The following is a 112,858-nucleotide window of genomic DNA, read 5'->3' as shown; positions in this document are numbered from 1 at the left end:
GGGGCAAGCCGCGGACGCTGCTCCAGCTGGTCAGCGGCGCCCGGCACGCGGTCGGGGTGCACGCCGACCGCGACGAGCTGCGGGCCGTGCGGGTGGACATGCTGGGCACCGTCATCGAGCGCATCCGCGGCCCCCTGGACTTCGCGGCCGGACCGGACGCCGTCGCGGACGAGGTCGCACGGGCCGTGAACGGGCTGTGCGGGGAGGCGGGCGCACGGTCCCTGCTGGGGGTGGGGGTCGCCACGCCGGGACCGCTCGACTGGCAGGCCGGCGTACTGGGCCGGGTGACGGGATACCCCGAGTGGGAGGGGTTCCCGCTGCGGCAGGCGGTGGCGGACCGGCTCGGGCCCGACGCCCCGCCGGTGGTGCTGGACAAGGACACCAACGCGGGGGTCGCGGTCCCCGGCCGCCGGGCCGTCGGAACCTCCCTGTACCTGCACCTGAGCACCGGCCTGGGAGCCGGGCTCCGGCTGCGCGGCGAGGTCTTCCGCGGGGAACGGTCCGCGGCGGGGGAGTTCGGGCACCAGGTGCTGAGTCTGGACGGCCCGCCCTGCCGGTGCGGAGGCCGCGGGTGCGCGGAAGTGCTCTGCCTGGAGGCGGTGGCCCGCGGGGACCTCCCGGAGGCGGCGCGGATCCTGGGCGAGGGCGCCGCGAACGTCGTTGCGCTCCTCGACGCGGACCGGGTGTGGCTGGGTGGACGGGTGGTGGACTCCGCACCGGAGGTGTTCACGACGGGCGTCCGCCGCGTCCTGGAGGCCCGTAACCTGGGCGGCCCGGTTCCCGAGGTCACCGCGTCCGAGGACGGCGTCGCCGAGGGTGCGGCGGAACTGGCCCTGGCCCCGCTCTTCGGGCGCGTGGGCTGAGGCCCCGGTCCGGTGCGCCGATCAGGCGTAAAGCGCAGCACGCGGGCGCGGCACCGGCCGGGCGGTCTTGGGCGCGTGGGAGGGTGCGGGGAGGCCGGGGTGATTGTCGCCTCGTCCGACCATCCTCCCGTCCGGCGAGCAGCGAAGCGAAGGTCTTCCATGCGACTGCGCAAAGCCCTTGCCCTCTCCGCCGCCCTGGTCGCCGTCGCCCTCTGCGTGCCGAACGCCGCCGCGGACATCGGCAACGGCGGCGGTGCGCGGCCCGCGCCCGCGCTGCCGTCCCGGATCGAGGCCACCTGCGGCGACGGGAAGAGCACCGCCTTCCCCATCGGCGCGCGGATCCGCGGCGGGCCGGCCGTGTACCGGGCCGGCGGCGGGCCGCAGACCTGGTTCCTGGACCTCACCAACACGACGAACGGCGAGTGCACCGCCATCCACCCCGTCGTGGTGTTCACGGACAAGGCCCGCGCCCTGCTCCCCGCCCACTTCCGGATGGAGTTCGAGACCCCCGGCGGGAGCTTCCCCGTCAGCCTCGAGCGGAGTGACCGCGACGAGGTCATCGCCGTCTTCGACGGGGGCGAGGCCTTCTCCGGCTTCGCCGTCCGCGGCGGCGGCTCCGTGACCGTCACGGTCCGTCTGGCCTTCGCGCCCGGCACCCCCGCCGGCGAGGTCGTCGCCGACGCCGCCCTCGTCCAGCGCCGGGCCGACGACGGGGACTGGGTCGGCGAGGCCGGTGCCTACCGCTTCTCCGTGGAGGGCCCGGAGGAGGAGACGGGCGCGGCGGGCTCGCTCGCCCACACCGGCCCCCGCGACTGGGCGTTCGCCACCGGCGCGGCCGCCGCCCTCGCCGCCGGCGGCGGCCTCCTGCTGACGGCCCGCCGACTGCGAACCCCCGCCTAGGCCGCGCCGATCTGCGTACACCCCGTCCGCGTACAGTCCGAGGGTGGAAGAACAGAACCTGCATCACCGCCCCGGCTCGCCCGTCCGGTCCGGGATCCCGGAGCACGGCCGCATCCCCAAGTACTACGCCGTCAAGGCCCTCATCGCGGACCTCCTCGACGACCTCGGCGAGGGCGGGTTGCTGCCCACCGAGCGGGATCTCGCCGAGCGGTACGCGGTGTCCCGCGAGACCGTGCGGCAGGCGCTGCGCGAGCTGCTCCTGGAGGGCCGGCTCCGCCGCTCCGGGCGCGGTACGGTCGTCGCCGGTCCGAAGCTCGAACAGCCCCTCTCCCTCGCGAGCTACACCGAGGGCGTACGGCGCCAGGGCCGCCGGCCCGGCCGCAACCTCATCGGGCTCGAGCAGTTCCCCTGCCCGCCCGAGCTGGCCCCCGGCATCGGCGCCGAACCCGGCGAGCCCGTCTGGCACCTGGAGCGCGTCCTGCTCGCCGACGACGAGCGGGTGGGCCTGGAGAGCACGTACGTCCGGGTGGCGCGGGCGCCCCGCCTCGACACCGAATTCGAGCCGGACTCCTCCTTCTACGGGTACCTCCTCGACCGGCTCGGGATCTCGTTCGGGGACGCCGACGAGAAGCTGGAGACCGTCCTCGCGACCCCCCGGGAGGCCCTGCTGATCGGCACCCCGCCGGCCCTCCCCATGCTGCTCATCCACCGGTTCTCCCGGGACCGGGACGGGCGTCCGCTGGAGCGGGTGCGTTCGCTCTACCGTGGTGACCGGTTCAGCTTCACGACCCACCTGCGCCCCGAATAGCCCCGAGCGGATCACCGCCAAGGTGCCGAAAAAGGGCGTATCCAAGGGCCATTCGCATCACGGAACGGTAACGGGTCTAGTCCAAGCGTCGGGGGCTGTTCACCGTCCCGTTGCCACCGCGATCCCCCCGGTCCACGGGCCGCGACCACCGTGGAGCGCGTGAGAGTCATAGTCGTCGGAGGCGGCGTGGTCGGCACCATGCACGCCTGGCAAGCAGTCGAACGCGGCCACGAGGTCGTCCAGATCGAGCGAGAGGCGGAGGCCAGAGGCGCGTCGCTGCGCAATTTCGGCCAGATCTGGGTCAGTGGGCGGGCCGGGGGCGAGGAACTCGAGACCGCCCTGCGGGCCCGCGAGCTCTGGGAGCGGATCGGCGCGGAGGTGCCCGGCCTGGGCTTCCGCGCGATCGGCTCCCTCACCCCGGTCCGGGGCGCCCGTGAGTACGCGGTCGCCGAGGCGGCCGCCGCCCGCCCCGACGCCGCCGCCCGGGGCTACGAACTGGTCACCGCGGAAGAGGCGCGGAAGATCAACCCCGCCCTGCGCGGTGCCTTCGAGGCCGCCCTGTGGTGCGAGCGGGACGCCGCCGTCGAACCGCGCACCGCCCAGCTCCACCTGCGCGAGGCCCTCGCGGCGAGCGGCCGGTACACCTTCCTGCCCGGACGGGAGGTGCGCGAGGTCGTCGGCGACGGCGCCGTCCGCGACGACCACGGCGACGTCCACCGGGGCGACGCCGTCGTCCTCGCCACCGGAGCCTGGCTGTCCGGACTCGTCCGCGAGCTGGTCCCCGACCTGCCCGTGCGCCGCGTCCGGCTCCAGATGATGCAGACCGCCCCGCTCGGCGAGGAGCTCACCACCTCCATCGCGGACGCCGACAGCTTCCGCTACTACCCCGCGTACCGGAGCGGCGCGCTCGACGCCCTCAACGCCGAGCAGGCGCAGGCGCCGATCGCCGCCGCGCACAAGATGCAGCTGCTGATGGTCCAGCGCCAGGACGGCGGACTGACCATCGGCGACACCCACGAGTACGAGCACCCCTTCGCGTTCGACACCCTCGAGGACCCGTACGCGTACCTCACCGAGGTCGTCGAGGGCTTCCTGGGCCGCCCGCTGCCGCAGATCCGGCGCCGCTGGGCGGGCGTGTACGCGCAGTGCACCGACACCACCCGCGTCGTCCACCGCCAGCAGGTGGCCGACGGCGTATGGCTGGTGACCGGACCCGGCGGCCGCGGGATGACCTGCTCGCCCGCCATAGCCGAGACCACCGCGAACGAACTGGGCTGGTAGAGGACATGAGCACCATGAACAACACGAGCGGCGCAAGCAGCACGAACCACCCGTCCCACCGGCTGGTCGTCCTCGACATGGCCGGCACCACCGTCGCCGACGGCGGCCTCGTCGAGCGCGCCTTCGAGCGCGCCGCCGAACGCCTCGGCGTCGAGCCCGGCACCGCCGACCACGCGGCCAAGCTCCAGTACGTCCGCGACACCATGGGCGAGTCGAAGATCTCCGTCTTCCGCCACCTCTTCGGCACGGAGGACATGGCCCAGCGCGCCAACTCCGCCTTCGAGGAGGCGTACGGCGAGCTCGTCGACAGCGGGCTCATCGCCCCGATCCCCGGCGCCCGACAGGCCATCGAGAAGCTCCGCGCCGACGGCCGCACCGTCGTCTTGACCACCGGCTTCGCCCGCGTCACCCAGGACGCCATCCTCGACGCCCTCGGCTGGCAGGGCCTGGCCGACCTCACCCTCTGCCCCGCCGACGCGGGCGGCCGCGGCCGGCCCTACCCGGACATGGTGCTCGCCGCGTTCCTGCGCACCGGGGCCGCCGACGACGTACGGGACGTCGTGGTCGCGGGCGACACCGCGTACGACATGCTCAGCGGCCGCCGCTCCGGCGCCGGGATCGTGGCCGGCGTCCTCACCGGCGCCCACGACCTCGCCGCGCTCACCGGGCACGGCGCGACCCACGTCCTCGACTCGATCGCCGAACTGCCCTCGATCCTGCTGGAGTCGGCGTGAGCGGCATCCGCTTCGAGGGGGTCAGCGTCGCGTACGGCGCCGCCACCGTGCTGGACCGGCTCGACCTGACCGTCGAGCCGGGCGAGGTCATGGCGCTGCTCGGTCCCTCCGGCTCGGGCAAGACCACGGCGCTGCGCGCGGTCGCCGGTTTCGTACGGCCCGCCGCGGGCCGGGTGCTGATCGGCGGCCGGGACGTCACCGCGCTCCCGCCGCACAAGCGCGGCATCGGCATGGTCGTCCAGCAGTACGCGCTCTTCCCGCACATGCGGGTGGAGGACAACGTGGCGTTCGGCCTCAAGGCGCAGAAGGCCCCCAAGGCCGAGATCCCGGGACGCGTCGCCGAGGCGCTGGAGATGACCGGGATGGCGGCGTACGCCAAGCGCTACCCGCGCGAGCTGTCCGGCGGACAGCAGCAGCGCGTGGCGATCGCCCGCGCGCTGGCGATCCGGCCCGGTGTGCTCCTGCTGGACGAGCCGCTGTCCGCGCTCGACGCGCAGCTGCGCTCCGGGATGCTCGCCGAACTGGCCCGGCTCCACCGCGAACTGCCCGACGTATCGATTCTCTACGTCACCCACGACCAGGTGGAGGCGCTGACGCTCGCCGACCGGATCGCGGTCATGGACAAGGCGCGGCTTCAGGACTGCGGCACCCCGCAGGAGCTGTACCGGGCGCCGCGCACCGAGTTCACCGCGTCGTTCGTCGGCAACGCCAACCTGCTGCCGGTCACCGTCGCCGACTCGGGGGCGCTCTTCGCCGGGCGGGCGCTGGAGCTGGACCGCGGACGGGCCGCGCCGGGCGCGAGCGCGACCCTGTGCCTGCGGCCGCACCTGCTCGGCCTCGGGGCCGGGCCCAACGCGCTGACCGGCACGATCGCCGAGGTGCAGTGGCGGGGCTCGACGCACCGGCTGTACGTCGACGTCGACGGCCACCGCGTCAAGGCGGACCTGCCGGAGCTGCGCGAGACGCCCGCGCTGGGCGACACGGTGACGCTGCACTTCGAACCGCGGGACGCGGTGCTGCTGGCCGCGGGGGTGACCGATGGCTGAGGCCACGCGGCAGATCCGCGCCGTGCCGGCCCAGCGCCCCGCCGTACCCGGCGGCCCGGCAGGATCCTCCGCCGGGGAGGCGCGGGGCTCCGCCCCGGACCCGGCGCCTCGAACCCCGCAGAAGGCGCGAGGAATTCCGCGGTGGCTGTGGTCCGTACCGCCCGTGGCCGCCCTCGCGCTGGTCTTCCTCTACCCCCTCGCGCTGGTCGTCCAGCAGTCCCTCACCCCCGAGAACGGCGGCGGCGCCTTCGGCGCCTACGCCTCCGTCTTCCGGTCCCACGCCTTCCGCGAGGCGCTCGGGACCACGGTCTGGCTGGCCGCCGGCGCCACCGCCGGCTGCCTCGTCCTCGGCTTCACCCTGGCGCTGATCATCGCCTTCGTCCCCTTCCCCGGGGCGCGCGGCGTCGCGAAGTTCATCGACGTCTTCCTCTCCTTCCCCTCCTTCCTCATCACCCTCGCCCTCCTCTTCATCTACGGCACCGTCGGCATGGCCAACGGGCTCTGGACCGACGTGACCGGCGCCGCCGACGGGCCGTTCCACTTCCTCACCACCCCGTGGGGCGTGCTGCTCGCGGAGATCACGTACTTCACGCCCTTCGTGATGCGCCCGCTGCTCGCCGCCTTCTCCCAACTCGACACCGCCCAGCTCGAAGTGGCCTCCTCGCTCGGGGCGAAGCCCGCCCGGATCATCCGCCGCGTGATCCTCCCCGAGGCCCTCCCGGCGCTCGCCGCCGGCGGCAGCCTCGTCCTGGTGATGTGCCTCAACGAGTTCGGGATCGTCCTGTTCACCGGAGCCAAGGACGTCACCACGCTCCCGATGCTCATCTACGGCAAGGCGATACTCGAATCCGACTACGCGGCCGCCTGCGTGGTCGCCGTCGTCAACATCGCGATCTCCGTCGGCCTGTTCGGCCTCTACCGGGTGGTGAGCAAGCGTGCTGGTGCATAGCAGGACCGGCCGCTGGGCCGCCTGGGGCCTGTTCGGGCTCCTCTTCCTCCCCCTCTTCGCGCTGCCGCTGCTCGTCGTCGTGGCCGCGTCCTTCTCCACCCACTGGTCCGGCGCCTTCCCCTCCGGCCCGACCACCGGGAACTACGCCTCCGCCGTACGGGGCGAATCGCTCCAGGCGCTGACCACCTCGCTGGTGACCGCCCTCGTCGCCAGCCTGCTCGCGCTCACCGTCGGCACCTGGGCCGCGCTGGCCGCCGCCGGGCTGAAACGGCGCGGGAAGCGGGCGCTGGACGCCCTGTTCATGCTGCCGCTCGCCGTGCCGTCCGTGGTCGTCGGCCTCGCCGTCCTGGTCGCCTTCAGCAAGCCCCCGCTGCTGCTCAACGGCACCAGCTCAATCGTGATCCTGGCGCACACGATTCTTGTCACGGCGTTTGCCCACCAGTCGGTTTCGGCCGCCATCGTTCGTCTCGACCCCGCGTACGAACAGGCGGCGGCCTCCCTGGGCGCCCGCCCCGCGTACGTGCTGTGGCGGGTCAAGCTCCCCCTCCTGCTGCCGTCGCTGACGGCGGCCGCCGGACTCTGCTTCGCCCTGTCCATGGGCGAGCTGAGCGCCACGATGATGCTCTACCCGCCGGACTGGATGCCCCTCCCGGTCCGGATCTTCACCGCCACCGACCGCGGTTCGCTCTTCGGCGGCTCCGCCGTCGCCGTGGTCCTGATGGCCGCCACCCTCTTGGTCCTCCTGGCCGTCTCCCGCATCCGCACCAGAGCCACGTACCGCTGACTCCCTTTTCCCCGTAAGGAAGTTCCATGTCCAGCAACCTCAGAACCGCGAACAGCCGTCGCCGCCTCCTGCGCATCACCGCCTCCGTCACCGGCAGCCTCGCCCTCGCCGCCGGCCTCACCGCCTGCGGCGGCTCGTCCTCCGACGGGTCCAAGGGCGGCGGCGAGAAGATCGTCACCGTCTACAGCGCCGACGGCCTCAAGAGCGACAAGGGCGACGGCTGGTACGACAAGGTCTTCGCCGACTTCACGAAGAAGACCGGCATCGAGGTCAAGTACGTCGAGGGCGGCTCGGGCGAGATGGTGCAGCGCGCCGTCCGGGAGAAGACCAACACCCAGGCCGACGTACTGGTCACCCTGCCGCCGTTCATCCAGCAGGCGGACGGCAAGGGCCTGCTCCAGGCCTACAAGCCGCAGGGCTCCGAGAAGGTCAACGGGGCGAACAAGGCCGCCGACGGCAAGTGGACCTCGGTCGTCAACAACTACTTCGGCTTCGTCCACAACAAGAAGGAGCTCGCCGAGGCGCCCAAGACCTGGGAGGAGCTGCTGGAGGGCAAGTACAAGGGCAAGCTCCAGTACTCCACCCCGGGCGTCGCGGGCGACGGCACCGCGGTCCTCATCAAGGCGATGCACGACTTCGGCGGCAAGGAGCCGGCGCTGGAGTACCTGAAGAAGCTCCAGGCCAACAACGTCGGCCCGTCCTCCTCCACCAGCAAGCTCGCGCCGAAGACCGACAAGGGCGAGCTGCTCGTCGCCAACGGCGACGTCCAGATGAACTTCGCGCAGTCCAAGTCCATGCCGAACCTGGGCATCTGGTTCCCCGCCAAGGACGGCGGCAAGCCGACCACCTTCGCCCTCCCGTACGCGGCCGGCCTGGTGGACAAGGCCCCGCACACCGAGAACGGCAAGAAGCTCCTCGACTACCTGCTCAGCGAGGACGCCCAGAAGCTGGTCAGCGAGGTCGGCGGCGGCTTCCCCGCGCGCACCGACGTCAAGCCGACCGACGCCAACGCCGTCGAACTCACCAAGCTGATGACCGGTGTCGAGGTCTTCGAGCCGGACTGGGCCGACATCGACAAGAACCTCGCGGGCTACGTGGACGCGTGGAAGTCGGCAACCGGAAGCTGACCGGTTGCCTCCTGGTCACCCACGACCAGGAAAGTGACGCTTGCATAACGGGTCTGGACCGAAGACCGCACCTCGGTCCGGACCCGGCGCACGTCCACGCGCACGTCGCGGCGTACGCCCTCAGGTACGCCCCCATGCAAGTCCACCCGCGCCTTCCCCACGATTACTCCCGGAGGAGTACGTGCCCACTGTCCTGTCAGGACGCGCCCTCGCCGTGACCGCCACCGCCACGGCCCTGCTCGCCACCGCCCTCACTGCGCACGCGGCCACCGCCGAGACGGCCGCGGCCGCCGCCACCACCGACAAGGTCCTCGTCATCGGCATCGACGGCACGGTCCTGGACCGCGTCAAGGCCGCCAACGCCCCGAACCTGAACGGCCTGATGGTCCAGGGCCTGACCGCCAAGAGCACCCTGTACGCGAACCCGATGGCCGCCACCTCCTCGGGCCCCGGCTGGTCCACCATCGCCACCGGCGTCTGGCCCGACAAGCACGGCGTGAAGGACAACACCTTCGCCGGCAAGAACTACACGGCCTACCCGGACTTCCTGACCCGCATCGAGAACGCCAAGCCGTCGCTCAACACGTACGCGGCCGCCGACTGGGAGCCCATCACCTCCACCGACGCGGGCGGCCCGATCTTCTCCGCCAAGGTCGACAAGCGCCTCAGCCTCAAGGGCGACCGCGACGGCTACGGCACCGAGGACCCGAAGATAGCCGCCGCGGCCTCCGCCGAGCTGCAGGACCAGAACCCGGACGCCGCGTTCGTGTACTTCGGCCAGGTCGACGGCGCCGGGCACGCGTACGGCGCCGCCAGCCAGCAGTACCTCGACGCCATCGGCCGCGTCGACGTCATGGTCGGCCAGCTGCTCACCGCCGTGCAGAACCGCCCCACGTACGCCCAGGAGAACTGGAAGATCCTGGTCACCACCGACCACGGGCACACCGACGCGGGCGGCCACGGCGGCTCCACCATCCAGGAGCGCGGCACCTTCGTCATCGCCAAGGGCGCGGGCATCCCGGCCGGTTCGGTCCGCACCGACGTCAAGCTCGTCGACGTGGCGGCCACCGCCCTCGCGCAGGTCGGCGTCGACCCCGGCTCCGCGATCGACGGCATCCCGCTGAACGCCCCCGACGACAACGACCCGTTCGACACCCTGCGGCCGAACCTCCAGGGCCGCGTGGACGAGACGGGCATCCCCGCCGGCGTGAAGGGCTTCACGCACACCCCGCCGGCCGGCTGGGCCGTCGACAACTCCAAGATGGGCACCGGCGGCGTCACCGAGTGGGCCGGCTGGGCCTTCGCGACCGACGAGTTCTGGAGCCAGGCCCAGCGCGACCAGTGGCGCGAACTGAACGTCCGCTCCCGGGACGTCTTCGCCGTCGCCGACTCCGACGAGTGGGACGACAAGTCCCACACCGGCTCCTACGACTCCACCCTGATCACCCCCAAGTGGGCCGTGACCGGCGGTACCACGAAGAACCTGACCTTCCAGACGCACTACCACCACGAGGCCGGCCAGACCGCCCAGGTCCTGGTCTCCTACAACGGCGGTACGCCGACGGTCGTCAAGAGCTACACCGCCGACGCGGTCGCCAAGGCCGAGTCCCTGGCCCTCCAGGTCCCGGCCGGCGCCACCGACGTCCAGATCCGCTTCCGCTACGCCGGCACCAACAACTGGTACTGGACCGTCGACAACGTCAAACTCGGCTGATCCAGGCCCCCGCGGTCCGGGCTGTGGACGCCCGAAGCGTCCACGGCCCGGCCCCGATAGGGTGGTACAGACCAGCGGTCGCAGGCCGAAGGTGACAGGTCAGAGGTCACGGCCACCGAGAGCGGAGAACAGTCCAGTGGCAGAGCGCAAGCCGATCGAATCCTGGCTCACCGACATGGACGGGGTCCTCATCCACGAGGGCACCCCGATCCCGGGCGCCGATGCCTTCATCAAGCGGCTGCGCGACTCCGGCAAGCCCTTCCTGGTCCTGACCAACAACTCCATCTACACCCCGCGCGACCTCCAGGCCCGGCTGTCCCGCATGGGTCTCGACGTCCCCGTCGAGAACATCTGGACCTCGGCGCTGGCCACCGCCAAGTTCCTCGACGACCAGCGCCCGGGCGGCACCGCGTACGTCATCGGCGAAGCCGGCCTCACCACCGCCCTGCACGACATCGGCTACATCCTGACCGACCACGAGCCCGACTACGTCGTCCTGGGCGAGACCCGGACGTACAGCTTCGAGGCGATGACGAAGGCGGTCCGGCTGATCAACGGGGGCGCCCGCTTCATCTGCACCAACCCCGACGAGACCGGCCCCTCCACCGAGGGACCGCTGCCCGCCACCGGCGCCGTCGCCGCGCTGATCACCAAGGCGACCGGCAAGCAGCCGTACTTCGCCGGCAAGCCCAACCCGCTGATGATGCGGACCGGGCTGAACGCCATCGGCGCGCACTCCGAGAGCAGCGCGATGATCGGCGACCGGATGGACACCGACGTCCTGGCCGGGCTCGAGGCCGGCATGCAGACCTTCCTCGTCCTGACCGGACTGACCTCCGCCGAGGACACCGAGAAGTTCCCCTACCGCCCGACCAAGACCGTCGCCTCCATCGCCGACCTGGTCGATCTCGTCTGATCCGAACGGGTCAAGCCCGCGGCGCTCCGGATGCGGAGCGCCGCGCCGCGCGTGAACCTCCTTGTTGAGGAGGTTCACCATGCGCAGTGCTCTGATCGCTCTCCGTGCCACCGGGGTGGCCGTCGCCCTGACGGCGCTCACCGCCGTGTCCGCGCCCACCGCCCTCGCGGCGGGCGAGGAGAACCGCGGCGGCGTCTCGGTCGATCCGCACCAGGCCGAGCCGGGGGTGCAGGTCAAGCTGCGCGTCCGCGGGTGCGAGGACAAATGGGCGTCCGCCAAGTCCGCCGTCTTCGTGTCGGAGGTCCACCTGTCCTCCGGCCGCGACGGGGACAAGACGCTGACGGGCGATGCGATGGTCAGCTCCCAGGCCCAGCCCGGCTGGCACGACATCCGGGTGAAGTGCGACGGGGGCGAGGACCGCGTCCGCGGCTCCATCGAGGTCGTCCGCCGCCGCGACGACCGGGACAAGGAGCGCGAAAAGGAACGCGACCGGCCGAACCCCCACCAGTCTCCCGTCTGGCCGGTCCACGCGGGCGGCGGCGGCATGTCCGCCGAGCTCGCGGCGCAGGACCAGGCCGCGGCGGCCAAGAAGAACCACGGGGGCGACGGCCCCGGCCTCCCGCACACCGTGATCGGCGCCGTGCTCGCCGCCGCGGCCACCCTGGCCGTCGCGTTCCGGGCGCTGACGCTGCGCCGGCGCCGCAGCGGCGAGTGAGGGCCCGCCGGTGACGGGCTCGGGGGAGCCCAGGTCCTCCGGCGGCGGGCGGCTGCTGACCTTCGCCGCATGGTCCGTACTGGTGCTCGGCCTGTGGCTGTGGGGCCGCGAGATCACCGGCGTCCCGCCCGGCCCGTCCGCCGGACTGGCCGGCGGCTCGTCGATCCCCGTCCCGGGGCTGCCCGCCGCACACACCCCGCTGGCGGCGTCCGTGCCGATGCGGGTCGACGTGCCGTCGATGGGCATCCAGGCCCCCGTGGTCTCCCGGGGCCTCGATGCCCAGGGCGCCGTCGAGCCGCCGCCGTTCGACCGTCCCGGCACGGTCGGCTGGTGGGGCGGCGGCGCGAAGCCGGGCGAGGCCGGGACCGCACTGCTCGTCGGGCACGTGGACACGGCGTCCAAGCCGGCGGTGTTCTACGGCCTGAGCTCGGCGCGCCCGGGCGGCATGGTGCGCGTGGTACGGATGGACGGTTCGGTCGCCGAGTTCACGATCGAGGACGTACGGGTCTACGAGCGGGCCGGCTTCGACGCGCACCGGGCCTACGGCCCGCGGATCCCGGGCCGGGCCGAGCTGCGCCTGGTGACCTGCGGGGGAACGTACGACAAGGCGGCGAAGGAGTACACGGCGAACGTGATCGTCTCCGCCTACCTGACGGGCACGACCCCGCCCGCGAGGCCGGGTACGGGCGCGGGGACGGGGACCGGCGCGGGCGGTGGAGCCGCAGCGGGAGTCCGGTCCGGCGCGGCGGCGTGAGGCGACACGCGCACGGTCGCGCGCACCCGCCCCGGCACCGCCGGCCGTCCGGTCCTCGACCGCGCGGCGCGCCCGGAGCGCGGGAGGAGTCCGGGGACCGGCGCGGGAGGTCCGCCCGCCACTCTAAGCGGCCGCGACACGACGAAAAAGCCCCTCGCAGCTTTCGCTGCGAGGGGCTTTCCCTTGTCTGTGCGCCGCCAGGGACTCGAACCCCGGACCCGCTGATTAAGAGTCAGCTGCTCTAACCAACTGAGCTAGCGGCGCTTGCTGACAGGGAAAACTCTACCCCACCTCGAGTGGTGCTCGTGACCAGCCGCGCCCGCCTTGTCCGATTAACCCATGTTTGAGGGGTTTATCGTGCACGATATGTCTGGGCCGAGCCGCATCTGATGCCCCGACAGATGCGTGGCCCGCCGGACCAGCGACGAGCAGGGGAGTGGACGGAACCGCATGACGATCCAGCCGCCGATGCACGTGCAGATGCCTGCACCGATGCCGATGCCCGCTTTCGAGGAGTACGAGCCCGCCGGCGACTGCGCCTGCCTCGGCTGTACGCAGCGCCGTCGCGCCCTTGCCCGCGCGCGGGCCATACCGCTTCGTGACGGCGGCCACCCGGCCGCCCGCGGGACCCGCCGGGCGCTGGTGCTGGCCACCGCGGCGGGCGTGGTCCTGGGCGGTGGCGGCTCGGCCGCGCTGGCGGCGGCCACCCCGGTCCCCGGCCCGGGGCCGGTCTCCCTCGACACCCCCTCCGGTGACACCGCCACCGCCGACACCCCCTCCGCCGACGTCCCCGGCTCCCCGCAGGGCGCCCGGTCCCCGCTGCACGGGCGCCCGGCGCCGGCGAAGCCCGCGGGTGCGCCCGGGGCGCCGTCGGCGGTCAAGCGCATCGACCGGACGTCGATCATCACCCGGGCAAAGCTGTGGCTGGACGCGAAGGTCCCGTACAGCATGTCCTCGTACTGGTCCGACGGCTACCGGCAGGACTGCTCCGGCTACGTCTCGATGGCCTGGAACCTCGGTACGAACGAGTGGACCGGCAGCCTCGACAAATTCGCCACCAAGATCACCAAGGAGGAGCTGCTGCCGGGCGACATGCTGCTCTTCCACAACCCGTCGGACCCCACCAACGGCTCGCACGTGGTGCTCTTCGGCGGGTGGGTCGACGAGACGCGCACGCACTACGTCGCGTACGAGCAGACCCGCCCGAACACACGGAAGGGGGCCACCCCGTACGGCTACTGGAGCAACGCGACGAAGTACCTGCCGTACCGGTTCAACGGGGTGACGGGCGGCCTCGCCGAGGACCCTGCGGCGACCGACCCGAAGCCGGCCGTCCCGACGGTCTTCCCCGGCGCCACGCAGTTCGGCCCTGGCGCGAACAACGAGTACGTCGCCCAGCTGGGCCGGATGCTGATCGAGCGGGGCGGCCGCCGCTTCTACCCCAAGGGCGCGAGCACGGCGTGGAGCGACGCCGACCGGCTGGCCACCCAGGCCTTCCAGAGCGCGCAGGGCTGGACGGGCACGGACGCCGACGGGATCCCGGGCGCGCACACCTGGCAACTGCTCGTCGAACACAAGGGCAATGACATCCGGCCGACGGTGGACGCCGCGCCGGGTCCCGCCGGAGTGTCGGCCTACCCGGGCCCGTCGGCGTTCCGCCCCGGGTCCTCCCACCCGTTCATCGCCGTCCTGGGCCGCCAGCTGGTGAAGAAGGGCTTCGGCAAGCACTACCCGTCCGGCCCCGGCTCCCGCTGGAGCGAGGCCGACCGCCGCAGCGTCGAGGCCTTCCAGCGCGCCCAGGGCTGGCGAGGCGCCGCGGCCGACGGCTACCCGGGCCCGGAAACCTGGCGCCGGCTGTTCGCATGACGGAGGCAACGATGTACCCCACGCGCACCACCTCGACGACGGGCACCTTCCGCGTGCCGTCTGCGGCAGCCGCGACCCCGACCGCCCCGGCCCTGAGCGTCACGGGCGACCTGTACCCCACCCCACCCCGGCCCCTGACCCCGCCGACGGCGCAGACCGCCCCGCCGGCCGAGCGCCCGCCGGTGGCCGGCGTGGCGGCGAACGTTCCGCCGTATCCGGCTGCGGCGGGGCCGCGGTCCGAGCCTCCCGCCGAGGCTCTGCGGCTCGCGGCCCCGCTCCCGCCCGCGGCGCAGGCCGGGGCTCCGGCCGAAGTCGCCGCGGCGGCGGACCCGGTCCTGCCGTACGCGGCGCAGGCCGGCCGGACGGCCGACGCGGCGGTGAACCTGCCCCCGCACTCGGCGGAGGCGGGGGCCGAGCCCTGCGCCGAGGCCCTGCGGCTCGCGGATCCGTTCCCGTACGCGGCCCAGGCCCGTCCGCTGGGCGAGCTTCCGCTCCCGTACGCGGCTCAGAGCGGTCCGGGGGCCGGGCTTCGGCTCCCGGACGCGGCCCGGAGCGAGTCGGGGGCCAGGCCTTCGGACGTGGCCGACGCGGCCGCGGATTCCGGTGGGCAAGGCCGGTCCGGCGGCCGGGCCTGGGTCGCCGGTACTCCGGCCAGGCTGCTGGCCGCGCCCCGCGAGGTCGCCCTGCCGCACGGGCGCCCGGCCTCGGACACCGCCCGGAGCGAGGTCCCGGCGGCCCGGATCCGGGCCGAGGCCGAGCCGGTGCCCGCACTCACCGGGGCCGTCGACCGGGCCGGCCACGAAGCGGATCCCGAGCCTGCTCCGGCGTACGGCCACGTCGTTCTCCAGGCCGTCTCCGAGTCCGCGCACGGGCACGGGCACGGGCACGGGCACGGCGAAGCAGGGCCCGGCGGGCCGTACGGCCATGAATCCGATCCGCTGGTCTGCGTACCGGCCCCGGCGGGGCCCGGCCCCGACGAGGCCGCGCAGACGGGCGTGGCCACCCTGCGCCTGCGGAGCCTCGACGGCGGGGGCGAGCCGCTGCCCCCGCACGGGCAGGTCTGGCCGCCCGTTGGTCCCGAGGCGGCCACCGGGACCGAGCCGGTGACGGGCGGCCCCGGGCGGCGATACGTCGAGGCGTGGCCGCCCGCCGCCCCCCAGACCGATCCCGAGCCCGCGCACCCGCCCGGCCGGGCCGGTCACGAGGCCGGTCCCGAGTCCGCCCCCGCGTACGGCCAGGTCGGCCTCCAGGGCGGCCCCGAGCCCGCGCACCCGCACGGCCAGGCCGACCCCGAGGCCGATCCCGAGTCCGCGCACGGGCACGGGCACGGGCGCGGCGAGGCCGGGCCCGAAGGGACGTACGGCGTGCCCGGACCCGCGGTCGCGGACATCGTCGCGCAGGCGGTGACCCGCGGGATCGGGGCGGAGCGCGAGGAGCCCGACCCGCAGGGCCTGGCCCGCATCGCGCCCGCCCGCGGGGCCGCGGTCACCGAGGTGCCGGTCCACCTGCCGTTCCCCGCGGAGTCCCGGCGAGCCCCGGCCCACCCCCCGGCCCCCGCCCGGCCACCGGCCGCCGCGCCGCGGCCCCGCGCCCTGCGCCCCGCCCCGGGCCGCCGGGTCCCGCGCGGCGACGACCGGCTGCGGGAGCACCGCGGCCCGGTGCTGCCCGGCTGGGTCGGCGTCGGCGTCGGCGGGCTCGCCCTCGCCGGCTGCCTGGCGGTGCTCTGGCGGGCCGGGGCGGTCCCGGCCGCCTTCGTGGCCGCGTTCGGCGCGACCCCCCGCGCCTACCAGGGGCTCCGCGCCACCCACTGGCCGCCGCTCGCCTTCCTCGGCATCGTCGCGCTGCTCGCCCTCGGCGGGCTGGGCCGCGCCAAGGCCGGCCACGCCTGGGTGCTCACCCTCTTCGGCCGTTACCGCGGCACGGTCCGCCGGACCGGCCTCACCTGGGTCAGCCCCCTCCTGCTGCGCCGCCGCGTCGACGTACGGCTGAGGCACTGGCGCAGCGAGCCCATGCCGGCCGTGGACTCCGGCGGCCTGGCCCTGCGGGTCGTCGTCCAGGTCGTCTGGCAGGTCAAGGACACCGCCCGGGCGACCCTCGCCGTCGAGGACCACACCGACTACCTCGCCGAGCAGGTCGAATCGGCGATGGCCCGGGTCCTGTCGCAGCTGCCCGCCGACGCCTTCCACGAGGACGCCCCGACGCTGCGCGACGCCGAGGCCGTCGGTGACGCGCTGACCCGGATGCTGGCGACCGAGACCGAGGCGGTCGGGATCGAGGTGTACTCGGCCCAGCCGACCCGGATCGAGTACGCCCCCGACGTCGCGGAGGCCATGCGGCGGCGACGGGTGGCGGCGATCGACGCCAAGCACCGGGACACGGTGCTGACCTCGATCGTGGACGCCGTCGACGACACCGTCCACCGGCTGACCTCGCGCGGTCTGGTCGAGCTCGACGACTACGAGCGCAAGGCCCTCGTGAAGGACCTCACCGTCGCCTTCTACACGGGACGCCCGGAGTAGGGCGGAGCAACGGGGCAGGAGACGCAGCGCATACGGAACGGGTGGCCGGAATCGACCGGACCACCCGTTCCCCCATTGGTCTGGACATGGCCAACTCCCGTCAATAGTCTGGTACTTGGTCTAGACCTGCATCCCCACGCGTGCGCACGCTCTCGCCGAACTCCCCCCACGTTCAAGGAGCATCATGCGTCCCATCCGCATGCCCGTTCACCTGCCCAGACGAGCCGGCGCCGGTGCGCTCGGCCTCGGTGTCGTCGCCTCCCTGGCGCTCCTCACCGCCCCCACCGCGAGCAGTCACGGCTACACGGACACCCCCATCAGCCGCCAGAAGCTCTGCGCCAACAAGACGGTCTCCGACTGCGGCCCGATCCAGTGGGAGCCGCAGAGCGTCGAGGGCTACAAGGGCTTCCCGGCCGCCGGTCCGGCCGACGGCCAGATATGCGCCGGCGGGCACAGCGAGTTCGCGCAGCTCGACGACCCGCGCGGCGGGGCCTGGCCCACCACCAAGGTGACCAGCGGGCAGAGCTACGGCTTCCGGTGGCAGTTCACCGCCAACCACTCCACCACCGACTTCAAGTACTACGTCACCAAGAACGGCTGGGACCCCACCAAGCCCCTCACCCGCGCCGCCCTCGAGTCCCAGCCCTTCCTCACCGTCGCCTACAACGGCGCCCGGCCCGCCATGACCACCGTCCACCAGGGCACCATGCCGAGCGGCAAGACCGGCCGGCACATGATCCTGGCCGTCTGGACGGTCAACGACACCCCCATGGCCTTCTACGCCTGCTCCGACGTCCAGTTCTGACCTTCAATTCTGACAGTTCGTCAGCTAATCTCCGGCGGCATGCGGACGACACCCGAAACCGTCGCGGAGCTCATCGCGCGCCAATGGGGCGACCACCGGCCCGGGCTGCAGTACGGCGGCAGCACGCACACCGCCGTCCTCAGCCGCCACCGGACCGCCCAGGAGGCCGCCGCGCGCGCCGCGCTGCTCGTCGACCTGCTGCCGGCTGACGCCGAACCGCACATCGGGGTGCTGCTCGACAACACCCCAGAGTTCCCGTTCTGGCTCGGCGCGGCGGCCCTCGCCGGGGCCGCCGTCGCCGGGATCAACCCCACCCGGCGCGGCCCGGAGCTCGCGCGCGACGTCCTGCACACCGACTGCCGGATCCTGGTCACCGAGCGCGCCCACCTGCCGCTGCTGCGCGGGCTCGACCTGCCGGGCGTGCGGATCCTGGTGACCGGCACCGAGGAGTACGCGCAGCTGCTCGCCCCGTACGCGGCCGCGAAGCCGGGCGAGGCGGTGATCGCCGCTCCCGGCCCCGGTTCCCGCTTCCTCCTCTACTTCACCTCGGGCTCCACCGGCGCCCCCAAGGCCGCCCTGTGCAGCCAGGGCCGGATCGCCGCCGCCGGCGACTCCCTGGCCCGGCAGTTCTCGGTCACCCCGGACGACGTCCACTACATCTGCATGCCGCTCTTCCACGGCAACGCGGTCATCGCCGACTGGCTGCCCGCCCTCGCCGGGGGCGCGTCCGTGGCGCTGCGCCCCCGGTTCTCCGCCTCCGCGTTCCTGGACGACGTCCGCGCGTACGGGGCGACGTACTTCACCTACGTCGGCCGGGCCGTCCAGTACCTGCTGGCCACCGAGCCCCGCCCCGACGACCGCGACCACGCCCTGCGCCTCGGCTTCGGCACCGAGGCCGGTGCGGTGGACGCGGCCCGCTTCGCCGAGCGGTTCGGGGTCCGGCTGGTGGAGGGGTACGGGGCCACCGAGGGCGGAGCCTCCGTACAGCGCACCCCGGACACCCCGCCGGGCGCCCTGGGGCGGGCCGGGGCCGGGGACGACCTGGCCGTGATCGACCCGGAGACCGGCGCGGAGTGCCCGCCGGCCGTCCTGGACGGCCGGGGCCGCCTCCTGAACGGCTCCGCCGCGATCGGCGAGCTGGTCAACCGCGGCCGGAGCCTGTTCGAGGGCTACTGGCGCAACCCCGAGGCGGAGGCCGCGCGGACCCGGGAGGGCTGGTACTGGACGGGGGACCTCTTCTTCCGCGACGCGGACGGCTTCCTCTACTTCGCGGGACGCACCGACGACCGGCTGCGGGTCGACAGCGAGAACCTCGCCGCGGCGGTGATCGAGAACATCCTGGCGCGCTGGTCCCCGGCGGCCGCGGTCGCCGTGTACGCGGTGCCGGACGAGGTGGCCGGAGACCAGGTGATGGCGGCGCTCGCCCTCGGGGAGGGGGAGCGGTTCTCGCCCGAGGCCTTCTCGGCGTTCCTGGCCGCCCAGCCGGACCTGGGCACGAAGATGTCCCCCCGCTACGTCCGGATCGTGGAGTCCATGCCGACCACGGCGACGAACAAGGTCCACCGGGTCGCCCTGCGCCGGTCCGGGTTCCGCTGCCCGGACCCGGTCTGGTGGTCCCCGCCGGGCACCACCGGCTACCGCCTCCTGGGTCCGGCGGACCTCTCCGGCCTGCTGGCGGCGTACGAGGCGCACGGCCGCGGCGAGCTCCTGGAGCGCTGATCCGCGGGCCGGGGGTATTGGTTTTGAGCACCCCTGAGGAGCAGGTAGTATTTTCTCTGTCAGGCGCCGCTAGCTCAGTTGGTTAGAGCAGCTGACTCTTAATCAGCGGGTCCGGGGTTCGAGTCCCTGGCGGCGCACCTGTACTTCGGGCGGTTTCCGGTTCACCGGGAACCGCCCGAAGTGTTTCCGGGGCCCTGTCCCGCCGCCCCGTCCGCCCGCAACGCCCCCACGTGACCGGTGTCACAGGGTGAGCGACAGCAGCAGCGGCGCGGCCTTCCGGTTCAGTGCGTCCGCGGCGGCCCGCAACCGGTGCGCGTGCTCGACGGGCATCGACAGGGCCAGGCAGCCCACCGAGGCCCCGGCCGTGATCGGTACCGCGGCGCAGACGGTGCCCACCGCGTACTCCTGCAGGTCCAGCACCGGAACCGTGGCCGGCTGGCTGTCCAGCTTCGAGAACAGGATCCGCTCGTTCACGATCGTCTTCGACGTGAGCCGGGCGATCTTGTGCCGCGAGAGGTGGTCGCGCCGCCCGTTCTGGTCGAGCTGGGTCAGCAGGCACTTGCCGACCGCGCTGGCGTGCGCCGCGGAGCGGAAGTCGACCCACTCGTGCACCTTCGGAGTGCGCGGACTGTCCGCGAACTGCGTGATCTTCACTTCGCCGTCCACGTACCGGCTGATGTAGACCGCCGCCCCCACCGAGTCCCGCAGCCGGTCCAGGGTGTCCTGCAGCTTGTTCTGGAGGGCTTGCTGCCTGTCTATGCCGGAGCCGAGCAGGACCAGGGAGTCCCCTATGGCATAGGCGCCGTCCGCCACCTGGAGGACGTACCCCTCGCGGCGCAGCATGAGGAGCATGGGGGCGAGATGGACCGCGGGCAGGCCGGTCTCACGCGCGATCTGTACATCGGTCACACCGCCGGTATGGCGGGCGATCGTTTCGAGTACGCGCAGGGCGTACTGCACCGAGTGGAACGGCGCGGTCGGCTCGGGCTTCAGCGCCACGGTTTTCCCCCTAGCAGGTTGTTACCGCTTGCCCTACCACGATAGCCATCAAGAGGCCCGTGTGGAGCACCTGTTGATGAGATTGATGGCTCAATCAGGTCCCCCGGCCTGTGTCTAATCCGGAGGCATATGCCAAGGTCACGCCTGCTGTCCCGGGATGCCGGGAATGACCGCCGACCGCCGATGGTTCGAGTTCTTCGTACGGACGGCGAACCGAGACGGGAGCGACTATGAGTGACACCGGGGACGCGGGCCGGGGTGCGGACCGGGACGGCCGCGGAGATCCGGTCCGGGGTGCGATACGCGGCAGCGCGCCGGTGCCGCTGTCGGTGCTCGACCTGGTCACCGTCGGCAGCGGCAGCACCGCCCACGACTCCCTGCGCACCAGCGTCGCGATCGCCCGGCTCGCCGAGTCCCGCGGCTACCACCGGCACTGGGTCGCCGAGCACCACTCCATGCCCGGGGTGGCCAGCTCCTCCCCGGCGGTGATCCTGGCCCACCTCGCCGCCCACACCTCCCGCATCCGGCTCGGCTCGGGCGGGGTCATGCTCCCCAACCACGCCCCGCTCGCCGTCGCCGAGCAGTTCGGGACCCTGGAGGCGCTCGCCCCCGGGCGGATCGACCTCGGTCTCGGCCGCGCGCCCGGCACCGACGGCCGCACGGCCGCGGCCCTGCGCGGGCCCGGGCGCCTCGACGAGGCCGCGCAGGAGTTCCCCCGGCAGCTCGTGGAGCTGACCCGCTTCCTCGACGACGACTTCCCCGACGGGCACCCGTACGCCCGCGTGCACGCGGTGCCCGGCCCCGTGCAGGGTCCCGCCGGGCGGCCGCCGCTGTGGCTGCTCGGGTCCTCCGGGTTCAGCGCCCGCCTCGCAGCCGAGCTCGGCCTGCCCTTCGCGTACGCCCACCACTTCTCGGCGGCCGGCACCCTGCCCGCGCTGGAGCTCTACCGGCAGGCCTTCCGCCCCTCGGCCGTACTGGACGCCCCGTACGCCGTGATCGGGGTCGCGGCGCTGGCCGCCGACACCGACGGGCAGGCCCGCGCCCAGGTGCTCACGGGCGCCCTGTCGATGCTGCGGCTGCGCAGCGGCCGGCCCGGGCTGATCCCGACGCCCGAGGAGGCGGCGGCGTACGACTTCTCCCCGCTGGAGCGGGAGTTCGTGGACGGCTGGCTCGCGAACGTCGTCCACGGCACCCCCGACGAGGTCCGCGCCGGGCTCGACGACCTGGCCAAGCGCACGGGCGCCGACGAGCTGATGCTGACCTCCAACGCGCACAGCGGGGCCGCCCGGTTGCGCTCCTACGAGCTCGTCGCAGATGTGTACGGGATGCCCGCGGAGGCGCCGCGAGCTGATTGACCGCGTGCGAACGGAGTTCGGCTGGTTTGTTGCCGAAACCTTGCGCGAGGGTGTCCTAAGGCATCCTTAAACCGCTCGTCACCCAGGGTGGCGGGCGGTTTCTGCTGTGCGTTCAGGCCTCTGACGAGGGGATTTGCATGGCAAGTGGTCTAGTCCTTCTTTGGTCCAAACCATTGACGCGACCCTCGGGTGATCGCTATCTCTTCTCCCACCCGAACCTCTTGCTCCCCCCTCCCACCCCCCCGGAGGCAGTTCATGCACTTCCGTAAACCCCTCATCGCGGCCGCCGCCACGGCCGCGCTGGCAGCCGGAGCGCTGGCCGGCTTCGCGGGGCTCGGCACCGCACAGGCCGCCGGCGCGGCCACCACCGCGGGCGGCGGCAACGTCAAGATCGCGTACTACGACCAGTGGAGCGTGTACGGCAACGCCTTCTATCCCAAGCACCTCGACACCCGCGGCATAGCGGGCAAGCTGGACGTCATCAACTACTCGTTCGGCAACATCCACCCCACGAACCTCACCTGTTTCGAGGCGAACAAGGCGGCGGGCGACGACAACAACCCCAACGCCGGTGACGGCGCGGGCGACTCGTACGCCGACTACCAGAAGTCCTTCAGCGCGACGGACAGCGTCAGCGGCGTCGCCGACAAGTGGGACCAGCCGATCGTCGGCGTCTTCAACCAGTTCAAGCAGCTGAAGGCCAAGTACCCCAACCTCAAGATCAACATTTCGATCGGGGGCTGGACGTACTCGAAGTACTTCAGCGACGCGGCGAAGACCGACGCCTCCCGCAAGAAGCTGGTCTCCTCCTGCATCGACCAGTACATCAAGGGCAACCTGCCGGCCGAGGGCGGCTACGGCGGCCCGGGCACGGCGGCCGGCATCTTCGACGGCATCGACATCGACTGGGAGTACCCCGGCTCCGCCGGCGGGCACCTGGGCAACAAGTACGCCCCCGAGGACAAGCAGAACTTCACGCTCCTGCTCAAGGAGTTCCGCGAGCAGCTCGACGCGTACGGCGCGGCCAACGGCGGCAAGAAGTACCTGCTGACGGCGGCGCTCCCGGCCGGTCAGGACAAGATCAAGTACATCGAGACGGACAAGATCGGTTCGTACCTCGACTACGCGAACATCATGACGTACGACATGCACGGCGCCTGGGACGGCGACGGGCCGACGTACCACCAGTCCCCGCTGGACAACTCGGCGGCCGACCCGACCGACCCGATCGCCCCGGGCACCCAGAAGTACGGCATCAAGAACGCCATCGACTCCTGGCTCGACGGCAACGCGGCGTACGGCATCGCCGGCGGCTTCCCCGCCGGCAAGCTGACGCTGGGCTACGAGTTCTACTACCGCGGCTGGAAGGGCGTCCCCGCCGGGACCACCAACGGCCTGGCCCAGAGCGCGACCGGCCCCTCCGCGGCCCGGCCCACCAGCCAGCAGGCCGGCATCGCCAACTACAAGGAGCTCGGCGGGATCGTCGACAACCCGGCGACCACCTTCTGGGACGACCAGGCCAAGGCCTCGTACTTCTACAAGGACGGCGAGTTCTTCACCGGCCTGAACCAGCGGTCCATCCAGGCCCGGGTCGACTACGGCAAGCAGCGCGGCCTGGCCGGCGCGATGATGTACTCCCTGCTCGGCCTGGACGCCAACACCACGCTGCTCAACCAGATCTCGGACGCCCTCGGCGGCACCACGCAGCCTCCGACGACTCCGCCGACCACGCCCCCGACCACCCCGCCGACCACTCCGCCCACGACGCCTCCGACCACCCCGCCGACCACGGGCTGCGGTTCGACCCCGGCGTACGTCGCGGGCACGATCTACACCGCGGGCAACGAGGTCGCGTACAACGGCCGCAAGTACAAGGCCCAGTGGTGGACGCAGAACGAGACCCCGGGCACCACGGGTGAGTGGGGTGTCTGGAAGGACCTCGGCGCCTGCTGATCTCCCCCCACCCCGCGCCGAGCGACGCCCCGCCCCGTCCCCTCTCCGGGGGCGGGGCGGAGGTGTGTCACATGGTTGCCGGATTCCGGACACCGCTCCGTGTCGATGTCGCTACGCTCGGCCACAAGCTCGTTTCCGCTTGGGGGTGCCGTCTCATGGTTCAGGCCCGTGACCTCGATCCCAGCGCCTCGCCGCTGGACTACTACGGCTACGAACTGCGCAGGCTGAGAGAGCAGGCCGGTCTGAAACAGACGCAGTTGGGCGACATCATCTACTGCACGGGCTCGCTGATCGGCCAGGTCGAGTGCACGAAGCGGGTGCCGACCCGGGACTTCTCGGAGCGGCTGGATGTCGCCCTGGGTACGGACGGGCACTTCTCCCGGCTGGTGGGCCTGGTCCTGCGAAGCGTGCTGCCGACGTGGTTCCAGGCGTACGCGGAGATGGAGGCCCGGGCCACGTTTATTTCCACGTTCCAGTGCCAGTTGGTGCATGGACTCCTCCAGACGGAGGGCTACGGACGTGCCCTGCTCGGGGTCGATCGACCGGAGCAAGTCGACGAGCTGCTGGCCGCCCGCATGGACAGGCAGCACATCCTGAAGCGCGAGCATCAGCCAGCCTTGTGGGTGGTGCTCACGGAGGCCGTGTTGCATCAGGAGGTCGGCGGCCGTGACGTGATGCGGAAGCAGCTCGCTCATCTGCTGAGTTTCCTTGAGCACCCGTGGGTGCAGATCCAAGTGCTGCCCTTTTCAGCCGGACAACATACTGGAATGCTCGGGTCGTTCACCCTGCTCCGCTTTGACGACGACCCAGAAGTGATTTATGAGGAGGGCTACGCCCAGGGGCACATGACAGCCAACTCGTCAGTGATCAAGGAACGTTCGTTCGGCTACGCTCGACTGCAAGCCGCAGCGCTCCCCCCGGAGCGCTCGGCCACGCTGATCGCTCGCGTAATGGAGGAACGCTATGGGAAGCAACCAGAACCTGGCGGGCGCGCTGTGGCGTAAGTCGTCCTACAGCGGAACAACCGGCGGCGAGTGCGTTGAGTGCGCTCCCCTCGGCCCGATTGCATGGCGCAAGGCCTCGTACAGCGGTTCCAACGGCGGCGAGTGTGTCGAGGTGGCCGCGCAGCCGTGTGGCGTCGCCGTGCGGGACTCCAAGCGGCCCGACGGGCCCGCCTTCTCGGTGGCCCCGGAGGCGTTCGGGGCGTTCGTCCGGAGCCTCTGACCGTACGCCGGAGCGGCAGCCCCCTCGGCGGGGGCTGCCGCACGCGGTCAGACCTGGTACTGGCCGACCGTGATGAAGTACCGCAGCTCCTCCGGCGTGCCGTTCAGCGCCTTCTCGGCCGCCGCGTACAGGGCCGGGCTGATGCCGGGGCGGGTCAGGATGCGCATGACGGTGACGCGGTCGTCCTCCGCCTGGGCGAGCCGCAGGCCAGTCTTCAGGAACGCGGCCCGGTCGGCGGCGGTGCCGTCGAGGGCCTTGTTGGCCTCACGGGTCACGGCCTTGCCCGGCTTGCCGGCCAGGATCCGCAGGATGGCGACCTTGTTGTCCTCGTCCTGGGCGATCGCGAGGCCGGTGGTCAGGAACGCGACCCGGTCGGCGGCGGTGCCGTCGAGGGCCTTGTTGGCCTCGAGGGTCACCGCCTTGCCCGGCTTGCCCGCGAGGATCCGCAGGATGGCGACCTTGTTGTCCTCGTCCTGGGCGATCGCGAGGCCCGTGGTCAGGAACGCGACCCGGTCGGCAGGGGTGCCGTCCAGGGCCTTCTGGGCCTCGCGCTTCACGGCCCTTCCGCTGGCGGGGTCCGCCAGCAGCTTGGCGATGGCGACGGCATTGTCCGCGTCCGAGTCCGCGACCGCGGCCACCGCCGCGGCGGTCGGCGCGGCCGCCGTGGCTGCGGCGAAGGACGGCGTGGAGAGCAGCAGGACCGGGGCCAGCGCGGTCGCGGTCAGGACGAGCGCAGCTCGGGTCGGATTCATGGTTCCCCCTCGATCGAACGGGTCGCGCCCCGATCCGGGGCAGCGACAAGATCGTTTCAAGGGTATTCCGGTGTACCGGTCCCGATAGGCGTATTTCGGCCAGGACCGAGCGGCCGTAACCGCCCCCGCCGGCTGCCGACGGCAACCCGCCCCGCAGCCCCGCACAGGGGATGTGGGGCGGGCCTGGACCGGGTTCAGGCCCCGGGGCGGGTGCCGATCATCTCGGCGATCAGCTCCGGGGCCACCGCGCGCGAGTACAGCCAGCCCTGGCCGGTGTCGCAGCCGACGCGGCGCAGCCGGGCCGCCTGGCCGGCGGTCTCCACGCACTCGGCCGTCACCGTCAGGCCGAGCCGGTGCGCGAGCTGCACCAGGGCCTCGACGATGGTCTCGTCGGCCGGGTTCGGGTGGGTGCCCTCCTCGTAGCGGAAGCCCCGTACGAAGGAGCCGTCCAGCTTCAGGACCGACACCGGCAGCCGGCTCAGGTACGCCAGGTTCGAGTACCCCGTGCCGAAGTCGTCGATGGCGATCCGCACCCCCATGTCGCTCAGCGCCTGGAGGGCCTGCAGCGGCCGCCCCGCGGAGCCCATCACCGCCGACTCGGTCAGCTCCAGCTGGAGCAGCTGCGGGGCCAGCCCGGTCTCGGCCAGGATCTCCGCCACGTCGCCGACCAGGTCCGAGTCCCACACCTGCCGTACCGCCACGTTGACGGAGACGAAGACCGGACAGTCGCTCGGCTGCTCGATCTGCCAGCGCCGGGCCTGCCGGCAGGCGGTCCGCAGCACCCACCGCCCCAACTGGACGATGGAGCCGTCCTCTTCCGCAATTCCGATGAACCGATTCGGCGTCAGCGTGCCGAACTGCGGGTGGTTCCAGCGGACCAGGGCCTCCACCCCGCGCACCGCACCGCTCTCCAGGTCCACGAGCGGCTGGTACTCGAGCGCGAACTCGCCCCGCTCCACGGCCGGCCGCAGCGTCGAGCTGAGCGCCTGGCGGGTCATGCGGTGCGCGTTGCGCTCCGGGTCGAACAGCGTCCAGCGGGCCTTGCCGTCCGCCTTCGCCCAGTACAGGGTCGTGTCCGCGGCCTGCATCAGCCCCGTCGCCGAGGTCCCGTCCGTGGCCCGCTCCACGACGCCGATGGACGCCGACACCGACAGTCGCTGCCCGGCCAGGTCGAACGGCTCCTGCACGGCGGCCAGTACGCTGCGCGCCAGGTCGGCGAGCTGCTCGGTGCCCGTGGAGTCCTCGACCAGCAGGGCGAACTCGTCGCCGCCGAGCCGCGCCACGAGGTGCCCGCCGGTGCGCCCGTACCCGGACTGGTCGGCGCACTGCGTCAGCCGGGCCGCGACGGCGGTCAGCAGCCGGTCCCCGACCCGGTGGCCCAGGGTGTCGTTGACGGCCTTGAACCCGTCGAGGTCGAGGTAGCACAGGCCGATCCGCCCGGTGCCGCCCTGCTCGTACGAGGAGGCCTCCAGGGCGGCGGAGAGCCGCTCGAAGAACAGCGCCCGGTTGGGCAGCCGGGTCACCGGGTCGTGCATCTGGAGGTGCCGCAACCGGGCCTGGAGGTCGCGGCGGTCGCTGATGTCGGCGACGGACAGCAGCACGTCCCGGGTGCCGGGCACGGGCCCGAGGGTGACCTCGGTCCACAGCGAGTGCCCGTCCGGGTGTTTGAGCCGGCGGGTGCAGCGCAGTCTGGCCTGCCGGCCGCGCAGCACCTCCTGGTAGGCCTGCCAGGTACGGGCCTCGGCACCCAGGTCGACCAGGTCGGCCGCGCACTGCTCGACGAGCGCGTGCGGCTCGCTGCCCAGCAGCCCGGCCAGCGCCGCGTTGGCGGCGACGACGTAGCCGGAGCGGTCGACGACGGCCATCGCGAGGTGGGCCGCGTTGAAGGCGGCCCGGTAATCGCGCAGTTCGGACTCGGTGCGGGGCGGCGACGTCGGCACGGCCGGCACTGATTGGTGACGCTCCGTAATGGCCGATCGGATGCTGTCGGCCGCCGAACCGGTTCCCTCTGAGGTTCCGCTCACCGTTGGCTCCCGCAGTGCTCGTGAGTGTCCGTGCAGGAAAGTGTGCCGATCATAGAGGCACCGTACGGCCCTATCCAGCGGCGTCGCCGTGCGGGGCACGGGACTTCGGCGTGCTGACGCCTCGCCGGCCGGATCCCGGGCGATCGTTTCTGCACAGCTCTGAGCAGCGGAAGCTCCCTGCTGATCTCCCGTGATCGGTCGTGACGTTGTGTAGGCATGTGGGTGAACCCCCGGGGTCACCGGCTTGCCGTAGTGCTCACTCGTGTGGGGCAGCGGAACAGGGCATTAGTAAGACAATCGCCTCAAGGTGGAACGAGATGGACGAATCCACCACCGGAGGTCGATGTGCCGCGACAGCAGACACCCGGGGGAGTGGAACGCTCCCGCATGAGAAGCACGGCGGCGGCGCTCACCTCCCTGACGGCGCTCGCCGCCATGTCGCTCGTCGCGGGTCCCGCGGTCGCCGTCCCGGGGGCCGCGCCGTGCGCCCTGACCCGTACGTCCGCGCACCACTCCCTCGGCCTGGACACCTGGAACCGCGCCTACCCCAAGCCGGAGCACACCCTCGACGCGGTCATGGTCTTCCTCTCCTTCCCCGACCACCGGACCACCCTGACGACCGAGCAGCTGACCGGCGACTACTTCCCCGCGACCGGAGACTTCTTCGAGCGGGCCTCGTACGGGAGGTTCCACCTGGTCCCGCACCCGCAGAAGCAGTGGATCCAAATGCCCAAGCCGTCCACGGCGTACGGGATACAGCGCGACTGGGCGGCCGAGGACCGGGCCGCTTACCTGCGGGACGCGGTCGCCGCCGCCGACCGGGAGGTGGACTTCTCCCGGTACGACGTCGTGTACTTCGTCGCCGACCCGGACGCGCCCGGAGTGGACTCGGACGCCACCAAGGTCGTCAACTTCGACCGGCCGATCAGGGCGGACGGGACGGACCTGCGGCGGATCGTGACCGTCTTCGAGCGGCACCCGCCGGACCGGAACGTGCTGGCGCACGAGACCGGGCACGTCTTCGACCTGCCCGACCTCTACCACCGGCCGACGGACGGCAAGGGCGACTGGGACACGCACGTCGGGGACTGGGACGTCATGGGCAGCCAGTTCGGGATGGCCCCGGACCTGTTCGCCTGGCACAAGTGGAAGCTCGGCTGGCTCGACGCGTCGCAGGTGGACTGCGTGCAGTCGGGATCCTCGCTGCACACCCTGCTGCCGCTGGCCCAGGCCCCGGCGGCGGGTGCCACGGGCGGGACCCGGCTCGCGGTGATCCGTACGGGCACCGGCAGTGCGATCGCCGTCGAGGCGCGCGGGTCCGCCGGCAACGACGGGGACACCTGTACGGAGGGGGTCCTGGTCTACCGGGTGCGCAACGAGGCGGCGTCGGGCGGCGGTCCGATCGAGGTGCTCGACGGGCATCCGGACACGGAGGCCTGCTGGGACCGCTCGGTGTACCCGCCGCTGGCGGACGCGCCGCTCGAGGTGGGGCAGGCGTTCACGGTGCCCGGGGAGCGGATCCGGATCGAGGTGGCGGACCGCACCCCGTCGGGGGCGTACACGGTCAAGATCACCACGTAGCGCAGCGCTGCGGGAGCGTTCTGCCGGAACACGAAGAAGGCCCCCACTTGCGTGGGGGCCTTCTTCCGTCTGTGCGCCGCCAGGGACTCGAACCCCGGACCCGCTGATTAAGAGTCAGCTGCTCTAACCAACTGAGCTAGCGGCGCTTGCTGACGAGGAAGACATTAGCAGGGAGATGGCCGGAAGGAAAAATCGATATCCGCAGCTCGGGCGGCGCGGACGTACGCCCACAGGAGGGCCTCGGGTCCGGGGAGCCAGGGGGCGCGGGTGTCGGGGGCGACGAGCCAGCGCGACGGCCCGGGGGCGGGGGTCAGCGGCGGCACGGTGACGGCGTCGCCGCGGCCGTGGCACAGGGGCGCGGGCGCCGAGCTGCCCCACTCCTCCCAGGCGAGCAGCGCGGGCAGCCGGTGGGCGGTCCCGGTGGCGGCGAAGAGCAGCATCCGCCCGCGGTGCACGGCGACGGGCCCGGAGCCGGGGCCTTCGGCGAGGAGCAGGTCGAGCATCCGGCGCCCGAGGACGAGCGGGACGTTGACGACGTCGAAGGCGGTCCCGCAGGGCAGGGTGGCGGGGGCGGTGGCCCGGGCCTCCCACAGGGCGAGGGTGCTGTGCGGGTGTGCGGACGCGGAGGCGAGCCAGGCGGCGCCATGGGGGGTGACGTGGGTGGCGGTGCGTGCGTCGGGGGTGGGGCAGGCGGGTGCCGTCGTCAGCGTCGTCATGCGGACCGGTCTACCGGGCGTAGTGATCCGGTTTCCAGGAGTTACGGAAAACCGGGACAGGACGGGGGATGGTGGGCTATGTTGCGCCCCGCATATGCCACCTGCGTCATCTGCGGTTCCGGCGCGAGACCGGCGCACCGGGCCCGTGGCCGGGCCCGGGCGGTCGCGAGTGCGTGGCCTGCGGAACTGTTCTAGCGTCGTATGAGCGGGGGTTCGCCCGCCCGGCCCCGCCGGTGAGCCCGCTCCACGGCGCCGGGGACTCCGGCCTCCGCCCTCGGGCGCTGGCCCGGCCGCCCCCGCGCGCGGTCCGGGGCACCCGGGACCGCGGTCCCGACCGAGAGCAGGTGCATTCCCATGCGTCGTTCGGCTCGTATCCCCGGTGTCCTCGCCGCCCTGGCGCTCGCCCTGGGCGGCGCCGCCGTCGCCGCTCCGGCGGCCCACGCCGACATCGAGGCCTGCCAGGACATCGTCCAGCTGCAGGGTGCCGAGGTCACGGACGCCATCCGGCTCGCGTGCTACGTGGGTCTCGTGGGAGACGAGGACGGCTGCACCAAGGGGCTGACCCAGGCCGGCGTGGAGGGGATCGTCGCGACCGCGGCGTGCCGCCAGGCCCCCCAGTAGCCGGCCCCGTCCCCGAGCCCGCCCCGAGCCCCGCCCCGAGCCCGCGACACCCCCTACGGGGCCTCCGGGCCCGCCTCGCGCTGCAGGGATTCGCCGAACTCGATCATCTTGCGCGCGTAGTCCTCGGTCCACTCCGCCTGCGCGGCGATCGCCGCCGGCGGCAGCCGGTCGAACCGCCGCGGATCGGCGAGCTGCGCGGCGGCCAGCGCCTGGAACTCCACCGCCCGGTCCTGCGCCGCCCGGAACGCGAGCGTCAGCTCGGTGGCGCGGGCCAGCAGCTCCCGCGGGTCCTCGATCGACTCCAGGTCGAAGAAGTGCTCCGGGTCCGTGGCGGCCTCCGAGGGCTCGAAGAGCAGCGGCGCGGGCCGCAGCTTCCGCTCGGTCGTCCGCTCGGGCTCTGCCATGCGTGTCCTCCTGCTGCGCGTTCGGGATCCTTCCGGGCCACCCTCCATTGTCCAACGCCGCGCAAGAGCGCCGCCCCTCAGGGCTTCCAGGCCACCCGGTGCTCGGCCAGGTGTGCGAGGACCGAGTGGTTCGCCTCCCAGCCGTCCGGGAACTTGACCGTCACCCCCAACTGGACCGGCTCCGTGGACGGATGGTCGTCCAGCAGCTCCGCTATCCCCGCCCTGGCCACGACCACGCAGGCGTGCCGGTGCCGCGAGGCCAGTACGCACAGGCGGCCCGTCTCCAGGTGGAACGCCGTCGCGTCCGGGCGGCCCGACAGCGGGTGCAGCACCACCGTGAGGTCGTACTCCCGCCCCTGGAGCCGGTTCGCGGTGTCCACCGTGACCCCGGTGACGCCCAGTTCCGCCAGGGCGGCGCGGACCGCCGCCGCCTGGTCGCGGTGCGCCGTGCCGACCGCGATCCGGTCGGCGGTCAGCGGGGCCGGGGCCTCGGACTGCTCGTCCGCCGTCACCGCCCCGCGGTCCAGCGCCCGGCGGACCACCAGGGCCACCGCCCGCACGGCCTCCGGGTCGGTGCGCGGGGTGTGCCGCGCAGGCAGCTCCAGCAGGCCCCAGCCCGACTCGGCGGCCTCGTCCAGCACCCGGTCCGGGCCCGAGCCGTCGCACGCGACCCCGTACGACAGCCGCCGCTCGCCATGACCCGTACCGCTGCGGAACTGCGTGTACGGGTAGAACGCCTGCGAGACCAGCGGCGCAGCCGTCGCCGGGAGCCGCCAGGACACGGGCAGCCGGTGCTGCGGCAGCTGCGGGTTGTGGGCCAGCAGGGTGCTGACCGCCGACGCCGACGGGTCGTACGACAGCCCCGCCCACTGCTCGGCGCCGACCACGCTGAACGGGTCCAGCTGCCCCGGGTCGCCGACGAACAGCGCCCGCTCGAACAACCCGGCCACGGCCAGCAGCGCGTCCGAGCGCATCTGGTACGCCTCGTCGACGATCGCGTGCTCCCAGGGCTCCGTGTCCTTCACGTACGCCCACTTCGCCGCCGTGGAGATGGTGATCGGCAGCTCGGCCAGGTCCCCCGGCTTCGCCGAGAGGGTGACCGAGGGCAGCTCGCGCAGCGCCGGGTCGTACGCGTCGCCGTCGCTGCTGTGCAGCCGGCCGACCTTCAGCTCCGGATCCTTGTCGGCGAGCCGCAGCACCAGGTCGTCGACCTGCGCATTGGTCTGCGCGACCACCATCAGCCGGCGGCCGGCCGCGGCCAGCTCCCGGGCGGCCCGCACCACGAGCGTGGACTTGCCGGCCCCCGGCGGGGAGTCGACGACCACGCCGCGCTCGCTGCCGTGCAGCGTGTCGCGCAGGATGGCGGCGGTCGCCTCGGCGGCGGCCGCGCCCGGATCGAAAGCGGTGCTCACAGGATGTCCTCGTCGGTCACGGCGTCGGGCAGCACGGCGGCGGTCGCGGATCCCGGCGGTCCGCCGTGCGTCCACGGGGTCTGCTCCGGCTCCGGCAGCTTCGGGCCGCCGCGCGCGTCGTGCTCGAACAGCGTCCAGCAGACCCGGTCGCCCTTCTCCGGCACCGAGCCCGGCTCCGGCTCCCGGCCGCGGCCCATCTTGTCCAGCAGCCGCAGCACGAGCCGGCCGTCCTCCTCGAAGCGGACGAACTGCGCCGCCTGCGGGCGGCCGTCCAGCGAGCGGAACACCTTGCCCCCGCCGCCCTCCGCGAGCTGCGGACGGTCCTCCGTGGCCACGGTCACCAGCGGGCGCGGACTCGGCCGCTTCGACTCCGTCCATTCCATCACCACCTCGGTGACCTCGCCCGCGAACGCCTCGCCCGACAGCCGCCGGCCCGCCATCACCAGCGGATCGTCCAGCGCCTCCTGGGCGTCGAGCCGCACCTGCTCGGTCTCCCGCGTCGCCAGCTTCCGGGCCGCCGTCACCGCGTCGTCGCGGCGCGGCTGCGGGGGCTCGCCCGCCCGGACCCGGTCCCGGTGGCCGGTGTACGACCAGCGGTCGCGGGTCCAGCGCTCCTCGGCCCGCTCCCCGGCCGGCAGCGCGCGCAGCAGCTCCAGCGACTGCCACACCGCCCGCCAGGTCGGCCGCATCTGCTCCGCGACGAGTTCCCGGACGGCCGCCTCGGCGCGGTCCAGGGCCGGCCCGTCGCCCGCGGTGCGCGCCGCGTCGTAGCGGGCCATCGCCGGGGCGAGCAGCTTGTTGTCGAAGGCCGGGTCGGTGGCCGGTCCGGCGGGCGGGACCAGCAGCCGCCCGTCCCGGTCGCGGCCCAGTTCGGCCCGCAGGGCCGCCTCCGCGCCCGTTTCCCCCTCCGGCGGGGCTATCCACGACAGCAGCGCGCCCAGGTGCTGGTCCTCCAGGTTGCTCTGGCCGGTGGCCCAGTGCCGCCCCAGCAGCTCCGTCGCCGACATCAGCATGGCGGCCCCCGGGACCCGGGAGCGCTCGCCGAGGTGCGTGAACCAGCGCCCCAGCAGCGGGACCCGGGTGGGCGCCGGATACGGGTTCTCCGGGTCCTCCTCGGCCGTCCGCCGGAACCGCATCGACCGGCCCAGCAGCCGGACGTATTCGATGCCCGCCCGGCTCGGCACGATCACCTGGGGCGCGTCCAGGCACAGCTCGGCGGAGACCTTGCTCTTCGCGCCGGTCTCCGGATCGGTCTCGGTCCGCTCCACGTACTCGACGTCGTCCGCGTACCCGTCCACGTACGGCAGGAGCACGTCCGCCAGCTCCGCCAGGAACGTCCAGCGCAGGTCCCGGTCGCGCGGCTGCGGTACCACCAGGACCCGCGGCTCCGCGGGATCGGTGCCGATCAGGGCGCCGAGCGGGGCCCCGGCCTCGCCCGCCGTCGTCAGGGGTACGAGGACCAGCGGGCGCTCGCTCAGATGCCGGTGCCGTACGGTCGCCAGCGGCCGGGCCCGGCCCGCCCGGACGGCTTCGAGGCGCGCGAGGGTGTTCAGGAGGGACATGCGGCCGCCTCCAGGGCCTCGGCGCGCAGCCGGGCCGCCTGGTGCAGCGCGGCCGCGGTCGGGTCGTCGGGGCAGCCGCCGCCGGCGGCGGCCGCGAGCGCCTCCTCGACGGTGGTGAGCGCGCCGAGCTCGCCCCGTACGGAGCGGCCGAGGGCGGTCACCTCGGCGGCGGCGCGGGCCCGCTCCCGGCAGTGGAAGGCGAGTTCGCAGGCGGCCAGGCACTCGGGGGCGTAGGCGGCGGAGACGGCCGAGACCGCCTCGGTCAGCTCCTCGGCGGGCCGCGCCGGGTCGAAGCTGAGCCCCTCGGGCAGGGCCGCGGCCAGCTCCTCGACGCGCGTGAGCCGGTCCAGCTGGCGCCGGGTCACGGCGCGCTCCCGGCGGACGTCGACGGGCGCGGCGGTCGGCAGGTTGGAGAAGTCCTTCGGGCAGACGAGCAGCACGGTGTGCCCGACCACGGCGGAGGCCAGCTTCTCGGCGGTGCTCTCCAGGGCCAGGACGTAGACGGCGGCCTGCCGGGCGGCGGCGCCCACCTTCGCGGGATCGGCCGCCCCGTCGATCAGCGGGAACGACTTGATCTCCACGACGGTCCAGCGGCCGTCGGGGTGCACCACGACGGCGTCGGGCTCCAGATAGGCGGGGGTGCCCGCCACCTCCAGGGCCAGCATCGGGTGGTCCAGCAGGGTCCAGGCCCCGGTGGCGGCCCCGGCGGCGGTGGCCTCGCGCAGGGCGAGCGCGGTGCGGGCGGCGCGGCCCTCGGGCCCGGCGGCCGTCAGGTCGGGGACGCGGGCGCCCGGGCCGGGCGGCTCGGCTCCGTCGCCCAGGTGCCGGTGGACCAGCTCCAGCAGGGCGGCTCCGCCGTCGCCCTTGACCCTGGCCTCGAAGGAGTTCCCGCGGACGATGGCGAACTGCGACTGGCCGAAGGCGGCGGGCGAGCCGAGGGCCGCGGCCAGGGCGGTCTTGTCCACGCCGGCGCCGTCGAGCAGGGCTCGTCTGCCGCATCCGGGGTTGGCGGCGAGCGCCGCCAGCGCGCGGGCGTCGAGCGGGCGGGGCGGCACGGCGGGGCCGCGCAGGTCAGCGAGCCGCTGCCGCAGAGTCGTCTTCCGGGGCGGGCCGCTGGGCGGGTAGGAGCTCACGGGCGGAAGTGTCCCATCCGCCACTGACAATCGTGGTCTTACCGCGGAAACCGGCCGTACGGGCGGACAGCCGGCGCGAGACCGCGTACCCGGCGGCCATCACGGCGGCCCCGGCGGCCGCGTCCAGGAAGTAGTGGTTGGCCGTGCCCATGACCACGAGCGTGGTGACGGCGGGATAGGCGATGCCGAGCGCCCGCAGCAGCGGGTGGCGGCCGTGCCGCCACAGCAGGACCCCGCACCACAGGGCCCAGCCGACGTGCAGGCTCGGCATGGCCGCGTACTGGTTGGTCAGGCCCCCGAGCCCGCGCGGCGCGCTGGCCTCGGCGCCCCACCAGCCGTACGCGCTGTACTGGGCCATCGTGTCGGTGAACCCGTGCGCGGCGTCCAGCAGCCGGGGCGGGCAGGTGGGCATCAGGGTGAAGCCGACGAGCCCGAGGAGGGTGGAGACCACCAGCCAGGTGCGGGCGCTGCGGTAGTGCTGCGGCCGGCGCAGGTACAGCCAGACCAGCACGGCGGGGGTGACGAGGTAGTGCAGGGAGGCGTAGACGAAGTCGGCGGGTATGCCGAGCAGTCCCTCGTGGGAGAACAGCCGGTTGAGCGGCCGTTCGAAGTCGATGCCCAGCAGCTCCTCCGCCCGGAGTATCGCGAGGCCGTGGCCGACGGCGAGGTGCACGTCGCCCCGGGCGAGGAGTCTGCCACCGGTGTACGCGCCGTAGACGAGCCCCAGGAGCAGCAGTTCGGCCCACCAGCGGGTGGGCTTCTGCCGATCAGTCATACGGTGTAGGACGCTTGTGCGACACGGTGGGTTGCCTGGTGTTCACGTGATGGATGATGGACGGACGACTCAATAGCCCGAACCACCACAAAGCGTGCGAACCCTTACGCCCTCACGTACCGGGAGAATCTCCAATGGCCCCCCGAATCCTCCTGGCCCGCCACGGCCAGACGGCGTGGTCCCAGCTCGGCAAGCACACCGGACGCACCGACGTGCCCATGCTGGAGGAAGGCAGGCGGGGCGCGAAGCTGCTCGGCGAGCGGCTGGCCCGCGCCCCGTGGAACGGCCTGCCCGGCGTGGAGGTCCGCACCAGCCCGCTGGTCCGTGCGAGCGAGAGCTGCGAGCTGGCGGGCTTCGGTGTCCGGGCGGACCCGTGGGACGCGCTGATGGAGTGGGACTACGGCGACTACGAGGGCATGACCCCGGCCGAGATCCAGGCGGTCCGCCCGGGCTGGCTGATCTGGCGCGACGGCGTCCCGGGCGGCGAGTCGGTCGCCGACGTCGCGGCCCGCGCGGACGAGGTGGTCGCCTGGGCCCGGGCTGCGGAGCGCGACGTGCTGGTCTTCGCCCACGGCCACATCCTGCGCACCCTGGCCGCCCGCTGGCTCGGCTTCGAGGCCTCCTTCGGCGCCCGCATCCGCCTGGAGCCCACCTCCCTGTCGGTCCTGGGCTGGGCGTACGGGGCCCCGGCGCTGGAGCGCTGGAACGACACCGGTCACCTGGACGTCTGACCGTAGCCCGAAGTCCCTTGCGGGGGCGGGTGGTTGGGCGATCGACGGGGCTGCGAGGATGGGGCCATGGCGATCACCTCCGTGGTACTGCGACGACACGTGGCCGACCTCGACGCGGCCTCGTCCTTCTACGAACGGCTGACCGGCGAGCCGGCGAACCGGTTCGCGTTCGCCGGTCTGGAGCTGGCGGCCGTCGGGCCCTTCCTCCTCTTCAGCGGACCGGACGCGGTCGCCGAGCGGTTCGCCGGGGTGGCGGCGACCCTGGGCGTTGCGGACCTGGACGCGGTCGTCGCGCAGGGCGAGGCGGCCGGCGCCGAGGTCGTCGCCGCGCCCGCCGACACGCCGAACGGGCGGCGGGCCGTGCTCCGGCACCCCGACGGCGCGGTGTACGAGTACGTCAGCGGCTGACCCGACCTGACCTGACCGGGCGGCCGGTCCGGGCGGCCGGTCAGGCCGTGGCGTGGCGGGTGAGGAACTCCGCCACGCGGGGGCTGGGCTGGTGCGGGACCAGGGTGCGGGCCGTCCCCGAGAGCATGGACCGGATCCGGGTGGACTGGACCTCGGCGAGCAGGTCCAGGACCCGCCCGCCCGCCCAGGCCGCCTCGTCGGGGGCGCCGGCCCGGGCCAGGTCGTCGGCCAGCTCGGCGGTGTAGAGGGCCACGTTCCGGGCGAAGTGCGGATCCTGGAGGTCCGCCGCGCGGCGGGCGTGCCGGGCCGCGCGGGCGTGCTCCCCGAGGGCCGCCCAGCACCGCGACTCCAGGGACTCCAGCTCGGCCTCGCCGAAGAAGGACATCCACTCCGGGTCCGCGCCCGCCTCGCCGCGGGAGAACTCCGTGTGCGCCCGGGTCAGCGCCTCCTCGCAGGCCTTGCGGTCCGCCAGGCCCGCCCAGCCGCCCGCCTCCCGCAGGGCGAGCAGCGAGAGCAGCCGGGGGGAACCGAGGGGGCGGGCGGCGCGGCGGCCCGCCTGGGCGGCCCGTACCGACTCCCGCGGCCGCCCGCAGTCCCGGGCGAGGAAGGCCATGTTGCTGAACGCGTGCGCCTCCAGGCCCGCGTCCCCGGCGACCCGGGCCGTCGCCAGGGCCTCCGCGTAGTGCGAGCGGGCGTCCTCGAAGCGGCCGGAGTCGTGGGCCAGCCAGCCCACCGAGATGGCCAGTTCACCGGCGCCCGCGTGCAGCCGGTCCTCGGTGGACTGCCGGGTGGCTCCCGCATCGAGCAGCGCGTAGGCGGCGCGCAGGGGTTCGGCGGCCCTGCGGTACAGGGCGTCGGCCCCGTGCCGGTCGTCCAGCAGCCGGATCTGGCGCACGGCCTCCTCGACCGCCGCCGCCTCGGACTCACCGGCCCGGGAGGGCGGCCGGCGGGTGTCGCCGAGCAGGGGGAGGCCGATCGTCGCGGCCGCCACGGTCGCGGAGCCGCCCGCCATGAACGCGCGACGCAGCACGTCGCTCTCCTTGTGGGTGAAGGGGCCGGTGCGCTGCGCCGACCGGCCGCGCACCGCCTCGCGCGGGGAGAAGCCCAGGTCGGCCAGGGTCCGGCCGGGGAACATGTGCAGGAAGACCCGCTCGTACGCGTAGTTGGGGCAGCGGATCTCGCCGGACTCGACCCGGCCGATGTAGCGGGCGTCGCAGGAAACCGTTTCTCCGATCTCCTTCGCGGCCCGGCGCACCATGGCCGCGAACTCGGCCGGGGAGTGCTGCCCGCGCAGCCGCCGGAACGTCTGATTGGGTGAGTGGGGGAACGCCGCCATGGACGTGGCCTCTCTGGCAAGGGACGCACCGCCGGTTCCGCAGGATGGGGCCGGGCCCGGCGCGCATGAACGTACCGCCAGCGGCGGACGACTCATGCGGTGTTTGGCTACAAAAGGGATATCTCACCCGCGATCCGCCATGAACTGCCATCCTTTGCAGCGTCTTGCCGCCGCACCCGTTGACGTTTTGGCGCGTTGAGCCCATGCGGGGTGTGAGCTGACTCCCGCCCGGCTCGTACGCGGATCGAGGAGGGGTTCCCTTGGTGGAGGGCGGCATGGAGAGCACTGGAATGAACACCGCGCCCGCGTCTTCGGGCGCGACCCCCGTCCCGGTCGTCGCGGTCGCCCCGGGCGTCGTGGCCGCCCTGGTCGCGGCCCCGGCACAGGCGCCGGACCTGGTGACCGTGCCCGCCCGGCAGGGCCTGGAGGCCGTGGACATCATCCGCCGCGCCGCCAGCCTGGCCGGCGGGGTCGGCCCGGTGCTGCACGACGGGTCCGGCGACACCCTCGGCTTCCTCGTCCCGCCCGGCACGGCCGACGCCTGGGACCTGCCGGGCAGCGCGTGCACCCAGACCAACGGCCGCGGCATGCGCTTCGGCGACGTCGACGTGTCGCCCACCGCCGGCGACACCGGCTGGCTGCTCCCCCCGGAGGCCGTCGGCCCGGTCACCGACCCGGAAGTGCTGCGCGCCGCGCTCGGCGAGGCGGCCCGCCTCATCGAGGCGGCGGACAACTGCCGCTGACCGGCGACAATGGAGTGGTGGCAGGCAAGGGCAGGGGCAGCAGCAGACAGCGCGGGCGCGGTACCTCCGAGGCGGTCGTCGGGCAGGTGGGCGGCGGCACGGCGGAGCTGGCCCCCGACCGCGAGCGCGCGGACGCCTGGACCCTGCTCATCGACGGAGCCCCGCAGTCGCACGTGGACCTGGCCGATCCGGGGTACCTGGACTTCGCTTACCAGCGGCGGATCGGCCACCTCATCGACCTCGTCGCGCCCGCCCGGCAGCCCCTGAACGTGGTGCACCTGGGCGGCGGCGCCTTCACCCTCGCCCGCTACACGGCCGCCGCCCGCCCCCGTTCGACCCAGCAGGTCGTGGAGATCGACGCCGCGCTGGTGGCCTTCGTACGCGAACACCTGCCGCTGGACCCGCAGGCGCGGGTCCGGGTCCGGGCGGTGGACGCGCGGGCGGGCCTGGCCAAGGTCCCGGACGGCTGGGCGGACCTGGTGATCGCGGACGTGTTCAGCGGTGCGCGCACCCCGGCGCACCTGACCAGCGCCGAGTTCCTGGACGACGTACGCCGCGCCCTCGCGCCCGGCGGGTGGTACGTGGCCAACCTCGCGGACGGCCCGCCGCTGGCGCACCTGAAGGGCCAGATCGCGACGGCCGCTTCCCGCTTCGAGCACCTGGCGCTGGCCGCCGACCCGGTGGTGTGGCGGGGGAAACGGTTCGGCAATGCGGTGCTGGCTGCCGCCGACCGGGAGCTGCCGGTCGCCGAGTTCACCCGCCGGGTGGCGAGCGACCCGCACCCCGGCCGGGTCGAGCACGGCCGGGCCCTCGCCGACTTCGCGGGCGGCGCGGCCCCGGTCGCCGACGCCTCGGCGGTGGCCTCGCCCGAGCCCCCGCCGTCCGTCTTCCGCTGAGGGGCCGCGACCCGGCGCGACACGCCCTCGTACGGATGACCTTGCGCTCCGAACGGTGCGCGGCCGGGTATGTCTGCGAGTCGGGTGCCCCGCCGGGGTGCCCGGGCACCACCAGGCAGCAGGGAGACAGAGACATGGCTCAGGGCACCGTCAAGTGGTTCAACGCGGAGAAGGGCTTCGGGTTCATCGCGCCCGAGGACGGCACCGCGGACGTCTTCGCGCACTACAGCGAGATCCAGTCGAACGGTTTCAGGGAGCTCCAGGAGAACCAGAAGGTCACGTACGACGTCAGCATGGGCACGAAGGGGCCCCAGGCGACGAACATCACCGTCCTGGTCTGACGCGCCCTCACCCCTCGTACGTCTCCACCAGCGGCGGGTGGCCGTTCCAGGTGCAGAAGACCGACATCTCCCGGCCCGCCTTGGTGAAGGTGACCCGGATCCAGTACGGCTGCTTCCACACCTGCATCTGCCAGCCGGCGTCCGGCGTCGCAGAGACCAGCTCGGCCGAGGACGCTCCGAGGTCGAAGACCACCCGGCCACCCGTGACCGGGTAGGCCTTCACCTTGCCCGGATCCCCGCCGTCGCCCTGCTGCTCCTCCGGGCGCGGGCTCGGCGGGGCCGCTTTCTGCGGGGGCTTCGCGGCGGAGGCGGTGGTGGAGGGCGACGCCGACGGGGAGGGGGACGGGGAGGGCGAGTCGGGGGCCGGTTCGGAGGAGGGCGCCGCCGCCCGGTGCGTCGAGGAGGACAGCGGCTGCGTGGTCAGCGGCACCGCCAGCGGCGGATCGTAGGCCGTTCCGGACATGACCGTGTGCACGCCCCACCAGGACAGCGTCACCGCCGCCCCGGTCGCCAGCGTCCAGGCGAGAGCATGAACAAGTCCTCGGTGCATCAGGGCACATACTGCACCACTCGCCCCAGAGGTGTCCCGACACCCCGCGTGGTCCCCCGAATGGACTACGGTGCCGCCCATGGCAAGTGTGCTCGTGGTCGAGGACGACCAGTTCGTACGTTCCGCCCTGATCCGGCACCTGACCGAGGCCTCGCACACCGTGCGGAGCGTCGGCACGGCCCTCGAGGCGCTGCGCGAGGTCGCCCACCACCGGTTCGACGTGGTCATCCTCGACCTCGGGCTGCCCGACCTCGACGGGTCGGAGGCGCTCAAGATGCTGCGCGGCATCACCGACGTACCGGTGATCATCGCCACCGCGCGCGACGACGAGGCCGAGATCGTCCGGCTCCTCAACGACGGCGCCGACGACTACCTGACCAAGCCCTTCTCCGTGGAGCACCTCTCCGCCCGGATGTCCGCCGTCCTGCGGCGCGCCCGCGCGGCCGCCGGCGGGGAGCCGCCCTCGCGGGTGCTGCGGGTGGGCGGGCTGGCCATCGACCCGCTGCGGCGGCAGGCCGAGCTGGACGGGGCCGTGCTGGACCTGACCCGGCGCGAGTTCGACCTGCTGGCCTTCCTCGCCGGGCGGCCCGGGGTGGTCGTGGCCCGGCGCGAGCTGCTCGCCGAGGTGTGGCAGCAGTCGTACGGGGACGACCAGACCATCGACGTGCACCTGTCCTGGCTGCGCCGCAAACTGGGCGAAACCGCTGCCAGTCCGCGCTATCTGCACACCCTGCGGGGGGTCGGCGTCAAGCTGGAGCCGCCCCGGTGAGCGCGGTGGACGCGGTGGACGCGGTGGGCGCGCGATGAGATGGGCGCTGGTCAAGGTGTGCCTCGCGGTCACGGCCATGGTGGTCGTGGCCTTCGCCGTGCCGCTCGGGCTGGTCGTCCAGGAGATGGCCAGCGACCGGGCCTTCTCCAACGCCGAGCGGCAGGCGGCCACCATCGGGCCGACCCTGTCCATCACCACCGACCCGGTGCAGCTGCGCAAGGCGGTGGAGTCCACGCAGATGGGCGCGGCCCAGCGCATGGCGGTCCACGTGCCCGCGATCGGCGGCGGCGCGCCGGTGGAGATCGGCACCGGCCGGGCCGGGGCGCACGCCGTGGCGGAGACCCGGCGGATGGGCCGGGCGATGACCACCCCGCTGGCCGGCGGCGGCTCGGCGCTGCTCCAGCCGACCGCCCTCGGGTCGGGGGACATCGCCGTCGTGGAGATCTTCGTACCGGAGAGCGAGGTCAGCAACGGCGTCGCGACGGCCTGGGTGGTCCTCGCGGGCGTCGGCCTGGCGCTGATCGTGGGCTCGGTGGCGGTCGCCGACCGGCTCGGCGCCCGGCTGGTGCGGCCCGCCGAGCGGCTCGCGGACGCCGCGCACCAGCTGGGGGAGGGCCGGCTGGGGGCGCGGGTGCCGGAGGACGGGCCGAAGGAACTCCGCTCGGCGGCCGTCGCGTTCAACTCGATGGCGGACCAGGTGGTGGAACTCCTCGCCAACGAGCGGGAGCTGGCCGCCGACCTCTCGCACCGGCTGCGGACGCCGCTGACGGTGCTGCGGCTCAACACGGCCTCGCTCGGCGACGGTCCGGCCGCGGAGCAGACCCGGGCAGCGGTGGAACAGCTGGAACGGGAGGTCGACACGATCATCCGTACGGCCCGTGAACAGCGCGCACCCGCAGCCGCCGCGGGCGGGGCCGGGGCGGGCTGCGACGCCTCGGAGGTGATCCGCGACCGGATGGACTTCTGGTCGGCGCTGGCCGAGGACGAGGGCCGTGAGGTGCGGCTCGCGGGCGTGGACCGCACGGTGCGGCTCCCGGTCGCCCGGCCGGAGCTCGCGGCCGCCCTCGACGCCCTGCTCGGCAACGTGTTCCGGCACACCCCCGAGGGCACCCCGTTCGCGGTGGACGTCCACGACGCGGGGGACGCGGTCATCGTGCTCGTCTCGGACGCGGGGCCCGGCATCGCCGATCCGGACGCGGCGCTGCGGCGCGGCAACGACGGCGGGCGGGACGGCTCGACGGGCCTCGGCCTGGACATCGTGCGCCGGGTCGCGGAATCGACGGGCGGCGACGTGCGGATCGGCCGCTCGATGCTCGGCGGGACCGAGGTCAGGGTGTGGATCGCCCTGGACGACCGGGCGCGGGGCGGTGCGGGCGGTGTGCGGACGCGCCGCGGCCGCCGCAAGCGGCGCGGCGGCTGACGGGCGTCCGCCGGTCCGCCCGTTCGCCCGGCTCGCCGGCTTTCGCCCGCGGCGGGCCCGGGCGGCATACCGTACGGGGTGGTTGGTTGTCCTTCCCCCGAACGGAATGGAACTGGTCATGCGCTACGCAGTCCTCGGCACCGGGATCGTCGGCCGTACGGTGGCCGGCCGCCTCGACTCGCTCGGACACGAGGTGGTCATCGGCACCCGGGACCCCCGGGCCACCCTCGCCCGTACCGAGTACGCCGAATGGCAGGAGGCCCACCCGCAGGTCGGCCTCGCCTCCTTCCCGGAAGCCGCCCGGCAGGGCGAGGCCCTGGTCAACGCCACCGGCGGGCAGGTCAGCGTCGCCGCCCTGACGGAGGCGGACGCCGCGCACCTGGACGGCAAGGTGCTGATCGACATCGCCAACCCGCTGGACTTCTCGCAGGGGTTCCCGCCCACCCTCGACCCGGTGGACGACGACAGCCTGGGCGAGCTGCTCCAGCGGACGTTCCCGCGGCTGCGGGTGGTCAAGACGCTGAACACGATGAACTGCCGGATCATGGTCGAGCCGGCCCGAGTGCCGGGCGAGCACACCGTCTTCCTCTCGGGCGAGGACGCCGACGCCAAGAAGTCCGTACGCGAGCTGCTGTACTCCTTCGGCTGGCCGGAGGCGAGCGTCCTGGACCTGGGCGGCATCGAGACGGCCCGCGGCACCGAGATGCTCCTGCCCATCTGGCTCCGCCTGATGGGAGCCCTCGGCCACACGGACTTCAACTTCCACATCCAGGGCGCGAACCCGCGGGCCACCGGCTCCTGACCGGGGCCGGGGCGGCGCGGCCACGGACGGGCGCCGAGATGTTGCCGGGCCCGGCGCCCCGCCCGAACGTGGGCCTGACGGAAGGAGTCGCGCATGAGAGTCATGCTCAGGGCCCACATGGACACGGCGGCCACCAATGAGGGCATCAAGAGCGGCGCCCTCCCGCAGGCCGTGAAGAAGCTCATGGACGCGGTCAAGCCGGAGGCCGCCTACTTCGGGCTCCACGAGGGCGTCCGGTCCTGCTGGATCGTCTTCGACCTCCAGGACAGCTCGGATCTGCCGCCGCTGGTGCAGGACCTGTTCTTGCAGTTCAACGCGGAGGTGGAGGTATCTCCGGTGATGGATGCGGCAGGACTGGCGAAGGGGCTCGCGGCGATGTCCGGTTAGCCGGGCCGGGGCGCAGCCCCGGACCGGCGGCCGCCCACGCGAGCACCGCGGAGGCGGCCGCCGCCGCGCACGCCACGGCGAACGCTGCCCGGTGGCCGTACGCCTCCGCCAGCGGACCGGCGGCCGCCGCGGCCAGCGCCTGGCCCACGATCAGGCCGCTGCCCACCACCGTCATCGCCTCGCCCCTCCGCTGCGCCGGGCCCGCCCGCTCGACGAGCCCGAACAGCGCGATCAGGTGGGGGGCCACGGCCAGCCCGATCCCGGCGACGGCGAGCGCGGCGCCGGGCAGCCCCGACACGGCGAGCAGCGGCAGCGTGAGCAGCGCCTGTGCGCAGATGGTCCGGCGCAGCCGTACGGCCAGGTCCGCCGACCCGGGGCGGGCGACCGTCACGAAGCCGGCGATCGAGCTGGTCACGGCCATGGCCGCCCACACCAGCCCGGCCGTCCCCGGCTCGCCCAGCGACTCGGCGAGCGCGTTGACCCCGGTGTTGGCCCCGCTCCACGCGGCTCCCTGCAGCACGGCCATCGCGCACAGCAGCACGAGCTCCGGTGACCACAGCCGTACGTCGGCACGTGCACCGGCGTCGGGGGCGCCGGTGTCCGGTGCCCCGGCGGGGCCGGGCGCGGTCGGGTGGACGGCGAACAGGGTCCCGAAGAGCAGGATCAGCCCGGCGGCGAGCACGAGCGCGGAGGCCGGGTGCACGGTCACGGCCAGGATCCCGGCGAGCGCGGGCCCGACCACGAACCCGACCTCGTCGAGGGTGGTGTCGAAGGACAGGGCCGTACCGACCAGGGCCCTGTCCTCGCCCGCCAGGTGCGCCCAGCGGGCCCGGGCCAGCGGGCCGACCTGCGGCAAGGTGAGCCCGGCGGCGACGGCGAGGGCCAGCCGGGCCGGCAGCGGCAGCCCGCCGAGGACGGCCGCGACGAGGGCGGCCAGGACGGCGGCGTTCGCGACGCAGGCGACGAGGAGCACGGGGCGGTGGCCGCGCCGGTCGGCGAGCCGGCCGATGACCGGGCCGCCGAGGGCCTGGCCGAGCCAGAGGGCGGCCGCGACGGTCCCGGCGTCGCCGATGCCGTCGCGTTCGTTGATGAGCAGGAGCGTCCCGATGGGGCACAGCGCGGCGGGCAGCCGCGCAAGGAACGCGTAGACGGGCAGGGCACTGCCGCCGAGTGCGAACACTCCGCGCAAGCCGCCGGGGGCGGCGTCGGATCCGGACACGGACAACCTCCATCCGCACGCCGACCCTCCCGTGTCTCCGGCGCGCACCGTTGCCCGTCGGGCAGACCGTAGCCGCGGAATGCGGGCTTCGGCAGCCCCGCCTGCCCGGCCGGGGGAGGTGGGGCCCGGAGGTCAGCCGCCGGAGTTGAGGCGCTGGGCCTGGGACCGGCCGACCTCGGCGGCGCGGTGGAGGTAGTCGGCGATGACGGCGAGTTCGGAGTCGGAGTAGCTCTCCAGGACCGCGCCGAAGGCCCGGCCGGGGGTGTCCCAGGCCTCGCCGATGCGCCGGCGGGCCTCGGGGGCGAGGGAGACGAGGGAGCGGCGGCGGTCGTGGGGGTCGGCGTGCCGCTCGACGACGCCGGCCTTGACCAGCCGGTCGACGAGGCGGGTGGCGGAGCCGGAGGTCAGGCCGGTGAGGCGGGCGATGTCACCGGTGCTGACGGGGCCGGGCTCCATGTCGAGGAGGGCCACGCACTGCATGTCGGTGGGGTGCAGCCCGACGTGGTCGGCCATGGCCTGGTTGAAGAGCGAGTAGTCGGCGTAGTGCCGCTGGCTCTCGGTGACGATGCGCGTGAGCAGCTCGGCGCGGCTCCACTCGGTACGGGAGTCACTCGAACGAGGGGAATCGGTTGACATCGGCTTCTCCATGCCTGAGATTTATCTGCGTGACGCAGAATATTGATCGTGCAGAATCTGCGCCACGTACTCATCCTAGCGTGAGCCGCACGCCGGGACAGCAGCAGGAACAGCAACAAGAACAGGAACAGGAACCCGCCATGTCGATCCTCGTCACCGGTGCCCGCGGCGCCGTCGCCCGCGGCCTCGTCTCCCTCCTCGCCGCCCGCGGCATCCCCCACCGCCTCGCCTCCCGCGAGCCGGACACGCCCGACGCCGTCCACTGCGACCTCACCGATCCCTCGACCTTCCCCGGCGCCCTGGCCGGTGTCCGGTCCGTCTTCCTCTACGCCGAGGCCGCCGCCGTCGGTGCCTTCGTCAAGGAGGCCGTCACCGCCGGAGTCGAGCACGTCGTGCTCCTGTCCTCCTCCTCGGTGCTCGGGCCGGGCGCGGCCGACAGCCCGCTGTCCGCCTCCCATCTCGCCGTCGAGGAGGCCCTGCTGGCCTCCCCGCTGCGCACCACCCTGCTGCGCCCCGGCTCCTTCGCGAGCAATGCCCTCGGCTGGGCCTGGTCGCTGAAGTCCGGCCGCACGGTCCAGCTGCCCTACCCCGGCGCCCACTGCGATCCGGTCCATGAGGCCGACCTCGCCGAGGCCGCGTTCGCCGTCCTCACCGACCCCGCCCTCGGCGGCCGCGCGTACCACCTGACCGGCCCGCACTCCCTGACGTTCGCGACCCAGCTGGCCGTACTCGGCGGGGTGCTCGGCGCCCCGGTGCCCTTCGAGTCCGTCACCGCCGAGCAGTGGAAGTCCGCCGTCGAGGGCTACATACCCGGCCCCTACGCCGATGCCCTCCTCGACTACTGGGCCGCGAGCGACGGGCTCCCGGTCGAGATCACCGACGCCGTCGAGCGCCTCACCGGCCACCCGGCCCGCTCCTTCGAAACCTGGGCCGAGGACCACGCGGACGCCTTCCGCGCCTGACCACCGCGATGCCCGGGTCCAACAGCGCCGCCCTGAACGGCATTTCACCCGGGCGGCTCCGGCCCGGCCGGAGTCGGTCGGGAAACGCAGAGGGCCCCGGTCCGCTTTCGCGGACCGGGGCCCTCTCGCAGGGTGAGTGACGGGACTTGAACCCGCGGCCACCTGGACCACAACCAGGTGCTCTACCAACTGAGCTACACCCACCATGTCCGGTCGGAGAACCGACCGGCCGAAGAAAAGGGTACAGGGTCCGGGAGGGTGCTCGCGCCCCCCTTTCCCCCGACCCGTCTCCGGAGGGTCCTGCCGGGTCCTATTCGGCGGACAGGGTGTGCTTGGCGGCGATGGCCCGGGCGGTGTCCGAGTCGGGCCCGGGCTGCGGCACGAAGACAGCCTCCCGGTAGTAGCGCAGCTCGGCGATGGATTCCTTGATGTCCGCGAGCGCCCGGTGGTTGCCGGTCTTCGGCGGGCTGTTGAAGTAGGCCCGCGGGTACCAGCGGCGCGCCAGCTCCTTGACCGAGGACACGTCCACGATCCGGTAGTGCAGGTGGCTCTCCAGCGCGGGCATGTCACGCAGCAGGAAGCCGCGGTCGGTGCCGACCGAGTTCCCGCAGAGCGGAGCCTTGCGGGGCTCCTTCACGTGTTCCCGTACGTACGCCAGGACCTGCGCCTCGGCGTCCGCGAGGGTGATCCCGCCGGCCAGCTCGTCGAGCAGGCCGGAGGCGGTGTGCATCTCGCGCACCACGTCGGGCATGGTCTCCAGGGCCGCGTCCGGCGGGCGGATCACGAGGTCCACGCCTTCGCCGAGCACGTTGAGCTCCGAGTCGGTGACCAGTGCGGCCACCTCGATAAGTGCGTCGTCCGTCAACGAGAGCCCGGTCATCTCGCAGTCGATCCACACCATGCGATCGTTCATGCGGCCCAGCTTATGCGGATTACGCGGAAGGTCCCCCGCATCGGTGAGGACCGGTGCGGGGGACCTTCGTCAGGCAGTGCCCGTCGCGGAAGCTACGCGTGCTCGCGCAGGACCCGGTTCGGGGCGTACAGCTCGGTCACCGTCGGGCCCGCCGCGGCCAGGGCCGCCGCGGCCCGCTGGGGCTGCGGAGTGCGCTGGTGCGGTACCGGGTTCCCCTGGATCTCGGCCACCTGGGACACCTCGGCCTGCGGCCGGCGCGCCCGGTAGGCCGAGCGGTAGGCGGCCGGGGAGGACCCCAGCTGCCGCCGGAAGTGCCCGCGCAGGGCGACCGGCGAGCGGAACCCGCAGCGCCCGGCGACCTCGTCGACCGAGTAGTCGGAGGTCTCCAGCAGCCGCTGCGCCTGGAGCACCCGCTGGGTGATCAGCCACTGCAGCGGCGCGCTGCCGGTCAGCGACCGGAAGCGCCGGTCGAACGTGCGCCGGCTCATGTACGCCCGGGCGGCGAGGGTCTCCACGTCGAACTGCTCGTGGAGGTGCTCCAGCGCCCAGGCGACGACCTCGGCCAGCGGGTCGGCGCCGATCTCCTCCGGCAGCGACCGGTCGAGATAGCGCTCCTGGCCGCCCGTGCGGCGCGGCGGGACGACGAGCCGGCGGGCCAGTGCCCCGGCCGCCTCGCTGCCGTGGTCCGTGCGCACGATGTGCAGGCACAGGTCGATTCCGGCCGCGGTGCCCGCGGACGTGAGCACGTCGCCGTCGTCGACGAACAGCTCGCGCGGATCGACATGGACGGACGGGTACCGCTTGGCCAGCGTCGGCGCGTACATCCAGTGCGTCGTCGCGGGCCGGCCGTCCAGCAGACCGGCGGCGGCGAGCACGAAGGCTCCCGTGCACAGTCCGACGATCCGGGCACCCTCCTCGTGCGCCAGACGCAGTGCGTCGAGCGCTTCCGGAGGCGGCGGTGAAGTGATCGAGCGCCAGGCCGGAACGACGACCGTGCCTGCCCGGGCGATCGCCTCCAACCCGTACGGCGCGGTGAGCTCGAGTCCGCCGGTGGTCCGCAGCGGACCGTCCTCCCCGGCACACACGAGCAGTCGATAGCGTGGAACTCCCGCGTCCTGCCGGTCGATGCCGAACACGGAAAGTGGAATGGAGCTCTCGAAGATCGGCCCGCCGCTGAACAGCAGCACCGCGACGATCTCCCTGCGGCGACGCCCCGCGAGCTTCCTGCCGGCGTCCGCGACGACGGCGGTGGAATCCTGGCTCATGGCTAAGCCCCCCTTGGGTGTCGCGACTCCTTGGTCTGGTCGCACCTGCACGTTTCCCCTCGGCCTTGCACGTGGATCCCCCGCCGTAAATACATGATCGAATCTACTGCGTCCCGTGGTGTCGGCGTGACAAGTTCAGCACGCAGCGCTATGTCGACTTGGCAACTTGGCGAAAAGCATTCGATCAGGAAGCGTTCCACTCCGCTACCGGAGTGGGAAGCTCGCCGTCCGGCCATGGCCAGTACCCATAGGGTCTCGGAGCCACCCTGGCGGTGTAGTCGCTGGTGGTAGGGGGGTTGACGGGGCATTCCGGCAAGAACGCCACTGTGCCGGGAAGTTGGCTGAAAACATGCGGGTGTGGGTGTGCGAATCAGTCAGTCCTCAGGGGAGATTCCACCAGACGTGTGGCAGCCGCGGTGCGCACGGCTCCCGGCGCCGGCCACGGCGCGCGCACGCCGGCGGTGTCCGCCCGGCGCCAGCCGGTCCTCGGCGAGGACGAGGGCGGCCCGCTCCGCCTTCTCCGAGTACCGCAGCATCGCCCGGCACGCGGCCGTGACGGCGGCCAGCCCGAGGGTCGCGACGGCGGCCCCGTCGAAGGAGGTCCCGTAGACGACGAGGACCACGGGCACGAGCAGGCAGCTGAAGGCGGCCCAGCGCACCACGTCACCCGCGGGGTCGTCATGGGGGCGCCTGCCGGGGCGCACGGACGGGTGAACGGCGGCGGGGGTGAAATGCGCGGCAGCGGTGGTGTCGGCGTGCTGCGCGGTCCGGACGGAGCGGACGGAGCGGACGGAGTGGGTCGGCTGAGCGGGCTGGACGGGGTGGACCGGATGGCCGGGCACGGCGTGCTCCCTGCGGGCTCTTCCTGGACGGTCGGACGCCTGTCCAACGCTGCGCGGCGGCGCTCGGTCACTGCGCGCACGGGTGGCACGTGCCGCCGCTCGTCACTGGCTGTAGGGGGCAGCGGACATTGCCAAGGAGCCCTCACTCCGGCATGCTCCCTGGGACGCTCTCCAAGGGCGGCATGCCCTGTGCAGGACAGGAGTGTCGCCGTACCCTGGTGGGTATGGGCTTGGGAAGATACTTCCCGGACAGAGCTCCGTCACCCTGAGTCGTCATTTTTTCAATCGTCGCTTCCGCCCATTGTCGCCCCGTTGCCCTGTCCCTTCCCCCGAGGACCCCTTCGCCGAGACATCCATGGCCGGTCACGAATTCCCCGAACCCGCGGACCGCAAGCGCAAACCCCTCGCCGATCACGCGTCGAGCGACCTGCGCGCGGCGGAACAGGCACGTCATCCCCGCGACCCGGCCTTCCGGCACGGGGTCGTGGTGGGGTTCGACGGCTCCACGTCCAGTGAGCGCGCCCTGGCGTACGCGATCGGGATGGCCCGCCGGTCCGGATCCGGCCTGATCATCGTGCACGTGGCCAACCGGCTGCCCACCACCGTGTGGGCCGGCTGCGAGCCGCCCGTCTTCGTGGACGTACCGGACCACCGCACCGAGGTGCTGGGGCTGGAGCTCGCCTGCGCGGACTATCTGGCCGAGGTGCCGTGGATCCTGGTCGAGCGGGGCGGGGACATCTGCCACGAGCTGGAGGAGGTCGGCCGGGAGTACTCGGCGGACGCCATCGTGGTCGGCTCCACGCACGGGATCGTGGGCCGGATCTTCGGGTCCGTGGCGGGCCGGCTGGCCAAGCGCGCCCAGCGACCGGTTGTTGTCATTCCGTAACCCGCTGTACGTCGGTTGTGCGGTTGTGAACCCCAATGTAAAGGGTAGATAAGTGCTGCTGGGACGCAGCAAACAACTGCAGATCGAAGGGAGCCCGCCGTGGACAATGGTGTCTCTGCGGGAAGCACGGCCTCGACTTCGACCCTCGGGAACATAGCCCTGGGTCTCACCCTTCTCGCATTCGGTATCGGCCACACGGGCATCGTCAGCGGCGTGTCCGCGGCCAACTCCGTGTCACTCGCGACCTACGTCGGCGGTCTCGCCCTGTTCGTCCTCGGAATCCTCGAGTTCCGCGGCGGCAACGGCTTCAACGGCACGGCGTACGCGGGCCTCGGCGCCTTCTGGTTCACCTGGGCCTCGGGGGCGGACGGAAAGGTTTCGGCACACGCCGCCGGACTGTTCCTGGTCCTCTTCGCCCTGCTCGCGCTGACCCTCACGGTCAGTGCCTCGAGCGGACTGTTCGGTCAGGGCACGTACGCCCTGCTCACCCTCTCCCTGCTGCTCCTCGCGGTCGGCTCCTTCGCCGACAGCGGCGGGCTCGCCAAGGCTGCCGGATGGGTGGCCGCGGTCTCCGGGCTGCTGTTCTGGTACGGCGCCACCGCGGCGCTGGCCCACTGGCCCACCGCACTGGGCAAGGCCTCCGGCAGCGGCGCGGTCGCCGCGGGCTGAGTACGGCCGGCCGGGGCGGCCGGCGTACGGGAGCGGAAGCACGGAAGCGGAAGCATGCGCAACGGCCCCCGGGGAAATCCCCGGGGGCCGTTGCGCATGCGCGGTGCGACTACTCGACGGTGACCGACTTCGCCAGGTTGCGCGGCTTGTCGATGTCCCGGCCCAGGGCCAGGGCCGTGTGGTACGCCAGCAGCTGGAGCGGGATGCCCATCAGGATCGGGTCCAGCTCGTCCTCGTTCTTGGGCACGAGGATGGTGTGGTCGGCCTTCTCCTGCTCGCGGTGGGCGACCGCGAGGATCCGGCCGCTGCGGGCCTTGATCTCCTCCAGCGCCGCGCGGTTCTTCTCCAGCAGGTCGTCGTCCGGGACGATCGCGACCGTCGGCATCGCCGGCTCGATGAGCGCGAGCGGGCCGTGCTTGAGCTCGGAGGCCGGGTAGGCCTCGGCGTGGATGTAGGAGATCTCCTTCAGCTTGAGGGAGGCCTCCAGCGCCACCGGGTAGCCGCGGACCCGGCCGATGAACATCATCGACTTGGCCTCGGCGTACTCGGCCGCGAGCTTCTTGATGTCCTCTTCGCCCTCGAGGATCTCCTGGATCTGCGCGGGCAGCTTGCGCAGGCCCTCGATGATCCGCTTGCCGTCGGTGACCGACAGGTCCCGGATCCGGCCCAGGTGCACGGCGAGCAGCGCGAAGGCCACGACCGTGTTGGTGAAGCACTTGGTGGAGACGACGCAGACCTCGGGACCGGCGTGCACGTACACGCCGCCGTCGGCCTCGCGGGCGATCGCGGAGCCCACCACGTTGACGACGCCGAGGACGCGGGCGCCCTTGCGCTTGAGCTCCTGCACGGCGGCGAGCACGTCGTACGTCTCACCCGACTGGGAGACGGCGATGTAGAGCGTGTCGGGGTCCACGACCGGGTTGCGGTAGCGGAACTCCGAGGCCGGCTCGGCGTCCGCGGGGATGCGGGCCATGCTCTCGATGAGACCGGCGCCGATCAGGCCCGCGTGGTACGAGGTGCCGCAGCCCAGGATCTTGACCCGGCGGATGCCGCGCGCCTCGCGCGGGTCCAGGTTCAGGCCGCCCAGGTGCACGGTGTTGAAGCGGTCGTCGATCCGGCCGCGCAGCACGCGGTCGACCGCGTCGGGCTGCTCGGAGATCTCCTTGTGCATGTACGTGTCGTGGCCGCCCATGTCGTACGAGGCGGCCTCCCACTCCACGGTCTCCGGCGTGGCGTTGGTCGTCGTCCCGCTGGTGGTGTAGGTGCGGAAGTCGTCGGCCTTGAGGGTGGCCATCTCGCCGTCGTTCAGGGTGACGACCTGGCGGGTGTGGGCGATGAGCGCGGCGACGTCGGAGGCGACGAGCATCTCCTTCTCGCCGATGCCGAGGATGACGGGGGAGCCGTTGCGGGCCACCACGATGCGGTCGGCGAAGTCGGCGTGCATGACGGCGATGCCGTAGGTGCCCTCGATGAGCTTGACGGCCTCGCGGACCTTCTCCTCGAGGGTGTCCGCCTGGGAGCGGGCGACGAGGTGCACGATGACCTCGGTGTCGGTCTCCGAGACGAAGACGACGCCCTCGGCCTCCAGCTTGGCGCGGAGCTCGGCGGCGTTGTCGACGATGCCGTTGTGGACGACCGCGACCTTGTTGTCGGCGTCGAGGTGCGGGTGGGAGTTGATGTCGCTCGGCGCGCCGTGGGTGGCCCAGCGGGTGTGGGCGATACCGGAGGTGCCGGCGAAGCGCTTGGGCACCCGGGACTCCAGCTCGCGGACACGGCCCTTGGCCTTGACCACCTTCAGCGCGGGGGACTTCGGGCTGTTGACGACGATGCCCGCGGAGTCGTATCCGCGGTACTCCAGTCGCTGCAGGCCTTCCAGCAGCAGCGGTGCCACGTCACGCTTGCCGATGTAACCCACGATTCCGCACATAAAGTCTTGCCCCTCCTGAAGTTCGGTTGCCCTTGCCGCTGTTGTCGCCGCGCCCTGCCGTCGGCAGGCCCTGTCGCTCAGCCGTAGACGATGCGGCGCAGCTGCCGGAGCGAGAGCTCCGGCGGCGCCACGGCGCGGTGCGGCAGCTCGGCCGCGATCCGTTCGAAGATCTCCGCGTTGACCGCGCCGCCGGACTGGAGCTCCCGGTGGCGGCGGCGCACGAATTCCTCGGTCGTCTCGTCGAAGTACGCGAGGACGTCGAGCACCACCCGGGCGGCCTCGCCGCGCTGCAGCGCGGTGCTGCGCACCAGGTGGTCGACAAGATCGTCATGAGACGGGCGGCGGTCGAGCACTCGTAGATACTGACGGGCCTCGGCCGGGAACGCAAAGATCCTGCCCGGAATCGGGCAGGATCCATCTGGTCCAGACCAGCGGAATGCGTAAATCCACTCACCAAACGGTTAGAAACGACGCAAAATGGCCTGCTTGGCTGCGGCGAACTCCTCCGCCGTGAGGATGCCCCCGTGATGCAGATCGCCGAGCTCGCGCAGCCGGCGCAGCAGCGCGTCGTGGTCCTCGGGGGCGCTCGGCTCGGGGGCCGAGGCGGCGAGCTCCGGCACCGGCGCCGCGGACCGGACCGTGGCGGCCTCGGCCGGCTCGGAGGCACCGCGGGGATGGGGCATCCGCACCGCCACGGCCGCCGCGACCAGCGCCATCAGCGGGTCCTTCTTGAAACCGAACAGTTCCACCGTGTACGGGTCGTACTTGGGCGCCGGAGCCGCCGGGGCGCCCGCCAGCGTGAACCGGATCCATCCGTTGTCCAGCCCCTTCGAGGGGGACCATTCCACCGCCCGCAGGTCCGCGACCCGGAACTCGCGCGGACCGCCGGAGCTCTTGGCCTCCTCCGTCGTCCAGTTCCAGTCCAGCGCCACCCGGTCCCCGTCGAAGGCCACCGTCCCGTCCCCCGCGGCCACCGTGATCGGCACGGCCGGCCCCGGCAGCAGGTACACGTCCGCCGGGCCCGGGTCCACCTGGTCCAGCAGCAGCGCATTGCGGACCTCGTCCACGAAGTACTCCGCCACCCCCGTCCGGTCCGCCTCCACGGTCAGCCGGTACGGGTCGGAGGCCTCCGGCAGCCGCCCGCCCGTCACCTGGAGCAGCGGGTCGGCGCCGTCACGCAGCTTCAGCCTCAACCGGCCCGTCTTGCGGCCCGGTTCGTAACTGACCCCGGCGAGCGCGCGCAGCGGCACGACCACTTCGCCCAGCGTCTGGCGCAGCAGCCCCACCCCCTTGTCGCGGCCGGGCACGATGCGCACCGCGTCCCCGTCGAAGGTCCACGTGCCGTCCTTCTGGATGATTTCCGCCATCCATCGATTCTCGCACCGGCCACAGCACGCCAGTTGGCCTATACCTGCCCTATGAGAGTCCTGCGACGCACGCTCGGCACCCTCCTCGTCCTCGGCGCGGCCGTCTCCTGCGCCACGTCCCCCGGCGGCGACGCCAGACCCGGGGACGAGCGCCCCGCCCTCCTCGCCCCCTACGAACAGCTCCTGCCGGCTCCCGCATCCGCACGCGCCGAAGGCCCCGGGTACGCCGTCGGGGCGGGCACGGTCATCCGTACCGGCACGGGCGGCGGCGAGGAGGAGGTCCGCCGGGTCGGCGAGCTCCTCGCGCAACAGCTCCGGGGCCCCGCCGGGCTTCCGCTGCCGGTGGTCGACGGGGCCGACGGCGACGGGATCCGGCTGCGCCTGGACGCGGCGGCCGAGGGCGTCGGCGACGAGGGGTACCGGCTGGAGTCCGGACCGGGCGGGGTCACGCTGACCGCCCGGACCCCGGCGGGGCTCTTCCACGCGGGGCAGACGCTGCGGCAGCTGCTGCCGGTGGCCGGTCCGGGCACGGTGCCCGGCGGCGAGATCACCGACGCACCCCGCTTCGCGTACCGGGGCGCCATGCTCGACATCGCCCGCCACCACTTCACGGCCGAGCAGGTCAAGCGGTACGTCGACCAGCTCGCCCAGTACAAGGTCAACACGCTGCACCTGCACCTGACCGACGACCAGGGCTGGCGGATCGCGATCGACTCCTGGCCGCGGCTGGCGGAGTACGGGGGCGGCAGCGAGGTCGGCGGCGGGCCGGGCGGGTACTGGACGAAGGACCAGTACCGCGACCTCGTGGCGTACGCGGCGGAGCGGTACGTGGACGTGGTCCCGGAGATCGACATGCCGGGGCACGTGAACGCGGCCCTGGCCTCGTACGCGGAGCTGAACTGCGACGGGAAGGCGCGCGAGCGCTACACCGGGATCAAGGTCGGCTTCAGCTCGCTGTGCGTCGGCAAGGAGCGGACGTACGAGTTCATCGACGAGGTGCTCGGCGAGCTGGCGGAGCTGACGCCGGGCCGCTACCTGCACATCGGCGGTGACGAGGCGCTCTCGACGCCGGCGGCGGACTACGCGGCGTTCATGGACCGGGCCCAGCAGGTGGTGGGCCGCCACGGCAAGACGGTGGTGGCCTGGCACCAGCTGGCGACGGCCCGCCCGGCGCCGGGGGCGGTGCTCCAGTACTGGGGCCACGACAGGACGGCGGCCGCCGAGAAGACGGCGGTGGCCGCGGCGGCGAAGGCGGGCCACCCGCTGGTCCTGTCGCCGGCGGACCGGCTGTACCTGGACATGAAGTACGACCTGACGACGAAGCCGGGACTGGCCTGGGCGGGCTTCGTCCCGGTGCGCAGGGCCTACGACTGGGACCCGGGGACGTACCTGGCCGCGGCCGGGGTCCCGCAGTCGGCGGTCCTCGGCGTCGAGGCGCCGCTGTGGACCGAGACGATCTCGACCCGGTCCGACCTGGAGTTCATGGCCTTCCCGCGGGTGCTGGGCCTGGCGGAACTGGGCTGGAGCCCGGGCCCGCGGAACTGGACCGAGTACCGGCAGCGCGTGGCGGCCCAGGGCCCGAGGCTGGACGCCCAGGGCATCACGTACCACCGGGCTCCGGACGTCCCCTGGCCGTAGCCCGGAACAGGGGACGTGCCTCGGCAAAAGAGGGCGGGTGCGCCGGCGAGGGACCGTATTCGGCGGCGCACCCACCCCCTTGATCACCGCCGCGATGCGTAGGGCGCGACGGGGTTCTTGAGGGTGCCGATCAGCTGGAGGGCGGCCGCCGGGTCGGAGAGGTCCACCATCTGCTTGTTGTTGCGCAGCTGGAGCCGGTTCAGGCAGGACAGCTGGAACTCCTCGGCGAACAGGTCGTAGCGCTCGAAGCGCTCCGCCAGCTGCGGCATCGACTCCTGGTAGGCGTGGCCGCAGTCCGCGACCGCCCTCCAGAAGGTGTCCTCCTCGCAGATGCCCTCCGTGGCGAGGATCGAGCCCAGGAAGCGGAAGAAGCAGTCGAACACGTCCGTGAAGATCGACAGGAGCTTCATGTCCTCCGGGACGTCGGCCCTGACCCGCTCGACGGCCGGCGGGAGCACCGCGTCGGGGTCCATGACCACGATCTCCTCGGCGATGTCCTTGAAGATCGCCCGCTTCACCACGCCGTTCTCGATGACGAGGATGGTGTTCTCGCCGTGCGGCATGTACGCGAGGTCGTACTGGTAGAAGCAGTGCAGGAGCGGAAGGAGGTAGGCCTTCAGGTACGGCTCCAGCCACTGCGACGGGGTGAGGCCCGACTCCTCGATCAGCGCGCCGACGAAGGACCTGCCCTCGGAGTCGACGTGCAGCAGCGAGGCCATCGTGGCCAGGCGCTCGCCCTCCCGGAGGTGGCCGACCGGGGACTCGCGCCACAGGGCGGCCAGCATCTTGCGGTACGGCGAGTAGCGGTCCGTGGCGCGCTCGTACTGGCGGTGGTGGTAGCCGATGGCCGCGCGCTCGCGGATGATCGAGAAGTCCACCGACCGCAGGACCTCGTCGCCCTCGATCAGCCGGTGCAGCCAGTCGTTGATCGCCGGGGTGGCCTCCATGTAGGCCGCCGACAGGCCGCGCATGAAGCCCATGTTGAGGACCGAGATGGCGGTCTTCACGTAGTGCTTCGTCGGCGTCGTGGTGTTGAAGAACGTACGGATCGACTGCTGGGCCAGGTACGCGTCCTCACCCTCGCCGAGCAGCACCAGACGGCGGTTCGCGATCTCGGCCGCGAAGGTGACCGTGGTCTTGTTCCACCACTGCCAGGGGTGGACGGGCAGGAAGTGGTAGTCCGCCGGGTCCAGGCCCATGGCGGACAGCTTGGCCCCGAACCCGGCGACGGCGGCCTCGCCCAGCTCGTCGCGCAGGAACGAGTCGTGGTCCAGGCCGGAGCCGGCCGTGAACGTCGAGACGTCCTTGCGGGCCGCCACCCACACCAGGTGGACGGGGCTCGCCGTCTCCGGGGCGTACGAGAGGTATTCGTGCACGCCGAAGCCGAGCCGGCCGTTGTTGGCGACGAAGCAGGGGTGGCCCTCGGTCATGCCGGTCTCGATGTCCTGGAAGGAGGACTTCGCCAGGACGGCGGCCGGGACCTCGGGCTTCGTGTACTTGAAGCCCGCGCCCGCCAGGGTGGAGGAGATCTCCTCCAGGTACACCGGCAGGACCTCGGCGCTCAGCCCGAGGGCGTCCTTCAGCTCGATGTGGAAGTCGATCGCGTCCAGGGGCAGCTCGGCGCCGTCCCGGTGGCGGGTGACGGAGGCCTCGTCGACCGCCCAGTGGTCCAGGGCGTGGAGGGCCGCGGTGAAGCGGTACTCCACCGTGCCGTCGTCGCTCAGGACCGAGTACGCCGAGTCGCCGAGCGGCTTCGGGGTCAGCAGGCGCTCGTGCGAGAACTCCGCCAGGGCCTTGCGGACCAGGGCGCGGTTCGCGCGGGCCCACAGTTCGGGGGAGAGGTGCGAGATCGCGTCGGCGAGGCTCATACGGAGGCTCCCGTCAGGCCGGTGGCCGCCTCGAACTGCGCGCGGGTGCAGAAGCTCAGCAGGGCTTCCTTCTCCGGCTTGGTGACCTGCCGCTCCGGTACGAAGCCGACGGCCTCGTTCAGGGCGTGCACGGCGGTGTTGGCGACGTCCGGCTCGACCACGACGCGCTCGGTGGCCGGGTCGGCGAAGACCGCGGCCATCACCGTGGTGATGACGGCGCGGGTGAAGCCGTGCAGCGGGGTGTCGCTCGGGGCGACGAGGAAGTGCATGCCGACGTCGCCGGGCAGGGCGTCGTACAGGCCGACGAGCTCCAGCTCGCCCGGGTCGTACGTCTCCATCAGGAAGGCCGGGCGGCCCTCGTGCAGGCCGATGAAGGCCTGGTGGTGCGCGTGGGCGGCGATCCGCATGTACTCGCGCTCGACGTCCGGCAGCGAGGCGTCCTGCATCATCCAGAACGAGGCCTTCGGGTGGGTGATCCAGCCGTGCAGCAGCTCCGCGTCGGCGAAGGGGTCCAGCGGCCTCACGGAGAAGGTCCCGAGGTCCGCGTCGACCCGGCCGTAGAGGATTTCGGTGGTGCTCATGCGTGCGGGCCTTCCGGGGCGGCGAACTGCTGGAACGCGATGGACTTCTCGACCTTGTAGTACTCGCGGCCGAGGAGCTCTCCGATGATGTACGCGTTGCGGTACGCGGCCATGCCCAGGTCGGGCGAGGTGATGGAGTGGTTGTGGACCGTGCCGTTCTGCAGGAAGACCCCGCGGCCGGTCACGTCGATGCTGTAGTTGCGGGCGGCGTCGGGGCGGCCGTGGCCGTCGAAGGAGAGCCGCTCGCGGACGGGGTCCAGGAACTCCGGGAGCGTGTACTTGTAGCCCGTCGCGAGGATCAGGCCCTCGGTGGCGAGGGAGAAGTCGCGCTCCTGCTCCTCCTGGCGCAGCCCGAGGGTGTACGTGCCCGTGGTGGTGTCGTACGCCGCCGAGTTCAGCGAGGTGTTGGTCAGCAGGGTGGTCGGGACCGGGCCCGGCGAGGTGACCTTCTTCTGGTAGAGCAGGTCGAAGATGGCGTCGACGAGTTCGCCGTCGATGCCCTTGAAGAGGTTCTTCTGCTGGTGCTCGAGCCGGTAGCGGGTCTCCTCGGGCAGGGCGTGGAAGTAGTCCACGTACTCCGGGGAGGTCATCTCCAGGGTCAGCTTCGTGTACTCCAGCGGGAAGAACCGCGGGGAGCGGGTCACCCAGTTGAGCCGGTAGCCGTGCACGTCGATCTCGGAGAGCAGGTCGTGGTAGATCTCCGCCGCGCTCTGGCCGGAGCCCACCAGCGTGATCGACTTCTTCTGCTGGAGCTCCGCCTTGTTCTGCACGTACGCGGAGTTGTGCGTGAAGTCGCCGCCGAGACCGGCGCAGGCCTGCGGGACGAACGGCGGGGTTCCCGTGCCCAGGACCAGGCGGCGGGCCAGGTGGGTCTCGCCGCGGTCGGTGTGGACCTCGTACAGTCCGGCCTGCTCGTCGTACGTGACCTCCGTGACGGAGGTGGAGTACTGCACGTTGTCGAGGCGGTCGGCGGCCCAGCGGCAGTAGTCGTTGTACTCGGTCCGCAGCGGGTAGAAGTTCTCCCGGATGTAGAACGAGTACAGCCGGTCCTTGTCCTTCAGGTAGTTCAGGAACGAGAAGGGCGAGGTCGGGTCGGCCAGCGTGACCAGGTCCGACATGAACGGCGTCTGCAGGTGCGCGCCGTCCAGGAACATCCCGGCGTGCCACTCGAAGTGCGGCTTCGTCTCGATGAAGAGGCCGTCGAGCTCGTCGATCGGAGCGGTCAGGCAGGCGAGTCCCAGGTTGAAGGGACCGAGGCCGATACCGATGAAGTCGAACGGCCGGCGGGGCTCACGAGGCGTGGACAAGGGATTCTCCCAGGTACTGCTCGGCGTGGGACGCGAGGAGGTCGAGGACGGCCGCGATGTCGGCCGTCGTGGTCTGCGGGTTGAGGAGGGTGAACTTCAGGTACTGGTCGCCGTCCACCTTGGTGCCGGCGACGACCGCCTCGCCGGAGGCGAACAGCGCCTTGCGGGCGTGCAGGTTGGCCTCGTCGACGAGGTCCTTGCGGACGTCGGCGCCCTCGGGGCGGGGCACGTAGCGGAAGACCAGGGTGGAGATCTGGGGCCTCACGACGACCTCGAAGCGGGGGTCGGCGTCGATGACGTCCCAGCCGGCCGCGGCCAGGTCGATGACCTCGTCGAAGAGCGAGCCGAGGCCGTCGGCGCCCATGGTGCGCAGGGTCATCCAGAGCTTGAGCGCGTCGAAGCGGCGCGTGGTCTGGATGGACTTGTCGACCTGGTTCGGGATCCGCTCCTGCACCATGCGGCGGGGGTTGAGGTAGTCCGCGTGGTACGTGGCGTGCCCCAGGGTGTCGCGGTCGCGGACCAGCATCGCGCTGGAACTGACCGGCTGGAAGAACGACTTGTGGTAGTCGACGGTGACCGAGTCGGCCCGTTCGATGCCGTCGAGCAGGTGCCGGCGGGTGGGGGAGATCAGCAGTCCGCAGCCGTACGCGGCGTCCACGTGCATCCACACGGAGTGCTCGGCGGCCAGGCGGGCGATCTCGGGGAGCGGGTCGATGGACCCGAAGTCGGTGGTGCCGGCGGTGGCGACGACGGCCATCGGGAACAGGCCCTCGGCGGCGCAGTTCTCCAGCTCGAGGGCGAGCACGGAGGTGTCCATGCGGCGGTTCCGGTCGACCGGGACGGCGATGACGGCCTCGTAGCCGAGCCCGAGCATGGCGGCCGACTTCTTGACGCTGAAGTGGCTGGCCTCGGAGGTGAAGATGCGCAGCTTGGGCAGGACCTCGGACTTCGCCGGCGCCCCCTCGCCGCTCTGCATGACCTTGCGGCAGGCCTCGTCGCGGGCCAGCAGCAGTGCGTGGAAGTTGGACTGGCTGCCGCCGGAGGTGAAGATGCCGTCCGCCTCCGGGCCGAGGCCGATGCGCTGCGCGGTCCAGTCGACGAGGCGGCGCTCGATGAGCGTGCCGCCGATGGACTGGTCCCAGGTGTCCAGGGAGGAGTTGACGGCCGAGAGGACGGCCTCGCCGAGGACGGCGGGGATGACGACCGGGCAGTTGAGGTGGCCCAGGTAGCGCGGGTGGTGGAAGTACACCGCGTCGCGCAGGTAGACCTCTTCCAGCTCGTCGAGGACGGCGGCCGGGTCTTCGAGGGGCCGGTCCAGGTCGATCCCGTCGATGACCGGGGCGAGTTCGTCGACGGATATGCCGCTGTGGGGCCGTTCTGTGGTCGCGAGTTTGGCAGCGACGCGCTCGACGCCTTCGGTGACGGCGCGCCGGTACAGGTCCGCGGTCGTCTCATTCAGCAGATGCGAGCGCATCAACGTTCCTCCGGGCAGGAAAGCGGCGGGTGGGGAAGGTGATTCTTAGGTTAGCCTAACCTAACCTTCGAGCCAAAAAAGCGATGGGCCCCGGCCGAAACCGGGGCCCATCGCTGAAAAGGGGTGGAGGAAGCGGGAGTTGCTACAGCTCGGACGAGGGTTCCTCGCTGGCCGCCTGGCCCGCGTACGCCTCGGCGAGGAGTTCCTCCTCGCTCGCACCGAGACGCCAGTAACCGGTGAAGCGCACGGCCCGCCGGTCGATGGAACGTTCCTGCACGACATGCCGGCGGACCGCCCGGATCGTGCCGGCCTCGCCCGCGAGCCAGGCGTACGGAGCTTCGGCCACCGGCAGTTCGGCCGCCCGGAGCGCCTCCAGCACGCGCTCGGTGCGCTCCTTGCCCGCGCCGCGCTCCCGCACGATCCAGGTGATGTCCGCGTCGGCGAGCGTCGGCAGCGCGAGCCGGTCGTCGGCGTGCGGCACCTCGAACCACGCGGCGACCCGGGTCCCGGCGGGGAGCCGGTCCAGGATCGCGGCGGCCGCGGGGAGCGCGGTCTCGTCCGCGTACATGAGCAGTGCGTCGGTGCCGGCCGGCGGCTGGAACCGTACGGACTTGTTCTCCGCGACGGCCGGGCCGATCGCCATGATCCGGCGGCCGGTCACCGCCCGCCCGGCCCACTGCGACGCGGGGGACGCGTCCCCGTGGAGCACGAAGTCGATGTCGACCTCGTCGGCGCCCCCGGGCGTACGGCGCTGCTCGCGCACGGTGTACGAGCGCATCACCGGCCGTTCCTCGTCCGGCATGGCGCGCCAGGCCGCGAACCAGGTGTCCTCGTCCGTGGACGGGAGCACGGTGTGCTCCTGGTGGGCGGGCGGCAGGAAGAGCGAGAGGCTCTGGTCGTAGCCGCCCGAGCGGAAGCCCGACAGGGACTCCCCGCCGAACGTGACCCGCAGGAACGAGTGCCCGAGCCGGCGCGTGCGGAGCACTTCGAGTGCGAAGAACCGGAAGTGGGCGGCGGCCGGGGCGGTGTCGGATGCGGTGGCGCCGGACGCCGTGGCGCCGGATGCGGTGGCGGTCATGCGGAGAGTCCCCCTCGTCAGTGGAAACGGCGCCGGGTCGGGGCGCCGAGGATCAGCTGACCTTCTTGGCGTTCTGGATGGACTTCGCGAGGTCCTCGAGGATCTGGGCGCACTTGTCGTACGAGTAGATCGGCTCGGTCACGCGCGGGGCGACCTGGCCGGCCTTGACGGCGGGCAGCTCGGTCCAGGTCGGCTTGGCCTTCAGCTCCTGCGGCTGCAGGGTGCCGGTGCGGTTGTCGAGCAGGACCAGGTCGGCCTTGTACTTGCCGGCGTTCTCCCAGCTGAGGCTCTCGAAGAAGCCGCCGGCGTCCAGCTTGTCCTGCTCCGGGGTGACGAACTCGACGCCGAGGGTCTCGAAGTACTTCAGGTCGGCCGAGGTCTTCGGGGTGGAGACGTAGAACAGGTCGGCGGAGCCGGAGCCGACGAGCACCTTGACGCCCGGGTTGGCCTTCGTGGCCTCGCGGACCTTGGTGGCGGCCGACTCGAAGCGGGCCTTGGCGTCGGCGGTCTGCTTGGTGTTCAGGTCGGCGCCCAGGGACTTGGCGAGGTCGGCCGTGCGCTCCAGCGCCTTGTCCAGGGAGACGTTGCCGCCCACGCCGATCGCGGCGGCCGGGGCCAGCTTCAGGATCTTGTCCTTGGAGGCCTCCGGGACGAACCAGTAGCTGCCGTCCCAGGTGTTGGTGACCAGCAGCTCGGGCTGGAGGGCCGCGTACTTCTCGACGTTGAACTCGTCGTAGACGTTGCCGAGGATCTCGACCTTGGAGATGTCCATCGAGCCGGCCGTCGTGTCGGCCTTGCCGTCGGCGGTCCTGGTCGGGCCGAAGACGCCCTTGACCTGGACGCCGTAGTCGTAGAGCGCGGCGGCGGTGCCGGTGTAGGCCACGATGTTCTTCGGCTTGGCCTTGAGGCTGATGTCCTTGCCGAGGTCGTCCTTGAAGGTCCAGGCACCCGAGGTCGCACTGCCCTTGTCCTTGTCGCCCGCCGCGCTCTTCGCCGAGTCGGAGCCGCCGCACGCGGTGAGGGCCGCGACGAGGCCGAGGGCGCCGCCGGCGGCGATGAGGCCGCGACGGGAAAGGCAGGAGGTACGGGACTTGGGCATGTCTATGTCCGCTTTCGTGCGTGCCGGGCGGCCACTGGGCCGTTCGCAGGGAAGGTTAGCCTAACCTTGGCCGAAAACGGTAAGGGGGCCCTAAGTTCCCTCAGGGCCCCCTCGTGGTACCGCGGTCCGCGCTGTCTAGCCGGCGAAGCCCAGCTCACGGGCGATGAGCATGCGCTGCACCTCGCTGGTGCCCTCGCCGATCTCCAGGATCTTGGAGTCCCGCCACATGCGCGCCACGGGGTACTCGTTCATGAACCCGTAGCCGCCGTGGATCTGGGTGGCCTCGCGCGCGTTGTCGACGGCGACCGTCGAGGAGTACAGCTTCGCGATCGCCGCCTCCTTCTTGAACGGCTCCCCGGCCACGAGGCGGGAGGCCGCGTCACGCCAGCCGATCCGCGCCATGTGGGCGCGCATCTCCATGTCCGCCAGCTTGAACTGGATGGCCTGGTTGTCGCCGATGGGCCGGCCGAACGCCTTGCGCTCCTTCGCGTACTTCACCGACTCGTCCACGCAGCCCTGCGCGAGGCCGGTGGCGAGCGCCGAGATCGCGATGCGGCCCTCGTCGAGGATCCGCAGGAACTGGGCGTAGCCGCGGCCCTCCTGGCCGACCAGGTTGGCCAGCGGCACCCGTACGTTGTCGAACGCCAGCTCGCGCGTGTCCGACGCGTTCCAGCCGACCTTGGAGTACGGGGCGGCCACCGTGAAGCCGGGGGTGCCGGACGGCACGATGATCGAGGAGATCTCCGGGCGGCCGTCCGCCTTGCGGCCCGTCACGGCGGTGACGGTGACCAGACCGGTGATGTCCGTACCGGAGTTGGTGATGAAGCACTTCGAGCCGTTGATCACCCACTCGTCGCCGTCCTTGACGGCCGTCGTGCGGGTGCCGCCGGCGTCGGAGCCGCCGTCCGGCTCGGTCAGGCCGAAGGCGCCGAGCACCTCGCCGGCGCACATCTTCGGCAGCCACTGCTGCTTCTGCTCCTCGGTGCCGAAGAGGTAGAGGGGCATGGCGCCGAGCGAGACGCCCGCCTCCAGGGTGATGGCGACCGAGGAGTCGACGCGGGCCAGCTCCTCCAGGGCGATGCCGAGGGCGAGGTAGTCGCCGCCCATGCCGCCGTACTCCTCCGGGAAGGGCAGGCCGAACAGGCCCATGCGGCCCATCTCGCGGACGATCTCGTACGGGAACTCGTGCCGCTCGTACAGGTCACCGATCTTGGGGGCGATCACGTCGTGCGCGAACGCCTCGACGGTACGGCGGAGTTCCTCGTGCTCGGGGGTGAGCCGGTGGTCGAGGGACATGTCTTCGTTACTCCTTGTGGGAGAGGGCGCGGACGGTACGGGAGGGGCTGGGGCGTCCCAGCTGTTCGGCCATCCACACGCTCGTGGCGGTGAGGGCGGCCAGGTCGACGCCGGTCTCGATGCCGAGGCCGTCGAGCATCCACACCAGGTCCTCGGTGGCGAGGTTGCCGGTGGCGCTCTTCGCGTACGGGCAGCCGCCGAGGCCGCCTGCGGAGGCGTCGACGGTGCTCACTCCGTGCTGGAGCGCGGCGAGGGTGTTGGACAGGGCCTGGCCGTAGGTGTCGTGGAAGTGCACGCCGATCCGGTCGGTCGGCACGCCCTCCTCGCCCAGTTCGTCGAGGAGGGCCTGGACGTGGCCCGGGGTGGCGACGCCGATGGTGTCGCCGAGGCTGAGCTCGTCGCATCCCAGGTCGAGCAGGGCCTTGGCCACGCGGACCACCTGGTGGACCGGGACGGCGCCCTCCCAGGGGTCGCCGAAGCACATGGAGAGGTAGCCGCGGACGTGCGCCCCGCCCTCCTTGGCGCGGGCCACGACGGGCTCGAACATGGCGAGGGACTCGGCGACGGTCCGGTTGAGGTTGCGCGAGGCGAAGGTCTCGGTCGCCGAGCCGAAGACGGCGATGCGGTCCGCGCCGAGGGCCAGGGCGCGGTCGAGCCCGCGCTCGTTGGGGACCAGGACGGGGAGGTGGACCCCGGCCAGATCCCGGAGCTGCGGGAACAGTTCCTCGGCGTCCGCCAGTTGGGGCACCCACTTGGGGTGCACGAAGCTGGTCGCCTCGACGGTGGTCAGCCCGGCCGCGGCCAGCCGGTGGATGAACTCGGCCTTCACCTGGGTGGGTACGGCTGTCTTCTCGTTCTGCAGCCCGTCGCGGGCGCCGACCTCGTGGATGCGGACCCGGGCCGGCAGCCCGGGCGCCGGGACGGTCATGGGCAGCCGGTTCACTTGGCCTCCCCTTCTTCCTTCTCGTCTTCCTCGTCCGGGGTGACGACGGCCAGGACCTGGTCCATGGCGACGGTCGTGCCGGGGGAGACGTCCAGCTCGGTGACCGTGCCGGAGTGGGGGGCGGAGATGACGTGCTCCATCTTCATCGCCTCGACGACGAGCAGGCTCTGCCCGGCGGCCACCTTGTCGCCGACGGTCACCTTGACGACGGTGACCGTGCCGGGCATGGGGGCGGCCAGGGTGTCGGCCCCTGCGCTCGCCGCGCCGTGAGCGGATACGGGGTCGTGGTGCTGGACGTGCCAGCTGTCTCCGTCGCGCCCGAGCCAGGTCCCCTCCGGGGAGGGGGCGTGGCTGAACCGGTGGGTGACGCCGTCGAGTTCGACGGTGACCTGATCCGGGGTGCGGCTGACGATCCGTCCGCGGGCCGGTGTCCCGGGGCTCTGCCCCGGACCCCTCGCCTCGATCGCCGGCGGGGCCGGATTTTGGCCGGCGCCGCCGATGGGTGCGGGTAGAGGCTGCGCTGCAGACCCGGCCGCCTCCAGGAGGAGCTCGGTGCCCGAGCCTGTCCCGGCCGGCCGGGTACGGACCGCTACCGGGTCCTGGCCCGGGAGACGGAAGTGGCGGACCGTCCAGGCGGGGGTGCCGCCGAGGCGCCAGCCGTTGGCGGAGTCGAACGGGTCGACCCAGCTCCGGTCCCCCGAGCCCCCGGCAGGGTTTCGGGAAGGGGCGGGGTGGGGGCCCACCAGCAGCGCAGCCGCCGCGTACACCTCGTCCGGGACCCCGTCCGGGAGGAGGGACGGTAGGTCCCGCTCCACCAGCCCGGTGTCCAGGTCCCCGGAGACGACGTCCGGGTGCGCCAGCAGCCTGCGCAGGAACCCCGCGTTGGTCTGGACACCCAGGATCACGGTGTCGGCCAGAGCACCCCGCAGCACCCGCAGGGCCGCGGCCCGGTCCGGCCCGTACGCGATCACCTTCGACAGCATCGGGTCGTACGTCGACCCCACCGGCACGCCCGCCGTCAGCCCGGAGTCGGTGCGCACCGAGCCCCCGTTCGGCTCCGACAGGGCCAGGACCGTACCGCCGGACGGCAGGAAGCCCCGCGCCGGGTCCTCCGCGCACACGCGGGCCTCGATCGCGTGCCCGGTCAGCCGGACCTGCGACTGCTCGAAGCCCAGCGCCGCGCCGGAGGCGACCCGCAGCTGCTGTTCCACCAGGTCCAGCCCGGTGATCAGCTCCGTCACCGGGTGCTCCACCTGGAGCCGGGTGTTCATCTCCATGAAGTAGTACGAGGACGGGTCCCCGCCCGGGACGATGAACTCCACCGTGCCCGCGCCGACGTACCCGCACGAGCGCGCCGCCTCCACCGCCGCCGCGCCCATGGAGGCCCGCAGTTCCGGCGTGAGCAGGACCGACGGGGCCTCCTCGATCACCTTCTGGTGGCGCCGCTGCAGCGAGCACTCGCGCTCGCCCAGGTGCACCACGTTCCCGTGCGCGTCCGCCAGCACCTGGATCTCGATGTGCCGGGGCCGGTCCACCCACCGCTCCACGAGCAGCGTGTCGTCGCCGAACGAGGAGCGCGCTTCGCGGCGCGCCGCCGCGATCTCCTCGCCCAGCAGGCCGGCGTCGCGGACCAGCCGCATGCCCTTGCCGCCGCCGCCCGCCGAGGGCTTCAGCAGCACCGGCATGCCGATCTTCTCGGCGGCCGCGACCAGTTCGGCGTCCGTCAGGCCGCTGCCCGAGGAGCCGGGCACGACCGGGACCCCGGCCGCCTTCACGGTCTCCTTGGCGCGGATCTTGTCGCCCATCAGGGAGATCGCCGAGGCCGGCGGCCCGATGAAGGCGAGCCCGGCGTCGGCGCAGGCCTGGGCGAACGCCGCGTTCTCGGCGAGGAAGCCGTAACCCGGGTGGACGGCCTCGGCCCCCGTGCGCCGCGCCGCGTCGAGCAGCCGCTCCACCGACAGGTAGCTCTCGGCGGCCGCCGCCGGGCCGATCCGGACGGCCGTGTCGGCCTCCCGTACGTGCCGTGCGTCCGCGTCCGCGTCGCTGAAGACGGCCACGGACCGCACCCCGAGCTCCCGCAGCGTGCGGATGACCCGGACCGCGATCTCGCCCCGGTTCGCGACCAGAACAGTGCTGAACATCGAAGAAGTCCTCACGTCACACGTCACATTCGGAAGATGCCGAAGCCCGCGTCGCCCAGCGGGGCGTTCGCGCACGCGGTCAGGGCCAGTCCCAGCACCTGCCGGGTCTCCATCGGGTCGATGACCCCGTCGTCCCACAGCCGCGCGGTGGCGTAGTAGGCGTTGCCCTGCTCCTCGTACTGCGCGCGGACCGGGGCCTTGAAGGCCTCCTCGTCCTCGAGCGGCCACTCCTGGCCGGCGCCCTCGATCTGGTCCCGCTTGACCGTGGCGAGCACGGACGCGGCCTGTTCGCCGCCCATCACGGAGATCTTGGCGTTAGGCCACATCCACAGGAACCGCGGCGAGTACGCCCGGCCGCACATCGAGTAGTTGCCCGCGCCGTACGAACCGCCGACGACCACGGTCAGCTTCGGGACCCGGGTGCAGGCCACGGCCGTGACCATCTTGGCGCCGTGCTTGGCGATGCCGCCGGCCTCGTAGTCGCGGCCGACCATGAAGCCCGAGATGTTCTGGAGGAACAGGAGCGGGATCCCGCGCTGGTCGCACAGCTCGATGAAGTGCGCGCCCTTCTGGGCGGATTCGGAGAACAGGATGCCGTTGTTGGCGACGATCCCGACCGGGTGGCCGTGGATCCGGGCGAAACCGGTGACCAGCGTCTGCCCGAACTCCGACTTGAACTCCTGGAAGCGGGAGCCGTCCACGATCCGGGCGATGATCTCGCGGGCGTCGTAGGGGGTGCGCGAGTCGACCGGGACCGCGCCGTACAGCCCGTACGGGTCCACCTTCGGCTCTTCCGGCGCCTCGACCGACCAGGGCAGGGCCCCGCGCTCCGGCAGGGTCGCCACGATGTTCCGTACGATCCGCAGCGCGTGCGCGTCGTCCTGCGCGAGGTGGTCGGTGACGCCCGAGATCCGGGAGTGGACCTCGCCGCCGCCGAGCTCCTCGGCCGTGACCACCTCGCCGGTGGCGGCCTTCACCAGCGGCGGGCCGCCGAGGAAGATCGTGCCCTGGCCGCGGACGATGACGGCCTCGTCGCTCATCGCCGGGACGTACGCGCCGCCCGCCGTGCAGGAGCCCAGGACGGCGGCGATCTGCGGGATGCCGGCCCCCGACATGCGGGCCTGGTTGTAGAAGATGCGGCCGAAGTGCTCCCGGTCGGGGAAGACCTCGTCCTGCATGGGCAGGAAGGCGCCGCCCGAGTCGACCAGGTAGAGGCAGGGGAGACGATTCTCCAGGGCCACCTCCTGGGCGCGGAGGTGCTTCTTGACGGTCATCGGGTAGTACGTGCCGCCCTTGACGGTGGCGTCGTTCGCGACGATCACGCACTCGCGGCCGCTGACCCGGCCGATGCCCGCGATGACCCCGGCGGCCGGGGCCGCGCCCCCGTACATGCCCTCGGCGGCCAGCGGGGCCAGCTCCAGGAAGGGGGACCCGGGGTCCAGGAGGGTGTCCACGCGGTCGCGGGGGAGCAGCTTCCCGCGGGCGGTGTGGCGGGCGCGGGCCTTCTCGCCGCCGCCGAGCCGGGCCGCTTCGAGCCGGGACCGCAGCCCCTCGGCGAGCTCGCGGTGGGCGGCCTCGTTGGTCCGCCAGGCCTCGGACGCCGGGTCCGCGGCGCTCGTCAGCACTGGTGCCTGCTGCATCGGTCGAGCTCCCTTGCTCGGTGCACGCTGTTAATGAGCGTTAACGCATGTACCGCCTAGGTTAACGAGCGCTAACGGCCCTGTCTAGAATGGATTCCCATGAGCACCAGAGCGGCCGCCCCGACCCGGCGCGAGCAGATCCTCAGTGAGGCCGCCCGCCTCTTCGCCGAGCGCGGGTTCCACGGCGTCGGCGTGGACGAGATAGGGGCCGCGGTGGGCATCAGCGGCCCCGGCCTGTACCGCCATTTCGCGGGCAAGGACGCCATGCTCGCGGAGCTGCTGGTCGGGATCAGCGAGCGGCTGCTGACCGGCGGCCGCCACCGGGTGGCCGCGGCCGCGGGCGACCCGGACGGCGTACTGGCCTCGCTCATCGACGGCCACATCGACTTCGCCCTCGACGACCGGGCGCTGATCACCCTGCACGACCGGGAGCTGGACCGGCTGCGGGAGACCGACCGCAAGCTCGTACGGCAGCTCCAGCGCAAATACGTGGAGCTGTGGGTGGAGGTCGTACGGGAACTGCACCCGGCGGTCGCCGAGGCGGAGGTACGGGTGTCCGTCCACGCCGTCTTCGGCCTGCTCAACTCCACGCCGCACCTGGCGGCGCTCGGCCGGGAGGCGACGGAATCGCTGCTGCGGCGACTGGCGCACGGGGCGTTCGGGGCGCTGTCGGGGTGAAACGACGCGTCCGCTGGTCGGAATGGCACCGACGCCTCGGGCGCGGCGGCGGCAGAATGGGCCGCATGCCGAAGCCGATAGAGACGCCCGCACCGTCAGTTGAACCGCCGAGCCGCGCCGAACTCGTCGACCACCTGGTCCGCACCCGGATCGCGGGCCAGGTCGCCACGCCCCGCGAGAACAACCTGTCGCACTACCGCAAGCTCGCCAACGGCGACCGGCACTACTGGCTGGGCCTGGAGCTCGGCGACCGCTGGGCGGACGAGCAGGACGTGCTCGCCGTCATGGCGGAGCGGGTCGGGGTCGTCGACGACGCCGCGTACCGCTTCGGCCAGGACACCATCGACCCGGAGCTGACCGTCTCCGGCCTGGACCGGATGGCGGCGCGGCTGCGCAAGGCGGCCCTGGACCGGCAGAGCGTGCTGCTGGCCACGGGGCACCCGGGCGGCCTGCTGGACGTCCACCGGGCGACGGCGGCCGCGCTGCGCGCCGCGGGCTGCGAGATCGTGGTCATCCCGCCCGGCCTGGTCGCGGACGAGGGCTCGGTGTGGCAGTTCGCGGACGTCGCCGTGCTGGAGCGCGGGGCCACGCTGTGGCACACGCACTCCCCGGAGCCGATGGCCGCGATCCTGGACGGCCTGGCGGCGGCGAACCGCCCCCAGCCGGACCTGGTCGTCGCCGACCACGGCTGGGCGGGGTGCGCGGCGCAGCGCGGGCTGGACGCGGTGGGCTACGCGGACTGCAACGACCCCGCGCTGTTCATCGGCGAGGCGGAGGGCACGCTCCAGGTGGCGGTCCCGCTCGACGACCACGTCCGCGACCCGCGCTTCTACGACCCGATGGTGGCGTACCTGCTCTCCGCCGCCGGCCTGCTGTAGCCGGGGCCCGGCGGGGCCTCGGCCAGAGCCCCGCCGGTGTTTGCGGCCCGTACCGGGTCGTGTCGTCTCCCTAGCCCAGCCAGTCGGTCATCTCGGTCTGCACGGCCGAGCCGTCGAGGTCGGCGAGCTTCATGGCCACGAAGTCGCGGGCCCAGTCGGAGGTCTGGATCCGGAACGGCATCTTCTCGGCGGTCAGCGCGTCGACGACCGGCGCCGCCGCCTGCTCCGGGGTCTGCGCGGTGTCGCTGCCGAAGGACTGCATGGCGTGGTTGATGTAGCCCTCGAGCGCCGGGGCGTAGGGACCCGCCTGGGTGAGCAGCGCCGGGATGTCGAGTCCGACGTTGTTCACGAACTCGCTGGAGACGGCGCCCGGTTCGACGACGGCCACCTGGACGCCCGCGGAGGCGGCGACCGGGGCGAGGGCCTCCATGAAGCCCTCGACGGCGAACTTGGCCGCGCAGTAGGACTCGTTGAACGGCTGGCCGATCACGCCGCCGACGCTCGTCACGGTGATGACCCGGCCCCCCGAGGCGCGCAGGTGGGGCAGCGCGGCCCGGGTGAGTTCGGCGACGCCGAAGAAGTTGACCTCCATGACGGACCGCAGCTGCTCCATGCTGTGCTGCTCGATGGTGCCGACGAAGCCTGCGCCCGCGTTGTTCACGACCGCGTCGAGGTGCCCGTGCTCGGCGACGACCTCGGCCACGCAGGAGGCCACGGAGTCCGCGTCGGTCACGTCGAGCCGCTTGACCTGGACCAGGCCGGAGACGCCGGCCTCGGCGGCGGCCTTGGTCAGGGCGTCGGCGCGCGAGGTGTCCCGCATCGTGGCGACGGTGTGCCAGCCCGCCCGGGCGGCGGCGACCGCGGCGGCCAGGCCGATGCCGGAGGAGGTGCCGGTGATGAGGACGGTCTTGGTGCTCGTGGCTGTGCTCATGAAAGAGTCTCCCTAGATTTGTGCGTGCACACACACATTAACTTTGTGTGCGTGTGCACGCAACCCGGGTATTCTGCTGCCATGGCGAACAACGAGCTCAGCATGGGGGGACTCACCTCCCGCGACTACGCCTTCTACGGCCTGGTCTGGGCGGGTACCACCCTCACCGCCCGGGTGGACCAGGCCCTCACCCGCCGCCACGACCTGCCGCTGTCGTGGTTCGAGGTGATGCTGTGGCTGTACGCCCAGAACGAGCCCGTCGCCCCCTCCGAGCTGGGCGCCAGGACGCTGCTCAGCCGGAGCCAGGTGTCCCGCGTCGCCGATTCGCTCCGGGCCCGCGGTCTGATCGAACGGGTCCCCTCCCCGACGGACGCCCGGTCCGTGCGGATCGCCCTCACCGACGCGGGCCGCCGCGCCTTCGCAGAGGCCGACGCCACCCGCCGCGAGGCCCTCGCCGAGGCCTTCGACGACCGCCTCGACGACGCGGACATAGCCGCGCTCGCGGCGATCTGGGCCAAACTCAAGGCCCGCCCGGAGAACGGACAGCAGGCCCAGGCCTAGGACCTGGCCTCGGGCCGGACTTGGGGCCGGACCTCGGCGTCGGGGCCGGGCGTCGGGTCCAGGTACACCCGGCGGACGGCCGGCCACCGCTCCCGCAGCTGCTCCTCCGCGTCCTCGCACGCCGCCTCCACCTGCCGGGCCGACGCCAGGTCGTGGAAGTCGATCTTCGCCGCGATCAGCACCTCGGACGGCCCCTGCACCAGCGTCGTCAGCTCCAGCACGCCCTCGATGTGCGGCACGGTCAGCAGTTCCTCCCGCACCTCGGCCCGCATCGCCGCAGGCAGCGGCCGCCCGATTAGGTACTGGGCGTTCGAGCGGCCCAGCTCCCACGCCACCGCCACCAGCAGCAGCCCGATCAGCAGCGACGCGATCCCGTCGGACACTCCCGACCCGGTGAGCTGCGCCCCCAGCAGGCCGCCCGCCGCCAGGACGAGCCCGATCAGCGCGGCCACGTTCTCCAGCAGCACCGCCTTCACCGCCGTGTCCGGGGTGTGCTTCACGTACTCGCCCAGCGGGGCCCGCATCCGGGCCGCCTCGCCCCGCATCTGCCGCCAGGCCACCAGCAGCGAGTAGCCCTCCAGTACGAAGGCCACGGCGAGGACCGCGTACGAGAGCGCGGGGTCGCCCGGCTCCTCGCCCTGCACCAGCGTGTGGATCCCGTCGTACACGGAGAACACCGCGCCGCCGGCGAACGTCGCGATCGACGCGAGCAGCGCCCAGATGTACCGCTCCGGCCCGTAGCCCAGCGGGTGGGCCTCGTCCGCGGGCCGCGCGCTCCGTTTCAGCGCGGCCAGCAGCAGGACCTCCGTCACCGTGTCGGCCACCGAGTGCGCGGCCTCCGACAGCATCGCGCTCGACCCGCTGACGATGCCGCCGAACGCCTTGGCCGCCGCGATCCCCAGATTGGTGACCACGGCGACGACGACCGTACCGACGCTTTCGGATTCCTCGGGCATGAGGTGACGGTAGGGCCGGTGCTCAGGCCGACGGGTCAGCGACACCCGACGGGTCGGCGACACCCGACGGGGTCGCCGTCCGGCCCCCGGGCGCCTTGCGCCGCAGCACGGCCGCGAACGGTGCCGCGCACGTGCAGAGCGCGGCGGTCGCGGCGGCGGCCACGAAGGCCGGGTTCACCCAGCCGGGGATCAGCTGCCGCCCGCCCGGATCCCCGGGGTGGTCCGCACAGTGGACGGAGAGCGGGAACGACGACTCCCAGACGACCGTCTTCTCGTGCTCGCCCCACTGGGCGTATCCGCACACCTCGTCGGGATCGAGGACGTACACGCCGTACGACACGCCCCAGATGTAGACCGACCCGGCGGCGCACAGGGCGAGGAGGGCGGCCAGCAGGAAGGTGCCCGCGCCGAGCAGGTCCGCGGCGGAGCGCCGCCGGACCGTGACCACCAGGTGGACGGCGAGCCGGCCGAGGACCAGGACGCCCACGAACGGGGAGACCAGGGCGAGGGTGAAGAGCAAAGCGATCATGCTTCCAGCCGACGCCCGGCCCGCCCGGTCAGTTCCGCACTGTGGCCGAGCCCACGCGGTGCCCGGCCCGCAGGGTGTTGCGGCATCAGGCGCGCGGGACGCGCACCACGCCCTCCTGGATGACGGTCACGGCGAGCCGCCCGTCCTGCGTCCAGATGCGGGCCTGGCCGAGGCCCCGCCCGGCAGCCGCCGACGGGGACTCCTGGTCGTACAGCAGCCACTCGTCGGCACGGAACGGCCGGTGGAACCACATCGCGTGGTCCAGCGAGGCGCCCACCACGTCGCCGACCGCCCAGCCGCCCCGGCCGTGCGCGAGCAGCACCGAGTCGAGCAGGGTCATGTCCGAGACGTACGTGGCCAGGCAGGTGTGCAGGAGCGCGTCGTCGCTCTCCAGCTTGCCGGCCGTACGGAACCACACCTGCGAGCGCGGCTCGACCGGCTCGCCGACGCTGCCCCAGGGCGGGACGGTCGCGTACCGCAGGTCCACCGCGCCGCGCGCCTCGATCAGCCGCTCCACCGTGCCCGGGTCGCGGAAGATCTCCCGGTACGCGGGCAGGGACTCCTCGGCCGTCGGCAGGGTCTCCGGATCGGGCGCGTCCGGCATCGCGGCCTGGTGGTCGAGGCCGTCCTCGTACGTCTGGAAGGACGCGGAGAGGTGGAAGATCGGCTGGCCGTGCTGGACGGCGACGACCCGGCGGGTGGTGAAGGAGCGTCCGTCGCGGATCCGGTCGACCGCGTAGACGATCGGCGCGCCCGGATCCCCGGCGCGCAGGAAGTACGAGTGCAGCGAGTGCGCGGTGCGGTCCTCGGGCACGGTCCGGCCGGCCGCGACCAGGGCCTGGGCCGCGACCTGGCCGCCGAAGACGCGCGGTACCAGCGCCGAACGGCTGGTACCGCGGAAGATGTTCTCCTCGATCTGCTCGAGGTCGAGCAGATCAAGGAGGGTCGTCAGTGCCTCGTTCATGAGGGGAAGGGTAAGTCCCTTGTCCCGAAGGGCCCTTACAGGCCCATCGACTTGGCGATGATGGACTTCATGATCTCGCTGGTGCCGCCGTAGATGCGGTTGACGCGGTTGTCGGCGTACAGGCGGGCGATCGGGTACTCGTTCATGTAGCCGTAGCCGCCGTGCAGCTGGAGGCAGCGGTCGATCACACGGTGCGCGACCTCGGTGCAGAACAGCTTCGCGGAGGCGGCCTCCGCGGGGGTCAGCTCGCCGGCGTCCAGGGCCTCCAGGGCGCGGTCCGCGACGGCCTGGGCGGCGTCCACCTCGGCCTGGCAGGCGGCCAGCTCGAACTTGGTGTTCTGGAAGTGCGCGACCGGCTTGCCGAAGACGGTGCGGTCGGTGACGTACTGCTGGGCGAACCGGACGGCCGCGGCGGCCTGGGCGTACGCGCCGAACGCGATGCCCCAGCGCTCGGAGGCCAGGTTGTGGCCGAGGTAGTAGAAGCCCTTGCCCTCCTCGCCGAGCAGGTCCTCGATCGGGACCTTGACGTCGACGAAGGCCAGCTCGGCGGTGTCGGAGGTCTTCAGGCCCAGCTTGTCGAGCTTGCGGCCGATGGAGTAGCCCTCGGACTTGGTGTCCACGGCGAACAGGGAGATGCCGAAGCGGCGGTCGTCCTCGCTCGGGGCGGAGGTGCGGGCGCAGACGATCACGCGGTCGGCGTGCACGCCACCGGTGATGAAGGTCTTGGAGCCGTTGAGGACGTAGTGCGTGCCGTCCTCGGAGAGCTTGGCGGTGGTCTTCATGCCCGCGACGTCGGAGCCGGTGCCCGGTTCGGTCATCGCGAGGGCCCACATCTCCTCACCGGAGACGAACTTCGGCAGGAAGCGCTTCTTCTGCTCGGTGTCGGCCAGCATCTTGATGTAGGGGAGGGCGAGCAGCACGTGCACGCCGGAACCGCCGAAGTTGACGCCCGCGCGGGAGGTCTCCTCGTACAGGACGGCCTCGAACTTGTGGGTGTCCAGGCCGGCGCCGCCGAACTCCTCGGGGACGTTGATGCCGAAGACGCCCAGCTCGCCGAGCTTGTAGTAGAAGTCGCGCGGGGCCTGGCCGGCCGCGAACCACTCGTCGTAGACGGGGACGACCTCGGCCTCTATGAAGGCGCGGATGGTCTCGCGGAACGCCTCGTGGTCCTCGTTGAAAACGGTACGGCGCACAGCCGCCTCCTCGATCCTGTCGCCCGTCGCGCTGTCGCGCCGTGTCTAAGCGCTTGCTCAGACTATTAAGTTACCCGTGGGTTGGGCGGGCTGTCCAGAGTCGGGGAGGGGGACCGGGTGTGATGTCCGGCGGCCCGGCGGTGCGGGCCGCCGGACACCCGGCGCCCGGGCCTACTTGCCGAGGACCGTGCCGGTCCACTGGCCGGCGGCACCCTGCATCAGGGCCTCGTTGCTCAGGACCTGGGTCCCGGGCAGCGCCGCCATGCCGATGTCACCGGTCGGCGCCGCGCCGTTGTGGGAGCCGACCGTGTTGTCGCGGCCCGCGTTGAACACGTCGTCGGCGGCCACCTGGGACAGGTCGCCGAAGACGATCGAGTACGTGTTGTCGATCGGCGCGTACACGACGAAGTTGTCGTCGGCGCAGGCGGCGGACGCGCCGGCCAGGAGCATGCCGCCGGCGGCGAGAGCGGTCAGGGCGAGGCGGATCGATCGCACGAGGGTGCCTTTCGGGGAGGGGCCGGGGAGACAGTGCGAACGTAGGCCGCCGTGCACCGCCGGGCACCGCACCGGCCGCCGTACGGCCCGAGTCCATCCGTACGGCGCAGCCGCCCCGGGGCCGCGGCGCTCAGGCCTCCGTGTCCCGGGTCAGCGCGAACCACAGCTCCATCCGGGTGTCCGGGTCGTCGAGATCGCTGCCGAGCAGGGCGGCGACCCGCGCGATGCGCTGGCGGACGGTGTTGCGGTGGACGCCGAGGGCCGCGGCCGTCCGGTCCCAGCTGCCGTGGTGCGCCAGCCAGGCGCGCAGGGTCTCCCGGTGCGCCGTGGGCAGCGGGGCGAGCAGGGCCTCGGCGTGGGCGCGGGCCTCGGCGGGGTCCACCAGGGCGCCGAGCCCCGCGCCGGTGTGCCGGACGAGCGCAGTGCGGGCCGCCTCCGCCCGCTCCAGCGCCCGGCGGGCCTGCGTGTCCGCCGTGGCCAGGGCATCGGGTCCGGCGGGGGCGCTCACCCCGAGCCGCCACCCGGGCTGCGCGGAGGGCTCCCGGTCGGTGAGGAGCCGTACCGCCGGATCGGCCGGGTCCAGCAGTACGGTGCCCAGCGCGGCGGCGAGGGCCTGCGGATCGGCGCCGCCGCGGGCGTGGACGGCGTACCAGGGCCCGGGCCCGGCCAGCGCCTCGGCGGGGGAGCCGCCCAGCAGCAGCCGGGCCAGCGCGGCGGCCTCGGCCCCGGCCGGCCGGTCGGCGGTGAGCAGGGCCAGCAGGACGGCGGCGACCGAGGCGACGGTGTGGTCGCCCGGGGTCCGGGCCGGGGTGGCCGTGCCGAGCGCGCCGTGGCGGCCGAGGGCGTACGCGGCCAGGTGCCAGCCGTCGGCCTGGTCGGTGGCGGTCGCGGGACCCTCGGCGCGGCCGACGCGGGCCAGCAGCGCGTCGAGGGCCGCGGGTACGGACCGGGCCTCCGGCGGCGGCGGGCTGCCCGCGGCCCGGCCGCCGGGCCACAGCCGTACGTGCCCGCCGAGGCTCGCCGCGAGCCGGGCCAGCACCGCCGGGACCGGATCGGGGCGGGCGGCCGCGGCGGCCAGGGCCTGCTGGGCTTCGGTGACCCGGCGCAGCTCGCGGGTCCGCGCCTCGGCCATGAGCCGCCAGACGGCGCGGGCGACGGCCGTGAACCGGGTCTGCGGCGGTACCTCCAGCAGCGGCAGCCCGTGCCGCTCGCAGGCCTCGGCCAGCGCGGGCGGCACCTCCTCGTGGACGGGGGCCACACCGAACCCGAGGGCGGCGGTCCCGGCCGCGACCAGCCGGGCCACGTACGCGTCGTGGCCGGTGTTCCCGGCTCCGGCGGTCAGCAGCAGCTCCCCGCCCAGCAGATAGGGGGAAGGATCGGCCATCTCGGAGGCGTGCACGCCGTGCACCCCTGCCTCGGCCGGCCCCGCGACATGCCGCAGCCCGAGCTCCCGGTCCGCGAGCAGCGCCCCCAGTGCCACGGGCGCCACGGGGTGATCGGGCGCAGCAGCCGGGCCCGGCCGGGGGACGTCCATGGATACTCCGTACAAAAAATCGGCACCGTGTGGATGAAATCTACACTTCGCGCCCCGCGGGCACCCGCTTACGCTCGAAGGACCGCACCGTAGGACCTCCAGAAGGGCACCCCCATGAGCACCGAGCAGACGCCGCGCGGACCGGTCGACTCCTCCCGCATCCCGCGCTACGCGGGCCCCGCGACCTTCGCCCGGCTGCCGCGCCTGGACGAGGTCGGCTCGGCGGACGTCGCCGTCGTCGGCGTGCCGTTCGACTCGGGTGTCTCGTACCGTCCCGGTGCCCGCTTCGGCGGCAACGCCATCCGCGAGGCCTCCCGCCTGCTGCGTCCGTACAACCCGGCGCAGGACGCCTCCCCGTTCGCGCTCGCCCAGGTGGCGGACGCCGGTGACATCGCGGTGAACCCCTTCAACATCAACGAGGCCGTCGAGACGGTCGAGGCGGCCGCCGACGAGCTCCTCGGCGCCGGCTCCCGCCTGATGACCCTGGGCGGCGACCACACCATCGCCCTCCCGCTGCTCCGCTCCGTCGCCAAGAAGCACGGCCCGGTGGCGCTGCTGCACTTCGACGCGCACCTGGACACCTGGGACACGTACTTCGGCGCCGAGTACACGCACGGCACGCCGTTCCGCCGTGCCGTGGAGGAGGGCATCCTCGACACCGAGGCGCTCTCCCACGTCGGCACGCGCGGCCCGCTCTACGGCAAGCAGGACCTCGACGACGACGCCAAGATGGGCTTCGGCATCGTGACCTCGGCCGACGTCTACCGCCGCGGCGCCGACGAGGTCGCGGACCAGCTGCGCCAGCGCATCGGCGACCGCCCGCTGTACATCTCGATCGACATCGACGTGCTGGACCCGGCGCACGCGCCCGGCACCGGCACCCCGGAGGCGGGCGGCATGACCTCCCGCGAGCTGCTCGAGATCATCCGGGGCCTGTCCTCCTGCAACCTGGTCTCGGCGGACGTCGTCGAGGTCGCCCCGGCGTACGATCACGCCGAGATCACCTCGGTCGCGGCCTCGCACACCGCGTACGAGCTGACGACGATCATGAGCCGTCAGATCGCCGCCGCCCGGCAGGGGCGGTAGGCACCGCGCCGCTCCGCAGGCGGAGCGAGCGGCGAAGCAGGAACCGATGAAGGGCGAGTAAGCGCACGTGACGCACGACCACGACCTGGTACTCCGTCCCACCGAGGCCCAGACGGCGGCGGCCCTCTCACCGCCGCCGGGGCGGACGGGCGGGGACCTGGTCGTGGAGACGCTGCGCTCGCTCGGCGCCACCACCGTGTTCGGGCTGCCGGGGCAGCACGCGCTCGGCATCTTCGACGCGGTGGGGCGCTCGGACCTGCGGCTGTTCGGACTGCGGACGGAGAACAACGCCGCCTTCGCGGCGGACGCGTACGGCCGGCTCACCGGCGAGGCGGTCCCCCTCCTGCTCTCCACGGGGCCGGGCGCGCTGATGGCCCTGCCGGCCCTGGCTGAGGCGGCCGCCGCGTCGGCGCCGGTCCTCGCCATCGCCTCGCAGGTCCCGGTGGCGGGCCTGGGCGGCGGCCGGCGCGGGCACCTGCACGAGCTGCGTGACCAGTCGGCCTCGTTCCGGGACGTGGTGAAGTCGGTCCACACGGCCCGCACCCCGTCCCAGATCCCCTCCGTGATCGCGGAGGCCTGGGAATCGGCCCTGACCGCTCCGCACGGCCCGGTCTGGGTGGAGATCCCGGAGGACGTCCTCCGCGCGGAAACGGTGATCCCCCAGGTGACCGGCGTGGACGCGACCCCGCACGAGCTCGCGCCGCGCCCCGAGCTCACCGCTCTGGCGGCGCACTGGCTGGGCCGCGCCTCCCGCCCGGTGATCATCGCGGGCGGCGGTGTGATCCGCTCGGACGCGGCGGGCAAGCTGCGGCAACTGGCGGAGCGGCTGGGCGCCCCGGTGGTCACCACCTTCGGCGGCAAGGGCGCCTTCCCGTGGACGCACCCGCTGTCCCTCCAGTCCTGGCTGGAGGACCGCCACATGACGGACTTCCTCGAGGACGCGGACGTCCTCCTGGTCGTCGGCTCCGGCCTCGGCGAACTGAGTTCGAACTACCACACGTTCTTCCCGACGGGCCGGGTCGTCCAGATCGAGGCGGACCTCGGCAAGCTGGAGTCCAACCACCCGGCCCTCGGCATCCACGCGGACGCGCGCCTGGCCCTCCAGGCCCTCCTGGAGACGGTCCCGGAGCGCGAGGACGCGCAGGCGCCGGAGCGCGTCCGGATGGTCCTGGCGGAGATCGAAACGCGGCTCGCCGGCCAGGACGTGACGCTGGAGCGCCAACTCCTCACGTCGATCCGCGCGGCGCTCCCCGCCCGCTCGCCCTCCTTCTGGGACATGACGATCCTGTCCTACTGGGCCTGGTCTGCGTTCGACGCGAAGCACCCCAACACGATGCACTCGGCCCAGGGCGCGGGCGGCCTCGGCTACGCCTTCCCGGCGGCCCTCGGCGCCTGCATCGCGGAACCGGGCACCCCGGTCCTGGCCGTCTCGGGCGACGGCGGCGCGATGTACTCGATCGCGGACCTGGCGACGGCGAAGCAGCACGACCTGGACGTGACCTGGCTGATCGTCGACGACGGCGGCTACGGCATCCTGCGCGAGTACATGACGGACTCCTTCGAGGGCCGCACGACGGGCACGGAACTCACCCGCCCAGACTTCGTCGCCCTGGCCCGGTCCTTCGGCGTCCCGGCGTCCGTCACTTCTCCCGAAACCCTCCGCGAGGACCTGGCCGCGTCCCTCGGCACTCCGGGCCCGACGCTCCTGGTCCTCCCGGCCACCCTCAAGATGTTCGCCCCGACGCACCTCTGAACCCCGAACCCGAACCCCGAATCGGACCCCGAATCGGAACCCCGAATCAGGGCGCCCCTGCGATCACCTGCCTAGGATGTCCGGAGATGTCCAGATCCATCCAGAGGTGATCAGGGAGGATCCGTATGCCGGGTGAGGGTGCCGGACGGCTGCGCGCCGAGGGGCCGGCCGAGGCGCACGAGGGCTCCGCGGCCATCGTGCGGCGCCGCGGGAGCCGGCGGCCGGCCGCCGGTGTGCCGGGCGCGGGGCTCTTCGTCCGGGAGGGCGACGCCGAGGGCCGAGAACCCGTCGCCGAGTTCCTCTCCGTCGGGGACGAGCCCGCACCGCCGGCCGTCTCGGCCGCGCTGGGGCTCGCCGAGGGGGTGACGGCCTGCGTCCGGCGCAGGAGGTTCCTGCTCGACGGGAAGCCCGTCATGCTGGCCACCTCGTACCTCGACGCCGTCCTCGTCGCCGGTACGCCCATCGCCGAGCCGGACTCCGGCCCCGGCGGGATCCACGCCCGGCTCGCCGAGCTCGGCCACGAGCCGGCCCGGTTCCTCGAGGAGATCCGCTCCCGGATGCCGTCCCCGGAGGAGGCCGACCGGCTCGGCCTGGCGGCCGGGACCCCGGTGGTACTGGTCCGCCGTACCGCCTTCACCGCCGACGGGCGGGCGGTCGAGGTCAAGGAGATGGTCCTCGACGCCTCCGCGTACGTCCTCCAGTACGAGTTCGACACCCCCTAGTCCCCGGTCGGGCGAAGCGCACTCGCCGGGTGCAAACGCCGGTGCGATTGTTGCGGGGGGATGAAATCCGCCGGTCGCGGCGTTGGGGGAGGCGGCAGGACAGGATCAACGGGGAGGCGTCACGTGGCGGCGGCACAGATGGCAGAGGGCGGAAAACAGGGCTGGGCCCGGCGGCTCGCCGCGTACACCTGGCGGTACCGGCTCAATGTGCTGCTGGCGCTCGGGTCCTCGCTGGGCGGCATGGCGGTCATGGCCCTCGTCCCGCTGGTCACCAAGGTCATCATCGACGACGTCATAGGCGACCACACCAAGCCCATGGGCATATGGGCCGGGCTGCTCATAGGCGCCGCGGTCCTCGTCTACGTGATGACGTACATCCGCAGGTACTACGGCGGCCGCCTCGCGCTCGACGTCCAGCACGACCTGCGCACCGACATGTACGACACCATCGCCCGCCTCGACGGGCGCCGCCAGGACGAGCTGTCCACCGGCCAGGTCGTCGGGCGGGCCACGAGCGACCTCCAGCTCATCCAGGGGCTGCTCTTCATGCTGCCCATGACCATCGGGAACTTCCTGCTGTTCGGGATATCCCTCGGCGTCATGCTGTGGCTGTCCCCGCTGCTGACCCTCGTCGCGCTGCTCATGGCCCCCGCGCTCTGGTTCATCGCCCAGCGCAGCCGCAAGAAGCTCTTCCCCGCCACCTGGTGGGCCCAGGGCCAGGCCGCCGCCGTCGCCACCGTCGTCGACGGGGCCGTCACCGGCGTCCGCGTCGTCAAGGGCTTCGGCCAGGAGGAGCAGGAGACCGGCAAGCTGCGCGCCGCCGGGCGGCGGCTGTTCGCCGGGCGGATGCGGACCATCCGGCTCAACTCCCGCTACACCCCGGCCCTGCAGGCCGTGCCCGCCCTCGCCCAGGTCGCCATGCTGGCCCTCGGCGGCTGGATGGCCACCAACGGCCAGGTCACCCTCGGCACCTTCGTGGCCTTCTCCACCTACCTCGCCCAGCTCGTCGGCCCGGTCCGCATGCTCGCCATGGTCCTCACCGTCGGCCAGCAGGCCCGCGCCGGCGTCGAGCGGGTCTTCGAGCTCATCGACACCGAGCCCGTCATCGAAGAGGGCACGCACGAGCTGCCCGCCGACGCCCCCGCCACCGTCGAGTTCGACGAGGTCGTCTTCGGGTACGACCCCGAGCGGCCCGTCCTGGACGGGTTCTCGCTCTCCATCGCCGAGGGCGAGACCGTCGCCGTCGTCGGCGCCTCGGGCTCCGGCAAGTCCACCGTCTCCCTCCTCCTGCCGCGCTTCTACGACGCCGACCGCGGCACCGTCCGCGTCGGCGGACACGACGTGCGCGGGCTGACGTACGACTCCCTGCGCGCCGCCATCGGGCTGGTTCCGGAGGACTCCTTCCTCTTCTCCGACACCATCCGCGCGAACATCGCCTACGGCCACCCCGGCGCCACCGAGGCGCAGGTCGAGGCCGCGGCCCGCGCAGCCCAGGCCGAAGGGTTCATCAAGGCCCTGCCCGCCGGGTACGACACCAAGGTCGGAGAGCAGGGGCTCACCCTCTCCGGCGGCCAGCGCCAGCGCATCGCGCTCGCCCGCGCCATCCTCACCGACCCCCGGCTGCTGCTCCTCGACGACGCCACCTCCGCCGTGGACGCCCGCGTCGAGCACGAGATCCACGAGGCGCTGCGCGCCGTCATGGCCGGCCGCACCACCCTCCTCATCGCCCACCGCCGCTCCACGCTCGCGCTGGCCGACCGGATCGCCGTACTCGACCGCGGGCGGCTCTCCGACATCGGAACGCACCAGGAGCTGGAGCGCAGGTCGCCCCTGTACCGGCGGCTGCTCACCGACCCCGACGCACTCGGCGCCGCCTCGCCGCGCACCCCCGACGCGCCCACGATGGCCGAGTTCGAGCGGGACATCGAGGGGGACCTCGAACGGGACATCGAGCTCGAGGCCGAGATCGACTCCGAGCCGGTCAACGCCAAGCGCCGGGTCGCCGACGGGGTGACCCCCGAGCTCTGGCGCCGCCAGGAGGAATCGGAGTCCGCCGCCCCGGCCGGGACCGCCGCGGGGCCCGGCACACCCGGCGCCGCCCCCTCCATCGCCGGCGCCATGGCCGGCATGCCGGCCACCCCCGAGCTGCTGGCGCAGGTGGCCGCGCTGCCGCCCGCCGACGACGAGCCCGCCGTGGACGAGGACCAGGCCGCGTCCGCCGAGAAGAGCTACAACCTGCGCCGGCTGCTCCGCGGCTTCTGGGCACCGCTCGCCGTCAGCCTCGGCCTCGTCGCCGTCGACGCCGGCTCCGGACTGCTGCTCCCGATCCTGATCCGGCACGGCATCGACAAGGGTGTCGAGCAGGCTGCGCTCGGAGCCGTCTGGGTGGCCGCCGCTCTCGCGCTCGCCGTCGTCGTCGCGCAGTGGGCCGCCCAGTTCGCCGAGACCCGGATGACCGGGCGCACCGGCGAGCGCGTCCTGTACGCGCTGCGCGTCAAGATCTTCGCCCAGCTCCAGCGCCTCGGCCTCGACTACTACGAGCGCGAGCTCACCGGCAAGATCATGACCCGGATGACCACCGACGTGGACGCCCTCTCGACCTTCCTGCAGACCGGGCTCGTCACCGCCGTCGTCTCCGTCTTCACCTTCTTCGGCATCCTGATCGCCCTGCTCGTCCTCGACGTCGAGCTCGCCCTGATCGTCTTCGCGACGCTCCCGGTGCTGGTCCTCGGCACGATCGTGTTCCGCCGCAAGTCGGTCGCCGCGTACGAGCTCGCCCGTGACCGGGTCAGCCTGGTCAACGCCGACCTCCAGGAGTCCGTCTCCGGGCTGCGCATCGTCCAGGCGTTCCGCCGCCAGCGGGCCGGCGCCGCCCGGTTCGCCGAGCGGAGCGACTCGTACCGCGAGGCCCGGGTGCGCGGCCAGTGGCTGATATCCGTCTACTTCCCCTTCGTCCAGCTGCTGTCCTCCGGGGCCGCGGCCGCCGTGCTGATCGTCGGCGCGGGGCGGGTCGAGGCCGGCACCCTCACCACCGGCGCGCTGGTGGCGTACCTCCTCTACATCGACCTGTTCTTCGCCCCCGTGCAGCAGCTCTCCCAGGTCTTCGACGGCTACCAGCAGGCCACCGTCTCGCTCGGCCGGATCCAGGGGCTGCTGCGCGAGCCCACCAGCACCCCGCGCCCGGCCGCGCCCCGCGAGGTCAGGGAGCTGCGCGGCGAGATCGCCTTCGAGGACGTGCGGTTCGCGTACGGCACCGCCGAGGAGCGGGGCGAGAAGGGCGACGCGCTGGCCGGGATCAGCCTGCGGATACCCGCCGGCCAGACCGTCGCGTTCGTCGGCGAGACCGGCGCCGGCAAGTCCACGCTGGTCAAGCTCGTGGCCCGGTTCTACGACCCGACCTCCGGCCGGGTCACCGCGGACGGCGCCGATCTGCGGGAGCTCGACCTGACGGCGTACCGCCACCGGATCGGGGTCGTCCCCCAGGAGCCGTACCTCTTCCCGGGGACGGTCCGCGACGCCATCGCCTACGGGCGGCCCGAGGCGGGCGACGCGGAGGTGGAGGCGGCCGCCCGCGCGGTCGGCGCCCACGACATGATCGCCACCCTCGACGGCGGCTACCTGCACACCGTCGCCGAGCGCGGGCGCAACCTCTCGGCCGGCCAGCGCCAGCTGATCGCGCTCGCCCGCGCCGAACTCGTCGACCCGGACGTGCTGCTGCTCGACGAGGCCACCGCCGCGCTCGACCTGGCCACCGAGGCCCAGGTCAACCAGGCCACGGACCGGCTCGCCGGCAAGCGCACCACCCTGGTGGTGGCACACCGGCTGACCACGGCCGCGCGCGCCGACCGGGTCGTGGTCATGGACCGCGGCCGGGTCGTGGAGGACGGCACCCATGCCGAACTCGTCGCCCGCGGCGGCCGCTACGCCGACCTGTGGCGCACCTTCGTCGGCGAGGACGAGCCCGCCGCGGCATGAGCCGGCCGCTCTGAGCCGCCGTACGCACCGCCGCTCCGCCCAGGCCCCCCGGATCTTGCCGTATGCAACCTTCCGGGGGGTCCGTGCGTCGTACGTGCGTACGTGTTACGTACGACCGATCGGGGGGCGAAGTGGAGCACGGGCGGAAGGGGAGCGGCCGGGGGGCCGCGTCGGCAGGGGTGTTCGCGGCGGGGCTCGTGCTCTGTCTCGGCGGGCTGATCGCGGCGCCGCCGGCGCACGCGGCGACCGGTGGCTGCGGGGGCGGCCTGGTCAGGACGCTGCCCCTGGCGACGGGCGAGGTGCGCATCTACAAGAGCCGTACGCAGGCCTGTGCGGTGACGGTGGCCCACGACCCGGGCCGACGGCGCGCGATGGCGGTGAGCATCCAGCCGCGCGGCGGGGTCCCGGTCAGCGATGCGGGGAGATTCACCCGATATGCCGGTCCTGTCACCGTCGGCGCGATCAGCCGCTGCGTGTATGTAAAGGGGAGCATCGAGGCCGGATCCGTCGAATCCGGCTGGATCCTGTGCTGAACGAGCGTCCCAACTAGGTCTGGTCAGCCGTGCGTTGACCCCGCTAGGTTCACGGGCGACCGAAGTGAACTCAGGGGAGGGTGAATGCGCAAGACGCTCGGCTGGCTGCTGTCGCTCGTGGTGCTGATCGGCACCATGGGCGCAGCCGGCTTCACGGCTCAGGCGGCCACCGCCGCAGGGCCGTCCGCCGCGACGGACATCAAGGACGAGATCCTCGGCATTGCCGGGATGAGTCTGATCGAGGAGAAGGAGTACCCCGGGTACCGCTTCTTCGTACTGAACTACGAACAGCCGGTGGACCACCGGAACCCGTCGAAGGGCACCTTCAAGCAGCGCCTCACCCTGCTGCACAAGGACGTCTCCCGGCCCACGGTGTTCTTCACCTCCGGCTACAACGTCAACACCAGCCCGCGCCGCAGCGAGCCGACGACCATCGTCGACGGCAACCAGGTGTCGTTGGAGTATCGATTCTTCACGCCCTCCCGGCCCGATCCGGCCAACTGGGCGAACCTGGACATCTGGCAGGCCGCCAGTGACCAGCACCGCATCTTCACCGCCCTGAAGAAGATCTACAAGAAGAACTGGCTCGCCACGGGCGGCAGCAAGGGCGGTATGACGGCGACGTACTACGAGCGCTACTACCCGCGTGACATGGACGGTGTCGTCGCGTACGTCGCGCCCAACGACGTCGTCAACAAGGAGGACTCGGCGTACGACCGGTTCTTCGCCAAGGTCGGCACCAAGGAGTGCCGCGACAAGCTGAACGCCGTGCAGCGCGAGGCGCTCGTGCGCCGTGAGCCGCTCGAGGCCAAGTACGCGGCCGCCGCCGCCGCGAACGGCTGGACCTTCACCACCGTCGGCAACCTCGACAAGGCCTACGAGGCCGTCGTGCTCGACTACGTGTGGGCCTTCTGGCAGTACAGCCTGCTCGCCGACTGCGCCTCCATCCCGGCCGCGGCCACCGCGAGCGACCAGGAGATCTGGGACTCGATCGACACGATCTCCGGCTTCTCGGCCTACGCCGACCAGGGCCTCGAGACGTACACGCCGTACTACTACCAGGCGGGTACGCAGCTCGGTTCGCCCGACATCAAGCAGCCGCACCTGAAGGGCCTGAGCCGCTACGGCTACCAGCCGCCGCGCAACTTCGTGCCCCGCGAGATCCCGATGACCTTCCAGCCGGGGGTCATGGCGGACGTGGACAACTGGGTGAAGAACAACGCCAACCAGATGCTGTTCGTGTACGGGCAGAACGACCCGTGGGGCGCCGAACCGTTCCACCTCGGCTACACCGTCCGCGACAGCTACGTGATGATCGCGCCCGGCGCCAACCACGGCGCCAACGTCGCCAAGCTCCAGGAGGGCGAGAAGGCGCTGGCCGCGCAGAAGATCCTGCAGTGGGCCGGAGTCGCCCCGGCCGCCGCGCTCGCCGACGCGGGCCGGGCGACGCCGCTGGCGAAGCCCGACGCGGTGCTCGACCAGAAGGACCAGGAGCGCGAGCCGCAGCTGCGGCCGTAGTTCCCGGGCAGGGCCCGAGGGGCCACGGGCGAGGTAGTACGGCTAGTCCGCCAGATCCTGGTGGTCGTCGTACGACAGCCCGTGGCCCAGCGGGTAGCGGCCCGGCACCGGGACCGGGAGGCGGCCCGAGGGCCGTGCCGCCCCGGTGACCACCCGGGCCGCCGCCCGCATCTCCACGTCCGTCCAGGTGTACGTCGCCAGCTCCGCCGCGCACGTCGGCAGCCGGGCCGGGTCGTAGGGGTTGCGGATCGCCACCACGACCACCGGCACCCCCGTGGCCAGCAGTTCCGTGACCAGCGTGCGCTGCGGATCGTCCCCCTCCGGGACGTTGTACGTGCACACCAGCACCGCCGCGTTGCCGGGGGCCGCGGCCACCGCCCGGGCCGGCGGTACGGCCGTCGCACGGCAGCCCAGGGAGGTCAGCTCCCGGGCCAGTACCGCCGTGGGGGGCCCTGTCGTACCGCTGGGGGAGGCCGGGTCGGTCCCGGTGACCAGCACCCGGGGCCCGGCCGTCGCATCCAGGGGCAGCAGTTTCACGGGATTGGCCAGCAGGGTCGTCGTACCCGCCGCGATCTCGTCGGCGGCCGTCAGGTGCGCCGGGATCCCGACCACCGTGTCCATCTGCCCGGCGGCGGTGTGCGCCGCGTCGAACAGGCCCCGGCGGGCCTTCAGTTCGAGGATCCGCAGCACCGACTCCTCGATCCGGTCCTGCGTCAGCTCGCCCGCTTCGACGGCCGCGAGCACGCTGCGGTGGGCGAGGCCCAGGTCCGGCGGGTTGAGCAACTGGTCGCAGCCCGCCTTCAGGGCCAGCACCGGGACCCGGTCGTCCCCGTACTTCTGGCGGACCCCGGCCATGTCGAGCGCGTCGGTGACCACCACCCCCCGAAAGCCCAGGCGTTCGCGCAGGATGCCGGTCACGATCGGCCGGGAGAGGGTCGCGGGGTCCCCCGAAGGATCGAGCGCGGGGAAGACGATGTGCGCCGTCATGACGGCGTCCACGCCCGCCGCCACCGCCGCCCGGAACGGCGGCTCGTCGAGCTCCTCCCACTGGGCCCGGCTGTGCCGCATCACCGGCAGCCCGATGTGGCTGTCGGTCTCGGTGTCCCCGTGGCCGGGGAAGTGCTTGGCGGTGGCGGCGACCCCGGCGCCCTGGTAGCCGCGGACCTGGGCGGCGACCAGCGCCGCCACCGCCTGCGGGTCGGAGCCGAAGGACCGTACGCCGATCACCGGGTTGGCCGGGTTGACGTTCACGTCGGCCACCGGCGCGTAGTCCTGCCGGATGCCCATCGCGGCCAGCTCGGCGCCCGCGATGCGCGCGGCGCGGCGGGCCTCGGCGGTGGCCGCGGAGTCGGCGCCGGCGGAGCCGTCCCCGGACCCGCCCGCCGCGCCGCCCGCGCCGTGCCGCGCCCCCAGCGCCATCGCCCCGGGCAGCAGCGTCGCGGGCTTGCCGATGCGCGCCACGGCTCCGTGCTCCTGGTCGATGGAGAGCATCAGCGGGACGCCGGAGCCGGTGCCTGCGGCCGCCCGCTGGAGGGCGGCCGACAGCTCGGCGATCTGCTGCGGGGCACGGGTGTTGTGGGCCCAGGAGAAGTAGATGATTCCGCCGAGGTGGTAGCGGGCGACCAGCTCGGCGGCCGTGCGCACCCCGAACAGCTTCAGGTTCTGCTCGGCGTCCGCCGCGTCGGGGTCGGTCGCCGAATGGCCGTACGCGCGGGACACGAAGAGCTGCCCGACCTTCTCGGCCAGGCTCATCCCGGCCACCAGGCGGCGCAGCGCCGCCCGGTCGGGCGCCCGGCCGGGCGGACGGTCGCCGGGACGCGGGTCGTCGGCGTGCGGTTCGCCGTTCCCGCCGCCCGGGCCACCGCCCACGGCGTACGAGGCCACTCCGGCGGCCGTGACGGCGGCCATGGCGGCCGCGGTGAGCAGGGACCTGCGGGACGCGTGGTACGACACGCGCCGGACCCTACTGCCGGGCCGCGCCCCCGGCGCCGCGGACACTCGGGAGGTCCCCCGGACGGGGTGCCGCGTACGCCCAGTGCTCCTGCAGGGTCCGCACGGCCTCGGTGATCGCCGGCCGGCGGGCCGCCCCCGTCCGCCACAGGGCGTACAGCCTGCGTACGGGACCGGGCTCCAGCGGCACGGCCACCGCGCCCGGCGGCAGCGCCCCGGTGCCCAGCCGCGGTACGACGGCCACCCCGAGCCCGGCCGCGACCAGCGCGACGATGGTGTGGTTCTCCTCGGCCACGTGCGCGACGTCCGGCTCCAACCCGGCCGTGCGCAGGGTGCGCATCAGCCAGTCGTGGCAGACCCGGCCGGGCGGCTGGCAGACCCAGCGCTGGCCGCCGAGGTCGCCCCTGCGGATGACCGCCCGCGCCGTGAACGGGTGGTCGTGCGGCACCACCAGGTCGCACGGGTCGTCCCCGATGACCGCCTGCTCGACGCCCTCCGGGGCGGGCAGCGGGGCGATGTCCCAGTCGTGGGCCACCGCCAGATCGGTGACCCCCCGGGCCACCAGGTCCACGGACAGGTGGGGGTCGACCTCCGTGAGGCGCACGTCCAGCGCGGGATGCCGGCGCGCGAGATCGGCGAGCACCCCCGGCAGGAGCCCGCGCGCCGCCGAGGCGAAGGCGGCCACCGTCAGCAGCCCGCTCGGCTGCCCGCGGCGCTCCTCCAGGGTGGTCTCGGCGCGCTCCACGATCGCCAGCAACTCCTGGGCGGTCTGGGCGAGATGCCGGGCCTCCTCGGTGAGCGCGACCCCGCGCCCGCGCCGCTCCAGCAGCGTGGTCCGGGTCTCCCGCTCCAGCTTGGCGATCTGCTGGGACACGGCGGAGGGGGTGTAGCCGAGGGCTGCCGCCGCGCCCGCGACCGAGCCGTGGACGGAGACGGCGTGCAGGGCGCGCAGCCGGGAGAGGTCGAGCATGCGGCCATCGTAGGCACCGCCGGACCACGGGAGCACCCGTAAGCAATGCTTCATCCATCCCGGAAGACATCCGCGCTGGTGCTACATGGTTGCGCCGTCGATGCTCGAAGCATGCGTCCCGTCCACACTGCACTCGCCGTACTCGTCGCCGCCGTCTGGGGCTTCAACTTCGTCGTCATCGAGATCGGCCTCGGCCACTTCCCGCCGCTGCTCCTGTCCGCCCTGCGCTTCCTCGTCGCCGCGCTGCCCGCCGTGTTCTTCGTCGGCCGTCCCAAGGCCGCCTGGAAGTGGATCATCGCGGTCGGAGTGGCCCTCGGCATCGCCAAGTTCGGCCTCCTGTTCACGGGGATGGCCGCCGGGATGCCGGCGGGACTCTCCTCCCTCGTGCTCCAGGTCCAGTCCGTCTTCACCGCCGTCCTCGCCTCCCTCGTCCTGCGCGAGCGGCCGGGGCGGGTCCGGATCGCCGGCATGGCGGTGGCGCTCGCCGGGATCGGTGTCGCCGCCGTGGACGGGGGCACCTCGGGGCCGGTGCTCGGCTTCACCCTGGTCGTCGCGGCCGCCGCCTGCTGGGGCGTGTCCAACGTCCTGACGCGGAAGGCGTCCCCGCCCGACGCGCTGAACTTCATGGTCTGGGTGTGCACCGTCCCGGTGCTCCCGCTGTTCGGGCTCTCGCTGCTGATCGAGGGGCCCGAGCGGGACCTGGCCGCGCTGCGCGGGCTGGACTGGTCCGGGGTCGCGGTCATCGGGTACGTGGCCTGGGTGTCCACCGTGTTCGGCTTCGGCGCCTGGAACCACCTGCTGAAGCGCTACCCGGCCTCCTCGGTGGCGCCGTTCTCGCTGCTGGTGCCGGTGTTCGGGATGTCCTCGGCCGCGCTGGTACTCGGCGAGAGCGTCTCGGGGCTGCGCTGGGTGGCGGCGCTCCTGCTGGTCGGCGGGGTGGGCATGACCTCGCTGGCCCCCGCCCGCGCGGGAACCCGTACGCAGGGCGGCGGCGCGGCGGTCAGCGCGGGGAGTCCTCCTGCAACGGCAGCCGCCAGTCCTGCCCCGTGAGCGTGACGCCGTACGAGCGGTGCGGGCGCTCGGCGACCAGGGTGAACCCGGCACGCTGGTAGAGGGAACGGGCCGAGGTCAGCACGTCGTTGGTCCACAGCACCAGCTCGCGGTAGCCGACCGAGCGGGCGAACGCGACGACGGTGTCGACGAGGAGGGACCCGATGCCGTGCCCGCGCCCCTCCGGGTCGACGAGGAGCAGCCGGAGCCGCGCCGTGCCCGGTGCGCCGTCCTCGCGCACGCACATCACCGAGCCGACCGGCCGGCCGTTCAGCTCGGCGATCCAGACCCGCTCGAGATGCGGGTCGTGGTCCTCGGCGAAGTCGGCGACGATCCGGGCCACGAGACCCTCGAAGTCCGTGTTCCAGCCGTACTCGGCGGCGTAGAGCGCGCCGTGCCGCTGCACGATCCAGCCCAGCTCCCCGGGCTCGGGGTCCCGCAGCCGTACCGCTGCGGGGGAGTTGTCGGCAGGGGGCTCCATGGCGCCCGAGGATACGCGGTGGAGCTACTTCCTGCCGCCGCCCAGGATCTGGCCCAGCAGGTCGCCGAATCCGCCGCCCTCCGCCGGGGCGGCGCCCGGTGCCGCGCCGGGAGCCGGGGCTCCGGCGGCGCCCTTGCCGGCGGCCGCGCGCTTGGCGAAGACGGTCAGCAGCACCGGGATCAGCAGTTCGATGACGCGGCTGACGGTGGCCGGGGGGATGCCGGTCTTCTTGGAGACCGCCGCGGCGACCGGCTTGCTCGCCTTCGCGAGCACCCCGGCCATCAGACCGCCGCCGAGCAGCCCGCCGCCGAGCGTGGCCACCCCCTGCAACGGGGGTTCGGCCACCTCGGCGAAAGCCTGGCGGACCTCCTCGTCACCGGCGTCCCCGGCGGCGGCCTTCTCCTGGAGGCCGCCGGCCATGGCGCCGACCGTGGTCGCGACGGCCTCGCGGGCGCCCGCCGCGTCGGTGCCGAGCAGGCCGGCGATGTCGGTCAGCCCGTCCGGGCCCAGCTCGCCGAGCACGTCTTCCTGGAACGAAGATTCACTCATGCCGGAAACGCTACTTCTGTGGTGATTCAAGGGCACCTCGGACCGGCGTCGCGGCGCCCATGAGTAATGGAAACGTAAAGTTCCGATTCGGTGTGCAACCCCCGGGCGGGGCAGCGGGTCGTATGGTGCGTCGGCACTTCCGGGGAGGGATCTGGGGGGATCGGGAAGTCCGACACGGGAGGGGTAACCGTGAGGGGGTCCGGCCGCGAGGCCGGACCCCCTTCCGGTTTGTCCACAGGCCTGACGGGCTGTCGGCGCCGGGCGGTAGTTTCACTGCCATGGCAACCAACGGGGCGGTGCAGCCGGCAGTGGTCGAGGGGGTGCTCGAACGCATCACCTACGCCAACGAGGAGAGCGGGTACACGGTCGCCCGGGTCGACACCGGCCGCGGCAGCGGGGACCTGCTCACGGTCGTCGGCTCCCTGCTCGGGGCGCAGCCCGGCGAATCGCTGCGCATGGAGGGCCGCTGGGGCTCCCACCCCCAGTACGGCAAGCAGTTCACGGTGGAGAACTACCGCACCGTGCTCCCCGCGACCATCCAGGGCATCCGCCGCTACCTCGGCTCCGGCCTGATCAAGGGCATCGGCCCGAAGATCGCCGACCGGATCGTGGAGCACTTCGGCACCGACACCCTCGACGTCATCGAGGCCGAGCCGAAGCGGCTGATCGAGGTGCCCGGGCTCGGTCCCAAGCGGACCAGGCTGATCGGCGCCGCGTGGGAGGAGCAGAAGGCGATCAAGGAGGTCATGGTCTTCCTCCAGGGCGTCGGCGTCTCGACCTCCATCGCGGTCCGGATCTACAAGAAGTACGCCGACGCCTCCATCTCGGTGGTCAAGAACCAGCCGTACCGGCTCGCCGCCGACGTGTGGGGCATCGGCTTCCTGACCGCCGACCGGATCGCCCAGGCCGTCGGCATACCGCACGACAGCCCCGAACGGGTCAGGGCCGGGCTCCAGTACGCCCTGTCCCAGTCCACCGACCAGGGGCACTGCTTCCTGCCCGAGGAGCGGCTGATCGCCGACGGGGTCAAGCTGCTCCAGGTGGACACCGGGCTGGTCATCGAATGCCTGGCCGAGCTCGCCGCCGACCCGGAGGGCGTCGTACGGGAGTCCGTGCCGGATCCGCAGGGCGGGCCGGATCCGCTGACCGCCGTGTACCTGGTGCCCTTCCACCGCGCCGAGCTCTCGCTGGTGGGCCAGGTGCGGCGGCTCCTGGGCGCCGAGGACGACCGCATGCCGGGCTTCCAGGACGTGGACTGGGACAAGGCCCTGCGCTGGCTCTCCGGGCGCACCGGGGCCGAGCTGGCCCCCGAGCAGCGGGACGCGGTCAGACTGGCGCTGACCCGCAAAGTGGCCGTCCTCACCGGCGGGCCGGGCTGCGGGAAGTCCTTCACCGTGCGCTCGATCGTGGAACTGGCCCGGGCCAAGAAGGCCAAGGTCGTGCTCGCCGCCCCCACCGGCCGGGCGGCGAAGCGGCTGTCCGAGCTCACCGGGGCCGAGGCCTCCACCGTGCACCGGCTGCTGGAGCTCAAGCCGGGCGGGGACGCGGCGTACGACCGGGAACGCCCGCTGGACGCGGACCTGGTCGTCGTCGACGAGGCCTCGATGCTGGACCTGCTGCTGGCGAACAAGCTGGTCAAGGCGGTGGCACCGGGTGCGCACCTGCTGCTGGTCGGGGATGTGGACCAGCTGCCCTCGGTGGGCGCCGGGGAGGTGCTGCGGGACCTGCTGGCCGAGGGCGGGCCGGTGCCCGCGGTCCGGCTGACCCGGATCTTCCGGCAGGCCCAGCAGTCGGGCGTGGTCACCAACGCCCACCGGATCAACACGGGCCTGCCGCCGCTCACCGACGGGCTGCCGGACTTCTTCCTGTTCCCGGAGGAGGACACCGAGGAGGCCGGGCGGCTCGCGGTGGACGTGGCGGCCCGCAGGATTCCGGCCAGGTTCGGGCTGGACCCGCGCCGTGACATCCAGGTGCTCGCGCCCATGCACCGGGGCCCGGCCGGCGCCGGAAACCTCAACGGCCTGCTCCAGCAGGCCATCACGCCCGCCCGGCCGAACCTGCCCGAGAAGCGGTTCGGCGGCCGGGTCTTCAGGGTCGGCGACAAGGTCACCCAGATCCGGAACAACTACGAGAAGGGCGCCAACGGCGTCTTCAACGGCACGGTCGGCGTGGTCACCGCCCTCGACGCGGACGAACAGCGCCTCACGGTACGGACGGAGGAGGACGAGGAGGTCGGCTACGAGTTCGCGGAGCTCGACGAGCTGGCCCACGCGTACGCCGTCACCATCCACCGCTCCCAGGGGAGTGAATATCCGGCCGTGGTGATCCCGGTCACCACCGGGGCTTGGATGATGCTCCAGCGCAATTTGCTCTACACGGCGGTGACCAGGGCGAAGAAACTCGTCGTGCTGGTCGGGTCCCGCAAGGCCCTCGGCCAGGCGGTGCGTACCGTTTCTGCAGGCAGGAGGTACACGGCGGTCGCGCCCAGGCTGTCCGGACGGATACCGGTGGGAAACATCACCTAAATGATCGATCATTTGGGGTTCCGGCACCGGCGCGGAGGGGGCAGGATGAGCAGGTTGAAGGCACTCAGTGCCGTCAAAAAGACCAAAGGCCGACCCCGAGTGCACTCTCCTGCGCCAAATGGGGGAAGGTAGAGGCAGTCAGGGCACCTCGAAGAAGAGGCACTACGTCGGTGAGGGATGACGTGAGCGACAACTCTGTAGTACTCCGGTACGCGGACGGTGAATACACCTACCCGGTGGTCGAAAGCACCGTCGGTGACCAGGGCTTCGACATCTCGAAGCTGAGGGCCCAGACCGGGCTCGTCACCTTGGACAGCGGATACGGCAACACCGCCGCCTACAAGTCCGCGATCACCTACCTCGACGGTGAGCAGGGAATCCTGCGCTACCGCGGTTACCCGATCGAGCAGCTGGCCGAGCGTTCGACCTTCATCGAGGTCGCGTACCTGCTGATCAACGGTGAGCTGCCGACCGTCGACCAGCTCGCGTCGTTCCGCAACGAGATCACCCAGCACACGCTGCTGCACGAGGACGTCAAGCGGTTCTACGACGGCTTCCCGCGCGACGCGCACCCGATGGCGATGCTGTCCTCCGTGGTCAGCGCGCTGTCGACGTTCTACCAGGACAGCCACAACCCGTTCGACGAGAAGCAGCGCAACCTCTCGACGATCCGGCTGCTGGCCAAGCTCCCGACGATCGCGGCGTACGCGTACAAGAAGTCGGTCGGCCACCCGGTGGTCTACCCGCGCAACGACCTCGGCTACGTCGAGAACTTCCTGCGCATGACCTTCTCCGTACCGGCCCAGGAGTACGACCTGGACCCGGTCGTGGTCTCGGCGCTCGACAAGCTGCTGATCCTGCACGCGGACCACGAGCAGAACTGCTCGACCTCCACCGTGCGCCTGGTCGGCTCCTCGCAGGCGAACATGTTCGCCTCGATCTCTGCCGGCATCTCGGCCCTGTGGGGTCCGCTGCACGGTGGCGCCAACCAGTCCGTCCTCGAGATGCTCGAGGGCATCAAGAACGACGGCGGCGACGTCGACGCCTTCATCCGCAAGGTGAAGAACAAGGAAGACGGCGTCCGCCTCATGGGCTTCGGACACCGCGTCTACAAGAGCTTCGACCCCCGGGCGAAGATCATCAAGGCGGCGGCGCACGACGTCCTCTCGGCGCTCGGCAAGAGCGACGAGCTGCTCGACATCGCGCTCAAGCTGGAAGAGCACGCGCTGGCCGACGAGTACTTCGTCTCGCGCAACCTCTACCCGAACGTGGACTTCTACACCGGCCTGATCTACCGGGCCATGGGCTTCCCGACCGAGATGTTCACCGTGCTCTTCGCGCTCGGCCGCCTTCCCGGCTGGATCGCCCAGTGGCACGAGATGATCAAGGAGCCGGGTTCCCGCATCGGCCGTCCGCGCCAGATCTACACCGGCGAGGTCCTGCGCGACTTCGTCCCGGTCGAGGCCCGCTGACCCGAGGCTCAACCGAGGCCGCCGGCCGACGCGTTCAGTCGGGCGAAGAGGCCGACCAGGCAAGCGAAAAGCGCCCCGCCGTCGATCCCCCCACGGGTCGACGGTCGGGGCGCTTTCCTTTCCCCGGAACGGATTCCCCCCACGGGACCCGAGCCGGGGTGTCGGCGAGGAGCGCACGCGCGGTGCGCCCCGATGGGTGTCTGCCGGGACCCGTACGGGTCGGGAGGGCCGCTCAAAGCACCCCGTTGGGCACGCGTCCCGGCCGGCTGATGCCCCGGACGTCCCCCAAGACCCCCGTGAACGTCCCCCAAGACGTTCCTGGCATCGCCCCATTAGACCCACTGCAGTGCCGGATGGTTACGTTGCAATCACTGTGATCTGCGTCTCCCGTGAAGGAAGTGTGTACGCAGTGAGGAGAAGATCCCCTAGCGGAAGGATCGCAACCGGAGGCTGTTGCTCACCACGAAAACGGAGGAGAACGCCATCGCGGCCCCCGCAATCATCGGGTTGAGCAGGCCGGCGGCCGCCAGCGGCAAGGCCGCCACGTTGTAGCCGAACGCCCAGAAGAGGTTGCCCTTGATGGTGGCCAGGGTCCGCCGGGAGAGCCGGATCGCGTCCGCCGCCACCCGCAGGTCCCCCCGTACGAGGGTCAGGTCGCCGGCCTCGATCGCGGCGTCGGTGCCGGTGCCCATGGCCAGGCCCAGGTCCGCCTGGGCCAGCGCGGCCGCGTCGTTGACCCCGTCGCCCACCATGGCGACGGTACGACCTTCGGCCTGGAGCCGGCGCACGACGTCCACCTTGTCCTGCGGGAGCACCTCGGCGATCACCTCGTCGATGCCCACCTCGCGGGCCACCGTCTCGGCCACGGCCTTGTTGTCGCCGGTCAGCAGCACCGGGGTCAGGCCCAGCGCCCGCAGCCGGGACACCGCCTCGGCGCTGGTCTCCTTGACCGCGTCGGCCACGGTCAGGACCCCCCGCGCCGCCCCGTCCCAGGCCACCAGGACGGCGGTGCCGCCCGCGGCCTCGGCGGCCGCCTTGGCTTCGGCGAGACCGGCGGGCAGGGCGATCGACCGGTCGGCCAGCAGCTGCTCTCGGCCGACCAGGACGGCGTGTCCGTCCACGACGCCCCGGACGCCCAGCCCGGCGAGGGCCTCGAAGGACTCCGGGACCGGCAGGGCACCGGCCCTCTCGGCGGCGCCGGTGGCGATGGCCCGGGCGATCGGGTGCTCGGAGGAGTGCTCCAGCGAGCCCGCGAGGCGCAGCAGTTCGCGCTCGTCCGTACCGGCGGCGGTGTGCACGCCGGACAGGGTCATCCGGCCGGTGGTGACCGTACCCGTCTTGTCGAGGACGACCGTGTCGACGCGGCGGGTGGACTCCAGCACCTCGGGGCCCTTGATCAGGATGCCGAGCTGCGCGCCGCGCCCGGTTCCGACCATCAGCGCGGTCGGGGTGGCCAGGCCCAGGGCGCAGGGGCAGGCGATGATCAGGACGGCCACGGCGGCGGTGAAGGCGGCGGTGGGGTTGTCGGTGATCAGCAGCCAGGTGACCCAGGTGCCGAGCGCCAGCACCAGCACGACCGGCACGAAGACCCCGGAGATCCGGTCGGCGAGGCGCTGCACCTCGGCCTTGCCGTTCTGCGCCTCCTCGACGAGCCTGGCCATCCGGGCGAGCTGGGTGTCGGCGCCGATCCGGGTGGCCTCGACGACGAGGCGGCCGGAGGTGTTGACGGTGGCGCCGGTGACGGAGTCGCCCACGCCGGCCTCGACGGGGACCGACTCGCCGGTCAGCATCGAGGCGTCCACGGCGGAGGCGCCCTCCACGACCGTGCCGTCGGTGGCGATCTTCTCGCCGGGGCGTACGACGAACCGGTCGCCGACCGCGAGCTGCGCCACCGGGATCCGTACCTCGCGGCCGCCGCGCAGGACGGCGACGTCCTTGGCGCCCAGCTCCAGCAGGGCCTTGAGGGCGGCGCCCGCCTTCCGCTTGGAGCGGGCCTCCAGGTAGCGGCCGAGCAGGATGAAGCTGACGACGCCGGCGGCGACCTCCAGGTAGATCGCGGAGGAGCCGTCCGTCCGTGAGACGGCGCCCCCCTGGACCGCGATGAGGGTGAAGCCGTGCCGCATGCCCGGCATCCCGGCATGGCCGAAGAAGAGGGCCCACAGCGACCAGGCGAAGGCGGCGAGGGTGCCGACCGAGACCAGGGTGTCCATGGTGGCGGCGCCGTGCCGGGCGTTGGTCCAGGCGGCCCTGTGGAAGGGGAGAGCGCCCCAGACGACGACGGGGGCGGCCAGGGTCAGCGAGAGCCACTGCCAGTTGTCGAACTGGAGGGCCGGGACCATCGAGAGCAGCACGACGGGCAGGGCCAGGGTGGCCGAGACCAGCAGCCGCTGGCGCAGCGCGGCCAGCTCGGGGTCGCGGGGGGCGCCGGCCTGCGCGGCCCCGGGGGCCTCTGCTTCCGGTTCCGGCTGCGGGGGCTCCTCGGCGGTGTACCCGGTCTTGACGACGGTCGCGATCAGGTCGGCGACCCGGACCCCGCCGCCGTACGAGACGCGGGCCTTCTCGGTGGCGTAGTTCACCGTGGCGCTGACCCCGTCCATCCGGTTCAGCTTCTTCTCGATGCGGGCGGCGCAGGAGGCGCAGGTCATCCCGCCGATGCTCAGCTCGACCTCGGCGGCTCCGGCCGCCGCTATGGGCCCGTCGTGCACTGTGCTGCTGCTCATGTCCGGCTCCAGGGGGAGGGCCGGGTCGTACGGAACCAGTATGAGCTGGCCGGCACGACCCGGCGGGGTACTGCGAAGGAGAGGGTGCTCAGACGGCCGGGCCGGCGAACTCGTACCCGGCCTCGTCCACGGCGGCGGCGACGTCCTCGTCGGTGAGCGCGGCGGCGGAGACCACGGTGACCTCGCCGGTCGCGGCGACGGCCTTGACCGAGCTGACGCCCGGCAGGGCGGAGATCTCGGTGGTCACCGCGCCCTCGCAGTGCCCGCAGGTCATGCCGGTCACCCGGTAGACGGTGGTGGTCTGGGTGTCCGTCTCGGCGGTCATGTCGTTCTCCTCTTCAAGGGCGTGTCCGGTCGCCGGGGCCGGCGGTTTCGCTCCACCGTCCTCCCGACTCTTGGAGACTATACCCCTAGGGGGTATCAACGCGAGCGTTCGCCGCCACTTCCGTCCGGTTCCGGATGTGCGTCAGTGCGGGTGGGGGGCCGTGACCATCGGCTCCAGGTAGCGCAGCAGCACGGTCTTCAGCTCGGCGACGTACGCGGCCCGCTCGGCGCCCTCGCTCGCCAGGATCAGGTCGAGCGACGCCTTGAAGATGCCCAGGATCATGTTGGAGACGTGGGCGAACTCCTCGGGCGTGCCGTCCGGGCAGAAGCTGCCCAGGACGCCCTGGATCCGCGCCAGCAGCCCGGAGTGCAGCTCCTCGTGCTCCTGGGTGATGCCGGGGATGCCGGAGCCGTGCATGAGGGCCCAGAAGGCCGGGTTCTCGCAGTTGAAGGCGATCACCGGGTCCAGGACGGCGTCGAGCAGCTCGGGCAGGGGCCTGTCCAGGTTCTCGGGGAGGAAGGCCTGGCCGTGCATCTCGTGGGCGCGCCGGAGCAGCTGGCCGCCCAGCTCGATGGCGATGGCTTCCTTGTTCGGGAAGAACTGGTAGAGCGTGCCCGGCGAGACCTCGGCCTCGCGGGCGATGGCGTTGGTGCTGGCCGCGGCGTATCCGGTACGGCAGAACACGCTGGCGGCGGCCGCCAGGAGCTGGGCGATCCGGCGCTCCCCGCGGGCCTGGCGCCGCGGGGCGGCGGCCTTCTTCGTGGCCTTCGGGGCCTTTGCGGCGGTTTCGGCCCGGGACCTCTCCGGCATGTCACGTCCCTTGCTTCCCGTGGGTGATTGACAAACGCGAGAGGGCGCTCGCATTCTTGGGAAACGCGAGCGACTGCTCGTGTTTGCCAGTTTAAGTTGCCTGGCAATCACGGTGAAGGGGACACCGAGTCATGTCCGAAGTCAAAAAACCGCCGTCGCCAGGGGAGAGCGGACGGTGGACCCGGATCGTCACGGCCCGGCCGCGACTCTCGCTGCTGCTCGCCCTCGTGGTCACGGCACTGGCCGTCCTCGCGGGCGGCGGCGTGGCCGACCGGATGGGCAGCGGCGGCTGGGAGGACCCGGACGCCCGGTCCACCTACGCCGCCAAGGTCCTCGAGCGTGAGTTCCCCGGCTCCCAGCCCAACCTGCTCCTGCTGGTGGACGCCGCCGCCGGCGCGGGCGCGGGGTCGGCGCCTGGGACGGCCGGGGTGGACGATCCCGCCGTCGCCGCCGAGGCCGAGCGGCTGACCGCGCAGCTCGCCTCCGAGCAGGGGGTGGCCGGAGTCGGCTCGTACTGGCGCACGCACCTGCCCGCGCTGCGCTCCGAGGACGGCAGGCAGGCCCTGATCGCCGCCCGGGTGCTCGGCGACGAGAAGACCCGCGCCGCGGTGCTGGAGCGGATCGCCCCGCGCTACCGGGGCGAGCACGGGCCGGTGCGCGTCTCCCTCGGGGGACCGGTCGCCGTCCAGCGCGAGGTGACCACCACCATCCAGGAGGACCTGCTGCGCGCCGAGGTGATCGCCCTGCCGGTGACCCTCGTCCTGCTCGTCATCGTCTTCGGCAGCGCCGTCGCCGCGCTGCTGCCGCTGGGCGTGGGCATCGTCGCCATCCTCGGCACCAATGCCGTGCTGCGCGGCCTCACCGAGTTCACCGACGTCTCCGTCTTCGCCCAGAACCTGACCACCGCGCTCGGCCTCGGCCTCGCCATCGACTACGCCCTGTTCATCGTGCGGCGGTTCCGCGAGGAGCTCGCCGCCGGGCGGGATCCGGTGGCAGCCGTGGGGGCCACGCTGCGGACCGCCGGGCGTACGGTGCTGTTCTCGGCGCTGACCGTGGCCGTCTCGCTCTCGGCCATGCTGTTCTTCCCGATGTACTTCCTGCGCTCCTTCGCCTACGCCGGGGTCGCGGTGGTCCTGCTCGCGGCGGGCGCCGCCCTGATCCTGCTGCCGGCGGCGCTGGTGCTGCTCGGGGAGCGGGTCAACTCCCTCGACCTGCGGCGGCTGTGGCGGCGGGGGCGGGCCGGGGCGGCCGAAGGGGCGCCGGCCGCGGATGCCGAGGCCGGCCGGGGCTGGGCGCGGACGACCGCGCTGGTGATGCGCCGGGCCCCCGTGTTCGCCCTCGCCACCACTGCGGGGCTGCTCCTGCTCGGACTGCCTTTCCTCGGGGTGAAGTTCGGCACCGTGGACGACCGGCAGCTGCCGGAGACCGCCGCGTCCCACCTGGTCCAGCAGCAGATCCGCGACGGCTTCCCGGGCAGCCCCGGCGCCGGGCTGACGGTGCTGGCCGAGGGCGCGGCCGGTCCCGCGGACCTGGGCGCCTACCGGGACCGGCTGGCCGCCCTGCCCGGGGTGCGGGTGGCCGGGCCGGTGAGCTCCGAGGCCCGGCCGGGGTACGCGTACTTCTCGGTGGTCACCGAGGGCGAGGCGGTGGGGCAGCGGGCCCAGGACCTCGTCGGCGTGGTGCGCGCCGTGGACGCCCCCTTCGACACCTCGGTGACGGGGCAGGCGGCGGTGCTCGTCGACGCCCAGAAGGCGATAGCGCAGAAGCTGCCGGCGGCCCTGGCCCTGGTGGTCCTGGCCACGCTGCTGCTGGTCTTCCTGCTCACCGGGAGCGTGCTGATACCGGTCCAGGCGGTACTGCTCAACGCGCTGAGCCTGACGGCGATGTTCGGGGCGGTGGTGTGGGTCTTCCAGGAGGGCAACCTGTCCGGACTGCTCTCCTTCACCTCCACCGGGGACATCGAGACGACGCTGCCCGTCCTGATGTTCTGCATCGCCTTCGGACTCTCCATGGACTACGGGGTGTTCCTCATATCCCGCATCAAGGAGGAGTACGAGCGGACCGGGGACCACGAGGGGGCGGTGCGCACCGGCCTGGTCCGCACGGGCGGGCTGATCACCGCGGCGGCCGTGATCCTGGCGGTGGTGATGGTGGCCATCGGCAGCTCCCGGGTGACCAACACCAAGATGCTGGGGCTCGGGATCGCCCTGGCCGTGCTGATGGACGCGCTGGTCGTACGGAGCCTCCTGGTCCCGGCGGTGATGAAGCTGACGGGGAAGGCCACCTGGTGGGCGCCGGGCCCGCTGCGGCGGCTGCACGAGCGGTTCGGGCTGAGCGAGGGGGAGTCCGCTCCCGGGCCGCTGTCGCCGGCGCCGGGGGAGCGGCCGGAGCCGGACCGGATACCCGCGGCCAGCCGGTAGCCGGTAGCCGGTGGCAGGGGCAGGGGGGAGCCGCCGCGGCTGGGGGCGGCTCCCCTCTGCGGACGGGGCCCCGGCGGTCCTGTTCGCAGCCGGGGTCGCGGGCGTCAGTCGCGGCGGCCCCGGTTGCCGGGGCGGCGGGCCACCCAGGCGCGGATCGTGTCGGCGTACCAGTAGGGCTTTCCGCCTTCCACGTGGTCGGGAGCGGGGAGCAGCCCGTGCTTGCGGTACGAGCGCACCGTGTCCGGCTGGACCTGGATATGGGCGGCGATCTCCTTGTACGACCACAGCTGTCGGTCGCTCATCCACGACACCTCCTTGTCCACGCCGCGGGGCCGGCCTGGAAGCCGTCGGGGGAGCCGACGCGTGGACACAGACGATCACTCACGTTGTGCCCGGAGAACGACGGAGGGTGAAGGCGCGGGAGGGGCTGTCGAGTTGCTGTGACGGAAAACCCGCGTGATGCGGACATCCGTGACACAGGGGCGATGCCCGTGACGGATGCGGCACAACGGATGGGAGGTGAGCGGGGAGCAGTGAACGGCGAGCAGTGAACGGCAGCGGCAGGCGGGCGGGAGGGCGGCTCAGCGGTACAGCGCCGGCCGTTCCACCAGCTCCACCGGGGTCCGTACGCCGCCGTGCGCGGCCGTGAGCCCCGCTGCGCAGACCGCGGCCGCCGCGTAGCCGTCCCAGGCGTCGGGCCCGGCCACCCGGCCCTGCGCGGCCGCGGCCACCCAGCGCCGCAGCTGGCGGTCGTACGCGTCGGCGAACCGGACGGTGAAGTCCTGGGGGATCTCCCCGTAGCTGCGGCCCGCGGACCGGACGACCATCGCCTGCCCCTCGCCGATCTGGGCGCTCCCCGCCTCGCCGACCGCCTCGCACCGGACCTCGTAGCCGAAGCCGCAGTTGACGAAGATCTCCACGTCCACGATCGCCCCGCCCGAGGTCTCCAGCAGGACCAGCCGGGGATCGCGCAGCCCCTCGGGGGCCGCCGAGGTGGGCGTCGGGGAGAGCACGGACACCGCGGTGATCTCCTGCCCGAGCAGCCAGCGCGCCGCGTCGACCTCGTGCACGACGGAGTCGCTGATCAGCATGTCGCTGGTGAAGAACGACGGCGAAGAGGCATTGCGGTGCCGGCAGTGCAGGAACAGCGGCCGGCCGATCCCGCCCGCGTCCAGCAGCTCCTTGAGCCGCTCGTACTCGGCGTCGAACCGCCGCATGAACCCCACCTGCACCAGGCGCCGGCCCAGCCGCTGCTCGGCCTCCATCACCCGCAGCGCCCCCGCCGGATCCGGGGTCAGCGGCTTCTCGCACAGCACCGGCAGTTCCCGCTCCAGGGCGTGCAGGATCGCCTCCTCGTGGGCGGGCCCCGGTGAGGCGATCAGTACGGCCTGCACCCCCGGTGCCCCTATCGCGGCCGCCGGATCCGTGTGCGCGCTCGCGCCGTCCAGCCCCGCCGCGACCGCCTTGACCCGGTCGCCGTCCGGGTCGGCCACGGCCACCACCCGGGCCCCGCCCACCGTCCGCCCGAACCGGCGGACGTGGTCGGCGCCCATCTTCCCCGTCCCGATGACGGCGATGCCCAGCGTGCTCATGTCGTGTTCCCTCCGGGGAGTCAGCGGGCGCCGCAGGAGCGCAGGTAGGCGCGGGTGCGGCGGGCGATCGGCAGCGGCCGGTCGGGCGGGCACGGGTACATGTCCTGCTCCACGATCGCGAAGAGGTCCACGCCGAGCCGCTGGGCGGCCGCGAGTACGGGTTCCAGTGCGGGCACCCCCGACGGCGGCTCGCACATCACCCCGCGGGCCACGGCCGGCCCGAAGGGCAGCTGCTCCGCGACGACTTCGGCGAGGATCCGCGGGTCGACCTGCTTGAGGTGGAGGTAGCCGATCCGCTCGGCGAAGGTCTCGACGGCCTGGACGCTGTCGCCGCCGCAGTAGGCGTAGTGCCCGGTGTCCAGGCACAGGGAGACCAGGTCCGGGTCGGTGGAGTCCAGGAAGCGGGCCACGTTCTGCGGGGTGTCGATGTGCGTGTCCGCATGCGGATGCACGACGATCCGCAGCCCGTACCGGTCCTGGACCTCGCGGCCCAGGCGCTCGGTCTGCCTGGTCAGTTCACGCCATTGCGCGGGCGTGAGGGTGCGGTCCTCCAGCACCTCGCCCGTCTTGTCGTCCCGCCAGAACGAGGGAATGACGACGAGGTGGCGCGCGCCCATGGCCTGCGTGAGCGCCGCGATCCGCGACACGTGCTCCCAGGTGTCCGCCCAGACGGCGGGCCCGTGATGGAGTCCCGTGAAGACGGTGCCGGCGCTGACGCGCAGGCCCCGCTTGGCGGTCTCCTCGGCGAGGCGGGCGGGGTCGGTGGGGAGATAGCCGTACGGGCCGAGCTCGATCCACTCGTACCCGCAGTCGGCGACCTCGTCGAGGAACCGGTCCCACGGGGTCTGCAGCGGATCGTCGGGGAACCAGACACCCCAGGAGTCCGGAGCCGAACCGATGCGGATACGGGTCAACGCGGGTGGGGAGGACGTCATGACGGCCACCTTAGGGTGCGAGACGAGTGGGAGGACTGCCTGTGACCGCAGCGGACGATGTCGCGTTCGACCTGATCACGATGGGACGCATCGGGGTGGATCTCTACCCGCTGAGAACGGGCGTACCGCTGGCGGAGGCGGACACCTTCGGGAAGTTCCTGGGCGGCTCGCCCACCAACGTCGCCGTCGCGGCGGCCCGGCTGGGCCGCCGGGTGGCGGTGATCACCAAGACCGGAGCGGACCCCTTCGGCGCCTACCTGCGGGCCGAACTGCGCGGGTTCGGGGTGGACGACCGGTGGGTGGGGGAGGAAGCGCGCCATCCGACCCCGCTCACGTTCTGCGAGATCTTCCCGCCGGACGATTTCCCCCTCTACTTCTACCGGCTGCCGAAGGCCCCCGACCTGGAGATCGAACCGGGGGAGCTGGACCTGGCGGCGGTACGCGCCGCACGGGTGTTCTGGATGACGGGGACCGGCCTGAGCGTGCAGCCGAGCCGCTCGGCCACCCTGGCCGCGCTGGAGGCCCGCGCGAAGTCCGGGATCACGGTCTTCGACCTCGACTGGAGGCCGATGCTGTGGGAGGACGAGCCGCACGACGCGTACGCGCAGGCGCTGGGCCTCGCCACGGTGGCGGTCGGCAACGCACAGGAGTGCGCGATCGCGACCGGCGAACACGAACCGCGGGCGGCGGCGCGGGCGCTGCTCGCGGCCGGGGTGGAACTGGCGGTGGTGAAACGGGGGCCGGACGGGGTACTGGCGATGCGGCGGGACGGAACGGTGGTGGAGGCGGCGCCGGTGCAGGTTGAGGTGGTGAACGGGCTGGGCGCGGGGGACGCGTTCGGCGGGGCGCTGTGCCACGGGCTGCTGGCGGGCTGGGACCTGGAGCGGGTGCTCCGCTTCGCCAATGCGGCGGGGGCGATCGTTGCGTCGCGGCTGGCGTGCTCGGCGGCGATGCCGTACGCGAAGGAAGTGGAGGAGGTGCTGGAGCCGTGACGGTGACCGCGTCCCATGCGATGGAGTTCACCGCGCTGCGGGTGCTGGAGCTTGCACCCGGCGAGACGTATGCGCACGCGTGCGGGGACCACGAGTGGATCGTCCTCCCGCTGGCCGGCGGCTGCACGATCCGCTGCGCGGAGCCCGTCCCGGCGGCCCCGCCGGGAACACCCGGAGGGCCACCCGGCGAGCCGTCCGTCACGGTGTTCGAACTCCGCGGCCGCGAGAGCGTGTTCAGCGGGCCGAGCGACTTCGCGTACCTGCCCCGGGACGGGGAGGCGGAGATCGGGTCCCCGTCCGGAGGGCGGTTCGCGCTGGTCGGGGCGCGGTGCGAGCAGATCCTGCCCGCCCGGTACGGGCCCGCCCGGGATGTCCCCGTCGAGCTGCGCGGCGCGGCCCACTGCTCCCGGCAGGTCAACAACTTCGCCGCCGCCGGAGTCTTCGAATGCGACCGGCTCATCGCCGTCGAGGTCCTCACCCCCGGCGGGAACTGGTCCTCGTACCCGCCCCACAAGCACGACGAGTTCCACCCCGGCCACGAGTCCCGCCTCGAGGAGATCTACTACTTCGAGATCGCCCCGCACGGGGACACCCCCGGGCTCGGCTACCAGCGTGTCACCCCCTCCGCGGCGGGGAAGACCGACATCCTCACGGAGGTGAGGACCGGCGACGCGGTGCTCATCCCGGACGGCTGGCACGGGCCGTCCATCGCCGCGCCCGGGCACGACATGTACTACCTCAACGTCATGGCCGGGCCCCCGGGACCGCCCCGGGAGTGGCTGATCCGGGACCACCCCGACCACGCCTGGATCCGGGACACCTGGCCCGGCCAGGACACCGACCCCCGGCTGCCCTTCCACCGAGCGGAGGACGAGACCCGATGAGGCTCACCGTCGCGCAGGCCCTCGTCCGCTTCCTCGCGCGCCAGTACACCGAGCGCGACGGCCGCCGGCACCGGCTGATCGCCGCCACCTGGGGGATCTTCGGGCACGGGAACGTCGCCGGCATCGGTCAGGCCCTCCTCGAGAGCGGCCCGCGCGAGATGCCCTTCCTCCAGGGGCGCAACGAGCAGGCCATGGTGCACGCCGCCGTCGGGTACGCCCGCCAGTGCGGGCGGCTCTCGGCCCACGCCGTCACCACCTCCATCGGGCCCGGCGCCACCAACCTCGTCACCGGGGCCGCCCTCGCCACCATCAACCGGATCCCCGTCCTCCTCCTGCCCGGCGACACCTTCGCCACCCGGCCCGCCGATCCCGTGCTGCAGCAGCTCGAGGTGCCGTACGCGGGCGACCTCTCCGTCAACGACACCCTGCGGCCCGTCTCCCGCCACTTCGACCGGATCACCCGCCCCGAGGCCCTGATCCCGGCCGCCCTCCAGGCCGTGCGGGTGCTCACCGACCCCGTCCAGACCGGCGCGGTGACCCTGGCGCTGCCGCAGGACGTCCAGGCCGAGGCCTACGAGTGGCCGCCCGAGTTCTTCGCCGAGCGCGTGTGGGGCGTCCGCAGACCACGGCCCGACCGGGACGAGCTCGCCCGGGCCGCCGCCGCCGTACGGGGCTCCGCGCGCCCGCTGATCGTCGCCGGCGGCGGGATCCGGCACAGCGCCGCCCAGGCCGCGCTGGCGGAGTTCGCCGAGGCGACCGGGATCCCGGTCGCCTCCACGCAGGCGGGCAAGGGGGCGCTCCCGTACGACCACCCCGCCGATGTCGGCGGCATCGGGCACACCGGGACGGCCACCGCCGACGAGCTGGCGCGCGGCGCCGACCTGGTCATCGCCGCCGGGACCCGGCTCACCGACTTCACCACCGCCTCGGCGACCCTGTTCCAGAATCCCGCCGTCCGCTTCCTCGGACTCAACCTCGACCCGTACGACGCCCACAAGCTCGCCGCCCGGCCGCTGGTCTGCGATGCGCGGGTGGGCCTGGAAGACCTCCGGGACGCGGCTGCCGGGTACCGCGTGGACCCCGCGTACGAGACGGCGTACAAAGAGAAGAAACGCAGCTGGGAGCAGCTGGTCGAGCGTGCCTACGCGGCCCCCGACGAGGACGCCGCCCCGACGCAGGCCCAGGTGCTCGGGCTGCTCGACTCGGTGGTCGACGCCTCCGACATCCTGATCAACGCCGCCGGCTCGCTGCCCGGGGACCTGCACAAGCTGTGGCGCCCGCGCTCGCCCGACCAGTACCACGTCGAGTACGGCTACTCCTGCATGGGCTACGAGATCCCGGCGGCGATCGGCACCGCGCTCGCCGCCCCCGGCCGCCCGGTGTGGGCGCTGGTCGGCGACGGGACGTACCTGATGAACCCGACCGAGATCGTCACGGCCGTGCAGGAGGGCATCCCGATCAAGGTGGTGATCCTCGACAACCACGGCTACGCCTCCATCGGCGGCCTCTCCGGGGCCGTGGGCGGGGAGGGCTTCGGGACGGCGTACCGCTTCCGGGCGGACGACGGTTCGTACACCGCAGCGCCCCTGCCGGTGGACCTCGCGGCCAACGCAGCCTCCCTCGGGATGGCCGTGATCCGCACCCGCACCATCGGTGACCTGCGGAAAGCCCTCGCCGAAGCGCGTGAGGCGGACCGTCCCACATGTGTCTACGCACAGACCCGAACACCCGACACTGTGTCGGGCCCGCCCCCGGCGCAGGCGTGGTGGGATGTTCCTGTGGCCGAGACCGCGACCCGTGCGTCCGCGAACGCGGCCCGCGAAGAGTACGACCGGCAAGCCGCGCAGCGACGTCGCCATCTGTGAAGGAGCAAGGCAATGAAGACCGTCAACCACTGGATCGGTGGCAAGACCGTCGAGGGCGCGTCGGGCAACTACGGCCCGGTCACCGACCCGGCCACCGGCGAGGTCACCACGCAGGTCGCGCTCGCCTCCGCCGACGAGGTCGACGCGGCCGTACGGGTCGCCCAGGAGGCCTACCAGAGCTGGGGCCAGTCCTCGCTGGCCGCCCGCACCAAGGTGCTGTTCGCCTACCGCGCGCTGCTGGACGCCAACCGCGACGCCATCGCCGAGCTGATCACCGCCGAGCACGGCAAGGTGCACTCGGACGCGCTCGGCGAGGTCGCGCGCGGCCTGGAGATCGTCGAGCTGGCCTGCGGGATCACCACCCAGCTCAAGGGCGAGCTGTCGACCTCCGTCTCCAACCGGGTCGACGTCGCCGCCATCCGCCAGCCGCTCGGCGTGGTCGCGGGCATCACCCCGTTCAACTTCCCGGCGATGGTGCCGATGTGGATGTTCCCGCTGGCCGTGGCCTGCGGAAACACCTTCATCCTCAAGCCGAGCGAGAAGGACCCGTCGGCCGCCAACAAGCTGGCCGAGCTGGCGTCCGAGGCCGGCCTGCCGGACGGTGTGCTCAACGTCGTCCACGGCGACAAGGTCGCCGTCGACGCGCTGCTCGCCCACCCGGGCATCGCCGCCGTCTCCTTCGTCGGCTCCACGCCGATCGCCCGCCACATCCACACGACCGCCTCCGCGAACGGCAAGCGGGTCCAGGCCCTGGGCGGCGCCAAGAACCACATGCTGGTGCTGCCGGACGCCGACCTGGACGCGGCCGCCGACGCGGCGGTCTCGGCCGCGTACGGCTCTGCGGGCGAGCGCTGCATGGCGATCTCGGCGGTCGTCGCGGTCGGCTCCATCGGCGACGAGCTGGTCGAGAAGATCCGCGAGCGCGCCGAGAAGATCAAGATCGGCCCGGGCAACGACCCGACCTCCGAGATGGGCCCGCTGATCACCGCCGCCCACCGCGACAAGGTCGCCTCGTACGTGAAGGGCGCGGCCGACCAGGGCGCCGACGTGGTCCTGGACGGTACGGGCTACACGGTCGGAGGCTTCGAGAACGGCCACTGGATCGGCCTGTCGCTCCTGGACAACGTCAGGACCGACTCCGACGCCTACCGCGACGAGATCTTCGGCCCGGTGCTGTGCGTGCTGCGCGCCGAGACCTACGAGGAGGGCGTGGCCCTCATCAACGCCTCGCCGTTCGGCAACGGCACCGCGATCTTCACCCGCGACGGCGGCGCCGCGCGCCGCTTCCAGCTGGAGATCGAGGCCGGCATGGTCGGCGTCAACGTCCCGATCCCGGTGCCGGTGGGCTACCACTCCTTCGGAGGCTGGAAGGACTCGCTCTTCGGCGACCACCACATCTACGGCAACGACGGCATCCACTTCTACACCCGCGGCAAGGTCGTCACGACCCGCTGGCCGGACCCGTCCGAGGCCCCGTCGGGCGTGGACCTGGGCTTCCCCCGCAACCACTGACCCGTAGGACCGCACGACCGGCGCGCCCCCCGCAACCCTCACGCGGGGGGCGCGCTCCGTTCCCCGTGCCCGTTCCCGGTGCCCGCTCGCGGGGCGGGGGCGCCCACGCCCCCGCCGGTCAGCGGGTCCCCGCCAAGTCCGCCGCGGGTTCGTCCCGTTCGGCGCCCTCCGCGGACCGGCCGCGGCGGCGCCGCAGGACCAGCAGGGTGAGCGCCGCGCCCGCCAGCACCAGCAGCGCGCCGAGGGCCGGCCACGGTACGGCCACGAACTCCGCCTCGGACGCCGAGGTGAGGTCCGGATGGGCGCTCGCCCCGGCCGAGATCCGTACGGTGACCCAGTCCGACTGCGGTGCGTCCGCCCACGGTTCGGTCAGCTCGATCCGCTGGCCGGGCAGCAGCGCCAGCTTCAGCTCGCGAGCCGGCCGGTCGAGCACCGTACGGCCGAACAGCCCCTCGGCGGACACCGCCACCTTGGGCTCGATGACCACGTTGCCCCGGTTGACCAGCGTGTACGAGACCGTGGCGCGGGCCTTCTCGACCCACGGCAGCAGCGGCGCGGACCGGCTGACCTTCACGTCCTCCACGCTCAGCCCCGGCGTCACCGGCCCCGGCACCCGGAAGTACAGCCGCGAGCCGACCTGCCGCTTCACCCCGACCTGGACCTTGCCCTCCTGCCGGATGCCCTCCACCGCGGTGTTGAGGGCGACGATCCCGCCGACGTGGTCCCCGGGCGTCGCGTCCTCGGGGACCTTCACCGTGAACGGGACGTCCTTGCGGCCCTTGGGCGGCACGGTCACCGTGGTCGCCGTCTCGGGCGGCAGGGCTATCCAGGCGCCCACGTCCTTGGGCTTCCGGTCCACGGGCAGCAGCGCGAAGGCGCCGCCGGCCGGGGTGTTGACCGCGTCGGTGGCGAAGATCTGGAAGGTCAGCTCCTTGTCGGAGGAGTTCAGGACCGTCACGCTGTCGCTGACCGTGGTCCCGGCCGCGCCCTGGTGGAAGAAGTACGCGCGGTCGGTCATCGCGGCGCCGGCCGGGGGCGTCGGGAACACCCCCCAGGTGCCGTTGTCCGCGGCCGTCGCCGTCGTCGCGGGCAGGAGCAGGCCCGCGACCAGCAGCAACAGGGCGGGGAGCAGACCGTACGAAACAGGGACGCGGGGGCGCATGGGCGGTTCTCCAGTCGGCGCGGGGAGGCGGAGGTGGGGCGGAAGGCGAAGGGGTGGTGGGGGGCCCCCCCCCCCCCCCCCCCGGGGGCCCGGGCCCCCCCCCGGGGGGGGCTAGTGAAAGTTGACACCCTCGGGGTGGGTGTCGCGAAAAAATAACGCGGGGGCTGGGAAAACCCCCCCCCCCCCCCCGCCA

98 protein-coding genes, 4 tRNA genes and 2 pseudogenes (1 of these 104 cut by a window edge) are annotated in these 112,858 nt (G+C 72.7%); 54 read left to right on the top strand and 50 right to left on the bottom strand.

Features of this window, described 5'->3' with window-relative positions:
* The 13 genes from ACFYXK_RS04770 to ACFYXK_RS04710 form a co-directional block, all read left to right on the top strand.
* A protein-coding gene (locus ACFYXK_RS04770) for an ROK family protein (protein WP_389409801.1) crosses the window boundary here: on the top strand, positions 1-863 show its 3' portion. 226 nt of this gene lie to the left of the window's left edge; only the last 863 of its 1,089 coding nucleotides appear in the window; its start codon lies off the left edge, out of view; its stop codon occupies positions 861-863.
* Between the two features lie 159 nt (positions 864-1,022).
* Positions 1,023-1,763, top strand: a complete 741-nt coding sequence (locus ACFYXK_RS04765; RefSeq protein ID WP_389409800.1) for a hypothetical protein — start codon at positions 1,023-1,025, stop codon at positions 1,761-1,763.
* A 43-nt stretch (positions 1,764-1,806) separates the two neighbouring features.
* On the top strand, positions 1,807-2,571 hold the full coding sequence (locus tag ACFYXK_RS04760) for a GntR family transcriptional regulator (protein WP_389409799.1): 765 nt from the start codon (positions 1,807-1,809) through the stop codon (positions 2,569-2,571).
* A 159-nt stretch (positions 2,572-2,730) separates the two neighbouring features.
* The gene (locus ACFYXK_RS04755; protein WP_389409798.1) at positions 2,731-3,852 is read left to right on the top strand and encodes a TIGR03364 family FAD-dependent oxidoreductase; all 1,122 of its coding nucleotides are present in this window, start codon (positions 2,731-2,733) and stop codon (positions 3,850-3,852) included.
* A 5-nt stretch (positions 3,853-3,857) separates the two neighbouring features.
* On the top strand, positions 3,858-4,586 hold the full coding sequence (locus tag ACFYXK_RS04750; RefSeq protein ID WP_389409797.1) for a phosphonatase-like hydrolase: 729 nt from the start codon (positions 3,858-3,860) through the stop codon (positions 4,584-4,586).
* The gene (locus ACFYXK_RS04745; protein WP_389409796.1) at positions 4,583-5,632 is read left to right on the top strand and encodes an ABC transporter ATP-binding protein; all 1,050 of its coding nucleotides are present in this window, start codon (positions 4,583-4,585) and stop codon (positions 5,630-5,632) included. Before ACFYXK_RS04750 ends, ACFYXK_RS04745 begins: the two co-directional genes overlap by 4 nt.
* Positions 5,625-6,581 carry a 2-aminoethylphosphonate ABC transporter permease subunit gene (locus ACFYXK_RS04740; protein WP_389409795.1) on the top strand — a complete coding sequence of 319 codons (957 nt, stop codon included), beginning with the start codon at positions 5,625-5,627 and terminating at the stop codon, positions 6,579-6,581. The genes ACFYXK_RS04745 and ACFYXK_RS04740 overlap by 8 nt, the downstream gene beginning before the upstream one ends.
* Positions 6,568-7,365 carry an ABC transporter permease gene (locus ACFYXK_RS04735; protein ID WP_383513415.1) on the top strand — a complete coding sequence of 266 codons (798 nt, stop codon included), beginning with the start codon at positions 6,568-6,570 and terminating at the stop codon, positions 7,363-7,365. The genes ACFYXK_RS04740 and ACFYXK_RS04735 overlap by 14 nt, the downstream gene beginning before the upstream one ends.
* A gap of 26 nt (positions 7,366-7,391) precedes the next feature.
* Positions 7,392-8,492 carry a 2-aminoethylphosphonate ABC transporter substrate-binding protein gene (locus ACFYXK_RS04730; protein ID WP_389409794.1) on the top strand — a complete coding sequence of 367 codons (1,101 nt, stop codon included), beginning with the start codon at positions 7,392-7,394 and terminating at the stop codon, positions 8,490-8,492.
* A 181-nt stretch (positions 8,493-8,673) separates the two neighbouring features.
* On the top strand, positions 8,674-10,206 hold the full coding sequence (locus ACFYXK_RS04725) for an alkaline phosphatase family protein (protein ID WP_389409793.1): 1,533 nt from the start codon (positions 8,674-8,676) through the stop codon (positions 10,204-10,206).
* 136 nt (positions 10,207-10,342) lie between these two features.
* Positions 10,343-11,122, top strand: a complete 780-nt coding sequence (locus ACFYXK_RS04720) for an HAD-IIA family hydrolase (protein ID WP_383513409.1) — start codon at positions 10,343-10,345, stop codon at positions 11,120-11,122.
* A 79-nt stretch (positions 11,123-11,201) separates the two neighbouring features.
* Entirely contained in the window at positions 11,202-11,837 is a 636-nt protein-coding gene (locus ACFYXK_RS04715) for a hypothetical protein (protein WP_389409792.1), read from the top strand.
* Between the two features lie 10 nt (positions 11,838-11,847).
* A complete protein-coding gene (locus ACFYXK_RS04710) occupies positions 11,848-12,591 on the top strand; it encodes a class F sortase (RefSeq protein WP_389409791.1) in 744 nt (247 codons plus the stop codon).
* A 190-nt stretch (positions 12,592-12,781) separates the two neighbouring features.
* Here ACFYXK_RS04710 and ACFYXK_RS04705 read toward each other — a convergent pair.
* Positions 12,782-12,855 (bottom strand) — tRNA-Lys (locus ACFYXK_RS04705).
* Between the two features lie 228 nt (positions 12,856-13,083).
* On the opposite strand from ACFYXK_RS04705, the gene ACFYXK_RS04700 reads away from it, so the two are divergent.
* The 5 genes from ACFYXK_RS04700 (at position 13,084) to ACFYXK_RS04680 (ending at position 19,637) form a co-directional block, all read left to right on the top strand.
* Positions 13,084-14,457, top strand: coding sequence for a peptidoglycan-binding protein (locus ACFYXK_RS04700; RefSeq protein WP_389409853.1), 1,374 nt, complete (start codon positions 13,084-13,086; stop codon positions 14,455-14,457).
* 11 nt (positions 14,458-14,468) lie between these two features.
* Positions 14,469-16,976, top strand: coding sequence for an SPFH domain-containing protein (locus ACFYXK_RS04695; RefSeq protein ID WP_389409790.1), 2,508 nt, complete (start codon positions 14,469-14,471; stop codon positions 16,974-16,976).
* A 184-nt stretch (positions 16,977-17,160) separates the two neighbouring features.
* Positions 17,161-17,781, top strand: a complete 621-nt coding sequence (locus tag ACFYXK_RS04690; protein ID WP_389409789.1) for a lytic polysaccharide monooxygenase — start codon at positions 17,161-17,163, stop codon at positions 17,779-17,781.
* Positions 17,782-17,820: 39 nt separating this feature from the next.
* Positions 17,821-19,500, top strand: coding sequence for an AMP-binding protein (locus ACFYXK_RS04685; RefSeq protein ID WP_389409788.1), 1,680 nt, complete (start codon positions 17,821-17,823; stop codon positions 19,498-19,500).
* 63 nt (positions 19,501-19,563) lie between these two features.
* A tRNA-Lys gene (locus tag ACFYXK_RS04680) sits at positions 19,564-19,637 on the top strand.
* Between the two features lie 103 nt (positions 19,638-19,740).
* Here ACFYXK_RS04680 and ACFYXK_RS04675 read toward each other — a convergent pair.
* Complete coding sequence (locus ACFYXK_RS04675; RefSeq protein WP_383513401.1) at positions 19,741-20,499, bottom strand: IclR family transcriptional regulator; 759 nt, start codon at positions 20,497-20,499, stop codon at positions 19,741-19,743.
* A gap of 230 nt (positions 20,500-20,729) precedes the next feature.
* On the opposite strand from ACFYXK_RS04675, the gene ACFYXK_RS04670 reads away from it, so the two are divergent.
* The 4 genes from ACFYXK_RS04670 (at position 20,730) to ACFYXK_RS04655 (ending at position 25,031) form a co-directional block, all read left to right on the top strand.
* The gene (locus ACFYXK_RS04670; RefSeq protein WP_389409787.1) at positions 20,730-21,854 is read left to right on the top strand and encodes an LLM class flavin-dependent oxidoreductase; all 1,125 of its coding nucleotides are present in this window, start codon (positions 20,730-20,732) and stop codon (positions 21,852-21,854) included.
* A gap of 255 nt (positions 21,855-22,109) precedes the next feature.
* The gene (locus ACFYXK_RS04665) at positions 22,110-23,807 is read left to right on the top strand and encodes a glycosyl hydrolase family 18 protein (protein WP_389409786.1); all 1,698 of its coding nucleotides are present in this window, start codon (positions 22,110-22,112) and stop codon (positions 23,805-23,807) included.
* Between the two features lie 155 nt (positions 23,808-23,962).
* Positions 23,963-24,811: a helix-turn-helix transcriptional regulator gene (locus tag ACFYXK_RS04660; protein ID WP_389409785.1), complete on the top strand. Its 849-nt coding sequence runs from the start codon at positions 23,963-23,965 to the stop codon at positions 24,809-24,811.
* The gene (locus tag ACFYXK_RS04655; protein WP_389409784.1) at positions 24,771-25,031 is read left to right on the top strand and encodes a DUF397 domain-containing protein; all 261 of its coding nucleotides are present in this window, start codon (positions 24,771-24,773) and stop codon (positions 25,029-25,031) included. Before ACFYXK_RS04660 ends, ACFYXK_RS04655 begins: the two co-directional genes overlap by 41 nt.
* A 47-nt stretch (positions 25,032-25,078) precedes the next feature.
* Here ACFYXK_RS04655 and ACFYXK_RS04650 read toward each other — a convergent pair whose 3' ends face one another.
* Together ACFYXK_RS04650 and ACFYXK_RS04645 are read right to left on the bottom strand one after the other, a co-directional pair.
* A complete protein-coding gene (locus tag ACFYXK_RS04650; RefSeq protein ID WP_389409783.1) occupies positions 25,079-25,783 on the bottom strand; it encodes an ALF repeat-containing protein in 705 nt (234 codons plus the stop codon).
* Between the two features lie 194 nt (positions 25,784-25,977).
* Positions 25,978-27,807 (bottom strand): putative bifunctional diguanylate cyclase/phosphodiesterase, encoded by a 1,830-nt coding sequence (locus tag ACFYXK_RS04645; RefSeq protein ID WP_389409782.1) that lies wholly within the window; start codon positions 27,805-27,807, stop codon positions 25,978-25,980.
* Positions 27,808-28,194: 387 nt separating this feature from the next.
* On the opposite strand from ACFYXK_RS04645, the gene ACFYXK_RS04640 reads away from it, so the two are divergent.
* Positions 28,195-29,388, top strand: a complete 1,194-nt coding sequence (locus tag ACFYXK_RS04640) for a M6 family metalloprotease domain-containing protein (protein WP_389409781.1) — start codon at positions 28,195-28,197, stop codon at positions 29,386-29,388.
* A 72-nt stretch (positions 29,389-29,460) separates the two neighbouring features.
* Here ACFYXK_RS04640 and ACFYXK_RS04635 read toward each other — a convergent pair.
* Together ACFYXK_RS04635 and ACFYXK_RS04630 are read right to left on the bottom strand one after the other, a co-directional pair.
* Positions 29,461-29,534, bottom strand: a tRNA-Lys gene (locus ACFYXK_RS04635).
* Positions 29,525-30,104: pseudogene (locus ACFYXK_RS04630) on the bottom strand (hypothetical protein). The gene ACFYXK_RS04635 and the pseudogene ACFYXK_RS04630 overlap by 10 nt, the downstream one beginning before the upstream one ends.
* A gap of 354 nt (positions 30,105-30,458) precedes the next feature.
* Here ACFYXK_RS04630 and ACFYXK_RS04625 point away from each other — a divergent pair.
* On the top strand, positions 30,459-30,725 hold the full coding sequence (locus tag ACFYXK_RS04625) for a hypothetical protein (protein WP_383513388.1): 267 nt from the start codon (positions 30,459-30,461) through the stop codon (positions 30,723-30,725).
* Between the two features lie 53 nt (positions 30,726-30,778).
* Here the strand turns inward: ACFYXK_RS04625 and ACFYXK_RS04620 are convergent, their stop codons facing one another.
* From ACFYXK_RS04620 to ACFYXK_RS04600, 5 genes are all read right to left on the bottom strand, one after another.
* Positions 30,779-31,129 (bottom strand): hypothetical protein, encoded by a 351-nt coding sequence (locus tag ACFYXK_RS04620; RefSeq protein WP_266629035.1) that lies wholly within the window; start codon positions 31,127-31,129, stop codon positions 30,779-30,781.
* Positions 31,130-31,206: 77 nt separating this feature from the next.
* Positions 31,207-32,541: an AAA domain-containing protein gene (locus ACFYXK_RS04615; RefSeq protein ID WP_389409780.1), complete on the bottom strand. Its 1,335-nt coding sequence runs from the start codon at positions 32,539-32,541 to the stop codon at positions 31,207-31,209.
* Positions 32,538-34,103 carry a hypothetical protein gene (locus tag ACFYXK_RS04610; RefSeq protein ID WP_389409779.1) on the bottom strand — a complete coding sequence of 522 codons (1,566 nt, stop codon included), beginning with the start codon at positions 34,101-34,103 and terminating at the stop codon, positions 32,538-32,540. Before ACFYXK_RS04610 ends, ACFYXK_RS04615 begins: the two co-directional genes overlap by 4 nt.
* Positions 34,091-35,236: a hypothetical protein gene (locus tag ACFYXK_RS04605; RefSeq protein ID WP_389409778.1), complete on the bottom strand. Its 1,146-nt coding sequence runs from the start codon at positions 35,234-35,236 to the stop codon at positions 34,091-34,093. The genes ACFYXK_RS04610 and ACFYXK_RS04605 overlap by 13 nt, the downstream gene beginning before the upstream one ends.
* Positions 35,175-36,011 (bottom strand): phosphatase PAP2 family protein, encoded by an 837-nt coding sequence (locus tag ACFYXK_RS04600; protein WP_383513381.1) that lies wholly within the window; start codon positions 36,009-36,011, stop codon positions 35,175-35,177. The genes ACFYXK_RS04605 and ACFYXK_RS04600 overlap by 62 nt, the downstream gene beginning before the upstream one ends.
* 134 nt (positions 36,012-36,145) lie before the next feature.
* Here ACFYXK_RS04600 and ACFYXK_RS04595 point away from each other — a divergent pair, with 134 nt between their 5' ends.
* On the top strand, positions 36,146-36,742 hold the full coding sequence (locus ACFYXK_RS04595) for a histidine phosphatase family protein (protein WP_389409777.1): 597 nt from the start codon (positions 36,146-36,148) through the stop codon (positions 36,740-36,742).
* Positions 36,743-36,808: 66 nt separating this feature from the next.
* Entirely contained in the window at positions 36,809-37,150 is a 342-nt protein-coding gene (locus ACFYXK_RS04590; RefSeq protein WP_389409776.1) for a VOC family protein, read from the top strand.
* A gap of 40 nt (positions 37,151-37,190) precedes the next feature.
* Here ACFYXK_RS04590 and ACFYXK_RS04585 read toward each other — a convergent pair whose 3' ends face one another.
* The gene (locus ACFYXK_RS04585) at positions 37,191-38,486 is read right to left on the bottom strand and encodes a tetratricopeptide repeat protein (protein ID WP_389409775.1); all 1,296 of its coding nucleotides are present in this window, start codon (positions 38,484-38,486) and stop codon (positions 37,191-37,193) included.
* Between the two features lie 275 nt (positions 38,487-38,761).
* Here ACFYXK_RS04585 and ACFYXK_RS04580 point away from each other — a divergent pair, with 275 nt between their 5' ends.
* The 3 genes from ACFYXK_RS04580 to ACFYXK_RS04570 all read left to right on the top strand — a co-directional run bounded on the left by ACFYXK_RS04580 (position 38,762) and on the right by ACFYXK_RS04570 (position 40,466).
* Positions 38,762-39,229, top strand: a complete 468-nt coding sequence (locus ACFYXK_RS04580; protein WP_389409774.1) for a hypothetical protein — start codon at positions 38,762-38,764, stop codon at positions 39,227-39,229.
* Positions 39,220-40,125, top strand: coding sequence for a spermidine synthase (locus ACFYXK_RS04575; protein WP_383513513.1), 906 nt, complete (start codon positions 39,220-39,222; stop codon positions 40,123-40,125). The genes ACFYXK_RS04580 and ACFYXK_RS04575 overlap by 10 nt, the downstream gene beginning before the upstream one ends.
* A 134-nt stretch (positions 40,126-40,259) precedes the next feature.
* Positions 40,260-40,466 (top strand): cold-shock protein, encoded by a 207-nt coding sequence (locus ACFYXK_RS04570; protein WP_389409773.1) that lies wholly within the window; start codon positions 40,260-40,262, stop codon positions 40,464-40,466.
* A gap of 7 nt (positions 40,467-40,473) precedes the next feature.
* Here ACFYXK_RS04570 and ACFYXK_RS04565 read toward each other — a convergent pair whose 3' ends face one another.
* Positions 40,474-41,016, bottom strand: a complete 543-nt coding sequence (locus ACFYXK_RS04565) for a hypothetical protein (protein ID WP_389409772.1) — start codon at positions 41,014-41,016, stop codon at positions 40,474-40,476.
* Positions 41,017-41,095: 79 nt separating this feature from the next.
* Between ACFYXK_RS04565 and ACFYXK_RS04560 the strand changes: the two genes are divergently transcribed.
* The 4 genes from ACFYXK_RS04560 (at position 41,096) to ACFYXK_RS04545 (ending at position 44,394) form a co-directional block, all read left to right on the top strand.
* The gene (locus tag ACFYXK_RS04560; RefSeq protein WP_383513368.1) at positions 41,096-41,785 is read left to right on the top strand and encodes a response regulator transcription factor; all 690 of its coding nucleotides are present in this window, start codon (positions 41,096-41,098) and stop codon (positions 41,783-41,785) included.
* Positions 41,786-41,819: 34 nt separating this feature from the next.
* Positions 41,820-43,205, top strand: a complete 1,386-nt coding sequence (locus ACFYXK_RS04555; protein WP_389409771.1) for a sensor histidine kinase — start codon at positions 41,820-41,822, stop codon at positions 43,203-43,205.
* Positions 43,206-43,323: 118 nt separating this feature from the next.
* Positions 43,324-44,007, top strand: a complete 684-nt coding sequence (locus tag ACFYXK_RS04550) for an NADPH-dependent F420 reductase (protein ID WP_389409770.1) — start codon at positions 43,324-43,326, stop codon at positions 44,005-44,007.
* Positions 44,008-44,100: 93 nt separating this feature from the next.
* Positions 44,101-44,394: a hypothetical protein gene (locus ACFYXK_RS04545; RefSeq protein ID WP_389409769.1), complete on the top strand. Its 294-nt coding sequence runs from the start codon at positions 44,101-44,103 to the stop codon at positions 44,392-44,394.
* Here ACFYXK_RS04545 and ACFYXK_RS04540 read toward each other — a convergent pair.
* Positions 44,318-45,613 carry an MFS transporter gene (locus tag ACFYXK_RS04540; protein ID WP_389409768.1) on the bottom strand — a complete coding sequence of 432 codons (1,296 nt, stop codon included), beginning with the start codon at positions 45,611-45,613 and terminating at the stop codon, positions 44,318-44,320. The two genes, ACFYXK_RS04545 and ACFYXK_RS04540, sit on opposite strands and share 77 nt — an antisense overlap.
* Before the next feature lie 132 nt (positions 45,614-45,745).
* The gene (locus ACFYXK_RS04535; protein ID WP_383513361.1) at positions 45,746-46,249 is read right to left on the bottom strand and encodes a MarR family winged helix-turn-helix transcriptional regulator; all 504 of its coding nucleotides are present in this window, start codon (positions 46,247-46,249) and stop codon (positions 45,746-45,748) included.
* An 80-nt stretch (positions 46,250-46,329) separates the two neighbouring features.
* Here ACFYXK_RS04535 and ACFYXK_RS04530 point away from each other — a divergent pair, with 80 nt between their 5' ends.
* On the top strand, positions 46,330-47,211 hold the full coding sequence (locus tag ACFYXK_RS04530) for an NAD(P)H-binding protein (protein WP_389409767.1): 882 nt from the start codon (positions 46,330-46,332) through the stop codon (positions 47,209-47,211).
* Positions 47,212-47,342: 131 nt separating this feature from the next.
* Here ACFYXK_RS04530 and ACFYXK_RS04525 read toward each other — a convergent pair.
* From ACFYXK_RS04525 to ACFYXK_RS04510, 4 genes are all read right to left on the bottom strand, one after another.
* Positions 47,343-47,415: transfer RNA gene (locus ACFYXK_RS04525), tRNA-His, on the bottom strand.
* A 106-nt stretch (positions 47,416-47,521) separates the two neighbouring features.
* Positions 47,522-48,124, bottom strand: a complete 603-nt coding sequence (gene orn / locus ACFYXK_RS04520) for an oligoribonuclease (RefSeq protein WP_383513354.1) — start codon at positions 48,122-48,124, stop codon at positions 47,522-47,524.
* A 92-nt stretch (positions 48,125-48,216) separates the two neighbouring features.
* Complete coding sequence (locus ACFYXK_RS04515) at positions 48,217-49,389, bottom strand: helix-turn-helix domain-containing protein (RefSeq protein WP_389409766.1); 1,173 nt, start codon at positions 49,387-49,389, stop codon at positions 48,217-48,219.
* Between the two features lie 374 nt (positions 49,390-49,763).
* The gene (locus ACFYXK_RS04510; RefSeq protein ID WP_389409765.1) at positions 49,764-50,231 is read right to left on the bottom strand and encodes a hypothetical protein; all 468 of its coding nucleotides are present in this window, start codon (positions 50,229-50,231) and stop codon (positions 49,764-49,766) included.
* A 355-nt stretch (positions 50,232-50,586) separates the two neighbouring features.
* On the opposite strand from ACFYXK_RS04510, the gene ACFYXK_RS04505 reads away from it, so the two are divergent.
* Positions 50,587-51,117, top strand: coding sequence for a universal stress protein (locus ACFYXK_RS04505; protein ID WP_389409764.1), 531 nt, complete (start codon positions 50,587-50,589; stop codon positions 51,115-51,117).
* Between the two features lie 99 nt (positions 51,118-51,216).
* Complete coding sequence (locus ACFYXK_RS04500) at positions 51,217-51,786, top strand: GPR1/FUN34/YaaH family transporter (RefSeq protein ID WP_383513350.1); 570 nt, start codon at positions 51,217-51,219, stop codon at positions 51,784-51,786.
* A 109-nt stretch (positions 51,787-51,895) separates the two neighbouring features.
* Here ACFYXK_RS04500 and glmS read toward each other — a convergent pair whose 3' ends face one another.
* The 3 genes from glmS to ACFYXK_RS04485 all read right to left on the bottom strand — a co-directional run bounded on the left by glmS (position 51,896) and on the right by ACFYXK_RS04485 (position 55,080).
* Complete coding sequence (glmS, locus tag ACFYXK_RS04495; protein WP_389409763.1) at positions 51,896-53,713, bottom strand: glutamine--fructose-6-phosphate transaminase (isomerizing); 1,818 nt, start codon at positions 53,711-53,713, stop codon at positions 51,896-51,898.
* Between the two features lie 77 nt (positions 53,714-53,790).
* Positions 53,791-54,066 (bottom strand): hypothetical protein, encoded by a 276-nt coding sequence (locus ACFYXK_RS04490; protein ID WP_030008735.1) that lies wholly within the window; start codon positions 54,064-54,066, stop codon positions 53,791-53,793.
* 108 nt (positions 54,067-54,174) lie between these two features.
* Complete coding sequence (locus ACFYXK_RS04485; RefSeq protein WP_383513345.1) at positions 54,175-55,080, bottom strand: DUF4429 domain-containing protein; 906 nt, start codon at positions 55,078-55,080, stop codon at positions 54,175-54,177.
* A gap of 51 nt (positions 55,081-55,131) precedes the next feature.
* Between ACFYXK_RS04485 and ACFYXK_RS04480 the strand changes: the two genes are divergently transcribed.
* Positions 55,132-56,718, top strand: a complete 1,587-nt coding sequence (locus ACFYXK_RS04480) for a beta-N-acetylhexosaminidase (protein WP_389409762.1) — start codon at positions 55,132-55,134, stop codon at positions 56,716-56,718.
* A gap of 83 nt (positions 56,719-56,801) precedes the next feature.
* Here the strand turns inward: ACFYXK_RS04480 and ACFYXK_RS04475 are convergent, their stop codons facing one another.
* The 10 genes from ACFYXK_RS04475 to ACFYXK_RS04430 form a co-directional block, all read right to left on the bottom strand.
* Positions 56,802-58,586: an IucA/IucC family protein gene (locus tag ACFYXK_RS04475; RefSeq protein ID WP_389409761.1), complete on the bottom strand. Its 1,785-nt coding sequence runs from the start codon at positions 58,584-58,586 to the stop codon at positions 56,802-56,804.
* The gene (locus ACFYXK_RS04470; protein WP_389409760.1) at positions 58,583-59,167 is read right to left on the bottom strand and encodes a GNAT family N-acetyltransferase; all 585 of its coding nucleotides are present in this window, start codon (positions 59,165-59,167) and stop codon (positions 58,583-58,585) included. The genes ACFYXK_RS04475 and ACFYXK_RS04470 overlap by 4 nt, the downstream gene beginning before the upstream one ends.
* Positions 59,164-60,474 carry a lysine N(6)-hydroxylase/L-ornithine N(5)-oxygenase family protein gene (locus ACFYXK_RS04465; RefSeq protein ID WP_389409759.1) on the bottom strand — a complete coding sequence of 437 codons (1,311 nt, stop codon included), beginning with the start codon at positions 60,472-60,474 and terminating at the stop codon, positions 59,164-59,166. Before ACFYXK_RS04465 ends, ACFYXK_RS04470 begins: the two co-directional genes overlap by 4 nt.
* Positions 60,458-61,948: a pyridoxal phosphate-dependent decarboxylase family protein gene (locus ACFYXK_RS04460; RefSeq protein WP_389409758.1), complete on the bottom strand. Its 1,491-nt coding sequence runs from the start codon at positions 61,946-61,948 to the stop codon at positions 60,458-60,460. Before ACFYXK_RS04460 ends, ACFYXK_RS04465 begins: the two co-directional genes overlap by 17 nt.
* A 142-nt stretch (positions 61,949-62,090) precedes the next feature.
* A complete protein-coding gene (locus ACFYXK_RS04455; protein WP_389409757.1) occupies positions 62,091-63,026 on the bottom strand; it encodes a siderophore-interacting protein in 936 nt (311 codons plus the stop codon).
* Between the two features lie 52 nt (positions 63,027-63,078).
* Positions 63,079-64,125 carry an ABC transporter substrate-binding protein gene (locus ACFYXK_RS04450; RefSeq protein ID WP_389409756.1) on the bottom strand — a complete coding sequence of 349 codons (1,047 nt, stop codon included), beginning with the start codon at positions 64,123-64,125 and terminating at the stop codon, positions 63,079-63,081.
* 135 nt (positions 64,126-64,260) lie between these two features.
* Positions 64,261-65,421 (bottom strand): acyl-CoA dehydrogenase family protein, encoded by a 1,161-nt coding sequence (locus ACFYXK_RS04445; protein ID WP_389409755.1) that lies wholly within the window; start codon positions 65,419-65,421, stop codon positions 64,261-64,263.
* 7 nt (positions 65,422-65,428) lie between these two features.
* On the bottom strand, positions 65,429-66,349 hold the full coding sequence (locus ACFYXK_RS04440) for a hydroxymethylglutaryl-CoA lyase (RefSeq protein ID WP_389409852.1): 921 nt from the start codon (positions 66,347-66,349) through the stop codon (positions 65,429-65,431).
* Positions 66,350-66,360: 11 nt separating this feature from the next.
* Positions 66,361-68,505, bottom strand: a complete 2,145-nt coding sequence (locus ACFYXK_RS04435) for a biotin carboxylase N-terminal domain-containing protein (RefSeq protein ID WP_389409754.1) — start codon at positions 68,503-68,505, stop codon at positions 66,361-66,363.
* Between the two features lie 23 nt (positions 68,506-68,528).
* Positions 68,529-70,145 (bottom strand): carboxyl transferase domain-containing protein, encoded by a 1,617-nt coding sequence (locus ACFYXK_RS04430; RefSeq protein WP_389409753.1) that lies wholly within the window; start codon positions 70,143-70,145, stop codon positions 68,529-68,531.
* A gap of 99 nt (positions 70,146-70,244) precedes the next feature.
* On the opposite strand from ACFYXK_RS04430, the gene ACFYXK_RS04425 reads away from it, so the two are divergent.
* A complete protein-coding gene (locus ACFYXK_RS04425) occupies positions 70,245-70,823 on the top strand; it encodes a TetR/AcrR family transcriptional regulator (RefSeq protein WP_383513326.1) in 579 nt (192 codons plus the stop codon).
* Between the two features lie 56 nt (positions 70,824-70,879).
* On the top strand, positions 70,880-71,701 hold the full coding sequence (locus ACFYXK_RS04420; protein WP_389409752.1) for a phosphatase: 822 nt from the start codon (positions 70,880-70,882) through the stop codon (positions 71,699-71,701).
* Positions 71,702-71,771: 70 nt separating this feature from the next.
* Here the strand turns inward: ACFYXK_RS04420 and ACFYXK_RS04415 are convergent, their stop codons facing one another.
* Entirely contained in the window at positions 71,772-72,632 is an 861-nt protein-coding gene (locus tag ACFYXK_RS04415) for an SDR family oxidoreductase (protein ID WP_389409751.1), read from the bottom strand.
* A gap of 81 nt (positions 72,633-72,713) precedes the next feature.
* Between ACFYXK_RS04415 and ACFYXK_RS04410 the strand changes: the two genes are divergently transcribed.
* Entirely contained in the window at positions 72,714-73,193 is a 480-nt protein-coding gene (locus tag ACFYXK_RS04410) for a MarR family winged helix-turn-helix transcriptional regulator (RefSeq protein ID WP_389409750.1), read from the top strand.
* Here the strand turns inward: ACFYXK_RS04410 and ACFYXK_RS04405 are convergent.
* The 6 genes from ACFYXK_RS04405 to ACFYXK_RS04380 form a co-directional block, all read right to left on the bottom strand.
* Complete coding sequence (locus tag ACFYXK_RS04405) at positions 73,190-74,149, bottom strand: cation diffusion facilitator family transporter (RefSeq protein WP_389409749.1); 960 nt, start codon at positions 74,147-74,149, stop codon at positions 73,190-73,192. The two genes, ACFYXK_RS04410 and ACFYXK_RS04405, sit on opposite strands and share 4 nt — an antisense overlap.
* Before the next feature lie 22 nt (positions 74,150-74,171).
* On the bottom strand, positions 74,172-74,678 hold the full coding sequence (locus ACFYXK_RS04400; RefSeq protein ID WP_389409748.1) for a hypothetical protein: 507 nt from the start codon (positions 74,676-74,678) through the stop codon (positions 74,172-74,174).
* 85 nt (positions 74,679-74,763) lie between these two features.
* Positions 74,764-75,642, bottom strand: a complete 879-nt coding sequence (gene tesB / locus ACFYXK_RS04395; protein WP_383513316.1) for an acyl-CoA thioesterase II — start codon at positions 75,640-75,642, stop codon at positions 74,764-74,766.
* Between the two features lie 35 nt (positions 75,643-75,677).
* Positions 75,678-76,835 carry an acyl-CoA dehydrogenase family protein gene (locus ACFYXK_RS04390; RefSeq protein WP_389409747.1) on the bottom strand — a complete coding sequence of 386 codons (1,158 nt, stop codon included), beginning with the start codon at positions 76,833-76,835 and terminating at the stop codon, positions 75,678-75,680.
* A 171-nt stretch (positions 76,836-77,006) separates the two neighbouring features.
* Entirely contained in the window at positions 77,007-77,330 is a 324-nt protein-coding gene (locus ACFYXK_RS04385; RefSeq protein ID WP_389409746.1) for a hypothetical protein, read from the bottom strand.
* A gap of 130 nt (positions 77,331-77,460) precedes the next feature.
* Positions 77,461-78,864, bottom strand: coding sequence for a PucR family transcriptional regulator (locus tag ACFYXK_RS04380; protein ID WP_389409745.1), 1,404 nt, complete (start codon positions 78,862-78,864; stop codon positions 77,461-77,463).
* A gap of 114 nt (positions 78,865-78,978) precedes the next feature.
* On the opposite strand from ACFYXK_RS04380, the gene speB reads away from it, so the two are divergent.
* The 6 genes from speB (at position 78,979) to ACFYXK_RS04350 (ending at position 88,451) form a co-directional block, all read left to right on the top strand.
* Positions 78,979-79,950 carry an agmatinase gene (gene speB / locus ACFYXK_RS04375; RefSeq protein ID WP_389409744.1) on the top strand — a complete coding sequence of 324 codons (972 nt, stop codon included), beginning with the start codon at positions 78,979-78,981 and terminating at the stop codon, positions 79,948-79,950.
* A gap of 67 nt (positions 79,951-80,017) precedes the next feature.
* A complete protein-coding gene (locus ACFYXK_RS04370; protein ID WP_389409743.1) occupies positions 80,018-81,703 on the top strand; it encodes a thiamine pyrophosphate-binding protein in 1,686 nt (561 codons plus the stop codon).
* A 125-nt stretch (positions 81,704-81,828) separates the two neighbouring features.
* Complete coding sequence (locus ACFYXK_RS04365) at positions 81,829-82,425, top strand: GntR family transcriptional regulator (protein WP_389409742.1); 597 nt, start codon at positions 81,829-81,831, stop codon at positions 82,423-82,425.
* Positions 82,426-82,563: 138 nt separating this feature from the next.
* Positions 82,564-86,400: an ABC transporter ATP-binding protein gene (locus ACFYXK_RS04360; protein WP_389409851.1), complete on the top strand. Its 3,837-nt coding sequence runs from the start codon at positions 82,564-82,566 to the stop codon at positions 86,398-86,400.
* A gap of 131 nt (positions 86,401-86,531) precedes the next feature.
* Complete coding sequence (locus ACFYXK_RS04355) at positions 86,532-86,933, top strand: hypothetical protein (protein ID WP_389409741.1); 402 nt, start codon at positions 86,532-86,534, stop codon at positions 86,931-86,933.
* An 84-nt stretch (positions 86,934-87,017) separates the two neighbouring features.
* A complete protein-coding gene (locus ACFYXK_RS04350; protein ID WP_389409740.1) occupies positions 87,018-88,451 on the top strand; it encodes a S28 family serine protease in 1,434 nt (477 codons plus the stop codon).
* Between the two features lie 42 nt (positions 88,452-88,493).
* On the opposite strand, the gene ACFYXK_RS04345 is transcribed toward ACFYXK_RS04350, so the two are convergent.
* Together ACFYXK_RS04345 and ACFYXK_RS04340 are read right to left on the bottom strand one after the other, a co-directional pair.
* A complete protein-coding gene (locus ACFYXK_RS04345) occupies positions 88,494-90,359 on the bottom strand; it encodes a glycoside hydrolase family 3 protein (protein WP_389409850.1) in 1,866 nt (621 codons plus the stop codon).
* Positions 90,360-90,414: 55 nt separating this feature from the next.
* Positions 90,415-91,371, bottom strand: coding sequence for a LysR substrate-binding domain-containing protein (locus ACFYXK_RS04340; protein ID WP_389409739.1), 957 nt, complete (start codon positions 91,369-91,371; stop codon positions 90,415-90,417).
* A 111-nt stretch (positions 91,372-91,482) separates the two neighbouring features.
* Between ACFYXK_RS04340 and ACFYXK_RS04335 the strand changes: the two genes are divergently transcribed.
* Entirely contained in the window at positions 91,483-92,421 is a 939-nt protein-coding gene (locus ACFYXK_RS04335) for an EamA family transporter (protein ID WP_389409738.1), read from the top strand.
* Here ACFYXK_RS04335 and ACFYXK_RS04330 read toward each other — a convergent pair.
* Together ACFYXK_RS04330 and ACFYXK_RS04325 are read right to left on the bottom strand one after the other, a co-directional pair.
* Positions 92,372-92,872: pseudogene (locus ACFYXK_RS04330) on the bottom strand (GNAT family N-acetyltransferase); the annotation flags it as partial. The gene ACFYXK_RS04335 and the pseudogene ACFYXK_RS04330 overlap by 50 nt on opposite strands.
* Positions 92,873-92,926: 54 nt before the next feature.
* Positions 92,927-93,451, bottom strand: a complete 525-nt coding sequence (locus ACFYXK_RS04325; RefSeq protein WP_389409737.1) for a DUF937 domain-containing protein — start codon at positions 93,449-93,451, stop codon at positions 92,927-92,929.
* A gap of 278 nt (positions 93,452-93,729) precedes the next feature.
* Here ACFYXK_RS04325 and ACFYXK_RS04320 point away from each other — a divergent pair, with 278 nt between their 5' ends.
* Positions 93,730-95,976: an ATP-dependent RecD-like DNA helicase gene (locus ACFYXK_RS04320; RefSeq protein WP_389409736.1), complete on the top strand. Its 2,247-nt coding sequence runs from the start codon at positions 93,730-93,732 to the stop codon at positions 95,974-95,976.
* A gap of 182 nt (positions 95,977-96,158) precedes the next feature.
* Positions 96,159-97,448, top strand: coding sequence for a citrate synthase (locus tag ACFYXK_RS04315; RefSeq protein ID WP_031145430.1), 1,290 nt, complete (start codon positions 96,159-96,161; stop codon positions 97,446-97,448).
* 425 nt (positions 97,449-97,873) lie between these two features.
* On the opposite strand, the gene ACFYXK_RS04310 is transcribed toward ACFYXK_RS04315, so the two are convergent.
* The 3 genes from ACFYXK_RS04310 to ACFYXK_RS04300 form a co-directional block, all read right to left on the bottom strand.
* A complete protein-coding gene (locus ACFYXK_RS04310) occupies positions 97,874-100,168 on the bottom strand; it encodes a heavy metal translocating P-type ATPase (RefSeq protein ID WP_389409735.1) in 2,295 nt (764 codons plus the stop codon).
* An 88-nt stretch (positions 100,169-100,256) separates the two neighbouring features.
* The gene (locus ACFYXK_RS04305) at positions 100,257-100,493 is read right to left on the bottom strand and encodes a heavy-metal-associated domain-containing protein (RefSeq protein ID WP_389409734.1); all 237 of its coding nucleotides are present in this window, start codon (positions 100,491-100,493) and stop codon (positions 100,257-100,259) included.
* A 141-nt stretch (positions 100,494-100,634) separates the two neighbouring features.
* Positions 100,635-101,303 carry a TetR family transcriptional regulator gene (locus ACFYXK_RS04300; protein ID WP_389409733.1) on the bottom strand — a complete coding sequence of 223 codons (669 nt, stop codon included), beginning with the start codon at positions 101,301-101,303 and terminating at the stop codon, positions 100,635-100,637.
* Positions 101,304-101,434: 131 nt separating this feature from the next.
* On the opposite strand from ACFYXK_RS04300, the gene ACFYXK_RS04295 reads away from it, so the two are divergent.
* Positions 101,435-103,723, top strand: coding sequence for an MMPL family transporter (locus ACFYXK_RS04295; protein ID WP_389409732.1), 2,289 nt, complete (start codon positions 101,435-101,437; stop codon positions 103,721-103,723).
* 104 nt (positions 103,724-103,827) lie between these two features.
* Here the strand turns inward: ACFYXK_RS04295 and ACFYXK_RS04290 are convergent, their stop codons facing one another.
* The 3 genes from ACFYXK_RS04290 to ACFYXK_RS04280 all read right to left on the bottom strand — a co-directional run bounded on the left by ACFYXK_RS04290 (position 103,828) and on the right by ACFYXK_RS04280 (position 106,250).
* Positions 103,828-104,025 carry a helix-turn-helix transcriptional regulator gene (locus ACFYXK_RS04290; protein ID WP_389409731.1) on the bottom strand — a complete coding sequence of 66 codons (198 nt, stop codon included), beginning with the start codon at positions 104,023-104,025 and terminating at the stop codon, positions 103,828-103,830.
* Positions 104,026-104,304: 279 nt separating this feature from the next.
* Positions 104,305-105,315 carry a Gfo/Idh/MocA family protein gene (locus tag ACFYXK_RS04285; RefSeq protein ID WP_389409730.1) on the bottom strand — a complete coding sequence of 337 codons (1,011 nt, stop codon included), beginning with the start codon at positions 105,313-105,315 and terminating at the stop codon, positions 104,305-104,307.
* A 20-nt stretch (positions 105,316-105,335) separates the two neighbouring features.
* Complete coding sequence (locus ACFYXK_RS04280) at positions 105,336-106,250, bottom strand: sugar phosphate isomerase/epimerase family protein (protein ID WP_389409729.1); 915 nt, start codon at positions 106,248-106,250, stop codon at positions 105,336-105,338.
* Positions 106,251-106,330: 80 nt separating this feature from the next.
* On the opposite strand from ACFYXK_RS04280, the gene iolC reads away from it, so the two are divergent.
* From iolC to ACFYXK_RS04260, 4 genes are read left to right on the top strand one after another with little or no spacing between them, the layout of a single operon-like run.
* Complete coding sequence (gene iolC / locus ACFYXK_RS04275) at positions 106,331-107,242, top strand: 5-dehydro-2-deoxygluconokinase (protein ID WP_389409849.1); 912 nt, start codon at positions 106,331-106,333, stop codon at positions 107,240-107,242.
* A gap of 20 nt (positions 107,243-107,262) precedes the next feature.
* Entirely contained in the window at positions 107,263-108,126 is an 864-nt protein-coding gene (gene iolB / locus ACFYXK_RS04270; protein WP_389409848.1) for a 5-deoxy-glucuronate isomerase, read from the top strand.
* The gene (gene iolD / locus ACFYXK_RS04265; protein WP_389409728.1) at positions 108,123-109,991 is read left to right on the top strand and encodes a 3D-(3,5/4)-trihydroxycyclohexane-1,2-dione acylhydrolase (decyclizing); all 1,869 of its coding nucleotides are present in this window, start codon (positions 108,123-108,125) and stop codon (positions 109,989-109,991) included. Before iolB ends, iolD begins: the two co-directional genes overlap by 4 nt.
* A gap of 12 nt (positions 109,992-110,003) precedes the next feature.
* Positions 110,004-111,503: a CoA-acylating methylmalonate-semialdehyde dehydrogenase gene (locus ACFYXK_RS04260; protein WP_383513283.1), complete on the top strand. Its 1,500-nt coding sequence runs from the start codon at positions 110,004-110,006 to the stop codon at positions 111,501-111,503.
* Between the two features lie 118 nt (positions 111,504-111,621).
* Here the strand turns inward: ACFYXK_RS04260 and ACFYXK_RS04255 are convergent, their stop codons facing one another.
* Positions 111,622-112,665, bottom strand: a complete 1,044-nt coding sequence (locus tag ACFYXK_RS04255) for a WxL protein peptidoglycan domain-containing protein (protein ID WP_389409727.1) — start codon at positions 112,663-112,665, stop codon at positions 111,622-111,624.
* Positions 112,666-112,858 lie beyond the last annotated feature (193 nt).

The organism is Streptomyces sp. NPDC002209, assembly GCF_042890265.1.
Lineage (GTDB): Bacteria > Actinomycetota > Actinomycetes > Streptomycetales > Streptomycetaceae > Streptomyces.
Note: the sequence above shows the minus strand (reverse complement) of the source record. Positions and strands in the feature narration are given on the sequence as shown.

Coding starts and splice junctions, on each gene's coding strand:
- ACFYXK_RS04260 (WP_383513283.1), top strand. CDS start 110,004: ATGAAGACCGTCAACCACTGGATCGGTGGCAAGACCGTCGAGGGCGCG.
- ACFYXK_RS04660 (WP_389409785.1), top strand. CDS start 23,963: ATGGTTCAGGCCCGTGACCTCGATCCCAGCGCCTCGCCGCTGGACTAC.
- ACFYXK_RS04305 (WP_389409734.1), bottom strand. CDS start 100,493: ATGACCGCCGAGACGGACACCCAGACCACCACCGTCTACCGGGTGACC.
- ACFYXK_RS04560 (WP_383513368.1), top strand. CDS start 41,096: ATGGCAAGTGTGCTCGTGGTCGAGGACGACCAGTTCGTACGTTCCGCC.
- ACFYXK_RS04550 (WP_389409770.1), top strand. CDS start 43,324: ATGCGCTACGCAGTCCTCGGCACCGGGATCGTCGGCCGTACGGTGGCC.
- ACFYXK_RS04430 (WP_389409753.1), bottom strand. CDS start 70,145: ATGCAGCAGGCACCAGTGCTGACGAGCGCCGCGGACCCGGCGTCCGAG.
- ACFYXK_RS04650 (WP_389409783.1), bottom strand. CDS start 25,783: ATGAATCCGACCCGAGCTGCGCTCGTCCTGACCGCGACCGCGCTGGCC.
- ACFYXK_RS04410 (WP_389409750.1), top strand. CDS start 72,714: ATGGCGAACAACGAGCTCAGCATGGGGGGACTCACCTCCCGCGACTAC.
- ACFYXK_RS04295 (WP_389409732.1), top strand. CDS start 101,435: ATGTCCGAAGTCAAAAAACCGCCGTCGCCAGGGGAGAGCGGACGGTGG.
- ACFYXK_RS04450 (WP_389409756.1), bottom strand. CDS start 64,125: ATGCCCAAGTCCCGTACCTCCTGCCTTTCCCGTCGCGGCCTCATCGCC.
- ACFYXK_RS04415 (WP_389409751.1), bottom strand. CDS start 72,632: ATGAGCACAGCCACGAGCACCAAGACCGTCCTCATCACCGGCACCTCC.
- ACFYXK_RS04700 (WP_389409853.1), top strand. CDS start 13,084: ATGCCGATGCCCGCTTTCGAGGAGTACGAGCCCGCCGGCGACTGCGCC.
- ACFYXK_RS04585 (WP_389409775.1), bottom strand. CDS start 38,486: ATGGCGGCGTTCCCCCACTCACCCAATCAGACGTTCCGGCGGCTGCGC.
- ACFYXK_RS04360 (WP_389409851.1), top strand. CDS start 82,564: ATGGCAGAGGGCGGAAAACAGGGCTGGGCCCGGCGGCTCGCCGCGTAC.
- ACFYXK_RS04475 (WP_389409761.1), bottom strand. CDS start 58,586: ATGAGCCTCGCCGACGCGATCTCGCACCTCTCCCCCGAACTGTGGGCC.
- ACFYXK_RS04455 (WP_389409757.1), bottom strand. CDS start 63,026: ATGACCGCCACCGCATCCGGCGCCACGGCGTCCGGCGCCACCGCATCC.
- iolB (WP_389409848.1), top strand. CDS start 107,263: ATGGAGTTCACCGCGCTGCGGGTGCTGGAGCTTGCACCCGGCGAGACG.
- ACFYXK_RS04555 (WP_389409771.1), top strand. CDS start 41,820: ATGAGATGGGCGCTGGTCAAGGTGTGCCTCGCGGTCACGGCCATGGTG.
- ACFYXK_RS04655 (WP_389409784.1), top strand. CDS start 24,771: ATGGGAAGCAACCAGAACCTGGCGGGCGCGCTGTGGCGTAAGTCGTCC.
- ACFYXK_RS04435 (WP_389409754.1), bottom strand. CDS start 68,505: ATGTTCAGCACTGTTCTGGTCGCGAACCGGGGCGAGATCGCGGTCCGG.
- ACFYXK_RS04505 (WP_389409764.1), top strand. CDS start 50,587: ATGGCCGGTCACGAATTCCCCGAACCCGCGGACCGCAAGCGCAAACCC.
- ACFYXK_RS04400 (WP_389409748.1), bottom strand. CDS start 74,678: ATGATCGCTTTGCTCTTCACCCTCGCCCTGGTCTCCCCGTTCGTGGGC.
- ACFYXK_RS04565 (WP_389409772.1), bottom strand. CDS start 41,016: ATGCACCGAGGACTTGTTCATGCTCTCGCCTGGACGCTGGCGACCGGG.
- ACFYXK_RS04470 (WP_389409760.1), bottom strand. CDS start 59,167: ATGAGCACCACCGAAATCCTCTACGGCCGGGTCGACGCGGACCTCGGG.
- ACFYXK_RS04420 (WP_389409752.1), top strand. CDS start 70,880: ATGGGCCGCATGCCGAAGCCGATAGAGACGCCCGCACCGTCAGTTGAA.
- ACFYXK_RS04335 (WP_389409738.1), top strand. CDS start 91,483: ATGCGTCCCGTCCACACTGCACTCGCCGTACTCGTCGCCGCCGTCTGG.
- ACFYXK_RS04610 (WP_389409779.1), bottom strand. CDS start 34,103: ATGTCCCTCCTGAACACCCTCGCGCGCCTCGAAGCCGTCCGGGCGGGC.
- ACFYXK_RS04515 (WP_389409766.1), bottom strand. CDS start 49,389: ATGAGCCAGGATTCCACCGCCGTCGTCGCGGACGCCGGCAGGAAGCTC.
- ACFYXK_RS04665 (WP_389409786.1), top strand. CDS start 22,110: ATGCACTTCCGTAAACCCCTCATCGCGGCCGCCGCCACGGCCGCGCTG.
- speB (WP_389409744.1), top strand. CDS start 78,979: ATGAGCACCGAGCAGACGCCGCGCGGACCGGTCGACTCCTCCCGCATC.
- ACFYXK_RS04320 (WP_389409736.1), top strand. CDS start 93,730: ATGGCAACCAACGGGGCGGTGCAGCCGGCAGTGGTCGAGGGGGTGCTC.
- ACFYXK_RS04685 (WP_389409788.1), top strand. CDS start 17,821: ATGCGGACGACACCCGAAACCGTCGCGGAGCTCATCGCGCGCCAATGG.
- iolD (WP_389409728.1), top strand. CDS start 108,123: ATGAGGCTCACCGTCGCGCAGGCCCTCGTCCGCTTCCTCGCGCGCCAG.
- ACFYXK_RS04730 (WP_389409794.1), top strand. CDS start 7,392: ATGTCCAGCAACCTCAGAACCGCGAACAGCCGTCGCCGCCTCCTGCGC.
- orn (WP_383513354.1), bottom strand. CDS start 48,124: ATGAACGATCGCATGGTGTGGATCGACTGCGAGATGACCGGGCTCTCG.
- ACFYXK_RS04545 (WP_389409769.1), top strand. CDS start 44,101: ATGAGAGTCATGCTCAGGGCCCACATGGACACGGCGGCCACCAATGAG.
- ACFYXK_RS04365 (WP_389409742.1), top strand. CDS start 81,829: ATGCCGGGTGAGGGTGCCGGACGGCTGCGCGCCGAGGGGCCGGCCGAG.
- ACFYXK_RS04300 (WP_389409733.1), bottom strand. CDS start 101,303: ATGCCGGAGAGGTCCCGGGCCGAAACCGCCGCAAAGGCCCCGAAGGCC.
- ACFYXK_RS04600 (WP_383513381.1), bottom strand. CDS start 36,011: ATGACTGATCGGCAGAAGCCCACCCGCTGGTGGGCCGAACTGCTGCTC.
- ACFYXK_RS04325 (WP_389409737.1), bottom strand. CDS start 93,451: ATGAGTGAATCTTCGTTCCAGGAAGACGTGCTCGGCGAGCTGGGCCCG.
- ACFYXK_RS04670 (WP_389409787.1), top strand. CDS start 20,730: ATGAGTGACACCGGGGACGCGGGCCGGGGTGCGGACCGGGACGGCCGC.
- tesB (WP_383513316.1), bottom strand. CDS start 75,642: ATGAACGAGGCACTGACGACCCTCCTTGATCTGCTCGACCTCGAGCAG.
- ACFYXK_RS04340 (WP_389409739.1), bottom strand. CDS start 91,371: ATGCTCGACCTCTCCCGGCTGCGCGCCCTGCACGCCGTCTCCGTCCAC.
- glmS (WP_389409763.1), bottom strand. CDS start 53,713: ATGTGCGGAATCGTGGGTTACATCGGCAAGCGTGACGTGGCACCGCTG.
- ACFYXK_RS04740 (WP_389409795.1), top strand. CDS start 5,625: ATGGCTGAGGCCACGCGGCAGATCCGCGCCGTGCCGGCCCAGCGCCCC.
- ACFYXK_RS04715 (WP_389409792.1), top strand. CDS start 11,202: ATGCGCAGTGCTCTGATCGCTCTCCGTGCCACCGGGGTGGCCGTCGCC.
- ACFYXK_RS04310 (WP_389409735.1), bottom strand. CDS start 100,168: ATGAGCAGCAGCACAGTGCACGACGGGCCCATAGCGGCGGCCGGAGCC.
- ACFYXK_RS04460 (WP_389409758.1), bottom strand. CDS start 61,948: ATGCGCTCGCATCTGCTGAATGAGACGACCGCGGACCTGTACCGGCGC.
- ACFYXK_RS04590 (WP_389409776.1), top strand. CDS start 36,809: ATGGCGATCACCTCCGTGGTACTGCGACGACACGTGGCCGACCTCGAC.
- ACFYXK_RS04570 (WP_389409773.1), top strand. CDS start 40,260: ATGGCTCAGGGCACCGTCAAGTGGTTCAACGCGGAGAAGGGCTTCGGG.
- ACFYXK_RS04440 (WP_389409852.1), bottom strand. CDS start 66,349: ATGACCGTCCCGGCGCCCGGGCTGCCGGCCCGGGTCCGCATCCACGAG.
- ACFYXK_RS04580 (WP_389409774.1), top strand. CDS start 38,762: ATGGAGAGCACTGGAATGAACACCGCGCCCGCGTCTTCGGGCGCGACC.
- ACFYXK_RS04765 (WP_389409800.1), top strand. CDS start 1,023: ATGCGACTGCGCAAAGCCCTTGCCCTCTCCGCCGCCCTGGTCGCCGTC.
- ACFYXK_RS04625 (WP_383513388.1), top strand. CDS start 30,459: ATGCGTCGTTCGGCTCGTATCCCCGGTGTCCTCGCCGCCCTGGCGCTC.
- ACFYXK_RS04695 (WP_389409790.1), top strand. CDS start 14,469: ATGTACCCCACGCGCACCACCTCGACGACGGGCACCTTCCGCGTGCCG.
- ACFYXK_RS04640 (WP_389409781.1), top strand. CDS start 28,195: ATGAGAAGCACGGCGGCGGCGCTCACCTCCCTGACGGCGCTCGCCGCC.
- ACFYXK_RS04595 (WP_389409777.1), top strand. CDS start 36,146: ATGGCCCCCCGAATCCTCCTGGCCCGCCACGGCCAGACGGCGTGGTCC.
- ACFYXK_RS04290 (WP_389409731.1), bottom strand. CDS start 104,025: ATGAGCGACCGACAGCTGTGGTCGTACAAGGAGATCGCCGCCCATATC.
- ACFYXK_RS04480 (WP_389409762.1), top strand. CDS start 55,132: ATGAGAGTCCTGCGACGCACGCTCGGCACCCTCCTCGTCCTCGGCGCG.
- ACFYXK_RS04535 (WP_383513361.1), bottom strand. CDS start 46,249: ATGTCAACCGATTCCCCTCGTTCGAGTGACTCCCGTACCGAGTGGAGC.
- ACFYXK_RS04380 (WP_389409745.1), bottom strand. CDS start 78,864: ATGGACGTCCCCCGGCCGGGCCCGGCTGCTGCGCCCGATCACCCCGTG.
- ACFYXK_RS04255 (WP_389409727.1), bottom strand. CDS start 112,665: ATGCGCCCCCGCGTCCCTGTTTCGTACGGTCTGCTCCCCGCCCTGTTG.
- ACFYXK_RS04280 (WP_389409729.1), bottom strand. CDS start 106,250: ATGACGTCCTCCCCACCCGCGTTGACCCGTATCCGCATCGGTTCGGCT.
- iolC (WP_389409849.1), top strand. CDS start 106,331: ATGGGACGCATCGGGGTGGATCTCTACCCGCTGAGAACGGGCGTACCG.
- ACFYXK_RS04620 (WP_266629035.1), bottom strand. CDS start 31,129: ATGGCAGAGCCCGAGCGGACGACCGAGCGGAAGCTGCGGCCCGCGCCG.
- ACFYXK_RS04445 (WP_389409755.1), bottom strand. CDS start 65,421: ATGTCCCTCGACCACCGGCTCACCCCCGAGCACGAGGAACTCCGCCGT.
- ACFYXK_RS04690 (WP_389409789.1), top strand. CDS start 17,161: ATGCGTCCCATCCGCATGCCCGTTCACCTGCCCAGACGAGCCGGCGCC.
- ACFYXK_RS04405 (WP_389409749.1), bottom strand. CDS start 74,149: ATGCCCGAGGAATCCGAAAGCGTCGGTACGGTCGTCGTCGCCGTGGTC.
- ACFYXK_RS04425 (WP_383513326.1), top strand. CDS start 70,245: ATGAGCACCAGAGCGGCCGCCCCGACCCGGCGCGAGCAGATCCTCAGT.
- ACFYXK_RS04485 (WP_383513345.1), bottom strand. CDS start 55,080: ATGGCGGAAATCATCCAGAAGGACGGCACGTGGACCTTCGACGGGGAC.
- ACFYXK_RS04285 (WP_389409730.1), bottom strand. CDS start 105,315: ATGAGCACGCTGGGCATCGCCGTCATCGGGACGGGGAAGATGGGCGCC.
- ACFYXK_RS04750 (WP_389409797.1), top strand. CDS start 3,858: ATGAGCACCATGAACAACACGAGCGGCGCAAGCAGCACGAACCACCCG.
- ACFYXK_RS04350 (WP_389409740.1), top strand. CDS start 87,018: ATGCGCAAGACGCTCGGCTGGCTGCTGTCGCTCGTGGTGCTGATCGGC.
- ACFYXK_RS04345 (WP_389409850.1), bottom strand. CDS start 90,359: ATGGCCGCCGTCACGGCCGCCGGAGTGGCCTCGTACGCCGTGGGCGGT.